Raw genomic sequence first — 112,889 nt, 5'->3', positions numbered from 1 at the left:
ACGGCGTTCGTGGCCAAGTGATCCCGAACGCGCGGGCGGCGAGCGGGACGGTGCCGGGAGCCTGGAGGCGGATGTCGCGGAAGTCGGCGACGACCTCGCCGTCTCGGGTGACGAGCTGCACGGTGCCGGCGTCGTCGGCCAGGCACCGCACGCCCCGGCCCGGGTCGCCGAGCAGCCGGACGCGGCCGAATCCGTCAGGCAGCGAGCCTTCGGGCAAGGTCGCGGCGAGAGTGCCCGCGAGGCCGGACTTCGGTGCGATTGGACGAGTTCGTTCATCCACTTCGGACAGAATGGCCGGTGCGGGTTCGGTGTCGGCCGAGACCCACGCCGTGGCGTGGCGGACCCAGCTCGCTCCGGCCTTCGCCCGCACGACGGCGGCACCGTCGTCCCGGATTTCCGTGCTGAGCACCGTTTCCCCGGTCACCGCGAGCATCCGGTGCACCTCGAGACCGTCGACGCGGACGCTTCCGGTGCCGAACCGCTCCCGGGCGCCGGCCAGGACCAGCTCCAGGAACCCGGCCGCCGGGAAGACCGGGACGTCGTGCGCCCGGTGCTCGTCCAGCTCTTCAGCGACGATCGTCGTCTGCCACAGGTGGCGCCCCTCGTCGGGCACCTCGACGCGGGCGCCGGGCAGCGGATGGCCGGCCGGCCGTGGCCGGAACGTCCGGCGCTCCCAAGGGGGTGGGGGCAGGTCGAGCACCGGCGCCTCCGGGTACCGCCGATCGAGCACCGCCGGGTGCCCGGCGGTGTGCAGTTCGGCCAGGGAACGTGCGAAAGCGTTTTCTTCGCCGTCGCGCCGGCTCAGGGTGGGCAGCGTCCGGACGCTCCCGGCCGTCTGCTCGACGGCGGGCAGCGCGATCGGGTGCGGTGAGACCTCGACGAACCACCGGTGCCCGTCGGCGACGGCGGCGGCGACGGCTTGGGTGAACCGGACCGGACGCCGCAGGTTGGCCATCCAGTAACCGGCGTCGAACGCGGGTGTCGCACGCGGGTCGTCGAGCACGCTCGTGTAGTAGGCCGTCTCGGGTGGTCGTGGCCGCAGGTCGCCGAGCCCGGCCCGGAACCGGTCCAGAATCGTTTCGACGGCGGCGGAGTTCGTGGTTCCGGCCAGCCGGCGAGCCCATCGGCCGAGTCCGTCCACATGGGATACGAGCACGGCGAGGTCCTCGGCGGTGCCGGCGACCGTGCATTGCGCCGGCGACGCGTGCTCGACGACCGTGATGCCCGGAAAGTCCAGCGCGCGCACCTCGGCGGCGGACAGCTCGACGACGGCCATCGTCCCGGCGGGCAGCTGCGAGAGCAGGTTCGCCCGGCTGACGACGATGTCGAGCCCGGCGCCGGCGTCGAGCGCGCCGGCCACGACGGCCGCCGCTATCTCACCGGCCGAATGCCCGAGCACGGCAGCGGGCTCGACGCCGTGCGCTCGCCACCACCCGGCCAGGGCGACCTGCAGGCCGAACACGAGCGGCGGCACCACGGCGGGATCACCGAACGGCCGGCGCAACGCGCCCCGCAGCGAGAAACCGGCTTTGGCCAGGAACAACGGTTCGAGCGCGCCCACCGCGGCCCGGAATTCGGGCTCGGCGCCCAGCATCCGCCGTCCCATGGCGGGCCACTGCGCCCCGGCGCCCGAGAACACGAAGACCGGGCGCGGCGGCACTTGACCGGCCGTGCCCCGCACGACGTCCTTCGTGGTCCCACCGTCGGCGAGGGCGCGCAGGCCCGCCACCAGCGCGGCCCGCGACGACGTGACAACAGCGGCCCGCAGAGGCAGGTGTTCCCGCCGCCGGGCGAGCGCGGCGGCGAGGTCACCCGGGGCGGTGACACGGCCGGGCCCGGCGAGCCAGTCCGCCAGGTCGCCGGCCCGCCGCCGCAGGGCGGATTCCGACCGGGCCGAGACGGTGAAGACCTGCGGCCGGCCGTTCCACCGCGAGCCCGGAGTGGCGGGTTCCAGCGGTTTCGGCCATTCCTCGACGACGACGTGTGCTCCGCTGCCACCGGCCCCGGAAGCCGAAACACCGGCGCGCGCGGTTCCGGCGTATCGGGGCCAGCCGGTGGATTTGTCCACAGGGGACAGCCGAGGCGAGTCGCCGGGCGAGGCCCTCGGGTGGCGGTCACGACCAGGTGCGGGCCCGAGCCGAGCGCGCCCAGCCGCGAGTTCAGCCGTGTTGGCTGGCGGACCCGGCGACGGCACGAACTGATCGTGCCCCGTCGCGGGCTCGTTCCCACTCGGCAACCGGACCCGCGATGGCGGGAGCCGGTCGTGCCACAGGGCCAGCACCACCTTGATCAACCCGACGATCCCCGATGCCGCGCCGAGATCACCGAAGCTGCCCGACATCGAACCGACCAGCATGGGCCGCTGCAGAGAGCGGTTTCGGGCGAGAGCCTGCGCCTCGGCCGAGCCTCCCTGCGTCTCGACATAGTCCACAGTAGACAAGCTCGACCCGGCGACAGCATGAGCGTCGGCCAAGATCTGCTCCTGGGCGGCCCAGCCCGTCGCGCTGCCGCGGATCACGGCCAATACCCGGTCCGCGTCCCTGCGGGCGTCGGTGAGCCGCTTCAGCACCACCACCCCGCACCCCTCGCCGTACACCGTGCCGTCGCGCGGTGGTGGGGACAGCACCTGGACCCCGGCAGCCAGCGTCAGGTCCGCCTCGCCCGCGGCCAACGCTCGAACCGCCTGGTGGACGGCCACCAGCGCCGACGACCCTGCCGTATCCACCACCACGCTGGGCCCGCGCAGGTCGAACCGCTCCGACACCCCGTTCGCGATCATCGACGCCGCGAACAGCGCGTGGTCCGCGGCCGAAGCCCCGACAAACACTCCCGTCCGGCTGCCGCGCAGGGTGCCGGGCGCGATACCGGCGTGCTCCAGTGCCGCCCACGTCGTCTCCAGGAGGAACCGCCGGCGCGGGTCCATCGCCGCTGCCTCGGCCGCGTCGAACCCGAAGAACGCCGCGTCGAACCCGTTGACGTCGGAGAGGAAGTCGCCCGGACGGGGGTCGGGCGGCGGCCCGGTGACGTCGGCGCCGGTCAGCAACGCGTGCCACAGCTGGTCCGCCGACTCGATGCCGCCCGGCAGCCGGCAGCCGACGCCGAGCACGGCCACGGGCTCCGCGGTCCGCGGCCGGGTATCCGGTCCGGCCAGCGCCGTGACCAGCGCGGCGATCGACGGATGCCGTCCGAGCAAGCCGAGATCGGGTTCGCGGCCGAGCCGCTCACCGAGTTCGGCCGCGACGGTCACCGCGTCCCGTGACGACAAGCCCAGCTCGGCCAACGGGACGCGTGCGTCGAGGTGCTCCGGTGCGACACCGGTGAGCCCGGCGATCCGCTCGGTGAGCCACCGGCGCAGCTCACCGGGGCCGGTCATCGCCGGCCGTCCGGGATGAGCCGGACGCCGGGGTACCGGGCGGGTTCTTCGACGATATCGACCACCCCATGCCCACCGGTGTCCCGGAGGGAAAGCGCGGCAGCTTCGCCGAAGACCCGTTCAGAACTCGTGAGCATGGATTCCTCGCGCATTTCTCGCGGCGGGCCGGTGATTCACCGTATTTCCCCCGTTGAATCCCTGTCAACGACCCGGGAATGCGCGGAAATACTTTGTCATTTCGCTCACTGCGGCACGGGCACCACGTGTTGTCACCGTGATAGTCACGCGGCGGACATCCCGGTGACGCGCCACTTCCCGGCCACGCGTTCGGCCGTGACGCTCAACTGGGCGGCACCGGTGCTGTGCTGCCCGTCGCCGCGCGTGCCGGTCTGGTCGAGGAACACGAGCAGCGCCGCGCGGTCGCCGTCCAGCAGCTTCACGCCGGACGCGACGGCGGTCGAGGTGACCACGAGCTTCTGCTCCGCGGCGAGCGTGCGGACCTGGCCGAAGAGCTGGTCGTACTGCGCGAGCCCGGGACCGCTGAGGAGATCCTTCGCCGCCCGTTCGTTCTTGGCCGGGTCGTCGTAGCGGTAGGAGAACAGCGTGCCGAGCGCGGCGCTGACCTGTTTCCCGGCGTCCGCGGTGCCCGCGACGTCGGAAAGCGCGGTGTTGTGCGTGACGACGGCGTTCGTGCTCCGCGCCTCCAGCGTGAACCACACCGCGAGCCCCGCCATCACGACGGCGACCGCGACGGCCACCCACGGCACCCGGCGACGGGGTTCCGCCACCTCCTCCTCCGGGAGCTCCGGCGCCGGCTCGTGGTGACGGCCGGCGACCTTCACCGAACGCTTCTTCGTGGGCACGGTCATGGCGCCTCCCCGGTCGGGACCTGTCCCAAGCCGGTGACCCGCCAGCCGTCGGGGCCGCGGGTCAGGTCGGCCTGGAACCGGTTGCGTTTCGTCACGGCGTCCCCGCCGTCGGGCGCCACCACCAGCTCGACCGACGCGATCAGCTTCGCCGTGCCCGCGCCGGTGTCCACTTCGGTCACCGCCGCGTCGGTCACCTTGCCGGTGGTGACGGTCTTCGCCTGCGCGATCCGGTCGAGGCTGCCCTGGCGATCGGCGGCCAGCTCGTCGTGCAGCGCGCCGCCCGACAGGTCGAGCCAGCGCTGGTACCCCGGCGCCGCCTGCCGGTAGTCCAAAGTGGTCAGTCCGGCGACGGCGGCCCGGCCGGCTCCCAGGGCGTCCTCCCGGACGACCGCGCGCGCGACGCCGTCGTCGTGCGCCGCCTGCCACCAGGTGAACCCCGACCACCCGGCCGCCGCGGTCGCCAAGACCGCGGCCAGCCACACGAAGATCTTCACGGCCGTCCTCCCGGTGCGTTCTGCGAACCCCGCACGTTCGTCGGGTCGCCCTTCGGCAGCGCGCAGCGCGCGGCCGTGTTCAGCGGGCGGGCCGAGGTGTCGAGGCCGTCGTGGTACGGCGTCGTGTACCCGGTGGTGCACGGCGGCGGATCGAAGAAGGTCAGTGACAGCCCGAAGTGCGCGCCGTCCGGCCGGATGACCGCGGTGCCGGCGGCGACCGCCTGCGGCGCGGTGATCAGCAGCTGCCGCAGCCCGCCCCGGCGCGCTTCGAGGACGTCCGCGGTGGTCAGCAGGTTGGCCAGCAGCACCCCCAGCTGCGGCCCGGAATCGCGGATCAGCGCGCCGACCTCGTTCGCCGCCGCGGGCACCGCCGGGATGAGCGTGCGCAGGTCGCCGTCGGACTGTTTCAAGGTCGACGCCAGCAGCTTCGCGTTGGCACCGAAGCTGCGGATCGCGCCGGCCTGCTGCACCTGGGTGTCGAGCACGACGTGCGCGTCGGTGACGAACCGGGTCAGCGGCGCCACGTGCGCGCTCGCCGCCTGCACGAACTCGATGCCGCGGCCGACGAGCTGGTCGAGCGCCGGGCCGGCGTCGGACGTCGCGTCGTACAGCTCGTCGACGACCGTGCGCAGCGCCGGCTGGGGCACGGAGTTGGCGAAGGAGTCCACTGTCGACAAGACGACGTCCACCGGCAGCGGGATCTTCGTGTCGGCCTGCGTGATCACCGAGCCGTCCCGCAGTTTCGGCCCGCCGTCCGTGCGCGGGCGCAGGTCGACGTACTGCTCGCCGACGGCCGAGCGGTCGGCGACGACGGCCTCGGTGTCGGCCGGGACCGGCGCGGTGCCGGAGTCGATCTCGAGGTCGGCTTCCATCCCGGCCGCGGTCAGCCGCAGCTCGCCGACGCGGCCGATCGGCACGCCGCGGTAGGTGACCTCGGCGTTCGTGAAGATGCCGCCGCCGGTCGGGAACTGCGCCTTCACCGTGTAACCGCGGTCGAAGAACACCTTGTCGAGACCCGCGTAGGTGGCGCCGACGTAGGCGACGCCGAGCACGGCGATGACGACGAAGAGCGTCACCTGCACGCGCACGAACCGGGTCAGCATCAGTGGCCCACCTTGAGGAACCCGTTGAGGTAATCGCCGCGGATGGCGTCCAGCGCGGCGTCCGGGAACGGGAAGGTGAAGATCATCTCCATCGCCTTCGGCAGCTTGTCCCCCGAATCGGCCAGTCTCCGCAGCAGCGGTTCGAGGGCCTTGAGGTCCGCGACGAGGTCGTCCTTGCTGCGGTTCACCGTGTCGACGGCGACCGACGTCAGCCCGTCCAGCGCCTTGAGCATCCCGACCAGCGCCTCGCGCTGCTGGTTGAGGACGCCGATGCCGGGCGTCAGGCCGTTGAGCGTCGTGGTGATCTGGTCGGTGTGCGCGTTCAACGTCCGCGCGAGCTTGTTGACGCTCTCGATGGCCCGGGTGATCTCGGTCCGGTGCTCGTCGAGGCCCTTGACGAAGGCGTCCAAACTGGACAGCAGGCTGCGCGCCGCGGTTTCGCGGCCGCCGAGGGCTTCGTTGAGCTGGTGGCTGATGTTCTGGATCTGCGCGACGCCGCCGCCGTTGAGCAGCAACGACAACGCGCCGAAGACCTCCTCGATCTCCGGCGTCAAAGTGGACCGATCGAGCGGGATGGCCGCCCCGTCGAGGAGCCGGCCCGACGGCGTCGCGTCGTCCGGCGGAGCCAGCTCGACGAACTTCTCGCCGAGGATGCTCGCCTGCCGCAGCCGCGCGACGGCGTTGCCCGGCAGGTCGACGTCGCCGTTGAGGAGCAGGTCGACGAACGCGCTGTGCCCGTCGGGCGCCAGCTCGACCTTGACGACCTGCCCGACCGGCACGTCGTTGACCTTGACGCCCGACTGCGGCACCAGGTCGAGGACGTTCGTGAAGCTCGCGGTCACGTGGATCGGGTGGTCGCCGAGCGCGGCGCCGCCGGGCAGCGGGATGTCGTAGACGCTGACCCCGCGCCCGCAGCCGGTGGTGACCAGCGCCAGCGTCACCACCGCGACGACCTTGACCAGGGACTTCATTTCGGCTCCGGGAACTCGAGGAGGTTGCCGCGGCCGTCGATCGTCCCGTTCGCCTGGTCGTAGGCGGCCAGCAGGTTCGTCAGGGCGTTCGGGGCCGCTTGGAGGGCTTCGGCGAGGGAGTCCTTCTGGTTCACCAGCACCTTCGTGACGTCGGCCAGCTTGTCCACGTTCGACCGGACCTTGCCGCGGTTGTCCTTGATGAACCCCTGGACGACGCTCAGTGCCTGGGTCAGCTCGGTCAGCGCGCCGGAGAACTGGTCGCGCTGGTCGGCCAGCACCTCGCTGAGCGACGCGATCTGCGAGATGGCCTGCTTGACCTGCCCGTCGTTGGCGGCGAGCATCGCGGTGAACTTGCTGATGTTGTCGACGGAACCGAACAGGTCGTCCTTGGAGTCGCTCGCCGCGCGGGCGAACTCGCCGAGGTTCTTGATCGCCGTGCCGATGGTCCGGCCGTTGCCGTTCAGGTACTCCGCCGACTTGGTCAGGACCTCGCTGACCGCGCCGTCCTTGTTGGCTCCCTGCGGGCCGAGCGCCGTCATCAGCTGGTTGAGACTGTGGAGCAGGTCGTCGACCTCGACCGGGGTCGCGGTGCGCTCGCGCGGGATCGACGCGCCGTCGGCCAGCTGCGGCCCGCCCCGGTAGACGGGAGTGATCTGCACGTACCGGTCGGCGACCAGGCTCGGCGTGATGACGACGGCCCCGGCTTCGGCCGGCAGCTGGACGTCGGGCTTGAGCGTCATGGTCACCTTGACGTCGGTGCCGTTCGGTTCCACTTTGGACACCGAACCGATCGCGACGCCGAGGACGCGGACGTCCGAGTTCGCGTAGATGCCGACAGCGGCGGCGAAGTACGCGGTCAGCGTGCGCTCGGCGGGCCGGGTCGCGAGTGGCCAGACGGCCGAGACCACGAGCGCGAGCACGACGCCGAGCGTGAGCGCCCGCAGCCGCGTCCGGCGTCGCGCCCGGGCTCCCAGGTCGATGAGCTGGTGCGCCATCAGCGTCCCCCGTTCTTGGGCGGCAGGCAGCTGCCCGGCGTGGTGCCGGTGGGGATGAGCCCGCAGATGTAGGTGTCGATCCACCGGCCGTTGCCGACGGCGTTGCCGAGCAGCCGGTAGAACGGCCCGGCCAGGCGCAGGCTGTCCTCCAGCTTCCCCTGGTTCCGCTGGAGCACGGTGGCGACGCGGTCGAGCTGGTCGAGGGCCGGGCCGAGCGTCTTCTGGTTGTCCGCGACCAGCCCGCGCAGCTGGATCGAGAGGTTCTTGATGCCGCTGAACAGGGACGCGATCGCGTCCTTGCGGGCGTTCAGCTCGGTGAGCAGGGTGTTGCCGTCGCGGATCAGGGCCTGGATCTGATCCGAGCGCTCACCGAGCGTCTTCGACACCTGGTTGGTGTTCTGGAAGAGCTTGACCAGCTCGTCGTCACGGGACGCAAGCGTTTGCGACAAGGCGGCGATCCCGTCGAACGCCGTTCGCACGTCCTGCGGCGCCGACGCGCCGAGCGTGTCCGACAGGACGCGGAACGCCTGCGCGAGCTGGTTCGTGTCGATCGCCCCGACCGTGCTCGCGAGGTCGTTGAACACCTCGGTGACGTCGTAGGGCGAACTGGTCCGCTCGGGCGGGATCGGCTGGTCGGGGTTCAGCTCGCCGTTGCCGACCGGGTCGAGCACGAGGTTCTTCTGGCCCAGCAGCGTCTTGATCTTGATCGCTGCCGTGGTCCGGTTGCCGACCCAGGTGTCCTTGACCCGGAACAGCACCTCGACGTGGTCACCGGCCAGCCGCACGTCGGTGACCTCGCCGACCTTCACCCCGGCGACGCGGACCTCGTCGTTCGGCTTGAGCCCCGCGGCTTCGTGGAACTCCGCCTTGTAGGTGGTGCCGCCGCCGACGAGCGGCAGGTCGTCGGAGAAGAACGTCGCACTGCCGACCAGCGCCATGACCAGCGCGGTCCCCGCGCCGACGGCGATCGGGTTGCGGCTCCGGAACGGCTTGATGCGCGGCGGTTTCATCGGCACCTCGCGGCGGTCACGGGGATGCCCGGCGGTGGTCCGCCCGGCGCGGGCTGGGCGTCGGACTCGACCGCGCAGAGGTAGAAGTTCGCCCACGAGCCGTAGGAGAAGAGCGTGCCGATGCGGTCGAGTTTCTTCGGCAGGTTGTCGATGAACTGCTGGAACACGGGGGTGTTGTCGGCGAGGTTCTTCGACAGGTCGCCGAGCGCGGTGATGCTGTCCTTGAGCGGCTGACGTCCTTGCTGAAGCAGCCCGGCGGTGGCCGTGGTCAGCTCGCCGAGCCCGCCGATCGCCTGCCCGATCGGCTTCGCGTCCGCCGCGAGGCCGGTGACCAGCTGCGCGGTCGTGTCGACGAGCGCGTCGAACTGGTCGCCTTGGGCGTTCACGGTGTCGAGCACCGTGTTGAGGTTGCCGATCACCTGGCCGATCACGGCGTCCTTTCCGGCCAAAGTGGACGTCAGCGACGCCGTGTGCCGCAGCAGGCTTTCGATCGTGCTGCCCTCGCCCTGCAGGACCTGGATGATCTCGAACGACAGCTGGTTGACGTCGCCGGGCGACAGCGCTTGGAAGAGTGGCTTGAATCCGTTGAACAACGCGGTGAGGTCGAGCGCGGGCTTGGTCCGCTCGAGGGGGATCTGCGCGCCTTCGCCGAGGGTCGGCGACGTGTCGGTGGCGCCCGGGTCGACCGAGAGGTACCGCTGACCGACGAGGTTGCGGTAGCGGATGGTGATCGAGGCCGACGCCGTCAGCCGGTGCGTGCGGTCGACCGAGAAGCCGACGTCGGCCAGCCGGTGGTCGACGACGTGCACGTCGTCGACCTGGCCGATCCGGACGCCGGCCATGCGGACCTCGTCGCCGGGGTTGACCGAGGTGGCGTCGGTGAACCGGGCCGTGTAGCCGATGGTGGCGCCGACGCTGGAGTTGGCGATGGTGATCGCGAGGATCCCGGTGGCCACCGCGGTGACCAGGAAGAAGATCAGGCCCTTGATCGCGGGGCCCGCGACGCTCCTCATCGGACGGTCACCTCCGTCCCGCGCAACGCCGGTCCGATCAGGACACTGCTCCAGTCCGGCACGTCCCCCAGTGCAGGCTTGAGGATCTCCGCGACGAGCTGCCGTTCGGCCCGCGAGTTGGCCGGACCGAGGTCGCCGTCTCCTGGGGCCGCCGCGCCGCCGCCGTAGCACTTCGGACCGCCGGTGGCGTCGAACCGCGGGGTGTCGCGGCCGGGCACGTACTTGCCGCGTGGGTCCTGCACGGTGAGCGTCACGTGCAGGCCCGGCTCGTTCGTGCCCTTGCCGAGGGCCTTCTCCATCAGCGGCTTGAGCCGGTTCACCGCGTCGAACAGGCACGGGAACTCGGGCGAGTACTGCGAAAGCAGCTCCAGCGACGGCCGGCTTTCCACCGAGACGCCGATGATGTTGTCCTTGTTCTTCCGCAGGAAGTCGTTCAGGTGCCCGGTCGCACTGGTGACGCTCGTGTAGAGGTTGTCGAGGTCCGCGCGGGTGTCCACAATGGTCTTGGCGGTCGTCGAGAGGTCGGTGAGCGCCTGCAGGATGTCCGGCGCGGCGCCGGTGTAGACGTCGGCCGCGTTCGCGAGCCCGGTGATGTCCGCCTTGAACTGCGGCATCAGTGGGTTCACCTGGGCCAGCAGGTCCTGGAGCTTGACGATGCTGTCGCCGATCGGCTGCCCGCGGTTGTCGAGCGCCTGCGAGATCGCGCCGAGGGAGCTGTTCAGCTTCTGCGGCTGGACGGCGCGCAGCAGCGGCAGCAGGTCGCCGAGGACGCGTTCCAGCTCGATCGCGTTCGACGAGCGGTCCTGGGCGATGACGTACCCCGCGCCGAGTTTCCCTTGTGGACGGTCCGGCAGCACGAGGTTGACGTACCGCTCGCCGAAGACGGTCTTCGGCAGCAGCCGCGCGGAGACGTTCCCGGGCAGCGTCCCGATCTTCGCCGGGTCGAGCGCGAGGACGATCTCGGCGCCGGTGCGCGTGCTGCGCACCGCCCGGACCTCCCCGAACGGCACGCCCTTGACCTTCACCTCGGCGGTCGGCGCGAGCTGGTTGCCGACGCGGTCCGCCCGCAGCGTCACCAGCTCGGAGTCGTCGAAGTCCTTGTCGTAGATGGCGACCGCCAGGTAGCCGAGCAGGACGAGCACCCCGAGGAAAGCGACCCCGGCGAGCTGCGTGCCGAACCGGCTCATCCCGACACCTTCACCGTGGTCGTCGCGCCCCAGATGGCCAGGGACAGGAAGAGGTCGAGCACGCTGATCAGCACGATCGACGTCCGCACCGCGCGGCCCACCGCGACGCCCACGCCGGCCGGTCCGCCGCTGGCCCGGTAGCCGTAGAAGCAGTGGGTCAGGATCACGCCGACGCTGAACACCAGCACCTTGCCGAACGACCAGAGGACGTCACCGGGTGGCAGGAACAGCGTGAAGTAGTGGTCGTAGGTGCCACCCGACTGTCCGAAGAAGACGACCGTCGTGAGCCGCGAGCCGAGGTAGGAGATCAGCAACCCGATGACGTACAGCGGGATGATCGCGATGAACCCGGCGACGATCCGCGTGGTGACCAGGTACGGCATGCTCCGCACGGCCATCACCTCCAGCGCGTCGATCTCCTCGGAGATCCGCATCGCGCCGAGCTGAGCGGTGAACCCACTGCCCACAGTGGACGACAGCGCGAGCCCGGCGACCAGCGGCGCGATCTCGCGCGTGTTGAAGTACGCGGTCAGGAACCCGGTCATCGCGGAGATGTTGATCTGGTTCAGCGCGCTGAAACCCTGCAGCCCCACGGTGACACCGGTGAACACGCACAGCCCGACCATCACCCCGATCGTGCCGCCGATCACCGCGAGCGCGCCGCTGCCGAACGTCACCTCGGCCAGCAGCCGCACCACTTCGCGGGAGTAGCGGGTCACGGCGAGCGGGACGGCGGCGAGCGCGCGGACGTAGAAGAGCAGCTGGTCGCCGAGGTCGAACAGCCGGTCGCCGGGTTTGCCGAGGATGGCCACTCAGGTCCCCTTCGCCGGAACGAGTTGCAGGTACAGGGCGGTGAGCACGGTGTTGACGAAGAACAGCAGCAGGAAGGTGATGACGACGGACTGGTTGACGACGTCACCGACGCCTTTGGGGCCCCCCTTGGGGTTCAGGCCGCGGTAGGACGCGACGACCCCGGCGAGGTAGCCGAAGATCACCGCCTTCACCGAGCTGACGACGAGGTCGGGCAGCTGCGCGAGGGCGTTGAAGCTGGCCAGGTACGCGCCGGGCGTGCCGCCCTGGATGATCACGTTGAAGAAGTAGCCGCCGAGCACGCCGACCACGCTGACCAGGCCGTTGAGCAGCACGGACGCGCAGACGGCGGCCTGCACCCGCGGCACGACCAGGCGCTGGATCGCCGAAACGCCGAGCACCTCCATCGCGTCGATCTCCTCGCGGATGCTGCGCGCGCCGAGGTCGGCGCAGATCGCGCTGCCGCCCGCGCCGGCGATGATCAACGTCGTCACGATCGGGCTCGCCTGCTGCACGACGGCCAGGACGCTCGCGGCGCCGTTGAACTGCTGGGCGCCGATCTGGCTGGTGAGCGAGCCGAGCTGCAGGGAGATCACCGCGCCGAACGGGATGGAGACGAGGATCGCCGGCGCGATGGAAACGCTGGCGATGAACCAGAACTGCTGGACGAACTCGCGCACCTGGTAAGGGCGGCGGAACATCGCGAGGATGATGTCGAGGCCCATCGCGCACATGCGGCCGAACTCGCGCAGGCCGTTCGCGGCTCGCTGCTGCACCTGGATCGTCATGCCTTGCACCCGGTGCTGAAGCAGCGCAACGTGAGGTTCGAGACGAAGGTGTTGCCCGGTCCCGAAACCAGGCCGGTGAGCAACCGGCTCAGGTCCTCGTGCCCGACGCAGCCGGCGAACGCGGGCGTGGTGAAGGTCGAGGTCACCTTCGCCGGCGGGGCCGGCAGCGAGATCGGCACCAGTGCCTTGATGGTCACCGCCGCGGGCTGCGCCGTCCGGCAGTCCGGCCCGACGGCGAGGGCCTTGCCGTCCACTTCGACGTCCGAGAGCTTGATGAACACCTTCGCGGTCACGTCGGTGTCGGCGCAGATGTTCGTCTGCGTGGCCTTGCAGTCCTTGTCCTTGCCCGTGTGCACGGTGGCCGTGCCCGTGGCGTCCCCGTCCGGGATGATCTCGACCCGGCCGGTGGTGGCCATGAACCGGAACGCGACGAAGTAGCCGTTTGTGGCTGGGATGGCCAGTTTTCCGGTGATCGGCACGGTGCTGGTGAGGCCGCCCAGTGCGCCGTCGAACGTGCCCGGTGGGAAAGCGATGTCGGAGCCGAGCTTGGCGACGTGGCTCGTGGTGGGCTGCTGTGCGTCCCCGAGGGTGAACCCGAACGGGATCGACGTGGCCGCTTGGGGCTCGATGGCGTTCTCGCCCGGCGCGGCTTCCGCGGCGCCGAGCGAGAACGCGGTCAGCGCCAGCACGAGCAGGAGCGGCACCGCGCGTGTCAGCACTGACATCCGGAGTTCCTCATGGTTCGTAGTTACTCACGATTCCCTTTGTCACACAAGGAATCCGCTTTTCTTGTCACGCCGCTCAGTGGTGCGCGGCGCGGTTTTCCCGCGCCGCGTCACAACTTCACTTCCTGGTCAGGTTCACTTCCAGCTTGTTGCCGGGGCCGGAGGTGATGCCGGTGATCAGGCCGGTCAGGAAACCGCAGCCGGTGAACTGCGGGATGCCGTACGTCGCGGTCAGCTTGCCGCCCTTGAGCGGGTCGAAGCCGGGCGCCGAGGCGAGCGGCACGTCGGCCGGCTTCACCGTGTGGCAGGAGTTCGACGACAGGATCGGGAAGCCGAACACGCGGACCTTGGTGAGCTGGACGTCGACCTGCGCGTCCGCCTTGACCGCACCGCCGGTGAGCGTGCCGTTGATCGCGCCGACCTGGTCGAGCTTCACGGTCGCGGACGCCGGGATGAAGCCGAGCACGCGGAAGTACACATCGGACTTCGGCAGCGAGAGCTGGGCACCGAACTTGCCGGACGCCGCGTCGAGCTTGGCGTTCAGGCTGCCCGGGCCGAGCGGCAGCGTGGCGTGCAGCTGCTTGAGCGTCGACTTGCCCTTCACCGAGTACTTGACGTCGATGCCGCCCGGCGGCGTCGTCGGCTGGGTCGTCGGCGTGGTGGGCTCGGTGGTCGGAGTCGTGGGCGTCGTCGGCTCGGTTGTCGGGGTCGTCGGCTCCGTGGTGGGGGTCGTCGGCTCCGTCGTCGGGGTGGTCGGCTCCGTGGTCGGAGTCGTCGGCTCCGTGGTCGGAGTCGTCGGCTCCGTCGTCGGAGTCGTCGGTTCCGTGGTCGGGGTCGTCGGCTCCGTCGTCGGAGTCGTGGGCTCGGTGGTGGGAGTCGTCGGTTCCGTGGTGGGCGTCGTCGGCTCGGTCGTCGGCGTGGTGGGCTCGGTGGTCGGAGTCGTCGGCTCCGTCGTCGGAGTCGTGGGCTCCGTGGTGGGCGTCGTGGGCTCGGTCGTCGGGGTCGTCGGCTCCGTGGTCGGAGTCGTGGGCGTCGTCGGCGTGGTCGGCGTGGTCGTGCCGCCCACCGGCTTGATCTCGAACGTGCCCAGCTGCTGGTTCTGCCCCGGGACGGCGACGCAGTCCGAGGTGAACGTCCCGAGGTCGGTCGGCTGGCCGTCCGCCGTGCGCGGGGTCATGGTGGTGCTGAAGTTCCCGACCGTCACCGACGCGGTGCCGGGGCTGGGGAACGTCACGGCCGGCGCCTTGCCGCTGCTCTTGACGTGGAACGCGCCCGACGCCGGCACCGTCGTCGACGCGATGGTCAGCGGCAGGTTCAAGTTCAGCGTCTTGTCCACCGGGTACTTGAGCTGGGCCGCGGCCTTGGCCGAGCCGTCCAGTGAGGTGGCGCCGACCAGCGTCAGGCCCTCGGTCGCGGTCTCCGGCACGGTGACGTCGACGTCGAACGTGATCGGCGTCGACGACGAGCCCGCGACGGCGTCGTCGGGCAGGTTCGTGTCGATCTTGACCGCCAGGACCTGGTCGCCGATCAGCGGGAACGGGCAGTTGTAGTTCAGCGTCAGGCTCACCGGCGCGGCCTGGCTCGGCCCCGCCCCGACCAGCGCGACGGTCGCCGCGACACCCGCTGCCGTCGCGACGGCGAGGCCGTAGGCGGGCTTTCTCGACTTCCACGGAAACTTCACGGCTCGTCACCTCGGGGAATGGGGGAATTTCAGCGAAAAGTACCTCCGCAAAACCGGGCCGACAAGCCGCGCTCGATTCTTTGTCACGCGCGAGGGATCGGCCACTTCGCGAAGGGTCACGCAGGTCAGCGGTTGTCATGCGGGTGATATCCGGCTTCGCGAAAACTGTCACGCGGGCGGCGAATGGCGGCCATCTTCTTGCTCCTCCACGCAGTTTCCCGATACCTTTTTTCCGAGCAGGGAAAGGAGCGGCCATGAACCAGCCGGTCATCGCCGTGACTGACCTCGCGAAGCAGTACGGCGAAGTCACCGCGCTCGCCGGGATCAGCCTCAGCGTCGCCCGCGGCGCGGTGCTGGCGGTCCTCGGCCACAACGGCGCCGGGAAGACGACGCTCATCGACATCCTCAGCACGCGGGTCCGGCCGAGCGCCGGCACCGCCCGCGTCTGCGGCTACGACGTCGTGCAGCGCGGCCGCGCGGTCCGGCGCCGGATCGGGGTGACCGGGCAGTTCACCGCGGTCGACGACGCCCTGACCGGCCGCGGGAACCTGACGCTGATCGCCCGGCTGCTGGGTGCGAAGCCGCGGCAGGCGCAGGCGCGGGCCGCCGAGCTGATCGCGTCGTTCGGCCTGGAGGACGCGGCCGACCGCCCGGCAGGCACCTACTCCGGTGGGATGCGGCGGCGGCTGGACCTCGCCGCGGGCCTCGTCGGCGCGCCGCAGGTGCTGTTCCTCGACGAGCCGACCACCGGGCTCGACCCGGTCAGCCGCTCCGGGCTGTGGTCGGTCGTCGAAGGCCTCGCGGCGCGGGGCACGACCGTCGTGCTGACCACGCAGTACCTCGAGGAGGCCGACCGGCTGGCCGACCACGTCGTCGTCCTCGGCTTCGGCCACATCACCGTGTCGGGGACGCCGTCGCAGCTCAAGGCGCGGCTCGGCAACCGGACGGCGACGCTGGCCTTCGGCACCGAGCTGGCGTTGCGACGCGCGGTGGACGCGCTGGCGCACCTCGGTCTCGCGGCGGCCCGCGCCGGGCTGGTGCTCTCGGTGCCGCTGAGCGGCCCGGGCGACGTCCCGGTGCTGGTGCGCGCGCTCGACGCGGCCGGCGCGCCGCTGCGGGACCTGACGGTGACCGAGCCGACGCTCGACGACGTCTACCTTTCGCTGCACCGCACGGCGGTGGCGTCGTGACGCAGGCCCGGCACCACGCGGCGGTGGCCGCCCTCGCCGACCCCGCGGCGTGGCCGGAATCCGGCTTCTGGACGCAGGTCCACGTGCTGGCGGCCCGGTCGCTGCGGACGGCGTTCGGCGACCGGCGGCTGGTCTTCTTCGGACTGGCGCAGCCGGTGGTGCTGCTTCTGTTGTTCAGCCAGGTGTTCAGCGGCGTCGGGTCGCTGCCCGGGGTCGCGGCGTACCAGGGTTACGTGAACTTCCTGGTGCCGGCGACGCTGGTCACCATCGCGATGACGACGGCGATGAGCTCGGGCGCGGGCCTGCTGGCGGAGATCTACGGCGGTTTCACCGGCCGGCTGCGGTGCCTGCCGATCTCACTGTTCTCGGTGCTGGTGGCCCGGACCCTGGCCGATGCCACCCGGCTGGGTGTCCAGCTGGTGGTGACGGCGCTCGCGAGCGTCGTCTTCCTGGGGTTCCGGCCGGCCGGCGGGGTGCTCGGCCTCGGGCTGGCCCTGCTGCTGACGGTGGTGGTCGGCTGGTGCCTGAGCTGGGTGTTCGTCGCGATCACGACGTGGCTGCGCAAGGCCGAGACGCTCCAGGCGGCGTCGTTCGTGGTGATGTTCCCGCTGATGTTTTCGTCGAGCGCGTACATGCCGCTGGACACGATGCCGGCGTGGGTCCGCGCGGTCTCGGCGGCGAACCCCCTGACGTACGCGATCGACGCGACCCGCGCCCTGGCCCTGGCCCGCCCGATCGGCTGGTCGGTGGTGACGGCGCTGGCCATCGCCGCGGTGGCCGCGATCGCGGGCTCGACCCTGGCCGCCCGCACCTTCCAGAACCGCGCTTGACACACGTGACCAGAACGCCAACTCGCGTGATTGAAGGGTCAACTCGCGTGATTGGAGCGACGACACGGCCCGGCCGCCGACCCGCGCCGTGTCGACTCCCCAATCACGCGTGTCGACCTCTCGATCACGTGCGGGCGAGGGATTCGAGGTGGGTTGCTGCCTCGTCCGCGCCGCCGGCCGCGGCGAACGACTCGCGGACCTTCTGAGCGCCGGGCCGGTACTGGTCCGCCGACTCGATCGCTTTGCGGATGTCCGGGGACTTCGCGCGGTCGAAGCGGAGACGGACCCCCGCCGACGCCGACGTCACCTGCTCGGCCAGCATCATCTGGTCGTCGCGGATCGGGGCGACCACCAGCGGCACCCCGGCCGCCAGTGCCTCGCACACCGTGTTGTGCCCGCCGTGGCAAACCACCACCGACGCGCGCGCGAACACCGCGACCTGCGGAATCCGCCGTTCCAGCCGCACGTTCTCGCTGACCAGCCCACCCGCCGGATCCACCACCAGCCCCTGCACGGAAGGCATGCCCGCCAACGCGTCCACGCTCTCGGCGAGGAACCGTGCGCCCACCGAAACGTTCGACGTCCCCAGCGTCACCACGACCAGCGGACGACCGTCCGAAGAGGACCATTCACCCGAGGCGCCGGGCAGTACAGGACCGACGTAAGCCACCGGAGCCGCCAAGCGGGACGGACCGGCCAGCGCCCGCGTCGTGAACGCCAGCACCAGGTGCGGCGAGAACCGCAGGTCACCGAGCAGCACGCCGTGCCGGGCCCGCAGCCCGGCTTGGAGATCGGAAACCCAGGACGCGATCTTCGGCAACGCGCCCAGCGGGTCGGCCAGCTCGGTGGACGTCGACGCCGAGGTCGCCCACGGCAGCCCGCACCGCGCGGCGACCAGCCCTCCGGCCATCGCCTGCTGGTCCACCACGACCACGTCGGGGTCGAACGACGAGACGGCCGCCTGCACCCCCGGCACCATCGCGTCCGCCAGGGGAACCAGGTAGGACTCCCACAAGTACTTCAACGCGGCGAAGCCCCGCAGCTCGGGCGGCCGCAGGGAAAGCGAAAACGGCGCGGAGTCCCCCGCCGGAAAGACCACTCCGGGGACCAAAGTGGACACTTCCGGCGAAGGACCGCACCAGGCCACGGAATGTCCTCGCGCCACCAACGCCGAAGCCACCCCGCGCAACGGCGCGACGTGCCCGGCCAGCGGCGGCACGACCAGCAGGAACCTCACGCCGCGTGCCGTTCGATCCAGCGCAGCACCAGCTCGCGCACCTCCCGGTGCTGCTCGACCAGCACCGAGTGCCCCTGCCCCTCGAAGACGTGCAGCTCGCCGTGCGGCAGCACCGACGTCAGCGCTTCGAGGTCGTCGGCCTGGTAGCCCTGGCTGCCCAGGATGGACAGCACCGGGCAGCCGATCGCCGCCACCTGCTCCCACGTCAGCAACGGCCCGAGCGGCACCTCTTCGGCCATCTTCGTCGACGTGATCCGCTCGGCCGCCATCCGCGCCAGCCGCCGGTGGTGGGCGCTGAAGTTCGCCTCGATCCAGTCGAAGCTCTCCTCGACCTGCAGGAACTTCACGGTGTACGCGAGGATCTCGCTCATCTTCCCGGCCCACACCTCGGTCGCGGGCTCGGACTCGATGCACACGATGCTCCGGACGCGCGCCGGCTGAGCCACCGCGTAGCTGTAGGCGAGCGTCCCGCCGAAGCTGTTGCCGACCAGGTGCACCGGCCGGTCGACGCCGAGCTGCTTCAGCAGGTCGTCGAGGTCGGCGACGAAGTCGTCCAGGGTGTAGCCCCGTACCGGACGCTCGGTCTTGCCGTGCCCGCGCAGGTCGTAGCTGATGACGTCGATGCCGGCGGCGGCCACCGGCGGCGCCAGCGTGAGGTAGAAGCTCGCCAGGCTGTCGGTGCCCATGCCGTGCAGGAACACGACGGTCTCGGTACCGCCGGCGGGCACGAGCTGCACGTTGGTGCGCAGCCCGTTCACGGTCATCGTCGGCACGTGCGCTCCCCCACGAACCGGGCGATGTCGCCGACGGTCAGCCCGATGACGTCGTCGAGGTCCTGCTCCGCCAGGTACTCGGCGAGGTTGACCTCGGCGCCGAAGTGCTCGGTGAGGATGCTCGCGAAGGTCACCAGGTCGATGCTCTCCAGCTGCAGGTCCTCGTGGAAGGTCGTCTCGGGCGTGATCTCGATGCCGAGCACGTCGCCGACGAGCTCGGTGAGCAGCTCGGCGACGACGTCGAAAGTCGCGGACGCGTGGTCGGTGGTCATGGCGTGCTCCTGAGGTGTGCGATGGCGGTGTCACCGTTCAGCTCGACCGTGACGGCGAGGTCCGGGAGTGCGCGGCCGCGGCCGGACACCCGGCCGTCGTCGTGGACGCGGATCTCCGCCGGGTAGACGGGTTCGGCGAGCCGCGCCCGGACCGCGTCCTTCGCGGCGATGCGCTTCAGCAACCAGCCCCGCTGCGCGCGCGGCGAGACCGAAGCGAACTCGGCGCGTTCCTCGGCGCTGAGGTAGATGCCGGCGTAGATGTCCCGCGCGGCGACCGTCGGCCAGCGGTCGGTGACCGCGGCCGAGCCGTCGTCGCGTCGTTCCGCGAGCTGGTGGCGGTCCGGGAAGGCGTACACGCGGTGGGCCGCGCGGTCGCAGGGGAACCGGACGTCCCGCCAGCCCTCGATGGTCGCCAGCACCCGGCCGTCGCGCACGAGTTCGGCGTCCATCTCGAGCACGTCGGGCCGGGGCAGCCGGACGCGGATCACGCAGGCGACCCGGGTCCCGGGCGCGGGTTCCGGCGCGTGCCAGGTGAGCCGGCCGATCGACCGCGGGAAGGCGAGCAGGCCGTCGGAGCGGGCCGCCATCAGCCAGCAGCCGAGCAGCTGGCCGACGTTGTCGAGCAGCCCGCCGGGTGCTTCCGGGACGACGAGCTCGCCGCGGATGTGCTGCTCGCCGAGGCCGGTCAGCCGGGACAGGCCTCGGTACGCCGGGCCGTGGAACATCTCGCGCTGCGCGTAGATCTCCTCCGCGGTCAGCGGCGGCGGGGTCTCCGGCCCGGGCACCCCGGCCGGGGACGGCGGCGGGGCGAACGAGCCCAGTTCGACGGTCAGCAGCGCGTACGGTCCGATTTCGACGGTCACGCGGTCGCCATCGCGGCTCATCGACAGCGGCACGCGCTGCGCCGGCGACGCGATCAGCCACCGGGAGAACACGGCGTCCCGCACCGCGACCGCCGTCGTGCCCGGCCAAGTGCGCTCGACCGCCCGGCAGGCGAGGTCCACCAGCGTCGTGGCCGGCACCACCGGCCGGAAGTCGGACTCGTCGGGCCAGTCTTCGCGCTGCCGGAAGAACCGGTGGTCCCGCAGGTACGGCATCGCGGTCAGCGAGACGTCCACAGTGGACTCGAACCGCTTGCGCGCGGCCGCCGCCACGACGTCCGCCGCGGTCCGGCGGGTCTCGTCGAGCAACGCGGTGAACTCGGCGACGATCGCGTCCGGCACCCCGGCGGGCACCGCGGGGGCGTCGAGCAACCCGCGAGCCGCGTCTCCCAGCGACAGCAGGGAGTTCCCGGTGGTGAGCCGGATCCGCGGCGGCTCCAGGGCCGCGAAGTCCGGGTTCCCGCCTTCGGTCCATAACGCGGTCGCGACCCGGCGCAGCTGCGCGAGGCCGGAGCGGGTGCCGGACGCGGCCGCGACGACGAGGTGCCGCCGCTCGCCGAGCGTGTCGGTGATGTACGAACCGAGCTGCCCGGCACCGACCTGCACGAACGCGCGGAACCCGGCGTCGTGCAGTGCTTCGGTCAGCTCCCGGAACCGGACCGGGCGGATCAGGTGCACGAGGTAGAGCTCACGGACCGCGTCCGGCTCGGCCGGATAGGGCCGCGCGGTCGTCGCCGACCACACCGGCAGCGCCGGCTCGCGCAGGTCCAGCTCGGCGGCGAGCCGGGCGAACGGCGCGAGGTGCGGCCGCATCAGCGGGGTGTGGAAGCCCGACCGGAACGGCAGCGTCCGCGCCACGATCCCGAGGCCGCGGCACGTCTCGGCGAACTTCGCGACGACGTCGGGCGGGCCGCACACGATCGTCTGCTTCGTCGCGTTTTCGTGGGAGACGACGAGGTCACCGGGGAGCAGCTCGGCGACTCGCGCGGCCGGGCAGCCCAGCACCAGGTAGTCCGCGTCGGGCAGTTCGAACCCCTCGGGCCAGTAGCGGTCGAGAAGGCCCGGCTCCGCCCGGTACATCCCGGCGGCCTGCATCGCGGTCCACTCGCCGACGCTGTGCCCGGCCAGCGCGTCCGGCCGGATCGCCAGCCGCCGCAGGGCCTCGTCGAGCACCAGGCCGGTCGCCGACACGCTCGTCGCGCGGTCGAGCACACTCGCCGTGGACCACTGTGGACGGTCGAGGCCGAAGTGCTTCGCCACGTCCTCGACGCGTGGTTCGGCACCGGCCTCGAGTCCCGGGTGGACGAACGCGATCTTCCCGTTCGGCAGCAACGGGTCGACCGAGCACCAGATGTCGCCGCCACCGTGCCACGACCGGCCTTCGGCCGCCACCTTGGCGATCACCCTCCGGGCCGCGGCCAGCTTGCGCTCGTCCACGCCGGCGATCCCGATCCGGCAGGGGCCGTCACCTTCGCCGGGCCGGTCGAGACGCTCCAGCAGCTCTTCGGGGGTGTTCGCGGCCAGCCGCAGCACGCGTTCGGGCTCGTCGACGCGCACCCGCCGTTTCGGCGCCGGGTCCCCGGCCGCCAGCACGACGTGCGCGTTCACACCGCCGAAGCCGAACGCGTTGACCGCGCCGACGCGGGGCAGCGCGCCCCACGGCTCGGCCTCGGCCAGCACCCGGAACCGGGTCTTGTCCAGCAGCGGGTTCGGGTCGGCGCAGTTCAGCGTCGGCGGCAGCACGCCGTGGTGCAGAGCGAGCGCCACCTTGACCAGCCCGGCGGCCCCGGCCGTCGGCAGGGTGTGCCCGATCATCGACTTCACCGAGCCGATCACCGACCGCGGTCCCGCGACCTGCCCGAAGAAGTCGGCGACGGTGGTCAGCTCGGCGGCGTCCCCGGCGGGCGTGGCCGTGCCGTGGGCCTCCAGCAGGCCGATCTCCGCCGGGTCGAGCCCGTCCCAGGCCCGGCGCAGCGCGAGGGTCTGCCCGGCGACGGACGGGCTGAGCAGGCTCGCGCCCCGGCCGTCGCTCGACGTGCCGCTGCCGCGGATCACGGCGTACACGCGGTCGCCGTCACGCCGCGCGTCGGCCAGCCGCTTGAGCACGACGAGCGCGGTGCCCTCGCCGATGAGCATGCCGTCGGCGTCGCGCGAGAGCGGGCTGATCCGCTGGCTCGGCGACAGCGCGCCGAGCTGGGTGAACAGCGACCAGAGCGTGTCGTCGTGCGTCTGGTGGACGCCCCCGGCCAGCACGACGTCGCAGCGGCGCCGGGTCAGCTCGCCGATCGCCTGGTCGACCGCGACCAGCGAAGACGCGCAGGCGGCGTCCACTGTGTACGCGGGGCCGCCGAGGTCGAGCCGGTGGGCGACGCGGGCGGCGGCGAGGTTCGGCACCAGCCCGGCGGCGGTCTCCGGCCGGAACTCGCCGAGGGGTTCCAGCAGCGCCGTCCGGAGCCGGTCCAGGACGTCCGGCCCGGCCGACGGCATCAGCTCGCCGACCGTGCGGGTGACCTGCCGGACGGTCCGGACGCGCTGGTCGAAGCCCCGCAGCCCGGGCGAGAGGTAGCCGCCGCGGCCGAGCACGACGCCGACGCGCTCGAGGTCGCCGAGCCGGCCGAGGCCACCGGCGTCGCCGACCGCGGCCAGGGCGACGGCCAGCGCCGTCAGCTGGTCCGGCTCGGCGCCTTCGAGCGACATCGGCGGGACGCCGTGGGCGATCGGGTCGAAGTCCAGGGTGTCGGGGGCGAACCCGCCGCGGCGGCCGTGGGTCCGGTCCGGCGCGGTCGCGTCGTGGCCGTGGAACGCCGGGTCGCGGCGGTGCGGCGGGATCTCGGTGACGGCGTCGACGCCCTCGGTGAGGTTCCGCCAGTACTGGTCCACTGTGGACGCACCGGGCAGGAACACGCCCATGCCGACGATCGCGACCGGCTCCTGGCTCACCACAACGACGCCGTGTACAGGACGGCGCGGTCGGTGCCGTAAGCGAGTTCGCGCAGCAGGGCGGCGGTGCCCTCGTCCGCGTCGAGCAGGCTGATGTCCCGGCGTTCGTACTCGCGTGCGAGTTCGGGTGACACCATCCCGCCGTGGTCGTCCGCGGGCGCCCACGGTCCCCAGTGGACGGTCACGGCGCGGCCGGGCCAACCGGCGCCCACCGCCTCCAGCGCGTCGTTCGCCGCGGCGTAGTCGGTCTGGCCGCGGTTGCCGAGCACCGCGGCGATGCTGCCGAAGAAGGTGACGAACCCGGGTTCGACGCCGGTTTCGGCCAGCGCGGCGAGGAGGGAGCGCGCGCCGTCAACCTTGGTCTCGAACACGGTCCGGAAGGAGTGCTCGTCCTTGTCCGCCATGAGCTTGTCGTCGAGCACGCCCGCCGCGAAGACGACACCGTCGACCCGGCCGTCGAGGCTCTTGACGAGGTGGCGGACGGCGTCCGGGTCGCGCACGTCGAGCGACCGGTAGGCCGGGTCACCGCCGGCGGCGCGGATCTCGTCGAGGGTGCGGCCGATTTCACGCTGGGCCAGCACGGTCCGCACGCGGTGTTCGATGTCGGCGACCGAGCCACCGCGCCCGGCCAGCACCGCGCGCATCGCGGCCGGGTCGGCGGGCAGGTCGTCCGGCTCGCCCGGCCACGGCGTCCGCCCGGCGAGCTCGAGCCGGCACCCCGAGGCGGCGAACGCGATCGCCACGCGGGCGGTGATCCCGCGCGCCCCGCCGACCAGCAGGACGACGGAGTCCGGGCCGAGGCCGAGCGCGGACAGCTCACCCCCACCCGGCCCGGCGCCGGAGTAGGCGATCGCCGGGAGGTCCGCGGGCCGGGGTTCGATCGTGAAGCGGCCGGTCTCATCGTGGCCGACCACCGCCGGCCCGTCGCTGAGGGCTTCGTCCACCAGGGTCTTCGCCACGTCCTGCGTCACCTCCACGAGCCGGGTGACGTCGTCGCGTTCCAGCGCGGCCGACCGCACCAGGCCGCGGAGCCCGGGGACGCCGGGTTTCGCGGCGACCAGGACGGTGCCGCTCGTGGCCTTGAGCCGGGTGAACACCCGCAGGACGTCGTCGCCGAGGAGGACGGTGATGTCCGCGTCGCCGGTGACGACCTCCGCCCCGGCCGCGGCGAACGCGGCCCGCACGGCGTCGTCCTCGGCGGCCACGGTCTTCCCGCGCAGCCGCCCGGGATCCGGGTCCAGCGGCACGGGCACCCGGTCGAGCCGGTACCGCGTGGGCGCGGCGGCCGCCGGGGCGGGGTTCAGCCAGCTCTCCAGGTGCGCGGCCAGCGCGTCGGCGGTCCGGTCGCGGCTGAGCTGGTCGGTGCGGTCGTCGGCCGGGAGCCCCAGCCGGGACAGCAGGGTGCCCGCGATCTCGGTGCGCTTGATCGAGTCGATCGACAGGTCGGCTTCGAGGTCGAGGTCGCCGGCGATCATCTCGGCGGGGTAGCCGGTGCGCTCGCTGATCACGCCGAGCACGGTGGTCTTGACGTCCGCCGGGGCTTCGGTCACCGGTTCGGGTTCGGGTTCGGGGATCACGATGGGTGCGGGCGTGGGGGCGGGCGCGCTGCCCAGGTAGCCGAGCATGACCTCCCGCTGGGCGGCGACGAGTTCGCGGGTGGCGCGGAGGAAGTCGACGACCGCCTGGTCGCGGCCGGGCGCGGGCTGGGTCATGGCTGAACTCCGGATTCGTCGGGCCGGGGGCAGGGCGGGAGCCTCGGCGCCGGGCGCGCGGACGGACCGCCCGTCGACGGCCCAGGCGGTCGGGGAGGGTGCGGGACGTCGTCGCCGGTTCAGACGCTCGGTCCGGACGTCGACACCGGCTCGCGCGAGAGTGCGCAGGGCGGTCAGGAAGGCCTTCAGATCGGGCCCGCAGGCGACGACGGTGTGCGGACGGTCGCCGAGGATCTCCCCGACCAGCCGGGTGAGCACCCGCCCCGGCCCGACCTCGACGAACGTCCGCGCCCCGGCGTCGTACATCGCGTCGATCTGGTCGAGGAACCGGACGGGTGCGCCGATCTGGGCAACGAGTTCGCTTCGGACGTCATCTTCGTACGGCTTCGCGGTGCGGTTCGACCACACCGTTCGCCGGGGGGTCCCGACGTCCTCCCGGGCGAGTGCGGCACCGAAGAGATCACCCGCCCCGGCGACCAACGGGCTGTGGAAGGCGCAGGCGACGGGGATCCGCTGGGCGGTGATGCCGGTTTCGCGCAGCCGCCGGACAGCGCGCTCGACGGCGGCCGTGGGTCCCGACAGGACGACCTGCTCGGGCGCGTTGTGGTTGGCGATCACGACGTCCGGGCCGATGAGGGTCGGGGTCAGCAGGTCCTTCGCCGCTTTGACGGCGGCCATCGCGCCGGGCCGGGCGACGTCCGCGATGGCGTTCGCGCGGGCCCGGCTCAGGCGGAGGAGGGTCTCGGTGTCGAAGGCCCCGGCGACCGACAGCGCGACGAGCTCGCCGTAGGAGTGCCCGGCGAGGAAGTCGGGACGCACGCCGACTTGGCCGAGAAGTCTCGCGACGGCGGTTTCGACGAGCCCGAGCGCGGGCTGGGCGACGCGGGTGTCGGTGAGGGCTTGTTCCTGCGCCTCGGCGGTCGCTGAGGCGAAGGATTGGGAGGGAAACGCTTTCGCGGCGACGTCGGGGGCGAGCTTGAGGAGGTCGGCGAGTTCGGGGAAGTGCACGAACAACTCGGCGAGCATGCCGATGCGCTGGCTGCCCTGGCCGGGGAAGAGGAAGGCGACCCCGCCCGGATCGGCCTCGCCCGAGACGGATTGACCCGCAGTACCGGCCGTCAGCGGCTCGCCCGTGCTTTGCCCGATCCCGGCCAGCACCTCCTCCGCCTCCGGTGCCCAATCGCGCGGGCCGTGACGACGGTCCGGGGCCACCGGTCCCGCGCCCAGCACCGCGTGGAAGTTCGTCCCGCCGAAGCCGAACGCGCTCACCCCCGCCAGGCGGGCCGGGTCGGCCCACGGCCGCGCGCTCGTCGTGAACGTGAACGGGCTCGCCGCCGCGTCCCAAGCCTCGTTCGGCTTGCTCAAGTGCACCGTCGGGGGCACCACCTCGTGCCACAGCGCCAGCGCCGCCTTGATCAAGCCGGCCAGGCCCGCCGCGCACTTCGTGTGGCCGATCTGGCTCTTGACCGACCCCAGCACACACGAGCCGGGCGCGGCACCCGCGTCGGCGAAGAAGCCGGTCAACGTCCGCAGCTCCGTCGCGTCGCCGACCACCGTGCCGGTTCCGTGCGCCTCCACCAGACCCACGTCCACCGGGGATACTCCGGCGTCTCGGTAAGCCCTTTCCAGGGCCCGGTGCTGACCCTCCGGACGCGGCGCGGTCAACCCCAGCGCCTTGCCGTCGCTCGCCGCGCCCACGCCCTTGACCACCGCGTAGATCCGGTCGCCGTCGCGTTCGGCGTCGGACAGGCGCTTCAGCACCAGGCACGCGACGCCCTCGCCCAGCGCGATCCCGTCGGCCGCCGCGTCGAACGGGCGGCAGCGGCCCGTCGGGGACAACGCTCCCGCCGAGGTGAACATCAGGTAGTCGTGGATGCCGTTGTGCAGGTCGACCGCGCCGCACAGCACCAGCGAGCTCGTCCCCGCCCGCAGCTCCTTCGCCGCCAGGTCGAGCGCGGCCAGCGACGAGCCGCACGCGGCGTCCACCGTGTAGTTCGCGCCGCCGAGGTCGAGCCGGTTGGCGATCCGGCCGGAGATGACGTTCGCGAGCGTGCCGGGGAACGTGTCCTCCGTCGGCGCGGGCAGCTGGGCGAGCAGCTCGGGCGGCACCTCGTCGAGGTAGCCGTCGAGCAGCGACCGCAGCGCGCCCGCGTTGGCGAGGTCGCCGCCCGCCTCCGCGCCGAACACGACGCTGGTGTGCTCGCGGTCGAACTCGCGCTCGCCGTACCCCGCGTCGGCCAGCGCCCGGCGCGCGGTCTCCAGGGACACCAGTTGCGCGGGATCGATGCTGCCCATCGCGGACGGCGGGATGCCGTAGTCGAGCGGGTCGACTTCCAACGGAGGCAGGAACCCGCCCCACTTCGAAGTGGACTGTCCGAAGTAGACGGCGGGATCCCAGCGTTCCGCCGGGACCTCGGTCACCGCGTCCTCGCCGCGCAGGACGTTCGACCAGAACGCTTCGAGGTCGGGCGCACCCGGGAACGTGCAGGCCATGCCGATGACGGCGATGTCCCCGGTGTCCGAGGTCGACGCGGGTTCCGCCGCCCGCGCAAAGGATTTCCCGGCCGTCACCTCGGCGTGCAGGGCGGCGATCGTCGTCCGGCGGTCGCGCAGCACGGCGACCTCGCCGGCCATGAACATCCCCTCGGCGAGCTGGGTCTCTTCGGCCAGCGGCGAGCCGTCGCGGCGGACGCCCTTGCTCGCGACGCGCAGCCGTCCGGTGTTCAGCTCTTCCAGCCGCTGCCACGCCTCCTGCGCGGGCACGTCGCTCAGCCCGGCCTTGACCTGCTCGAACTCCGCCGTGTACGGGCTCGGCAAGCACCGCGTGCGGTGGCCCGGCGCGGTCTCGAGCGTGACGGTGCGGTCCGCGGCGAGCGCGCGTTCCTGGAACAGGCCGGTGATCGCGCCGTGCGTCACGGCTTCTTCGGTGAAGAGGTACGCGGTGCCCATCAGGACGCCGACGGCGTCGAGCGGCGCCGCCATCGCGGTGACCATCGCGGCCGACCGGGCGTCGTGGATCCCGCCCGCGAACAGCACTTCGACGTCCTCGGCCGCGCCGAGGACGTCGAGTTGTTCCTCCCACAGCGCGAAACTCGGCCGCGGGCCGACGTGCCCACCGCATTCGGCGCCCTCGAAGACGAACCGGCGGACCCCGGCGTCGAGGTACTGCCCGAGCAGGATCGGCGACGGGACGTGCACGAACGTCGCGATCCCCTCGGCCTCCAAAGCCTTGACCTGTCCGGGTTTCCCGCCCGCGATCAGCACGCACCGCGGCCGCGCGGCGCGGATCGCGACGAGCTGCTCGACGCGCAGGGCGTCGGGCACGAAACCGAGGATGCCGGCGCCCCACGGCCGGTCGCCGAGACGCTCGGCGGTGCGCGTGAGCAGCTCGGTGGTGCGCGCGCCGTTCGCCGTGGCCACCGCTACGAACGGGAACCCGCCCGCTTCGGCGACCGCGGCCGCGAACCCCGGCTGGTCGCTGACCCGCGTCATCGGGCCTTGGACCACCGGGAGCGCGCTGCCCAAGGTCCGGCACAGCCGATCCGGCGGCGCGACCGCCGGGACCGAGGCGCCGACGACCCGGCGGACGTCCGCTTCCACTGTGGAATCGAGGAGCACTCCGGCCGCGCCGCCGGCGAGTGCCCCCACCGCCGTCCGCGGGCCGGCCGCGTTGCCCCACACCGGGACGTCGAACGTGCCGAGAAGCTGTTGCAGCAGAACGAAGTCGCTCAGTTCGCCGCCGCGGGCGAGCAGCCCCAGCGCGCCACCGGCGACGGCCTCCCCGGCCGTCGCGAGGTCGGACACCTCGGCGAGCGAGCCGGTCCACGGCGCCGTCGTGCGGACGGCGAAGGCGACGCCCTCGGGAACCGGACCGTCCGTGCGCACCCCGTAGGGCACCCGGACCCGCGCCGCGACGAGCCGGAGATCGGCCGGATCGGCGCCGTCCAGCACCCCGAGACCGCCGCCGCGAGCGACGGCGGCCACCGCGTCGGGGTCGCCGATGCCCAGGCATCGCAGCCGTCGAGCGTGCGACGGCGGGACGAGCTCGGCCATCGGCGGACCTCCTGTGCGGGGTGGGGTGATCTTCACGCAGACCAATCACAGGAATAACGCACCGGACCTGTAAAAAGCAATACTCGTGCTAGGGTGTGAAACTGTGAAGACCGCACGATCACGGCCCTGACCAGCACTTTTGTCATACGCATTCTAAACGGGAAATGCTATTCGCTCACCTGCGTAACAATAGCCCGGAAAATACTGGAGTCCGCGTGGAACTGACCGGACGCGTCGTCGTGCTGACCGGCGCCGCACACGGAATCGGGGCCGCCATGGCGCGGCGCTTCGCCGCCGAGGGCGCGGCCGGGGTGGTCGTGTCCGACGTCGACGCCGCAGGCGCCGGGCGCGTGGCGGACGCAATAGCCGACGCGGGCGGGCGCGCCGTCGCCGTGACCGCAGACGCGAAGTCCAAAAAGGACCTGAAGACGCTGGTCGCGGCGGCCCGCGCCGAGTTCGGCGAGGTGGACCTGTTCTGCGCCAACGCGGGCGCGGCGTTCGGCACCGGCGTCCACGCCGCGGACGAGCAGTGGACGAGGTCGTGGGAGATCAACGTCATGCAGCACGTCCACGCCGCGCAGGTCGTGCTGCCCGCGATGCTCGCGCGCGGCGAGGGCTACCTGCTGATCACGGCGTCGGGTGCCGGGCTGCTCGGCACCCCCGGCGACGCGCCGTACTCGGTCACCAAGCACGCGGCCGTCGGCCTCGCCGAATGGCTGGCGATCACCTACCGGCCGCGCGGCGTGCGGGTCAGCGCGCTGTGCCCGCTCGGCGTCCGGACGGCGCTGCTCGAACCCGGCATCGCCGCCGGCCACCCGGCCGCGCTGGCGATCGCCGCGGCCGCACCACTGCTCGAACCCGAGGACGTCGCCGACGCGGTCGTGCGCGGCCTCGGCACGGAGGAGTTCCTGATCCTGCCGCACGCCTGCGTGCGGGAGTCGTTCGTGCGCAAGGCGGGCGCGGTCGACGCGTGGATCGACGAGATGGCTGTCCAGGGAGGCTGAACGTGGAGTACCGCAGGCTCGGCGCGAGCGGGCTGGCCGTGAGCGAGATCGCCTACGGCAACTGGCAGACGCACGACGCACCCGGCTGCGTCGCCGCGGCGCTGGACGCCGGCGTCACGACGTTCCACACCGCGGCGGCGTGGGACGGTGGCGCGGCGGAGGCGTCCTTCGGCTCGGCGTTCTCCGGTGTCCGGCGCGACGAGATCGTGTTGTGCACCGGCGTGTTCTGGCCGGAGGGCCCGGGGCCGAACGACGCCGGGCTGAGCCGCAAGCACGTGATCGCGTCGCTGGAAGGCTCGCTGCGGCGGTTGCGCACCGACCACGTCGACGTCCACCAGCTGCTGCGCTTCGACTACCGGACGCCGGTCGCCGAGACGTTCCTCGCGCTCTCGGATCTGGTGCGGCAGGGGAAGATCCGGTACGTCGGCACGTCGGAGTGGACGGCCGAGCAGCTGCTGCAAGCGCACGAGGCGGCGGTGCGGTACGACGTGCCGTTCATCGCGAATCAGCCGCACTATTCGATGCTGTGGCGCGTGCCCGAGGCCCAGGTGATGCCGGTGGGCGAGCGGATCGGCGTCGGGCAGTTCGCGTCGATGCCGCTGGCGCAGGGCGTGCTGACCGGCAAGTACCGCGACGGGCACATCCCGGCGGGCTCGCGCGCGACCGGGCCGGCGCACGCGCGGCCGCTGCTGATGCCGGAGCTGCTGGAGCGGGTGGAGCTGCTGCGCGGCGTCGCGGACGACGCGGGCCTGACGATGGCGCAGCTCGCGCTGGCGTGGACGTTGCAGCACGAGACCGTCGCGTCGACGGTGGTGGGGGCGAGCACACCGGAGCAGGTCACGGAGAACGCGAAGGCCGCCGGCGTCCGGCTGGACCTCGACGTGCTGACCCGGGTCGACCAGCTGCTCGGCAGCTTCGTGCAGACCGATCCGCGGCTGGTGTGGTCCCCGCCGGCCTACTCAGCGTCGTCAGCCTGAGCCGAGGCAGACGAAGGGCCGTCGGAACGGGTCGACGGCGATCGCGTCGGCCAGGGCCAGCGCGGGACTGTCCCGGACGGCCAGGGCGCGGTAGTAGTCGTCCATCGCGGCCGCCGAGGCCAGGTCACCGACGCGCGACAGCGGCGCGATCACCGTGCGGGAGCCGCTGGCGAGCAGGGCGCTGGCGAAGCCGAGGGCTTCGTCGCCCGGCCGGATCCGGTTGAGCGCGAGTTCGCAGGCGGCGAAGACGACTTGCCGCGGCGGTTGCCGCAGCCCGGCCATCTCGTGCCCGAAGAGGGCGCCGTCGGCGAGCTCGAGGCGGGAGAACAGCGCGTTCTCCGGCTCGTGCGCGCCGTGCGCGGCGAAGTGGGCGAGCTTGGCGCCGTCCATCGCGCGCAGCACCGACTTCACGGTGGCCTTGGCGCCGGTCATGGTCGTCGCGGTGCGGTAGTGCGTGGTCAGCTTCTCCAGCTCACCACGCGCACCGGCGAGGCCCGGCCCGCGGACGAGCACGATCTTGCGGGCCCGCGGCGACTTCGTCAGCTCGGCGGCGAGCCACGCCCCCGCCGACGGCGCGACGACGGTGGGCCGCCCCCGCAGCCCGGGCAGGACGCCCCACGGAACGGCGTAGAGCGGCCCGGTGGGGACGATGACCAGCTCGCGATCGCCGAAGACCTCGGCCAGCGGCTGGATGAGCTGGGCGTCGAGCTTGTCGGCCTGCTTGCGCGCCGACGCCATGACGACCTCGGCCAGCCGTTCGGGCAGGTTGTCGGGCGCGAGGGCGTCGAGGTCGACGTTGAGCACGCGCCCGGACTCGGCGGCGGCACCGGCGGACCCGAGCCGCACGAGCCGGCACTCACCCCCGGCGACGACGACGGCGACGAGCTCGTCCCCGGACGCGGCGAAGCTGACCAGCGCCCGTTCCCCGAGCTGCGCGACGACCTCGTTCAGCCCGGCCACCGGCCGCGGCCGCCCCCAGCCCCCGGTGTGCCAGCCGAGCCGCTGAGCCTCGCGGAGACGCTCGTTGTACTTGGCCCGCAGCCCGGCGATGGGGTGGCCGTCGTGCTGGGCCTCTTGGATGGCCTGGCCCAGACCCCGCACCTCGGCGACGCGCGCGGCGAGCTCGGGATCGGTCCCGGCGGAGAGCGGCTCGTACCGGTAGGTCTGCGCGCGGGTCCGTTCGAGCCAGACGAACAGGCGCCGGGCATCGCTGCGTTCGAGCACGAGCTTCACGGCGAGGTCGGCGAGCTCCTGGCCGTGGAGCGCGGTCCCCGACACGAGGTCCAGCCCACCCATGCGATCGCGGACGGCGTCGAGTTCGGTGAGCCCCGACCGGATCTCGGTGAGCGCCTTGGCCCGGCTCCCCTGGGCGACGGCGAGTTCGGCCCGGCAGAGGCGGCGCAGCATCCGGTAGTCGATGGGGGTGAGCTGCCCGGGGCGAGGGACCTTCTGGAGCGTTTCGACGGCGCGTTTGAGGTTGCCGCGCCGGATGTCCAGGCGGACGGCCAGCATCCGCGCCGTGGCGGCCTGCTCGGCGAGCATCGGCGAGGGCATCTTCGCCGCGATGCGGATGGCCCTGGTGGGCAACGCGGCCGGCACCTCGGCCGAATGCAGAGCCGCCCGCACATCGGCGTGCAGCCCGATGATCACGGCGTTGGCGACGCAGGTCTGACACCCGGCCCGGCGCATGCCCCGCCGGGCGGCCGCGGCCATCTCGCGGGCGAGGTCCAGCTCGTCGTTCTTCAGGGCGGCCGATGCGCGGTAGAGCTCGACCCGGGCCTGTTCGCGAGCGACGCTGGGCTGAGCGCTCATTTCCAGCAGAAGGTCGTCGAGATGCCTGCCGGCCTCGTCCGCCAGTCCCGCCGCCAGCAGGGCTTGCGCCTGCTCGATGCGCAGCAGCGCCGGCAACTCCATGTCCAGGGCCCGGTAGGTCCGCTCGGTCTCCTCGTAGAAGCGCAGGGCCTCGGGAACGTCCCCGGTCCGCAGGGCCAGCGTGCCCAGGTTGCGTCGCACGTCGGCCACCATCGCCCGCAGCTCGTACTTCTCGGCGAGCTCCAGTGATCGGGTCAGGTCGGCGCGGGCCTGCTGGACGTTGCCCAGCCTCGTGTGCGCCCATCCGCGCGAAGACAAACTCCGGACGAGCGAATCCATGCGCGACTCCGGATCGGCGGCGTGCGCCATCCGGTATTCCTTGTCCGCGATCGAGGCGTCGAAGTAGCCGAGGCTCTCCTCGTTGCGGCCGACAGCCATCAGCTTGGCCGCGTAGTTGTAGTTCAGCGCCCCGCTCAGCTCCGCGCGGAGCACGGGATCGTCGACCGTCTTGACCAGCAGTCGCACGTCGTCCAGACCCGCCAGTCCGGCCGCCAGGTCCCCGCTGATCTCCGACGACATGGCGACCAAGGTGCTCGACAGGCGGATCCGTGTCACCAGCCAGTCCGTACGGATGCCTTCGGGCACCGGGTGGATCGAGTCCAGCAGCCCCATCCCGCGCCGCAGCAGCCGGACTCCCTCGTGGTACCGCGCCAAACACGAAGCATCAGTTGCGGCTCGCTGGAGCTTGCGGACCTCATCGACGACTTCCGACGGGTCCAGGTTCGTCACAGGCACTCCACCATGACAGCACAGGCTGTAGCAGAAGACGCCCGCCTACCCTGTGAAGATCGGCAGGCGGGCGATTACAACTTGGTCAAGCTCAGCGTGCGACCTCGAAGCAAGGTGCGCCGCAGTTCGGCGTCACGATGGTGCCGTCCTTCGGCTTCTCCGGCACGTGATCGATGTGCACCCAGCCGAACTCGTCGGGCTCGGGGTGCGGGACCACCGGGCCGGCCTTTTCGACCGGCTCCGGGGTTTCTTCGGGCTTGGTGTCCGTGGGCGTCGACATGGTCGATCTCCTCTCCCCTGGGGATCTGCATGGGGCCGCTCGCCGTGACGGTGAGTCCCCCTCGCGGGGCCCTCTCCCCGCGAACGGACCAATAGTTACACAACGGAGCAGTGATCGGGAGAGTTTTCGCTACGGAAAGTCAGACCAACTTGCGTGATCAGGCGAAACGTCCCGACAGGAACGTCCTAACGAGTGAACTCTGTAACGACGTCCATTGCGGACGTGCATCCCGCCGGGTGGCCGAGCGCGGGCCGGGGCCGTCCGGGGTGAGGTGTTGCGCCGGGTGCGGATGGCAATCATCGCCTCACTCGGCGATGCCTGCTGCCTGGTTCGCCCGGAGGTGCGGCCTCGGGCGGTCAGGGCATCGACGGCCGACCACACGCCGACATCCGGCCGACGGCTCGCCGGCCTGCTCGCTCCGCGCCCGATCGGCACCGCCTCGAGCCTGAGTGCCGCTTCCAGCGCGCCCCTGCTTGGCCCGGCTCTTCCGCGTCGCCCACTTTCGGCGCGTCCCTCCAGCATGGCCGGGTGCGACGTAAAACCTGGCCACGTCTGCGATGCCGAGCGTGCGCTCTCGCGCGGCAACGCTCACCGGCACCTCGCGCCCGGGGGATTCTCGCGGGTGTGAGCCGTTTTGAGCGTGCGCTCTCCGCTCTCCTGACCGATCGGCCAGGAGAGTCCTTTGTGGACCGCTACCTCGTCATGCCCGCTTTTCGGTCACCGCCTTGTGGATCGCGCTTACCAGCCTCGCGTTCTCCGGGGCCGCTCCGCCGGGGAATGCGAACCGGCGGCGGTTGTAGCCGTAGGCCAGGCCGCTGCGGGGGTCTGCGAACGCCTGGGAACCCGCCGCGCCGCTGTGGCCGAATGCTCCCTGTCCGAGGACGGGGTAGTCGTCCGAGACGATCGCGAAGCCCAGACCGAACGCGTTGTGGTTGCGGGTCGACAGGTCGTCACCCCGTGAATGGACCTGGGCGAACTCTGCCGCCGTCTCCGGGCGCAGGAGCGGCTCGGGGCCGCTGATCGCCGCCGCGTACATGCCGGCCAGGCCTCGGGCCGATGCCACGCCGCCCACCGAGGCCGGGCTCAGGCGGCGGACCACCTCGAGGTTCGGGAGGTCCCAGAGCTCCGGCGCCTTCGGGTGGTTGCGGTTGAACGCGATCCCCGTGATGCTGTCCGGCCCCGTCGCGTTCGCCTCCAGCTGGGCCAGTTGCTCCGGTGTCGGCAGCATCGGCTGCGTCGTCAGGAACCGGGGCTCCAGCTCCTCCGGCAACCCGAGGTAGAAGTCCAGGCCGAACGGCCGCCGGACGCGCTCCTCGTAGTGCTCCTGGATGCTGCGGCCGGTGACGCGCCGGACGACCTCGCCGGTCAGGGCGCCGATCACCAGCGCGTGGTAGCCGAACGCCGTGCCGGGGCGCCAGTACGGCCGCTGCGGGGCGAGCCGCTCGGCGATCACGCGGTCGTCGGCGATCTCCTCGGCCGTGAACCCGGCGTCCGCGCCCACGACACCGGCGCGGTGCGCGAGCAGCTCCCGGAGGGTGATCGCCTCCTTGCCCGCCGCGCCGAACTCCGGCCAGTAGTGGCTCACCCGCTGGTCGAGGTCGAGCACGCCGTCCTGGACGAGCAGCGCCACCACCAGGTGCGCCGCCCCCTTGGTCGAGGAGAACACGCCGGTCAGCGAGTCGGCGGTGATCTCGGGGCCGGTCCACAGGTCGACGACGCGCTCGCCGTCGACGTGCGCCACGAGCTGGGCGGCGTAGTCGCCGCCTTCGGCGGTCGCGACGGCGGCGAACTCCTCGCGGACGGACTCGAACCCGTCGGCGACGGTCCCCTGGATGTGCTCTGACGACATGGCGGCTCCCTCAGTGATCCTTCGCCTGTGCCTGGAATCAACCCACGCGGCGACGGGGTATTCCGCGTAACACCGGGGCGCCCCGGCGGGATGTTCCCGGTGTGGGGGCACCGGAATTCGAAGCCGAAACGACCGATACCGCGCGACCCGGCCGTGGCCTGGCGATCGCGTCGCTGGCGATCGGCGCCTCCGGGTTCACGCTCGCCGTGGCCACCTGGGCGGCCTGGCTGATCGTGCGGCCGCCGGTCGTGACCGCGTGGGTGTACTCGTGGGTCGCGCAGGCGTTCGTGCTGGTCCTCGGCGCACTGTGGTTCGCGTTGCTGCCGATCAGCGTGCTGGCCCTGGTCTTCGGCGTCCACGCCGGTGCGCGCACCCGGCCAGGGCCGGGCCGGATCGGCGCCACGCTCGCCGTCATCACCGCGCTGCTCGCGTTGTCAGGGGCCGCGGTGTTCGCCACGACGTCGTGGCACCAGGTCGGCCCGCCCGTCGCCTACTTTGACACCCGGACCGGCCCGGCCCGGTAGAAGGCCCGCGCCGGCGGGTACCACCGGGTCATGAAGCTGACCTCCACCGTGCTCGGCGCGCCGGAACCGCGTGCGCTCGCCGAGTTCTACTCGAAGCTGCTCGGCTGGCCGATCAAGACCGACGAGCCGGAGTGGGTGACGCTGCGCCCGGACGACGGCAGCGCCGGGCTGTCGTTCCAGCTCGAGACCGAGCACCTCCCGCCGGTGTGGCCGCCCGCCGGCGGTGCCCAGCAGATGCAGCTGCACCTCGACATCGAGGTCGACGACCTCGACGCGGCGACGGCGGCCGCGACCGCCGCGGGTGCCACGGTCTCGGACTTCCAGCCCCAGGAGGACGTCCGCGTCTGCTTCGATCCGGCCGGGCATCCGTTCTGCCTCTGGACGCGTGAATGAGGTGACGCCCCGCGTTCGCCCGGTCACAGGATCCGCTATGTTCGCCTGAGGTCCTGTTTCCGGCGAACGGAGTTGAGTCCTGTGGGGGTGCACCGGATCTGGCACCACGGACTGGTCCCCACCGAGGGGAAACGCCCCCTGGACGCCTTGCGCAGCAGGCTGATCACCCGCCAGCGGCAGCACGACGACTACACGGTCGCCGATCTCGGCTCCTCCGACGACGGCGGTTCGCGCCGGTGCGACCTGAAGTTCGGGTGGACGGGCGGCGAAGGCCGCTACTCCGTTCAGGTATTGCTTTCGCTGTGCTACCACGCCGGCGAAGACCGCGTGGCGTGGTTGCTGGCCGCCGCGTGCACGCGGCCGTGGCGCAGCTGCCACGAAGCGCCGGCGCACCGGATCGGGCTGGAGGAGCTCGGCGCGAGCGGGAGTGACGAGATTCCGATCGAAGCGCCGGTTCTCGCGATGCGCGGCTGGTCTCGCAAGGAGTGCGACCGCGTCGCGGAGCTGCTGGGCGAGGCGCTGGTGGCGGACTGGCGGACGTCGGCGGTGCTGGTGCTCACCGAACCGCCGACCGTGCCGGTGGACGGCTGGCCCGGGCTGGTCAACGTCTTCGACGTCGACGACCGCTTCCGCCGCACCCTCAACCAGCACGTGCCGCTCGGCTACGAGGTGCCGCTGGGCGCGCGGCTGTACGCGCCGCTGTGCGACCAGCTCCCGGACTTCGTCGAGACCGCCAGCCCGGTCTCCGGCGAGGCGCTCCAGGGCGCGATCACGCGGCTGCTCCAGACGCGCGGCCGGACACCGCTGCCGGCGGAGTGGGCGGAGGTGCCGAGCGTGAAAGCGTGGTACGCCGCGGATCCGTTCGACGCGCCGGAGCGGGAGCCGGACGCCGAGCTGACGGAGAAGCTGGACCGCGCGGAGCGCGAGCTGGCGGAGGCGCGGGGCGTGATCACGATCCTGCGCAAGAAGTCGAAGGCCGACGCCGAGGACCGGGATCGGCACGCCGGCGAGGCCAAGGTGCTTCGCCGCCGGCTCGAAGACCTGTCCGCGATCGACGTCGCGTGCCTGCGGACGCAGCTCGCGCAGCTGCAGGGGGAAGTGGACGACTACGCGCGCGCGTTCGAGGAGACGGAGACCGAACGCGACGAGCTCAGACGCGTGAACGGGCTGCTGGCGGGCACGCTCGCCCGATACCACGGCGCCGACGACGAGGTCGCCGCCGCCGAGCGTCCGCCCGAAGAGTTCCCGAGCTTCGCCGACCTGATCGGCGCCGCCACGGCGACGCTCAAGCACCTCGCGATCACGGCCGACCCGGCTCCCGCCGCGATCCTCGACCACCACCCGAAAGCCGGTGCCTGGCGGCGCAAGGCGTGGGACGCGCTCCGCACCCTCGACGCGTATGCGTGCGCGCGGACCACGTTGCTCGACGCGGGCCAGGACCCCGGGCCCGAGCTGTCGGACGTGCTCGCGTTCGCCCGCACCGGCCAGCCAGGCTCGCTGATCAGCGCCAACATCATCGCCCTGGCCGAATCGGAAACGGTGACCACGAACGAACGGCTCCGGCAGGCGCGGACGTTCCGCGTCGACCCGCGGACGAACCCCGCCGGCCGCGACTACTTCGGCGCCCACATCGCCTTGGAGCGCTTCAAGTCGCCGGCGCCGAGGCTGCACTTCCTCGACGACACCGACCGCACCGGCACGGTGTACGTCGGCTACCTCGGCGCCCACCTGCCGACGTCGAAGACCAACTGAGCGAGAATCGCGCGCATGACGGAGATCGCGCGGAAGCACCTGGCCTACTGCTGGATCGCCCGCGGCGACCGGGTGCTGTTCCTCCGGCGCGGGCCCGGCGTCTTCCTCGCGGGACGGTGGGAACCGCCCGGCGGGACGGTCGAGCCGGGCGAGGCCTTCGAAGCCGCCGCGGCCCGTGAAGTGGCGGAGGAGACGGGGTTGCGGGTGCGGGTCACCGGTGAGCTCGCCCGCGATTCCTGGCCGGACGTCGGCGGGCGCGCGCTGGAGATCCACGCTTTCGTTTACACGGTGGAAGAGGACGGCTCCGGAGCTGTCGTGCTCAACCCGGAAGAGCACGACGACTTCGCTTGGCTCGCACCGCGAGACGCCCGGCGCCTCGAGATGGCGGAGCATTTTCGCCGGCTGCTGTGAACGCCGCGGGTGCGGCGCCGGTCTTCGGTGGCCGGACGGGGGAAGAGTGGTCATGCCACCGACGTTACCGAACACGCGTGCGAAAGATCATCGCTGAATCGGGTGAACCGAAACCTCGGCGGCGACGCGGGGTTTCTGTTGCGGCACAAGGGAAACGCGCGTAGGCAGCCCCCGATTTCCACACTACCCGAAGGCACCGACAAAAATGGTCCAGGGGACCCCCGGATTCCACATTACCGGGCAGCACCGACAAAACCGGGGCTAGCGGGGGATCACATACCGCAGCAGCACGCTTTTCCCGTCGGTCAGCACCGAAGCCAGCTCCAGCGAAGCCGGGTCGATCACCCCGCCCACCGCCGCGCGGCTCGACGCTCCGGCCACCAGGAACGGCGCCACCGTCAAGCGGAACTCGTCGACCACGCCCGCTTCGATCAACGACCCGAACAACCGCGGCCCGCCCTCGCAGTCGATGCGGCCCAGGCCCTCGGCCACCAGCGTCGAGACCACCTCGGACGCCGGCACCTCCGTCGCACCCACGACGAACACCCTGGCGCCGTTCGCCGCCCATTCGTCACGCAGCGACGACGGGGCCGCCGCGGACGTGAACACCAGCGTCGGGACCGCCGCCTTCGTGATCACCGGGGCGTCCGGGGGCAGGGACCGCCCGGTCGTCACCACCGCGACCGGGGCGATCGGAGCCAGCCCGAACCGCCGGCGGCGGTCGGCGGAACGCTCGTCGGGGCGCATGCCCTCGAACCCCTCCGCCATCGCCGTCCCCGCGCCCACCAGGACCACGTCCGCCAGGTCGTTGCCCAGCCGGTAGACGATGCGGTCGGCCGGGGTCGACAGGCTCGCCGAGCGGCCCTCGACCGTGATCGCGCCGTCCGTGCTGGACACGAAGTTGACCGCCACCCACCGGGGGTCGGCCGGGTACCGGTAGAGCTGCTCCAGATCGTGGTCGTCGAGGCCGCGCTCGACCGGCCAGATCTGCCGGATCACTCCCATCGGACCGCCTTCGCCGGCTGTCGCGTGCCCGCGATGCTCGCTGCCGGCGCCAGGGCGCCCGGGGTCCCGTCGCCCGCCACGACGAAATCGGGGCACTTCGAGCGGGCCCACGCGACCAAGGGTTCGACGCCGGTTCCGGCGAAACCCACGAGATCGGCGCTCTCGTCGACGGCGTGAAGGACCGATTCCCACGCCGCGTGGGGCCCCGGGAGCACTGGGACCGCGACCGGCACCAGCGCGCGGTCAGCGCTCGACCGGCGGCCCCGGAACACGAGGTCGGGGGTCTTCATCGCACTCTCCCTGCTGGGCATCCGGGCGTCCCGATCATAAGCGAGACCAGCAGGTGAGCGAGGCGGCTCAGGCGTCACCGGTTCGGACCGGACAGCCGCACTTCTTCGCCGGCAGGTGGCGGGGCCTCGTCGCCGGGCCACCCGACCGTGGCGGAACTCCTCAGGAGGCGATGGCCTCGTTGATCGCCAGCAGCTCCTGAGCGGTGCGCGTGGCGGTGAACTCGATGACTTCGTAGCGGGCGAGGCGGCGGACGACGAACGGATCGCTGGCGAGCACCGCGTCGAGCTTGCCGCGCAGCACCGACCGCGTGAGGATCACCTGGTCGGCCGCGCCGTTCCCCTTTCCGGAAACGAGGAATACTCCCTTCGTGAATTGGTTGCGCACCCAGTCCGAATGGTCCGGAAGCGCGTAGTCGACTTCTGTTTCGGGTGCCGTGTAGGTCAGCAGGGCGATGTACATGATTCGATGGTAGAACTCTTCCGGCCGCACCGCATCCGCCTGCCGAGTGTCGGCGGACACGTGTTTTCCTTATATTCCGGTCAAGAACAACGCAATTCCTTTACCAACACTTTTCGGCATTTCTCCACGATTGCCGTACGCCCGTCGTCGTACGCCGCGGTGCCGCCACCGGGCCGACGCGCCGATCCCCTCCCGGGCGCCACACTCGACGCCATGAACGCACTGACCCGGATCCGGCACGACGCCAGGCGAGTCGAAAAGGTCGCCTACGCCGTCGGCGCGGCACTGTTCCTGAGCGGCGTCGTGCACGCGGTCGTGCTCCTCGCCACCGGCGGCTCGTGGCTGGGACCGCTGTCGATGCGCAAGGCCGTCACGTTCGGGCTGTCGTTCGGGCTGACGCTCGCGTCGGTCGCCTGGGCGACGTCGTTCCTCACGGTCCGGCCCCGGCTGCGCACCGCCCTGCTCGGCGCGTTCACGGCCGCGAGCGTCGCCGAGGTCGTGCTGGTCAGCATGCAGGCCTGGCGCGGGGTGCCGTCGCACTTCGACTTCGAAACGCCGTTCGACAGCGCCGTGTCGATGACGCTCGCCGCGGGTGGCGGGGTGATCGTCCTGACGATCATCGGCTTCACGGCCGCGGCGCTGGTCGAGCCCGGCCCGGAGGCGGCGAGCATGCGCCTGGCCGTCCGGGCGGGCCTGGTCGTGCTCCTGGTCGCGCTGGCCACCGGCGCGGTGATGATCGGGCGCGGCGTCGTCGCGGCGCGTGGCGGCGACCCGCAAGGCGCGTACACCACCGCGGGCTCGCTCAAGCCGCTGCACGCGGTCGCGATGCACGCGATCCTCGTGCTCCCCGCGCTGGCCTGGGTCCTGCGGTTCACCCGCTGGCCGGAAGCGCACCGGCTGCGTGTCGTGCTCGCGGCGGTCGTGGCCGACGCCCTGCTCACCGCCGTGATCGGCGCCGAGTCGTTCACCGGCATCGACCCGCTGGCCGCGCCGCTGCCGCTCCTCGGCCTCTCCGTGCTGGCCGGCGCCGCGCTGGCCGGCCTCGGGATCTACGCGGTGACCGGTGTTGAACCGTCCGTCCGATTCACCCGTGTCCCCATCGGGAAGGCAAGGGGCCGGTAAAGCGGCGGACGGAGACCACGCGTGCGGCACGGCATGACCACCAGAGGCCTTTTCCAGCAGAGTGCGGCGCACAGCCCGTCGTTCTTCTCCGTGGCGCGCGCGATGGGCCAGCACGCGGACGACCTCGCGGACTTCTGCATCCCCTGCAACCCGTACTTCCCCACCGACGAGATGTTCGGCGAGCTGGAGCGCAACCTCCGCACGATCCTCAAGTTCTACCCGAGCGACGCGGGCGCGATCACCGCGCAGCTGGCGAGCGTGCTGCGGCTCAACCCGTCGACGATCTCGCTGGCCAACGGCTCGACCGAGCTGATCACCTGGATCGACCGGCTGCTCGTCGACGCCAGCATCGCCGTGCCGATCCCGACGTTCGGCCGCTGGACCGACCAGCCGTTGGAGACCGGCAAGCGCGTCGACATGTTCCTGCTCAAGGAGTCCGACAACTTCGAGCTGCGCGTGGACGAGTACGTCGCGTTCATCAAGCGCCGCGGCTCCCGGGTCGCGGTGCTGTGCAACCCGAACAACCCCGACGGCGGGTACCTGTCGCGCCGCGAGGTGATCCGGTTCATGGACGCCCTCGAGGACCTCGACCTCGTGGTGATCGACGAGTCGTTCATCGACTTCGTCGAGGCCGAGATGAACCCGTCGGTGGCCGCCGAAGCCGTCGTGCGGCCCAACGTCATCGTGCTGAAGAGCCTCGGCAAGAACTTCGGGCTGCACGGGATCCGGTTCGGCTACCAGGTGTCGAACCCGGCCCTGACGCGCAAGCTGTCGGGCGCGCTGCCGAAGTGGAACCTGAACTCGCTGGCCGAGACCGTCATCTTCATGCTCGCCGAGCACCGCGCGGAGTACGAGGAGAGCCTCAAGAAGCTCGCTCTCGACCGGTTCATGATGAACTCGCAGCTGAACCAGTTCCCGGAGCTGACGGTGTTCCCCTCGCAGGCGAACTTCCTGCTCGTCAAGCTGCCCGGGTCGGTCGACGGCGCCGAACTCTGCGACTACCTGCTCGCCGAGCACCACCTGCTGGTGCGCCAGTGCGGCAACAAGATCGGCATGACCAGCCAGTTCATGCGCTTCGGGGTGCGGCCGGACACCGAGGTCGAGCGGCTGGTCGAGGGTCTGCGCGGGGTCGAGCGGCTGGGTGGCGGTGGCCGCCACACGCCGACGATCGAGCTCGTCGCGCACTCCCGCGAGCCGGAACGGTCGATCAGCTGAGCACCTGGGCCATGGCCGGCTCCACGGCGAACGACCGGCCGTTCGCCCGCCTGGACCGCTCGGGCCGCACCCGGCGCCTGCGCCGGCTCGCCGAAGCCGCCCTGACCGGCTACGACGTGCCGGTGGCCCGGCTGACGCCGCTGGGCCGCGGGCTCAACACGATGTTCCGCGTCGACGGCGCGGACGGCCACCGGTACGTGCTGCGGGTGCAGCGGGCGGACGGCCCGGGCACCGCGCAGGTGCGGTCCGAAATGGCGTGGCTCGCCGCGCTGGGCCGCGAGACCGACCTCGTCGTCCCGCGGCCGGTGCCGACGCGGGCGCGGGGCCTGGTCACCGTGGTCGCCGACCCGGCGGTGCCGGAGCCGCGCACCTGCGTGCTCTGCCACTGGGTCGACGGCCGGTTCGTCGACGAACGGCTCAGCGCGCCGCAGCTCTACGCGGTGGGCGAGTTCACCGCGCGGCTGCACCTGCACGGCGCACGGATGAACGGTCTCGACCGCGGCCGCGTCGACGACCTGACCGAGTTCGGCCGCTCGCAGGTCGACGGCCTCTCCGACGCCGTGCTCGACCGGGCGGTCGCGCTGGCCGGTGGCGACGAACGGGTCCGCGCCGCCGCCCGGCGGGTGCGCGCGGTCCGCGCCGAGCTGGGGTGTGGCGCCGACGTCTTCGGCCTCGTCCACGGCGACCTGCGCCAGGAGAACTACCTGTTCCACCGCGGCCGCGTCCGGGCGATCGACTTCGACGACTGCGGGTACGGGCACTACGCGTACGACCTCGCCGTGGCGCTCGACGAGCTCAAGCACCTCCCGCAGCGGGACGAGCTGCGGGAGTCGCTCCTGGACGGCTACCGGTCGGTGCGCCCGGACGCGGCGACCACCGACCCCGCGGTGCTGAGCGCTTTCGCCGGGCTACGCCGGGTGCAACTGCGGCTGAGAACCTGACGTTATACCGCGGCGCTACAATTGCTACATGGCCGGACGATCGAGCAGCACCACCAGCACCCGCGATCGCCTGCTGCTGGCCGCCGGGCAGCTCCTGCACGAAGCCCAAGGCGGGCCCGTGTCGACGCGGGCGATCTGCGAACGCGCCGGCGTCCAGGCCCCCACGCTGTACCACCACTTCGGCAGCAAGCAGGGCCTGCTCGACGCCGTCGTCAACTACGGCTTCACGCAGTACGTGCAGGCTCCCGCGCCCGGCGGCGACCCGGTGGACCGGATCCGCGCGGGCTGGGACCGGCACGTCGGGTACGGCCTGGAGAACCCGCAGTTCTACGTGCTGCTCTACGGCCAGATCGAGCCGGGCGTGCCGTGCAACCTCACCTCCAGCGCCGAGGCGATGCTGCTGGAGCTGTTCACGCCGCTGGCGCGCGACGGCCGGCTGCGCGTCGAGGCCGCGGAGGCCGCGCGGCAGTTCGCGGCGGCGAACAGCGGGGTCACGCTCAGCCTGATCGCGCAGCCGGAGGAGAGCCGTGACCTGGCGATGTCCACGCAGGTCAGGGAGGCCGTCCTGGCCGGGCTGCTCGCCGAGCGGCCGGCCGAAGGCTCGACCGTCGGCGCGCTCGCGGTCGCTTTGTCGACCGCACTCGCGGACGACGTCGACCAGCTGACCACGACCGAGCGGCAGCTGCTGCGGGAGTGGTTGCACCGCCTCTCGAACTGACGACGCTATATTTGCTACATTAATCACTATGGCAAATGTAGCGAACCTCGGTACCTTCGGCGTGTTCCTGTCCCCGCACCGCGACGACGCGACCCGCAAGCTGCACGCCGTCGCGGCGGACAAGCTCGGCTACGGCACGGCCTGGCTCGGCACCGGCCGGGCCTCCATCAGCGACCTCGCGTTCGTCGAGGACATCCTGGCCTCGACCGAGCGGATCACCGTGGCGACGGCGATCGTGAACGTCTGGGCCGACGAGCCGGAGGCGCTCGCCGAGTCCTACCACCGGCTCGCGGGCCGGTACGGAAAGCGCTTGCTGCTCGGGATCGGCGTCGGCCACCCCGAGTCGGTCACCGGCTACCACAGCCCGTACGACACGCTCGTCGGCTTCCTCGACCGGCTCGACGCGGCCGGCGTGCCCGAAGAGGCCCGGGTGCTCGCCGCGCTCGGCGACCGGGTGCTGAAGCTGGCCCGGGACCGCACCGCGGGCGCGCACCCGTACCTCGTCCCGGTCGCGCACACGCGGCACGCCCGGTCGGTCCTGGGCGCGGGCAAGATCCTGGCCCCGGAGCAGAAGGTCGTCGTCGGCAGCCCCGAGGAGGCTCGCGAAATCGGCCGCGCCTTCATCCGCGAGCCCTACCTCGGGCTGCGCAACTACGTGAACAACCTGCTGCGCCACGGGTACACCGAGGCCGATGTCGCCGGGGGCGGCAGCGACCGGCTGATCGACGACCTCGCGCTGCACGGCACGCCGGAAGAGATCGCGAAGGGGCTACGGTCCCATGTGGACGCGGGCGCCGACCACGTGGCCGTCCAGGTCATCGGCCGGTCGGCCGAGATCGAGGCCGAGAACCACCGGCAGCTGGCCGAGGTCCTGCTCTGATCAGCCGGGTGCGGGCAGGAGGGCGTTGAGCGCGGTGACGATCGTGCGTTCCTCGTAGGCGAAATGATCGTCCAAAGCGGACGCCAGCCGGTCGAACTCCGTGCGCAGCCGGGCCGGATCGGTTTCCTCGTCGACGAGCCGCTGGATCTCCTCCTGCAACCGCGCGACGACGACGTGCTCCTCGCCCAGCTCGTCCAGCGTGGGCGCGAGCGCCGGGAACCGCGTGGCCAGCATGGGGAAGATCGCGGCGCCCTCCCCCGAGTGGTGCCGGGTGAGGGCGGCGCAGAAGCCGGAGCACCGGGTGCTCAGGCGATGCGGCTCGCCGTCGCGCAGCTTCCGCAGCTCGGCGCGCAGCCAGTCGTGCACCTCGACGAGCCAGTCGCCCATGCGGCGCACGGCATCGAGCCGGTGCAGCTCGACGACCGGCAGCACGCGGGTCGTCCTCGCCTGGTACTCCGCGAACCCCGGTTCGCGCGCGACGACCTCGGCGAACAACGCGTCGCGGTCCGGCGGGAGCGCGGCCATCGCGTCGAACGTCTCGGTGCCGGTTTCCACGGTGACCAGCGGGTTGTGGCGGATGTTGTGGTACCAGGCGGGGTGCCTCGGCGAGCCCATCGCCGAGGCGACGACGACCAGGCGGCCGTCGATGTCCAAGTCCCCCAGGGGAATGCGGTGCTTCCGGCCGGTGCGGGCACCGGTCGTGGTGAGCTGGATCAAGCTGCTCCTTTGGCGACGAAGTGATCGCCGGAGGCCGTGAAGCGACACGGAACGGGCGCGCGGAGGGCACACTTCTGCCTGGGACGGCAGAACGTGTCGATTCAAGGGGGCTGAGTAGCCACTACCTCCGTGCGTAGGCCCATCCGGGGCGCGCTTTCACGCTACCACGTGATCAGCGTGCTTCGGCAGCCTTTCGCGCTTCCTCGGCGGCATTGTCGGCCTGCTCGTAGGTTTCCTTCGCCTTCTCGAACTCCGCCGTCGCGCGCTCGGCGCGTTCCTCCGCCTCCTCGAGACGCGTGCGGAGGTCTTCGACGCGGGCCGTGGCCTGCTCGGCCGCGCGTTCGGTGCGGACGAGGTCGCGCTCGGCCACGGCGCGCTCCTTGGCCAGCTCGGCGGCCTCCTTGCGCAGGCGCTCGCGCTCGGCCCGGGCCTGCCGGCGTTCCTCTTCCTCGCGCCGGTGATCCCTTTTGGGCTTGGCCGGTTCGGCCTTTTCCACCAGCTTCGCCGGGCGCTTGCCCGCGGACGGCGGAGCGGCGTTCGCGGCGAGGGTGAACCACTGGTCGGTGTCCTGGTGCGCCACGGACGTCAAGCGCCCGGCCACGGCCAGCTCCGCGGTGCCCGGATCGGCCGCGACGGCTTCCAGCGTCGCCTCGACCTCGCGGGAGACGGTGTCGCTCATCGACGGCAGCCCGTGCACGATCCGCCGGACCAGCTCGCCGCGGCGCCGGGTCAGGGCGCGCAGGTCGTCCCCGGCCAGGCGGGTGTGGGCGTCGCGCAGCTCGTCGCCGAGTTCGGCCAGTTCGCGCAGCTCGGCATCGTCTTCCCGGGCCAGCCGGTTGACGATCGCGGCGGCCGTGGTCGGCTTCCGCAGCTCGCGGATCTTCGCCGCGAGCTCGGCGTTCCCCTCGGCTTTCGCGGCCTTCGCCGCCGCGTTGCGCGCGCTGACGAACTCCGCGAGGTCACCCCCGTAGAGCTCGCCGGCCACCGTGTCGAAGTCCATCGTGTCCCAGCGAACCACATCGGACTGGTGCGAGCACCTGCGAAGAGTCATCATCGGGGGCATGTTCTTCGATCTGGGTGTCCGGGACTTCCTCGACCGCGCGGAAACGGTGTACCCGGACCGCGTCGCGGTGGTCGACGAGCCGGACCAGCCCGCGCCGAGCTGGGGTTCGCTCACCTACCGCGAGGTGGCGCGGCGGGCCCGCGCGCAGGCCGCCAACCTCGACGCGCTCGGCGTGCCGGTCGGCGGGCGCGTCGCGATGGTGTCGCACAACGCCGCGCGGCTGCTCGTGTCGTTCTTCGGGGTGTCCGCCTGGGGCCGGGTGCTGGTGCCGGTGAACTTCCGGCTGGCCCCGGCCGAGGTCAAGTACATCGTGGAGCACTCCGGGGCCGAGGTGCTGATCGTCGACCCCGAGCTCGAGCACCTGCTGGACACGGTGACGGCGAAGCACGTCTTCGTCCTGGGCCGCGACGACGACGCGATCTGGGGCGGCGACGGGACACCGGCGCCGTGGGCCGGCAACGAGTCCGCGACGGCGACCATCAACTACACCTCGGGCACGACCGCGCGGCCGAAGGGCGTGCAGCTCACCCAGCGCAACCTCTGGCTGAACGCGGCGGTGTTCGGCCTGCACACGACGTTGAGCGACGACGACGTCCTGCTGCACACGCTGCCGATGTTCCACTGCAACGGCTGGGGCATGCCGTACGCGGTGACCGGGCTGGGCGGGCGGCACATCGTGCTGCGGAAGGTCGACGGCACCGAGATCCTGCGGCGCATCGAGGAACACGGCGTGACCATCCTGTGCGCGGCGCCGGCGGTGGTCACGGCGGCGCTGGACGGCGCGGCGACGTGGGAGGGCGAGATCCCGGGCCGCGACCGCGTCCGGATCGTCGTGGCCGGCGCACCGCCGCCGACGCGCACGATCGAGCGGGTGCGGGCGGAGCTGGGCTGGGAGTTCATCCAGATCTACGGGCTCACCGAGACGGCGCCGCTGCTGACGGTCAACCGGATGCGCAGCGAGTGGGTGGACCTGGACCCGCACGAGCAGGCGCGCCTGCTGGGCCGCGCGGGGACGCCGGCGCTGGGCGTCCGGATCGCCGTCGACACGGACGGCGAGGTGCTCGCGCAGTCGAACCACAACCTGGACGGGTACTGGGAGAACCCGGCCGAGACCGCCCGGGTCCAGGAGGGGAACTGGTTCCACACGGGGGACGGCGGGACGTTCGAAGACGGGTACCTGACGATCGCGGACCGCAAGAAGGACGTGATCATCTCCGGCGGCGAGAACGTGTCGTCGATCGAGGTGGAGGACGCGCTGATCTCGCACCCGGCGGTCCGCGAGGCAGCGGTGATCGGCATCCCGGACGAGAAGTGGGGCGAGCTGGTGACGGCTCTGGTGGTCACTTCTTCGGACGTGACTTCGGAAGAGCTGATCAAGCACTGCCGGGAGTATTTGGCGGGGTACAAGTGCCCGAAGCGGGTGGAGTTCCTGGACGAGCTTCCCCGGACGGCGACCGGGAAGATCCAGAAGTTCAAGCTGCGGGAGCCGTTTTGGCAGGACCGGAACCGTCAGGTCAACTGAGGTTCTTCTTCGACGCGGGCTCCGGGGCCGTGCTCTGGGGTGACGTGGGGCCGGTGGACCCGCCGATGAGCCGTGCGTTGCGTGCTTCGCTGGACAGCTTGATCGAGCAGTACGACGAGTCGATGAACTGGGACTACCCGCCGGACCCGGGGCCGTGGCGGGAGGCTCGGTGCGTGCGGTTCAACGCCGACGTCCGGGCGGCGTTGGCGCGGTTGCGGGCCGAGCTGGGACGGGAGATCGAGGACGGGTTCACCGAGCTCCACGAGGATCCGGACTTGGACCGGTACCTCGCCGACCCGAAGGGCTTCAAGCGTTAGCGGACCAGGCGGAAGAACGTCCGCACCTCGTCCGCGAAAAGCTCAGGCTGCTCGTAAGCCGCGAAGTGGCCGCCCCGCGGCAGCTCGTTCCAATGCCGGATGTCCGTGTACCGCTTCTCCGCCCACCGGCGTGACGGCCGGGGCATCTCCGCCGGGAAGATCGAACAGCCCGTCGGCACGTCCACCGTGTCGTCCGTCGACTCCGAGAACCACCGCTGGACCTTCCGGATGCTCTCCCAGTACAACCGCGCCGACGACGTCGCCGTGCCGGTCAGCCAATACAGCGTCACGTCGTCGAGGAGCTCGTCGCGGGTGAACGGGAAGCCGTCGGACCACGCGTGGAACTTCTCCACCAGCCAGCCGCACAGGCCCGCCGGGGAGTCCAGCAAGCCGTACCCCACCGTCTGCGGGCGGGTCGACTGCAGCACCGAGTAGCCGTCCTCCCACCGCGAAGCGTGGTCCAACGCCGAAAGCGCGGCCCGCTCGGCGGGAGTCAGGTCGTCGAACGTCGCCGGGTCGGGGGCCGCGATCGGCGGGTTCAGGTGGATGCCCGCCAGATGGGCCGCGTCCCGCTGGGCCAGCGATGTCGTGATCGACGTCCCCCAGTCGCCGCCCTGGGCGCCGTAGCGGGAGTAGCCGAGGCCGGCCATCAGCGCGGCCCACGCCGCCGCGATGCGCTCGATCCCCCAGCCCGGCGACGTCGGCTTGTCGCTGAAGCCGTAGCCCGGCAGCGACGGGATCACCAGGTGGAACTCGCGGGACAGCGGCTCGATCACCTTCAGGAACTCGACGAACGAGCCGGGCCAGCCGTGCGTCAGGATCAGCGGGAGTGCGGCGGGATCCGGCGAACGCACGTGCAGGTAGTGGATCCCCAGACCGTCGATTTCCGTGCGGTACTGCGGAAAACGGTTCACCCGCGCCTCCAGGGACCGCCAGTCGTAGCCGGAAGCCCAGTAGTCGCACAGAGAACGCAGATATCCCAGCGGCGTGCCCTGGCTCCAGTCGTCCGGCCCGGCCTCGGGCCAGCGCGTCGCCCGCAGTCGCGCCCCCAGGTCGTCGAGCGCCTCCTGGGGGACGTCGATCCGGAACGGCGTGCTCACGCCGGGACGTAGGTCAGCTGGACGACGCCGTTGCCGAACGTGGACGACTTCTTCAACACCAGCGGAAACGTCGGCCCTTCGGCGGGGAACAGCCGTTTCCCCCGGCCCACGACGATCGGGTACAGCAGCAGGTTCAGCTCGTCGACCAGGCCCTCCGACAGCAGCCAGCGCACCGCCGTCGTGCTGCCGCTGGTCATGATGTCGCCACCGGGCGAAACCTTCAGCGCCCGGACGGCCGCGCCCGGGTCGCCGCTCAGCAGCGTCGAGTTGTTCCAGCTCACATCGGACAACGTGGACGAGAGCACGTACTTGCGTACGTTGTTCATGAACTCGGCACCCTCGTCGTCCTCGACGGTCCGGCCGGGCCACGCCTCGGCGAACCCTTCGTAGGTGACGCGCCCGAGCAGCATCGCGTCGGCCGCCGCCATCCCGCCGCCGACGGCCTGGCCGATTTCGTCGTTCCAGTACCGGAGAGACCACTTGTCGGGCGCCTCGACCACGCCGTCGAGCGAGATGAACAGGTTCGAAACGATCTTGCGCACCGGGCCCCCTTTCGGTTGAGGGGTACCACTATGACCGAAAACCCGGGGAAACGCTAAGACCGTCCACTCGCGACGGTCTCGCGGACGCGCGCGCTGTCGGCTTCCGCGCGGGCTCGTTCCTCCTCGGTCGCCGGCTCCAGGCGGGCCGGGACGTCCTTGTGGTGCGGGGTGCCCGCGATCGGGTCGCGGTCCAGCGCGTCGGTCAGCAAGTTGATCCGCGGGCCGCTGACCACGCGGTTGCCGTGCGCGTCCGGGTGGGCCATGCCGTAGCCGTGCGGCAGGGAAAGCTGCCCCGGGCGCAGCGCCGGGTCGGCCTCGGCGCGGACGACCACCCGGCCCGCCGGCGTCACCACCGCCACCCAGTCCCCCGCCGAAGCGCCGGCCGCGGCCAGCTCTTCGGGACGCGCGCGCAGCGCACCGTCGGGATCCGTGCGGCGCCAGCGCGGGTCGCGCAGGATCTGGTTCGCGTTGTGCGCCCGGCGCTGGCCGTTGATCAGGGAGAACGGGAACGCCGGATCCGGACGTTCGGCCGCCGGGTCCAAAGAGCCGAGCCAGTCCAGCAGCTCCGGTACCGCCAACCGGACCCGCGAGCGGCGCATCAGGCTCCACACCTCGTCCTGCTCGTGGGTCGAAAACGGCGTCGGACCGGCCAGCACGCGGGCGAACAACTCCTCACCGAGCGAGAGACCCGTGGCGGAACTGCCCAAAGCGCGTTGCACCGGCACGGTCATCGTCTTCGCCGCCCGGTGACACCCGGCCCACAGCGGCGCGATCGACGCCGCGCCGCCGGGCAGCGACGCGCCCAGCGTCCGGTACAGCAGCACCGGCAGGATCGCGGACCGCTCCGGCATCGCCTGCACCAGCGCCCCGATCCCCGCCTGCAGCTCCGCACGCGGCCCGGCGGCCAGCGACGCGAGGACGTCGGACGGCGGCAGCACGCCCAGCGCGTCGAACAGCCGCGTGTAGATCTCGGCTTCGACGAGCGTGCCCGGCAGCGGGTCCAGCAACGGCGGCCGCAGCTGGAAGTAGTTCGTCGGCCATTCGAAGGTGAAGAGCGTGAACTCCCACTTCTCGTGCTGGGACGCCGCGGGCAGCACGTACTCCGCCAGCGCGGCCGTCTCGGTGTAGGCGACGTCGACGACCACGGACAGCTCGGCCTCCCGCACCGCCCGTTCGACCTCCCGCGTACCCGCGTAGGTGTTGGCCGGGTTGGACGACTCGACCCACAGCGCGCGGACGCGGTTCGGGTGGTCGGTGAGGATCTCCTCGGCCAGGGTGTTCGCCGGCAGCAGGCCGCCGATGTACTCGAACCCCGTCACCTCGGACCGGCGGCCGCTCGAAGATCCCCACAGCGGCAGCAGCCACGAGTGCAGGTTGTTCGTGCCACGACGGCCGAAGTGCCCGGTGACCAGGTACACGAGCTTCTCGAGGTAGCTGTTGAGCGTCGAGTGCCTGCCCTGCTGGATGCCCAGCTCGACCCGCACGGTCATCGCCGACGCCGCCAGGATCAGGTCGACCGCCTTCTCGACGTCCACACGGGACACTTCGGCGTGCGCGATCCACTCGTCCACCGGGATCTTCCCCAGTACCGCCGCGACCTCGGCGAAGCCTTCGGTGCGCGTGGCGAGGAACTCCTCGTCCGCGCCGCCGCGTTCCAGCACCAGCGCCAGGATCGCGCCCAGCAGGTAGGCGTCGGTACCCGGGCGCAGCGGCAGGTGCAGGTCGGCGATCTCCGCCGTCTCGGTGCGCCGCGGGTCGATCACGATCATCTTGCGCGCGGGGTCGTTCTTGATCGTGTTGAGGGCGTGCCGCGCGTTGCTGAACCCGTGCGCCTGCCAGGGGTTGCAGCCGAGCACGACCAGCAGGTCGCAGTGCTCGACGTCCTCGGCGGTGTGCACGAGCGGCGAGCCGAACAGCTGCCCGTTGACCCAGAAGTCGCCGGTCTTCTCCTGCGACAGCGCGTTGAAGTGGCGCGTCGAGTTCATCCACTTCAGCAGCGACGCGCCGTACGCGCCGCCGGAGTGGTTGCCCTGGCCACCGCCGCCGACGTAGGCGAACGAGCCCGGCCGGCCGGCCGCGGTGTCGGCGTCCCGGATCGCGTGCAGCTTCGCGGCGATCTCGGTGAGCGCGGTCTCCCAGTCGATGGGCTCGTGGGTGCCGTCGGGACGCCGGCGCAGCGGGGTCGTCAGCCGGTCGTCGTGGTCGCCGTACCAGGTCAGGCGCTGCGCCTTCTGGCACAGGTACCCGGCCGAGCGGGGGTGCGCCTTGTCGCCGCGGACGCGGGTGATCTTGCGCCCGTCGAGCTGCACTTCCAGCCCGCAGTTGAGGTAGCAGAGGCTGCACGCGGTGCGGTGCCACTCGCCGGTCATATCAGCTCCAGTGCGCGGCCGAGCGTCGTGAGACGCGCGTCGAGGGTTTCGCCGGCCGGGTAGAGCCGGACGGTGTCGATGCCGGTGTCGCGCCAGACGCCCAGCCGGGCGCGGACCATTTCTTCGGTGCCGATCAGCGTCGTGCCGAGCACCATCTCGTCGGTGACGAGGGCGGTCGCGCCGTCGCGGTCACCGGCCTGCCAGCGCTCGCGGACCTCGGCGGCGACGTCCGCCCAGCCCTGCCGGCTGTAGGCGTCGTTGTAGAAGTTCGTGGTGGCCGAGCCCATGCCGCCGAGGCTGAAGGCCAGCTCCTTCTTGCGGCTGCCGACCATCACGCGCAGCTCGTCCTCGTTGTCCGCGAAGGCGACTTCGGCGCCTTGGCAGACGTCGATGTCCGCGCGCGTGCGGCCCGACTTCGCGAGCCCGGCGTCGAGAGGGCCGAAGTAGGCGTCGGCTCCTTCGGGGACGAAGCTGGTGCCGAGCCAGCCGTCCGCGACCTCGCCGGTCAGCTCGAGGAGTTTCGGCGACAGCGTCGCGAGGTAGATCGGGATGTCCGGGTTCGGGGCGGTGGACAGTCGCATCGGCCGGGCTTCACCGGGCAGCGGCACGTCGAACGCCTTGCCGGAGAACGAAATCTTCTCCCCCGCGAAAGCCTGGCGGATGATTTCGACGGTCTCGCGCATCCGCGTCAACGGCTTCGCGAACGGGACGCCGTGGAGCCCTTCGATCACCTGTGGCCCGGACGGGCCCAGCCCCAGGGCGAACCGGCCGCCGGAGAGGTCGGCCAGCGTCAGCGCGGCCTGCGCGATCGCGACCGGCGTGCGCGTGCCGAGCTGGATGATGCCCGAGCCGAGCCGGATGCGGTCGGTGCGGGCGGCGAGGTAGCCGAGCGCGGACGGCGCGTCCGAGCCCCAGGCTTCGGCGACCCAGCAGACGTCGAGGCCGAGTTTTTCCGCCTCCAGCACGAAGTCCAGCGTCGTGCGCGTGTCCCGGGAGAACTCGACCGTCGTCGCGGTCTTCATCGGCTTTCGATCCGGTCCTTGATCGCGGCGAGGTTGCCGGTCATCGCGGCTTCGAACTCCCGCAGCCGCACGAAGACGATCTTCTGCTCCTTCTCGGGCATGCGGTCGATGGCGAACGACAGCCCGGACCGGCCCGGCCCCATCTGCATCCACTGCGAAAGCCGCGTGCCGCCGTTGTCCGGTTCGAGGGTGAACCGCCAGACCGCGCTCGGCTCGGCCGGGTCCGCGACGGCCCACGCGAAGACGCGCGGCTCTTCGCACTCGACGACGTACGACGTCGTCTCCCACTCGCCGAACGCGTCGTGCTTGCTGCGGCCGATGAACGTGCGACCGGCCTCGCACCATTCGACGGACTGCAGTTCGGGGCTCAGCGAAGGCATCAGCTCGATGTCGGAGACGACCGGCCAGACGTCCTCCGGCGCGGCGTCGATCCAGGTCGAGACCTCGGCCGTCGGCTTGTCCGCATACCGTGCGCCTGTCCACTCCATCGTGGTCGCCACTCCTCTCGGTGAGCCTCTGACCACGATAGTTGCGTAGATAGACCTATCCTGTCAACGTCACTCCTGCCGGGCGAACCGCGCTTCGACGTCCGGGCGCTGCGCCAGGCGCGGCGGGAAGCCCGGGCCGCGGCGCATCCGGGTGTCGTCCGGCGTCATCGGCTCGCGGCACTCCGCGCAGACGATTTCGGCGTGCGTGTCGTGCCCGCAGGCGGCGTGGTGCACGGTGATCGGCGGGCCGGCCTCGCTCGAAAGCCACTTGTCGCCCCAGCGCGTCATCGCGAGCAGCACGGGGTAGAAGTCGCGGCCCTTCTCGGTGAGGACGTAGTCGTAGCGCACCGGCTCGGTCTGGTAGGCGACCTTCTCGAGCAGGCCTTCGTCGACCAGCCGCTTGAGCCGGTCGGCGAGGGTGTTGCGCGCGATGCCGAGCGCCTGCTGGAACTCGTCGAAGCGGCGGACGCCGTAGAAGGCGTCGCGCAGCACCAGCGGGGTCCACCAGTCGCCGAGCAGGTCCATGGTGCGCGCGATCGAGCACGGCCACTGCGCGAACGAGGTCCGTTTCATGCCGCCGAGGATACGCCGTCCTTCAGAAGGACTCAGCAGGTCAGCCGCATGACGACCCGCCGGGCGGTCGGACGGCTCACCTCGGTGAAGCCCGCGTCGGCGAAGATCCCGGCCGTACCGACGAACAGTTCGGCGGGCCAGGCGACCTTCTGCCCGGGAGCGACCAGCATCGGATAACCCTCGACCGCGCGAGCCCCGCGCCCGCGCGCGAAGCCCGGGACCGCCTGCGCCAGCGCGGCGCTCACCCCGCGGCGCCGGAAGCCCTTGCGGGTGACGAAGCAGGTCACCGCCCAGACGCTGTCGTCGGCCGGGTCCTGGTCGCGCCCGGCCCAGACGACGCGACTGCCGAGCAGGTGCGGGTAGGCGGTGCGCGGTTCGACCGCGCACCACCCGGCGGGCTCGCCGTCGAGGAAGGCGACGAGCCCGGTCACGTGCTCCGCGGTCTGGGCACGGAACCGCTCGGCGCGCCCCTGAGCGGTCCCCGACTTCCACTGCGCGGGCGTCTCCTTGAAGTACTGGCACCGGCAGCGGGCCGGGTCGCCGCGGTCGCCGAAGATCGCCTGCAGGTCCGCCCAGGACGCCTGGTCGACGGGTACGACGGTCAGCATCCCCCGAAGCTAGACCAGGTGGCCGGTGGTGACGTCGACGTGGTCCGGCACTTCGTCGTGCTCGTCGCCGACCGAGAGCGTCCCCGCCGGCTCCACCAGGAGCACGCTCGCGCCCGCCTTCGACGACGGCTTGTGGAACGTCCCCTTCGGCACCACGAACACCTGGCCGCGCGCCAGCGTCACCACGCGCTCGTCCGGGTCGCGCACGCCGATCTCGATCTCGCCGTCGAGGACCAGGAAGAACTCGTCGGTGTCCTCGTGGACGTGCCAGACGTGCTCGCCGTCGAAGCGCGCGAGGCGGATGTCGTAGTCGTTCACGCGGGTGACGATCCGCGGGCTCCAGGCGGCGTCGAAGCTCGCCAGGACTTCGTTCAGGTCGATCGGGTTCATGGTCACCATGGTCGACCTGGCGTTTCCGCCGCGCGAGTGCTAGGAATCGCACATGCCGCAAGAATTCTCGCACCGGGTCGTCGCGATCGTGACCGAGGAGTCCAACCCGTTCGAGATGGGCGTCGCCACCGAGCTGTTCGGGCTGCGGCGGCCCGAGCTGGACCGGCCCTGGTACGACTTCACGCTCTGCTCCGCGACCCCGGACGTGCGGATGAACCTCGGCATGTTCACGCTCACCGGCGTCGCCGGGATCGAGGCCGCCGACACGGCGGACACGCTGATCGCGCCGGCCCGGCCGGACACCGGCGTGCCGACGGACCCGGCGGTCATCGCGGCGATCCGCCGGGCCGCCGACCGGGGCGCCCGGCTGGTCAGCTTCTGCACGGGCGCGTTCGCGCTCGCCGAAGCCGGCGTGCTCGACGGCAGGCGCGCGACGACCCACTGGCAGTGGGCCACCGAGTTCGCCGCCCGGTTCCCGAAGGTGCGCTGGGAGCCGGACGTGCTGTTCGTCGACGACGGCGACGTCCTCACGGCGGCCGGCAGCGCGGCGTCCCTCGACCTCGGCCTCCACCTGATCCAGCGCGACCACGGCGCCGAAGTCGTCAACGCGGTCAGCCGCCGGCTGGTCTTCACCGGCCACCGCGACGGCGGCCAGCAGCAGTTCATCGCGCGGCCGGTGCCGTCGGTGCCGGACACCTCGCTGGCCCCGGTGCTGGCGTGGGCGCTCGGCCGCCTGGACCGGCCGTTGACGGTGAACGATCTCGCGACCCGTGCGGCGACCAGCCCGGCGACGCTGCACCGGAAGTTCCGCGCGGAGCTCGGCACGACCCCGCTGGCGTGGCTGACGACCGAGCGCGTGACACTGGCCTGCCGCCTGATCGAACGCGGCGAGCTGCGCCTGGACCGGGTGGCGTCGGCGAGCGGCTTCGGCACGGCGGCGAACCTGCGCCTGCAGCTGAGGCGGCACACGGGGTTGAGCCCGAGCGCGTACCGCCGCCGCTTCGGCCCGGCCGCCTAGCCGAGCGCGCTCAGGGCCGCCGCCAGCGCCTCCTGCTGCACCCGCGCCGGGTAGCCCGCCGGATCGGCCGCGGCCAGCACGTTCAGGCCTTCGACCAGCGCCACCAGGCTCTTCGTCGTCAGCTCGAGCCGCTCGTCCGTCCACTCCGGACGGTAGGCCGCGATCAGCCGGCGGATCCGCGTCAGGAACGAGTGGTTCGCCGCGCGGTGACGTTCGGCCAGGTCTTCGTCGGCCAGGGCCGCCGCGAGGAAGCCGACCCAGACGCGGGACTCGTCGTGCTGGCCGTGCGGCAGGTCGACCGCCTGGCCGAGCACCGCTTCCAGCGCTCCGAACGCGTCGGTGCTCGCGGCTTCGGCGCCGTCCGCGCGGACGGCGGTGCGCTCGTAGAGCAGGTCACGCGCGTGCAGCAGCAAGGCTTTCTTCGTCGGGAACGTGTGCAGCACCAGGCCGGTCGTGCAGCCGGCGCGCTCGGCGACCGCGCGCAGCGTCAGCCCCGGCAGGCCGTCATCGGCGAGCACCTGCCACACCGCGTTCGACAGCAGCTCCCGCTGCGCCCCCACGTCACGCTGTCTCGGCACGAAAGCCTCCTTCACACCGAAGCGTAACAGCTGCTACGGTAACGCTTGTTACGGAAAGGAGCACCGTGCCGACCACCATTGCCATCGCGGCCGTGACCTGGGACGATCCCGACGCCGTCCGGCTGCGCGCGGCCCAGCGCACCGAACTCGACGCGCGCTACGGCACCGACGACCACGAGCCCGGCGCCACGCCGACCGCCGAGTCCGTCGCGGTGTTCCTCGTCGCCCGGGACACCGAGGGCACCGCCGTCGGCTGCGGCGGACTCCGGCTCCTCGAGCCGGGCTCGGGCGAGGTCAAGCGCATGTACGTCGACCCGGCGGCCCGCGGAACCGGCGTCGCGACCGCCCTGCTGCGCGCACTCGAAGACCACGCACGCGACCTCGGCATTCCCCGGCTGCTGCTGGAGACCGGCACCGGGCAGCCCGACGCCATGCGCTTCTACCGGCGCGAGGGCTACGAACCCATCGAGGCGTACGGACCGTACGCCGGCGAGCCGCTGTCGCGCTGCTTCGCCCGCGACCTGTGATCGGATTTCCGATGGCCGCCCCAGCTCGAGCTATTGGTGGCCGGGGGCGCACCGGGCCTACCGTCGAAGGCACGGCGATCTGGGGTTCTTTTCGCCGTTCCCCTTCAGCAGACGGAGTTACCCTTGCGCATCAAGCAGATCGGCGCCGTGCTGGCCACGGCCGCCGCGTTCGCCCTGCCGGCCACGCCCGCGCTCGCGGCGTCGAGGATCGTTCCCCTCGACCTCGCCGCCGGGCAGCAGCCGGAGAACATCGCCCTGGAGCCCGACGGCTCCGCGGACCTGACCTTCGCCTACACCGGCGAAATCGGCCGGGTCACGCCCGGCGGACGCATCAGCGTCCTCGCCCGCATCCCGGTGCCGGATGACGGCGACGTCCCCGTCGTCCACAAGAAACTGTTCCTCGGCGGCATCGTCCGGGCGCCCGGCGGCGACCTGTACGTCGCGGTCTCGACCGGCACCGCGGCGACCGGCCTCTACCGGGTCCGTCCCGGCTCCGCGCCGGTCCAGGTCGCCGCGTTGCCGCCGGCCGGGTTCCAGAACGGCGTCGCGCGCGACCCGGCCACCGGCGACCTCTTCGTCGCCGACTCGTTCGGCTCCACGGTCTGGCGGGTGTCTCGCGGACGCGTCACCGCCTTCGCCACCGGCGAACCGCTCGCGCCGGTGAGCGGCTTCGGCGCCAACGGGATCAAGGTCCACGACGGCGCGGTCTGGGTGTCCAACCTGGACCGCGGCACGCTGGTCCGGTTCCCGCTCACCGGCGGGCCGGGGAAGGTCGTCGCGACGGGTCTCGGGCCGGTCGACGACTTCGCCTTCCACGGCGGCACCGTCATCGCCGCGATCAACCAGGAGAACCGGGTGGTCACGGTCGGCCGCGACGGGGTGAAGACGATTCTGTCCACTTCGGACGGACTGGCCAACCCGACCGCGGTCGCCGTCCGTGGCGACACGGTGTACGTCACGGACGGCGCCTACTTCGGTGGGGCGCCGAACCTCCTTCAGGCGACGCTCGCGGCGAACACGTGCACCGCCGGGTTCGACGGCAGCGTCACCGCCACGACCTCCTTGCCCACGGCCAGCGGGACGGAGTTCGCGAACACCCGGTACGGCGTCGTCGGATAGGCCGGGCCGGTCCGGGTGTTCTTGCCCAGGACGGTCGCGACAGTCGTCGCGCCGTACTGGGCGGGGTCGGCGCAGCACCAGTTCGGCAGGCCGAGGTCGGCCTGCCCGGTGCTGCCGTCGGCGTACCGGACGACGACGGTGCCCTGGGCCGTCCCGGTGCCGGTGCCGGCCAGCACGAGCTTCGAGCCGGTACCGCGCACGGCGATGGTCTGCCCGGCCGCGACGACGTTGTCCGGCTGGCCGCTCCCGGCGTCCGGCCAGGTCAGCCGGGCCCCGCTCGCCGTGAACGCCGCTCCGGGCGTCAAGCCCGCTTCGGCGAGTCCTTCGGCGCGGAAGCTGCTGCCGCCACCGTCGAGGTCCCCGGCTCCGACGTGGGCCGCGTCGGTGACGCCGACGTTCCCGTACGCCGCGGCCAAGGAGGCGTACGGGACGGTGACGGTCGAGGAGTCGACGGCCTGGTGCGCACCGAGCCGCGCGAGGTAAGTCGCGGTGGCGGTGACCTGGTAGTCCGCGGGCTTCAGTCCGGCGTCCGGGGTCAACGTCACCGGGACTTCGACGGTCTGGCCGGGCCACACGAGCTTCGGCGCGGCCGGGACGTCGGCGTGGAACCCTTCCGCCTGAACCGCGAGCGTCACGTCCCGGACCGGCAGCGGCGTGCCGTTGGTGAAGCTCGCCGTCGCGGCGGTGGCCTGGCCGGGAGCCGCCAGCGATGGCGCGGTCAGCGTCACCGCGCCCCGGTCGTCCGCCGGGAAGATGCCACCGACCGCGCTCGCGCCGTACAGCCGGACGTCCTGCCGGGCGCCCGCGCCGACCGGCCCGGTCTTGACGCGCACCACGCCGTGCGCGGCCGGGTCGTACCACCAGCCCGACTGCGCCCGGTCCAGCTCCGTCTTGCTGCCGTATTGGCGCAGCACACCCGTGCCCGCCTGGACGGCGGCCGGCTTCGCTCCCGTGTGGACGGACAGCTGGTAGTTCCGCGCGGCCGGCTTCCCGGGGTAGGTGCCCGTGCTCGCGCCGATCCCGACGGTCACCGTACCCGGCCCGGACGCCGGCGCGTCGACCGTGAACGTCTGCTTCGCCTGCTCACCGCGCTGGTAGCCGCGGGTGACGCCGTCGTCCTCGGTGAGCGTGAAGCTGCCGTGGCCCTGGGGGTAGACGTCGAGGTCCAGCCGGGATTTGTCCCGCGTCTGCCACGACGTCGTGCCTTCGGCCCACATCGGCACGACGGCCCCGGCGCGGACGAACAGCGGCAGCGTGTCGAGCGGTGCGTCGTAACCGTCCACAGTGGCCGGTCCGGTGTAGGTCTTGCCGCTCCAGTAGTCCACCCAGGTGCCCTGGGGCAGGTAAATGCCGTTGCGGACGGCCGACTTCTCGTAGACCGGCGCGACCAGGAAGTCGGTGCCGGACAGGAACTCGTACTTCGCCTTGTCCGTCCAGACGTTCGGGTCGTCGGGGTACTCGAGAGCGAGCGGGCGCACCTGGCCGACGCCGGTCTGGTGCGCCTGCGCCGAGTAGCTGTAGGTGTAGGGCAGCAGTCGCTCCTTGAGCAGCAGGTACTTGCGGTTGATCGAGGTGTACGGCTCACCCTGGCGCCACGGCTGCTTGTCCGCGGACGCCCAGCCGTCCATGGTCATCGCGGCCGGCAGGAACGTCTTCCACTGCAGGTCGCGGACGTAGGTCTGCGGGCTGCCGCCGAAGATGCCGTCGATGTCACCGGTGTTGTAGGCGATCCCGGACGTCGTCGCGCCCGCGTATGTCGGGATCTGCCACTTGATGTAGTCGTAGGAGCCGGACTGGTCGCCGCTCCACAGCACGCCGCAGCGCTGCGCGCCGGCCCAGCTCACCGGCTGCCAGACGAACCCGCGCGCGTCGCTGTTGTCCTCGATGCCCCGGTGGGCGGTGTCGCAGGCGTCGAGCGCGAACTGGTAACCCGGGCCGACCCAGGCGACGTCCAGCTTGCGCACCCGCACACCGGCCTTGACCTCGTCGGACTGGTTGGGGACGCCGTCCTCGGTCCAGAGGCCGAGCTGCATGGTGTTCTTTCGCAGCCCTTCGCCGGTCTGCTGCAGGTTTTCGTAGCCGCAGCCGTAGCCGTCGTTGACGAGCATCCAGCCGTTCGGCATGCCGTTCTCGGTGTAGCCGTCGGCGACCTTCACCGCGTCGAGCGTGTGCCGCTCACCGCGATTTGCATTGTGCAAATAGCAATCCGAATCTCCCGTTTCCAGGCCGTAGATCGGCGGCAGGAACGGCTTCCCGACGAGGTCGGTGTAACCGCCGATGACGTCCTTGAGGGTGTCGCCGACGACGTAGGTCGCGTCGAAGCGGCGTTCGTCGTGGGTCGTCTTCACCGGGGCCGTGAAGGAGTAGCTGCCCGGCGCGAAGGTGTTGCGCAAGACCCCGTAACCCGAGGTGGAGGCGTAGAACGGCTGGGAGTTGGGCGCACCGCCGTCGTTCCAGTTGTCGTCGGCGAAGATCCGGATCGTCCGGTCCCGGTGGCTGAACCGCCCGTTCTGCTCGCCGCCCCCGACGAACTGCTCCGTCGCGGTCCTGACCAGGCTCTGCGTGGTCGTGGTGCCGGTCCAGGACAGCGGGGCGGACTCGGCCCAGAGCTGCTTGTGGTCGGCGGCGTCGTGGAGCGCGAACTTCAGCGGGTGCTTGTACGCCCGCAGGGTCGCCTTCGGCGTCGAAATGGCCCAGTAAGCGCCCTTGTCGACGCGCTTCGGCGTCGCCGGTGCAGTGGTCTTCGGCAGGACGATCTTGTCGCCGGCCGGGTCGGTGAAGGTCCCGTCGGGGGCGAGCCAGACCCGGACGGCGCCTTCGGCCGGGAAGCTCACGCGCACGGCGGCGGCACCGGACTTCAGCGTCACCACCGGGCCGTCGGCCGAGATCCCGGTCAGGTCCCCGAGCTGCCCGGCGGGCGCCGCGGCCGGCTCGGCGTACGCCGCGGTGGGCGCCAGTCCGAGGGCGGCCGCGGCGACCAAACAGCCGAATGACTGCGCAACTCTGCTCATTAGTTACACCTTTCGCGCATCAATACGCATTACGGGCTCTGTATAGCGCAGGTTTCGCGCAGTGTCACCCGCCGAACCGGTCCAGGAGCCCGACTCACGACTTCCGTCGGGTCTCACGCTGCGCACCCGACCGGTCACCCGGCGAGCGTCCACAGTGCACACTCCGGGCGCCGAGGGCGTGCCCCGGATTTCGCCGGTGACGCTCCTGCCTCTTTCGGTGAATGGTCGAATGCGCGGCCTTGATCGGCACGTGCATCCGCACGCGAGCTGTGCACGATCGACACCGCACCGGGGAAATGGTTGCTGTGCGCCAAATCCGTCGGTATGTTTGCGCCGTCCCCGGAGAACCGCATCGGTCGCGGGGGTTCGCGCTGCTCGGTCACGGTGGGGAGGCCTGCACCGGGATAGCGCTTTCCGGCGGTAGGGGTCACCGCCGGGGAGCAGGAGGGAAGCGGTGCCTTGGCGTACTCGGGGACGGTCATGGACGACCGCGTGACCGAGCCGTACCTGGTCGGGCTGGAAGCCATCGCGGGTGAGCTGCTGCGCGGCAAGTGGTGCGTCTACCTGCACGAATGGCTCGGCGACGAGCACGATCTCGCCACCTGGCGCGAGGAGGTGGCGACGCACGCGGCGGAGTCCGGCGTCGAAGTGTGCTTCGTGGAGATCCCGCGCAAAGACATGACGCTCGTGGCCAACGTGCACGCGCTGCCGAGCTTCGAGCAGGTCACGCAGTCCGTGGCGGCGCTGGAACACCACCGGCACGCGGTCGCGGGCCGGCGGTGGCGCGGCCGCCGGTCAGCGCGGTGACCGGGACATGGGGGCGGCCGGGCTGAGCCCCGCCCGGGGGCCGATCAGACCGTCGCCGCGCGCTGCTGGGCCGCCAGGAAGTGCGCCGTCTCCGCCGTCGTCTCGTACAACGCCCGGTAGTGCCGGTAGAACTCCTCGTACCGCGCCCGGTTCCCCGCGTCCGGCGTCACCGTCGCGGCGATCGGGTTCCCGCGCGAGGCGTCCATCCCCACCGCCTCGGCCGCGAGCAGCGCATCCCCGAGGCACGCGCCGATCGTCTCCGCCGGGATCTGCTGCGGCAGCCCGGTCACGTCCGAGACGATGCGCGTCCACAACCCGCCCTTCGTCCCGCCGCCGACCGCGACCAGCCGCCCGGCCGCACCACCCGCGGCCGCCATCGCCTCGAGGTTGTGCCGCACGCCGTAGGCGATCCCCTCCAGCACCGCGCGGTAGAGCTCGGCCCGGCCGTGTGACGTCGTCAGTCCGGCGAGCACACCCCGCGCGTCCGGGTCGAACAGCGGCGTCCGCTCCCCCGCGAAGTACGGCAACGCCAGCAGCCCGCGGCTCCCGGCCGGCACCGAAGCCGCCTCGTCCACCAGGTCCGCGAACGACGCCCCGACGAGTTTTCGCAGCCAGCCGGTCACCGCACCGGACGTCGCCATGCCCGCCGCCAGCGTGAAGCTGCCCGGGACGACCCCGCGCGTGCCCCACAGGCCGGGATGCGGGCGCGGTTCGGTCAGCACCTGGACGAGGAACATCGTCGTCCCGTACATCACCATGACGTCACCGGGCTCGCGAACGCCGACACTCGTCGCCTCGGCCCAGGCGTCGACCGTCCCCGCCGTCACCGGCAGCCCCACGGGCAGCCCCGTCAGCGCGGACGCCGCCGCGGTGACCTCGCCCGCGACTTCCGTCGGCCACAGCAGTTCCGGCAGCGGCAGCCCCGGCGCGACGCGCTCGGCCCAGTCGTCGGCCCAGCCGCCGGCCACGAGGTCGTACATCGGCGTGCACTGGCTCGCCGAGTGGTGGTCGAGGACGTACCGGCCGGTCAGCCGGTGCACCAGGAAAGAGCTCGCCATCAGCAGCTTCTCGGTGCGTGCGAAGACATCCGGCTCGTGCCGCGCGAGCCACCGCACCTTCGGCCCGACCGCTTGGCTGGTCAGCGGCGATCCCCCGCGGGCCAGGATCTCGTCCGCGCCGAGCTCTTCGTTCAGTGCGGCGATCTCCGCGCTCGCACGGGTGTCGACGCCGTAGAGGATCGCCGGCCGCAACGGCGTGCCGCCGGCATCGGCCGGGAGGAGGCACGGCCCGATCCCGCTGACCCCGAGCCCGGCGAGCGGCCGTCCTTCGGCGGCGCGCAGCAGATCGGCGACGATGCCGGTGAAGTCCGCCCACCAGACCGTTTCGGCGTCGTGCTCGAACCAGCCCGGACGCGGTGTCGAGACGGTGTGTTCGCGGACCGACCGGGCGAGCACCGCGCCACCGGGGTCGACCAGCACGCCCTTCGAGCCTGCCGTGCCGATGTCCACGCCGAGCAGCAGTCCCGTCATCCGCCCCTCCACGGAGAAACCGCGGGAAATCGATTTCCACCACGCTATGGTGTGCCGGAAGCACTGTCAACGAACCAGGCTGGACGAGGACGCCGGTGGCGACGATCAACGACGTGGCGGCGCTGGCCGGCGTCTCGACCGCGACCGTGTCGAGAGCGCTCAACGGAAAGTCCACTGTGGACCCGGTGCTCGCCCAGCGTGGCCAGGGCCGTGGAAGAGCCGGGCGCCGCGAGCCGGAAATACCCGGCGGAACTGGTGCACCGGTGCGAATTCCGCCAAGCCGGCGGTCATCGCCCAGCCGGCCCACGCGATGGGCCGGCTGGCCGCGCGCCTGCTGCTCGACCGCATCGCCGACGGCGGTTCCCGCGCGACGACCGTGGCGGCGCAGCTGATCGTCCGCGGCAGCTCCACTCGCTGATCTACCATGGCGACATGCTCGACGCTGTCATCGAAGGCCTGCTCGGCTTGCTCGATGGCGCGATCTCCGACCGGAGAACGCGCAGGAGAGCCGAGAAACGCCGAGCCGGGTTCGCCGACGGCGCGGACGTCAAGATGCGCTGCTCGCTGCGCCGGCCCGCCGACTCCGGTACGTGGACGCACGGCACCCTGCGGCCGGCCGCGGACGGCGTCGTCTGGCGGGCCCGCCTGAACCGCGACGAGCCGATCGCCCTTTCCCCGCGTACCGTTTCGTGGGCCGGTTCGCGGCCCGCGGGCCGAGAGGACCGATTGGCCATCCCCACCGCGATGGAGGTGGTCACGCTCGACGACGGCGGCAGCCGCCTCGAGCTAGCCGTCTTGACCAGTGATCTGACCGCGCTCCGGGAAATTCTCGGCACCCGCCGGAAGTAACCCGACCGGGAAACGACTTCCGCGCAGCCCAGCGACTCCGCGGTTGACTTCGACCTTGCTTCAGCTTTTACCGTCGGAGCCATGACCGCTCCTCCCATCCCCCGCACCGTCTGGATCGCCTCCGGCGTCATGGCCCTCGGCGGCTTCCTCGGCAACATGGACGGTTCGATCGTCGCGGTCGGACTGGAGTCGATGAGACTGCGGCTCGGGGTCAGCCTCATCGAAATCCAATGGGTGGCGACCGCGTTCCTGCTCGGCCTCTCGGCGGCACTCCCGCTGACGCCGTGGCTGGTGAAGAAGCTCGGCGCCGGAAGGCTGTGGCTGTGGGCACTGGCGGCGTTCCTCCTCACGTCGGTGGCCTGCGCCCTGGCGCCGGACGCGATCACGCTCATCGCGTTCCGCACGGTGCAGGGCATGGCCACCGGCGTCATGGTCACCGCCGGGCAGACCGTGATCGGGCTCGCCGTCGGACCGGAACGGCTCGGCCGCACCATGGGCACGCTGGGCCTGGTCGTCGGGCTGGCGCCGGTCGTCGGGCCGAGCGTCGGCGGGTTCCTGCTCGCGCACTTCTCGTGGCCGGTGCTGTTCTGGCTCAACCTGCCGATCGGCCTGGTCGCGTTCGGCCTGGCGCTGCGGTACGTGCCGCGCGGCGAACGCGGGCAGCCACCCAAGCTCGACTGGCCCGGGCTGACCTTGATCTCGCTCGGCCTGCCGCTGCTGGTCTACACGCTCACCGAACTCGACGCCGTGTTCGCGGCCGTCGGCGTCCTCGCGCTCGCGGTGTTCGTCCGGCGCTCGCTGCGCGTCCCGCATCCGGTGCTGGACCTGCGGCTGGCCGCGCGGCCCGTCATGGGTTCGGCGCTGGCGTCGGTCCTGCTGGCCGGCGCCGGGATGTTCGGCGCGGTCCTGCTGCTACCTCTGTGGTTCCAGGTCCGGCTCGGCGCCGGACCGGCCGAGGCCGGCGTCCTCCTCGCGCCGATGGGCCTGGCCACCACGGTGTTCGTGCTCGTGGCCGGGCGGCTGACGGACCGCTACGGCGGCGGCACCGTCTCGCTCACCGGGTCACTGGTGGTGCTGGCGAGCACCGTCCCGCTGCCGTGGCTCGGCCCGGACACGCCGACGTGGCTGGTCCAGGCGTTGCTCGTGGTCCGCGGTGCGGGGCTGGGACTGTCGATCATGCCCGCGTCGACGGCGGCCTACGCCTCGGTCCGCGCGGCCGAACTGGGCCACGCGACGGCGTTGGTCAACATCGTGATGCGCGTGGGTGGCGCGGCCGGCGGCGCGGCGTGCGTGATCGTGCTGTCCCGCGGCCTCACCGCCGGCCCGGCGACCGGGTTCGGCTGGGCGTTCGGGGTGCTGGGGGTCGTCTGCGCGCTCGGCGTGGTGGCCACCGCCCGGCTCCGGCGCGCCGAGCGTTCGTCCACAGTGGACGTCACGAGGTGATCCACCAGGGAACCTGGCGCGAACCCCGGAATGGTGATTTCCTGGAGTCGGTCAACCACTGTCGGTAAGGGGAGAGGCTGACGATGTCGGGGGTATCGAAGCGGCTGGTGACGGCCGCGGCGGCGGTCCTGGGGAGCCTGGTGACGGCGGCGCCGGCATCGGCCGCGCCGTCGATCGACTGGACGCCGTGCGCGGACGCGCCCGGGGTGGAGTGCGGCGCGGTGACCGTGCCGATCGACTGGGCGCACCCGGACCGGGGCACGGCGAGCATCTCCCTCGCCCGGCGCAAAGCGACGGATCCGCGGGCGCGCATCGGGTCGGTCCTGATGGACCCGGGCGGTCCCGGCGGGGCGGGCGCCGGCGAGGTCAAGGGCGGCTGGTCGTTGTCGCCGGAGATCACCCAGCGCTTCGACACCGTGGGCTTCGACCCGCGCGGCATCGGCGGCAGCACGCAGATCAAGTGCGGGCTCGACGAGGTCATCGCCGACCACCCGGAGGTCCCGCACAACCAGGCCGAGTTCGACCAGCTCGCGGCGTACAACCGGAAGCTCGGCGAAAGCTGTAACCGGCTTTCCGGGCCGCTGGGGCAATTCGCCGACACCGAGAGCGTCGCGCGGGACATGGACGCCATCCGCGCCGCGCTCGGCGAGAAGAAGCTGACGTACTACGGGGTTTCCTACGGCACGCTGATGGGCCAGCAGTACGCCGAGCTGTTCCCGGACAAGGTCCGCGCGCTCGTGCTCGACAGCAACATGGACCACTCGCAGTTCACGGCGTCCGGGTTCCTCGACAGCGAAACGCGGTCGCTGCAAGCGGAGTTCGGCGAGTTCGTGAAGTGGTGCGGCCGGACGCCGAGCTGCGCACTGCACGGCCGGGACGTCTCGAAGCTGACGCGCGACCTGCAGGACAAGGCCGCGCGCGGGGAGCTGAAGGACCCGCGAAGCGAGGAGGTCATCACCCCGCTTTCGCTGTCGTCGATCATCCAGGGCTCCTTCTACGGCCCGAGCTGGGATCGGCTGGCCACGGTCCTCAAGTCCTTCGCGGACGGAACGCCGCCGGCCGCGTCGGTGCGGCTGAAGGACGACATCCCGGTCAACACCGTGTTCCAGAGCGTGTTCTGCGACGACTGGCGCCTGCCGGTGCACAGCTACGCGGAACTCGAGGCCTACCGGCGGACGGCCGCGGCCTTCGCGCCGGACGTCAAGGTCAACTCCCTGGGCTGGCAGGCGGTCACGGCGTGCATCGGCTGGCCGAACCGGACCAGCAACCCGCAGCACCCGCTGCAGGTGCACGGCGCGCCGCCGCTGCTGATGCTGAGCAGCGAGTACGACCCGGCGACGCCGTACGCGTGGTCGCAGGCCGCGGCCCGGCAGAGCGGCAGCACGCTGCTCACCTACGACGGCTGGGGCCACGGCGCGTACGGCAAGAACAGCCCGTGCGTGATCAAGGCGACCGACGACTACCTGATCACCGGCAAGCTGCCGGCCCGCGGCACCCATTGCGCCGCGGTCGAGCCGGGATCGGCCGGAGCCCGGATCGCGGGGCCTAAACCGCCGTCGGCGAGCGGCTTCTGACGCTTCTGCCGCTTCCGTCGCGGGGCCGGGACGAGGCACAATCGTTCCGGCCACGCGACGTCGCGGGGAAGGAGCCGAGGATGCTTCGTCGAATCTTTGTCATGGTCGCGGCGGTCGTCGCGGCGAGTGCACTCCTCACGGCACCGGCGGACGCGTCCTCCCGCCACGGCGGGTACCTCGCGCTCGGCGATTCCGTCGCGTTCGGTTACCGGCCCGACGCGGGCGCGGCCTACCTGAACGCGGCCAACTTCAGCGGTTACGCGGAGAAATACGCGTCGCTGCGTGGGCTCCGGCTCGCGAACGCGTCCTGCCCCGGCGAGACGACGGGAAGCCTGCTGGCCGTCACCGCGCCGAGCAACGGCTGCGAGAACGGCTACCGGCTGGCGTTCCCGCTGCACGTCGCGTACGCGGGAAGCCAGATCGACTACGCGGTGCAGTACCTGCGGACCCACCGGGACACCCGGCTCGTGACGCTGACGATCGGCGCGAACGACCTGTTCCTGTGCCGGGACACGACACCGGACCACTGCACGGGTGCCTCGTTCACGGCCGCGTTGAACCAGGTGAGCCGCAATCTCGCGGCGATCCTCTCGGCGGTGCGCGCCCACTACCGCGGCGACCTGGTGCTGGTGTCGTACTACTCGCTCGACTACCGCGACCCGGCACAGGTCGCGCAGGTCAAGGCGATCGACGCGGCGTTGACGCAGGTGACCCGCCGCTACCACGGCAGGATCGCGGACGGCTTCACGGCGTTCTTCCTGGCGTCCCTGCGCGCGGGCGGCGACCCGTGCGCGGCGGGACTGCTGATCAAGCTGCCGACCGGCGGCTGCGACGTCCACCCGAGCGCGGCCGGTCACCGCGCGCTGACGGCGGCGTTGGCGTTCGCGCGCTGAGATGCTCCTATGGATCGTCAAGCTAGGAGGGCGTGTCGGACTTCACGAGCGACGTAGCGTTTGAGGCAGCGGATGATTTCGGGTTTGGTCAGTCCTTCCGTGGTGCGTCGTTCGACGTAGTCGCGGGTGACCGGGTCGTAACGCAATCGGCAGAGGACGATGCGGTAAAGAGCTGCGTTCGCCTGCCGGTCGCCGCCGCGGTTGAGTCGGTGGCGACCGGTGGTCTTGCCGCTGTTGGCGGGAAGCGGTGCCACCCCGCAGAGGTTGGCGAAGGCGGGATCGCTGTGGAGCCGGTCGGGGTTGTCGCCTGCGGTCACCAGCAACGCGCCGGCGGTGTCGGTTCCGACGCCGAACAGTTCGAGAAGTCCTGGACAGGCCCGCGGCACGAGCTGCCGGAGCAGGTCGTCCAGGACGGCGATGTCGTGGTCGACGTCCTGGTGGCGTCGGGCAAGGATTTTCACGGCGTGTTTCGTGGCCGCGGTCGGATCGAGGGCGGGGCCGGGGCGCAGCGCGGCGGCGGTGGTGACCAGGTCACGGGTGGAGAGCCGACGCAGGTTCTCGCGTAACGGCTCGGGGGCGCTGATCACCAGGGCGTGCAGTTGGTTGGCGACCTGGATCCGGATCCGTACTGCTCCTCGTCGCGCGACCCGGAGCGCGCGGATGGACTCGACGTCGCCGTCTCGGTTCTTCGGGACTCCGGTCGCGGTGCCGGCCAGCACGGCGCGTGCTGCTGCTTCGGCATCGACCGGGTCGGACTTGCCGCGGGCTCGCCGGCTCCGCCGGTCCGGGCGGTCGACCTCGATCACCCGGTGCCCGGCCTGCCGGGCTGCGCGGGCCAGCCCGGCGCCGTAGCAGCCGGTGCCTTCGATGCCGAAGGCGTGGACATGGCCCAGTGCGCGGCTCCAGCGCAGCAGTGATCGATACCCGGGCGGATCGGCGGGGAAGGACTGCTGCGCGAGCACCCGCCCGACCTGGTCGAGGGCCACCGCAACATGGGTCTCGAGGTGGGTGTCGACGCCGACCGTGACGTGAGCGCCGGGATTTGTCATCGTGGACATGCCATCTCCCTCATCCGGTGGTGGCACGGCACCCACCAGCGGGCGGACAAGACAGTGACGGGGCCTCTGGCCAGGCTCCTATGAGGTCACGCCGCTCACGCAGGTGACGTGCACGACGGGGTCACCCGCGCCGAGCGACAGATCTCAGCAAGGACACCGAAGGTCGGTCAGCCGAAGGGTCAACTCGGACGGGCGACCCCGTCACCCCCATTGTCACTGTCAGACGGCCTGAACCTCGACGCCGGCGGCTTCGAAGGCCCGCACGGCCTCGGGGTCGGCGTCGGTGTCCGTGACCAGGGCGTGCACCTGCGTCGTCTCACAGATCCGGGCGAAGGCGCGCCGGCCGAGCTTCGACCCGTCGGCGACGGCGACCACCCGCTCGGCGCGTTCGACCATCAGCCGGTTGATGCTGGCCTCGCCCTCGTGGTGGGCGAAGGCACCGGCGTCGACGTCGAAGGCGTCGACGCCGAGGAACAGCAGGTCGATGGTGAGCTCGCTGAGCACCCGCGTGGCGAGCGGCCCGCTCAGTTCGAACGACTGCGGCCGCGCGACACCGCCGGTGACGACGATCTTGACGTTCGGCCGCACGGCCAGCTCGTGCGCGATGTTGAGGGCGTTGGTGACGACGGTGATGCCCGGAGCGTCCCCGCGTCCGCCCAGGTCGGAGCGCATGGCCAGCGCCCGGGCGACGCCCGCGGTGGTGGTCCCGCCATTGAGGCCGACCACCATCCCCTTGGCGGCGAAAGCAGCGGCGGCGGCACTGATCCGCTGCTTCTCGGGCACGTGCCGCGCGGTCTTGTAGCGCAGGGGAAGGTCATAGGCGAGATCATTGGCGACGGCGCCCCCGCGGGTCCGCGTGAGCAGCTGCTGTTCGGCGAGGTGGTCGAGATCCCGCCGGATGGTGGCGGCGGAGACATCCAGCTCCACGGCGACGTCCTCGACGTCGATCTTTTCCCGCTGTCCCAGCATGTCCAGCAGGGTGCTCAACCGTTCGTGCCGGACCATCGGCGGTACTCCCTAGCCTTGACTCTCCGACAGCCTATCGCGCATGGGGTTGCGCTGTTGGGTGCCGTTTCGAGCATTATGGTGCATCGAGGGGTGCCCACTGCAGGCGGCACGCCGGTGGGGGTCGCGGGCTTCGGTTCACCGACGCGGCTTGGTTGCTTGCGACCGCTTCCACCTGATCGAGTGATGAACAGGTGTGCGACCGGCGGTAATCTTGGTTTGTGGACAGCGAAGCGGTGTGGCGTGCGGATGCGGTGGCTTTGGCCGACCGCATCTCCGCTCTGCTCACTGTTGTGCGGTCTGCGGAGGCGGAGATCGGTTCGCTGCTGGCGGAGATCGAGTCGCGCGGGGTTGTGGAGCTGTTCGGATATCGTTCTGTGGCGCGGCTTTTCGAGCATCTGGCCGATGTTCCCAAGGCCGCGGCCGAGGCTGTGGTGAAGCGTGCCCGGGCTCTCACCTCCGGTCGCACTCTCGACGGCGTTCCCGCTGTCGCTCCTGGCACCGGGGTTGCTGCTTTGGCTGGCCGGTTGAGCACTCCGATGATCGACACGATCGTCGGCGTGATGACGCAAGTCCCGCCCGAGCACCGCGCCGATGCTGAGCAGCATTTGTTGTCTTTCGCCTCCGATGCTGGCCATAAGCAGGTCGCGGCGTTGGGTGCACGGATCCTGGCCCATCTCGACCCCGACGGTGCCGAACCTGACACGACCGAACCGGCCATCCCTCGCCGCGAACTCTCGTTGCGGCGCAAAAGAACCGGGACCTGGGAGCTTCAGGGCCGGTTTGACGACGAGACCGGCACCCGGGCCAGCGCCCTGCTGGATTCTCTCGCGCAACGCCGTGGCAATGAGGAAGGCGCGGACTTGCGTTCGCCGCAGGAACGTTACGGCGACGCGTTCTCCGACGCGATCGACTTGGCGTTGAGCTGTCCGGAGCTGCCGATGCAGGCCGGGGAGCGAGCACACGTGATGGTCACGGTGTCGTTGGAGGACTTGAAGTCCAGCCTCGGCCAAGCCGCCCTCGGCGACGGAACCCGACCCCAGGCGCGCACCGGCCGCGCCACCCTTGGCGACCTCGGCACGATCTCCGCGGCCGAGGCCCGGATCCACGCCTGCGACTGCATGCTCATCCCCGCAGTACTGGGCGCGAAGAGCGAACCCCTCGACCTCGGCCGCCAACGCCGCCTGGTCCCACCCGGAATCCGCCGCGCGCTCTACCTGCGCGACCGCGGCTGCGCCTTCCCCGGCTGCCACCGCCCACCCCGGCACTGCCAAGGCCACCACATCCGCCACTGGGCCGACGGCGGCCCCACCGAGCTGGGCAACCTGGTCCTGATGTGCGCCCACCACCACCGACTCCTGCACCGCTCCGGCTGGCAGGTCCGCATCGCCGCCGACGGGTTGCCCGAGTTCCTGCCACCGGTGTTCCTGGACAAACGCCGAAAACCCAGGCGCAACAACCTTCATCAACCGTTGCCGTTCGCAGCCTGAACACGACAGGGGAAAGGCCCGCAGCCACCGGCTGCGGGCCTACACCCACGCCCAAGACCCGCAGAACAAGCAAATCGCCATTCGCACACCACAACGCAACGCCCACCACCACGGCACACCGGACCCGGGTCACCCGATGCTCCGCGTCGGAAAGCACCCGCTCTAGCCGTGCACCGATCTCGTAGGTTCGCGCACCCACCTACTCGGCCCTGGTCCACCGCCCCTGGCGCCCGCCGACCCGGCCCGCGCGACCAACAACCGCGCCGGGCCTGCCGCAGCCTCACCCCCACCGCCGAACCAGCGGCCCCGGCCACCATCAAGGCAACCGCACCCCCGTCGCCGCATCGAACAAATGGACCGACTCCCTCCTCGGCTCCACCTTGATCGCCTGCCCCCTCCGCCACGGCGCCATCCCCGGCGTCCGCACCGTCAGCACCTCCGACGAAGACTCCGCCCGGCAATACAAATACTGATCACTCCCCAGCTCCTCCACCACCTCGACCACGGCATCGACCCCAGACCCGATCGCCCACCCCTCCGGACGAACCCCGACCACCACTCCCGGCCCCGTCAACGCCGAACGCTGAGCAGGCGTCAGCGGCACCGACCACGGCCCCTCCACCGTCGTCGTCAGCAGGTTCATCGCCGGCGATCCGATGAAGCCCGCCACGAACACGTTCGCCGGGCGCGCGAACAGGCCGATCGGGGTGTCGCACTGCTGCAACACTCCGTCGCGCAGTACTGCCACCCGGTCGCCCATCGTCATCGCCTCGACCTGGTCGTGCGTCACGTACAACGTCGTCACGCCCAGGCGTCTTTGCAGCGAAGCGATCTGCGTGCGCGTCTGCACCCGCAGCTGTGCGTCTAAATTGGACAGTGGCTCGTCCATCAGGAACACACTCGGCTCACGCACGATCGCCCGGCCCATCGCCACCCGCTGGCGCTGGCCACCGGAAAGCCGCGCCGGCTTGCGGTCCAGGTACTCCGACAAGTCCAGCAACGCCGCCGCCTCGGCGACCCGGCGACGACGCTCCGGCACCGGCATGCGGGCCAGCTTCAAGTGGAAGCCGATGTTCTCCCCGACCGTCATGTGCGGGTACAGCGCGTAGTTCTGGAACACCATCGCGATGTCCCGGTCCTTCGGCGGCAACGCCGTCACGTCGCGCTCGCCGATGTGGATCGAACCGTCGTCGACTCCCTCCAGGCCCGCCAGCATCCGGAGCGTGGTCGACTTCCCGCAGCCGGACGGGCCGACCAGCACCAGGAACTCGCCGTCCGAAACCATGAGGTCGAGGCCGTCGACCGCCGGGCGGTCCACTCCCGCGTAAAACCTCGTCGTGTCCTCGAAAGTCACCGTGGCCATCGCGTCCTACTTTCCGGCGCCGAGCGTCAGGCCGGAAATGATCCGGCGGGCGAGCACGAGGTAGAGCACCAGCATCGGGAGCACGACGATCGCCACGCCGGCGATCAGCCCGCCGTACTCTGACTGGTAGCTCGCCGCTCCGTAGAACGTGAACAGCGCGCGGGACAGCGTGAAGTGCGCCTGGTCCTTGAGGAACACGATCGCCAGCAGCGTCTCGTTCCACAGCCCGATCGCGTTCAGCGTCAACGCTGTGATCAGGCCGCCGCGGGCCAGCGGGAGCATCACCGAGAAGAACGTCCGCATCGGCGACGCGCCGTCGAGCGCGGCCGCTTCCTCCAGCTCGTCCGGCAGCGAACGGAAGAACCCCGTCAACAGGAACACCGTGAACGGGATCGACAAAGCGACGTACAGCACGAACAGCCCGTACTCGTTGTCCAGGTGGATCCGGCTCAGCACCACGAACAGCGGGATGATGACCGTCTGGAACGGCACCCCCATGCCGATCGCGACCGCGTTCGTCATCGGCCCGGACCCGCGCACGCCGAGCCTGGTCAGGGCGTACGCGCACGGCGCCGACACCGCCACCGTCGCCACGGTCGCCAGCCCGACCAGCACCACGGTCGTCAGGACCGCGTCGCCGAAGCCCGCGTTGTTCCACGCGTAGACGAAGTTGCGGAACGGCTTGCCGAGGTGGAACCACTGGTACGGCAGCGCGAACGGCTTGGTGAAGATCTCCACCGGCGTCTTGAACGCCGCCGTGAGCAGCCAGTACAGCACCAGCACGTTGCCGGCGGTGAACACCCAGACGATCGCCGACCCCACCAGCCGCAGCGGGCTGAACCGGCGCGAACCGGGCGCCGGACGCGGCTTGCGCGGCACCTTCCGGACCCTGGCCTCAGAACTGGAGAGCGTCACGGCGCATCACCCGCCTCAGCAGCACGACCAGCACCGACACCAGCGCGATCATCGCCACCGCGCAGGCGCACGCGGCCCCGAAGTCCGGCGTGCCGTTCGAACCGAAGGTCCGGTCGAACACGTAGACCCCGAGCGTCCACGCCTCGTTCGGCGGGGCGTACGTGCCCGGCCCGGCCAGCACGAACACCAGCTCGAAGATCTTCAGCGCGTTGATCGTCCACAGGACACCGGCGACGCCGACGACGTCCCACGTCATCGGCAGCGTGATGTTCCGGAACTTCTGCCACGGGGACGCGCCGCCCAGCTCGGCGTCCTCGTAGAGGTACGGCGGGATCCGGTCGACCGCGGCCATCAGGATCGTGATGTAGAACCCCGAGCTGGCCCAGATCAGCGACGCCGTCACGACCCCGGTCACGTTGGCCGGGGCCAGGAACTTCGCCGCGTCCGCGCCGGCGTGCTCCAGCACGAAGTTCGCGAGGCCCTGCTTCCCGGGCTGGTACTTGAACACGAACCCGAGGAACATCCCCAGCGCCACCGGCGCGACGATGTTGGGGAAGAACAGGATCGCCCGGACGACCTTGCCGCCGCGCATGTCGCGCAGCACCATGGTGAACAGGAACGCGAGCGCGAACGTGCCGATGCCGCCGAGGAAGACGTACACCAGCGTGTTGCCGAACGCGTACCGGAACGAGTCGCTCGCCCACATCCGCGTGTAGTTGGTGACGCCGTTGGGCCGCGGCGTGTCGCCCGCGCCGGCCCAGCTGGTGAAGCTCAGCACCACAGTCGCGAGCGTCGGCAGCACCAGGAAAGCCAGGTACAGCACCAAAGCGGGGGCCGCGAACGGCCAGAACAGCCGTTTCTTGCGGCGCAGGTGCGCGCCACCGGCGTCGCGTGTCTCCGTGACCCGCGACGCCGGCGCAGTCGTGAGGGTCGCCATCAGCCCTGGTTCTTCCAGAAATCGGCGCCCTTCGCGGCCAGCTGGTCCACGAACTGCCGCGGGCTGATCGACCCCTTCAGCAGCGCGGTGTCGGCCGGGTCGAAGACGTCGGTCTGCCACTTGCCGCCCGCGATGCCGTCGATCCCGTCGTACTGCAGGACGTGCTCCTTCTTCGGGTCGTCCATCGCGGCCTTGACCTGCTGGAGGTCGTCCGGCACGGCGAGGTCGGCGCGCGGCACCAGGTTGTCGGCCACCGCCGGGATGCCGGAAAGGATGTCCTTGTTCAGGAAGTACGCGATGAACGCCTTCGCCGCCTCGGCGTGCCGGGCCTTCTTGGTCACCGCGAAGCCGATCGACATCTGCTCGACCGTGTCGTGCGTCGCGCCGGCCGGCATCGGGAACTGGAACGAGCCGTACTTGATCTTCGTCCCGGTGCCCTGCTTGTCCAGGTACTCGCGCGTCTCGCTCGGCGCCCAGGTGCCGACGTAGAGGTAGCGCGAGTCGCCGTCGGCCCAGCGCTGCTGGACCTGCGGGAACTTCGCCGCGTCCCAGCCGTCGATGAAGTACTTCGGCAGCTTCGCGGTTTCGTCGGCGGCCTTGAGGAATCCGGGGTCGGACTTCCACAGCTGCCCGGTCTTGTCGGACGCGGCCTTGTTCAGCCCGCCCGCGCCGACGTACCGCTCGGCGAGCTGGGTGAAGAAGTACATGTTGTAGAACGGGATGTCGCCGTCCTGGCTGATCGCGGCCTTGCCGTCGGCCTTCGCCTTGTCGAACAGCGCGACGAGGTCGTCCATCGTCCGGGGCTGCCGGACCGCACCCGAGGTGTCCTTGTTGAACCACCAGGCACTCGACTGCACGGTGTAGGGGACCATGAAGTTGTGGCCCTCGCGGTCCTTGTTCTGCGGGAAGTCGTACGAGCTGGGCGAAAGCACGTCCTTCACCGTCTTGTCGCCCTCGCCGACCTTCATCGCGAAGACGTCGTCGACGCTCTGCGTGCCGCCCGGGGTCATGATGGCCGCGCCGACCTTGCTGACGTCCTGGTCGAACAGATCCGGCACGGCGTCGGTGTTCAGCGCCGGCACCAGGTTCTGCGTGTAGGCCTTGCGCCCCAGCCACTGGACGTCCACCTTGACGCCGGTCTTCTCCTGGAAGCACTTGAACGCCTTCTGGAGGACCTTGCCCTGCGGCTCGTCGGCGGTCCACATGGCCCAGTAGGTGAACTCCTTGTCCGTGGCCGGTTTGACGGCGGCCTCCGGGCACGGCGCGCCGAGGTACTGGTCGACCCCGGGCAGCGCGTTCTCCCCGGTTCCACCGCTCGTGTCCGCGCCCCCACCGCAGCCCGCCAGGAGGAGTGAGGCCCCCACCGCACACGCCATGACTTTGCTTCGTCGCATCCGCCACCACCTGGTCGAGATCGAATATCGCGCAAGTTCTGCGCATTAGTGCGCAGTTTTATGGGCTTTCAAGCATCTGTCAACACAAGTAGTTGCAACAACCGCCGCACTTCGGTCGTCACGGCGTCCCGCCCGGCCCCCAGGTACTTCCGCGGGTCGACGTGCTCCGGGTGGGCGCGCCAGTCACCCGCGGCGGCCGCGGTGAACACTTTGTTCAGCTGGGTCGCGATGTTGACCTTCGTCATCCCCGCCCGCACGGCTTCGGCGAGCCCCTCGTCGGGCACCCCGGACGAGCCGTGCAGCACCAGCGGTACCGGAACCTGCTCGCGCAGCCGCGCGATCAGGTCGAAGTCCAAAGTGGCGTCCCGGGTCAGCATCGCGTGCGAACTGCCGACGGCCACCGCGAGCGCGTCGATACCGGTGGCCGCGGCGAACTCCGCGGCCTCGCCGGGATCGGTGCGGGCCCCCGGCGCGTGCACGCCGTCCTTCCCGCCGATCTCGCCGAGCTCGGCCTCCACCCAGACGCCGTGGTCGTGGCAGAACGCCGCGACCTCGCGGGTCTCGCGCACGTTGTCCGCGTAGTCCAGTCCGGACGCGTCGAACATGACCGAGCCGAACCCGAGCGCGACGGCTTCGCGCACCAGCTCACGGGACTCGGCGTGGTCGAGGTGCACGGCGACGCGGGCTTCGGCCGCGCGGGCCGCGGCCAGCGCGGCGCCGCCGATCGGTGCCAGCGCGCCGTGGTAGCGCACGGCGTTCTGGCTGAGCTGCACGATCACCGGCGCGCCGGCCAGGGCCGCACCCTCGACGATCGCCGTGATGTGTTCCAGCTGGATCGCGTTGAAGGCACCGCAGCCCCGCCGGGCCGACACGGCCTCCGCGACGATCTCCCCGGTGGTGACCAGCGGCATCAGGACTCCCCTTCCGGCCGGACGCGCACCGCGGCCAGCTCCCGGTGGTAGTGCGCGAGGTCGACGTCGCCGGCGAGCGGCCCGAGCACGGCCGCGCCGGACAGCGCGACGGCCCGGCGCAGGATCTCCGGCCACGGCTCGCGGCGGCAGAGCCCGAGCGCGAGCGCCGCCACCACGGCGTCGCCCGCGCCGGTGCTGTTGCCGGTGAGCACTTTCGACGGCGTCGCGTGCCAGGTGCCCGCGGCCGTGACCGCGAGCAGGCCGTCGGCGCCGAGCGACACGACGACCGCGCCGGCTCCGGCCTTCCGCAGCTCGGCGGCCGCGGCGATGGGGTCGTCAAGTCCGGTGACCTCGCGAAGTTCTTCGAGGTTGGGCTTGACGACGGCCGGCCGCCCGGCCAGCCCGGGCAGCAGCGCGGCGCCGGAAGTGTCCAAAACGGACGTCCGGCCGGCGAGCAGGCGCGCGTAACCGTCCGGTGGCGCGCCCGGCGGCAGGCTGCCCGAGCAGACCAGCACCTCGGGTTCGCGGCGCCGGACCCGCTCGGCCAGCAACGCCCATTCGGCCGCGCTCAGCTCGGGTCCCGGCTCGTTGAGGAGGGTGACCGAACCGTCCACCGCGGACAGCACGGTGGTGGTCCGGCGCGTCTCGCCGTCGATCGGCACCAGGTCGGCGGGCAGCCCGGCCGCGCCGAGGTCGGCCGCGAACTCGGCCCCGGTGGCACCGCCCGCCGTGACGACGGCGCGGACGTCGGCGCCGAGCGCGTGCAGCACGCGGGCGACGTTCACGCCCTTGCCGCCCGCCCGGCGCCGGACGTCGCGCGCCCGGTGCACGGCGTCCGGCACCAGGCTGTCCACGGTGTAGGTGACGTCGAGCGCGGCGTTCGGCGTCACGGTGACGATCATGCGAGGACGACGGATCGCGTGAGACCGCGCGGGTGGTCCGGGTCCAGGCCCTTGCGCCGCGCGATCGCCCCGGCCACGAGCTGGGCGCGGACCAGGTCGGCGAGCGGGTCGAGGCCGCTTTCGACGAAGGTGCCGCCCGCGCGGCGGACGTCGTCGGCGAGACCGTCCGGCGCGCGGCCGAACATCCAGGTCACGCGGCCCGGCTCGCTGATGCTGATCGGGCCGTGGCGGTAGTCCCACGCCGGGTGGGACTCCGTCCACAGCAGGCACGCCTCGCGGAACTTGAGCGCGGCTTCGTTCGCGATCCCGACCGACCAGCCGGTGCCGAGGAAGCTGAACTGCCCGGCGCCGGTGAGCTCGCGAGGCAACGGCTCGGCCAGCACCCGCTCGGCCTGCGCGATGACGTCGGTCAGGTCCTCGCCGAGGTGCGCGCGCAGCATCGCGAGGGCGGTGGTGGCGAACCGGGTCTGCACGACCGAGCGTTCGTCCACCGCGGACAGGTCGACGACGGCGTCGGCGGCACCGGCGATCGCGGCCGGCACGCCGGTGATCGCCGTGATCTTCGTCCGGCCGCGCAGCCGCGCGAGCAGGGTGTGCACCTCGGTGGTGGTGCCCGAGCGGCTCAGGGCGAGCACGTGGTCGTAGGCGCGACCGGCCGGGAACTCGGACGCGGCGAAGGCGTCGGTCTCGCCGAGCCCGGCGGTTTCGCGCAGCACGGCGTAGGCCTGGCCGACGAACCACGAGGTGCCGCAGCCGACGATCGCCACCCGGGACCCCGGCGCGGGCAGCCGCCCGGTGTTCGCGACGGCGAACGCGCCGGCCTCACGCCAGCAGCCGGGCTGGCTGGCGACCTCCGCCGCCATGAAGGTCCCGCTCATGAGCTCCCCATCCGTGCCGGTTGTGCGCAACAGCTGTCACGGTAGGTGCAGTTTTGTGCATCGTCAATCGTCGTATCGAGCATATCTTTGCATCAACTACGCGCGAGCGTGCAGCCGCGAACAGGGCGTGCCGGCCGTCGGCGGGCACGAAAAAGGCCACCCTCGACGAGGGTGGCCTGCGAGAAAGCGGGTCGGCGTGACCCGATCAGGGCGGCGAAGCCCGCTCGAAGCGGCGGGGACTACCGCGGCTTGCGCCGCCAGAGGCCGGTGACCACGGCCAGCGCGCGGGACCGCGGCGTCCGGGCGACGACCGGCTCGGGACCGACCCGCCGGCGCATCCGGTAGGCGAGCTCGAGCACCTCCAGGTCCTCGGGCCGGCGTCTGCCGTGGACGTCCGGCCGGAGCATCAGCTCGCCCACCGTGACGGGCTTGCCACTGGCACGGTGCGCCGTGCGCGCCATCGGGAACCTCCGCTGAATTGGGTCTGCCGGACCTGATGGCTGGTGATTCTATGAATCTGATTCGGGTTCGTCACCTTACTGGCCAGTTGTGTCCGGTATGGTCATCGAACCGGTCAGCCGGCGCGTTAGCCTCGGCGCATGATCACACTCGGGGGCCTCGCCGCGGAAGACCGTCCGGCCTGGGAAAACCTGTTCGCCGGCTACAACACGTTCTACGGCAGGACACTCGCGCCCGAGCTGATGGACCGCGCGTGGCGCGAGTTCGCCAGTGGCGAGCGGATGCACGCACTCGGCGCGCGGCTCGACGACGAGCTCGTCGGCATCGTGCACTTCTTCACGCACGTCAGCACGACCTCCGCCGACGTCTGCTACCTGCAGGACCTGTTCACCGACACCAAGGCCCGCGGGCGCGGCGTCGGCCGGGCGCTGATCGAAGCCGTCGCCGAGTGGGCGCGCGAGCGGGGGTGCGTCCGCGTCTACTGGCACACGCAGACGTCGAACACCACCGCCCGGCGTCTCTACGACCAGGTCGCGCTCGACAAGGGCTTCATGCAGTACCAGATCCCGCTCGACGCCTGACGTCACCGGCGGTGGCGGCCACCGCCGCCGCAGTCGTGGTGGCGCTGCTGCTGGTGGTGACCCCATGACCAGGCCGGAACGTCCGGGATCGTGTGCCACACCGGGGCCGCGTGCTTCGGCAGCTGCTTCGGCTTGGCTTTCTCGACGACCTTGACCGCTTTCGCGAGTTTTCCGCGATGGGCGGCCGCCGTTCCGGAATTCGACTCCTGCACCACGGCAACCGGCACGATTCCGCCTGTTTCAACCACGGGCGCCACGAATTCCGGAGCGGGCTTCGCGGGCGGCACCACGACTTCCCCGGGGAGCGGCACCAGCGGGACGGCCACGGGTTCGAGGCCGGCCGGACCCGTGCTCCGCTGCGCCGGCATCGACACCGCCGCGGCGACTCCACCGGTCAGCGCGAGCGCACCGGCGACGACGGAGAACACCCGCAGCCGGGCGAGCGAACGCCGGGCCCGCGGTTTCTCGTGGTGGTGCGCGGGCGCGTGAGGACGAGCGTCCACCGCGGACCGGACCAGCAGCTCGGCCACGGTGACCGCCTCACTGCGCGGAGCCCTGCGTGCCATCCACACCCTCCACCTGGGCCGACCGGGCGCGGGCACTGCGTCCGGTCGGCCGATCATAGGAATGGTCCGCGTTCCTGTAAAGGCTTGTTCACCCAGCGTTTTCAGCCGAGCCGACCGCCCCCGTCCACGTGCAGCACGGTGCCCGTGATGAACGGATTCGCCAGCACCTGCAGGGTCGCGGCCGCGAGGTCGGCGGTACGGCCGATCCGGCGCGCCGGAGTCGTTTCCGCGGTCCGGCGGAAGAAGTCGTCCTTCCCGGCACCGAGGCGGTCCCACGCGCCGGAGTCGACGATGCCCGGCGAGATCGCGGTGACGCGGATCGGCGCGAGGTCGACCGCGAGCGCCTGCGCGAGGAACGCGACCGCGCCGTTCGTCGTGGCCATGACCGTGCGCCCGGGAGACGGCCGCCACGCCGCCACCCCGGAGAACAACGCGATGGCGCCGCCGTCGCGGAACCGCGGGGCGAGGTGCTTGACCAGCATCAGCGGCCCGATCACCTTGGCGTCGAACGCCCGGGTGACCGCGTCCCGCTCGAGTTCCGCGACCGGCCCGTTCGCCGGCGCCCCGGCGAGCGTGACCAGGTAGTCGAGTTCACCGGTTCCGTCCGCAAGCGCTTTCAGCGACGATTCGTCCCCGAGGTCCGCGAATGCGGTGCGAATACCGGGAACGTCGATCCGCGCCGGATTCCGCCCGGCCGCGATGACCTCGGCGCCGGCCGCGTGCGCGTCCGCCGCGATCCGGCGCGCGATCCCCGATCCTCCGCCCACGACGACCAGCCGCTTTCCTTCGAACGACATTTCCGTGCTCCTTTCGTCTCGCACACCGGAGTCAGCGCGGAACACGGCCGGAACCATCCCTTCGCGATCCGAATGTTTTCGATGGCTGCGATAGAATCAGCGAATGCCTACGCTGCGCGCGCTCGAGTGCCTGGTCGCGGTGCTGGACGCCGGGTCGATCACCGAAGCGGCCGCCCGGCTGCACCTCTCGCAGCCCGCGCTGTCGCACCAGATCGGCGCGCTCGAACGGGAACTGGGCACGCCGGTGCTCGAACGGCTCCCGCGCGGGGTGCGGCCGACCGCCACCGGGCGGGCGGTCCTGGCCGACGCGCGGGCCGCGCTGGCCGCCGCCGAACGCGTGACCCGGATCGGCCGCGCGGTGGCCGGCGGTGGCGAGGGCACGCTGCGGATCGCGTGCGCGGAGACGATGACCGCCGGGCTGCTCGCGCCCGTGCTGCGGCACTGGCACCGGCACCGCCCGGGCGTGCTGATCACGCTGACCGAGACGACGAGCGCGGACGCGCTGGTGGCGGCCCTGGACGCGGGCGAAGCGGACGTAGCGGTCGGGCCGCGGCCGAGCCGTTGGACCGGGCCGGCCGAACTGGTGGGGCGCGAAGAGATCGTCGTCGCGCTGGCCGCCGACCACCCGCTCGCCACCCGGCCGGCGGTACCGATGGCCGACCTGGCCGAGCTGCCGGTGGTGCACTACCACCCGGACAACGGCCTCGGAGCGTGGCTCGACGAGCAAGCCGCACAGCGCGCGACGGTGCTCGGCGCGGTGATGCGGACGAAACAGGCGGCGACGGCGGCGCAGCTCGCGGCGGCCGGCCTGGGCGTGGCGCTGGTCCCGACGACGGCGCTGACCCGTACGTTCGCCGGGGCGCTGCGGCGGCTGAAGCCCGCTCTGCACCGCGACGTCGTCACGTTCACCTCGACGCCGTCGGATTCGCTCGTCCGGCGGTTTTCTTCGGACGTGACGCACCGCGGGATCGCCGTACCCGGTGTCCTGCTGGACAAACTCTCAGCGCCATTCGGGGCTTAGCCCCGGCCGGGGGCTCCGCCCCCCGGACCCCGTAAACCCTCCTCAGGACCCCGTTAAGTCCACGTGAATGTGACAGATTCCCTACGAAGGTTTTGTGCCATCAGGACGAACTTCTCTTCGGAGCCCCGATTTCGCTGTGCCATTCGCCAAAGTTCGCTTCCATCGGATAGCTTGCTCCTACCGGTCAGTACCGGTGGGTGGGGCCGATCGGTGAGGCGATCAGCGAAGATCGAGGGAAGCGGGGACGCACCATGCCGAAGCACCGGCCACGTCGCAAGGCCACGCGCGGGGTCCGCCGCACCGCGGCCGCGCTCGCCGGCGGCGCGCTCGTCGTGCTGCCCACGCTGACCACCGGCCTGCCCGCGCCGGTCGTCATCGCCGGTGCCGGCGAGGCGCTGCCCGACCAGGCCGCCCCGCTGCAGCCCCCGAACATCGTCATGCCGCCCATCGCCGTCGACGGCAGCCTCCCGCAGCCGCCGCTGCCCACGCCGCTCGTCGTGCCCGGCGGGCACGCCGGCTCGGCGGGCATCTCCGGGCCGCTCGGCATCCCGGGAAGCATGCTGAAGGCGTACAAGAACGCCGCCGAGATCCTGGCCAAGGAGCAGCCGAACTGCCACCTCGACTGGGCGCTGATCGCGAGCATCGGCCGGATCGAGTCGAACCACGCGCGCGGCGGGTACGTCAACGCCAACGGTGACACTCTCGAGCCCATCCTCGGCCCGGTGCTCAACGGCGCGGGCGCGTTCGCCGCGATCCCCGACACCGACGGCGGCAAGTACGACGGCGACGCCGTCTGGGACCGCGCGGTCGGCCCGACGCAGTTCATCCCGGCCACGTGGAAGGGCTACGCCTCCGACGGCAACGGCGACGGCGTCTCGAACCCGAACAACATCTACGACGAAGCCCTGGCCACCGGGCGCTACCTGTGCTCCGGCGGCCTCGACCTCTCGACCGACGCGGGTCAGCGCATCGCGGTCCGCCGCTACAACAACTCGCAGTCCTATGTGGACACCGTGATGGCGTGGGCCTCGGCCTACCGCGGCGGCGTCGCCCAGCTGCCCGACAGCCAGGTGCCGATCGGCGCGCCCGACGCCCCGGACGCCGCCGCGGCGGGCGGCCCGGTCGGCGCGCCCGCCCCGCCCGCACCGCCGGTGGCCGCCCAGCCGCCGGGCTCCCTGCCGGGCACGTCGACGCCGCCGACCAGCACGTCGCCGTCGTCGTCCACGCCGGCCACGACGCCGGGCACCCCCAGCACGGACCCGGCGACCACCCCGCCGCCGTCGTCGTCCACCACGCCGCCGCCCGAGACCACGAGCACGACCCCGCCGCCGGTCACGACGTCGACGACCGCGGCCGACTCGGCGAGCACGCCCACCGAAACCACCACGACCAGCCCGACGGGATGAGCCCCGTGGAGCCGTTCCTGGTGCACATCCGCTGCGACACCGACGGCTACACCCATGCCGTCACCGAGGAAGAGTTCGCCGAGGGCCGCCACGACGGGCGGTTCCGCGCGGTGTGCGGCCACGTGGTGCTGGCGGCGCCGATGATCGAGGCACCCGGCCGGTTCGACCCCGTGTGCCGCGACGTTCTGCGCGGAAACGGCGCACCGGAGCCTTCGGTGCCCCGGCAGGAACGCCGCCGGTCGAGGTGGCGCACCCGCCGCTAGCCGACCAGGGCCTGGATGCCGTCGAGCATGCGGTTCAGGCCGAACTCGTAGGCCGTGTCGCCCTGGGCCTTCGCGCTCTGGTCGAAGCCGCCGCCCAGCCAGATGCGGTTCATCGCCGGGTGCGCGTCGACCACGAAGTAGTTCTCCCAGAACGACGACCGCTGGTGCCACCAGGCCTCGGTCGACTGGCCGGTGCTGCGCTCGAGGCGGGTGTTCTCCGCGCCGAGGGCCGCGTTCGCGTCGACGTACGTGCCGATCCCGTTGGCAGCCGCCACGGCCTCGCGCGGCGGCAGGCCCAGCTCGTCCATGATGGACAGCAGGTACTCCTGGCCGGCCAGCTGACCGGGCCCGAGCGGCGGCCGGACCCGCGAAACCTCGCACAGCCACGGGTGGGTGCGGTACGCCTCGCGCGTCCGCTCGGCGTAGAGCGCCACCTGCTCGCGCCAGTCCGCCGGGCGCGGCTCGCCCGGACCGGGCAGCCGCCGCTCGACGAGCACGTCGTCGACCATCAGGTCGACCAGCTCGGCCTTGCCGGGCACGTACGTGTAGAGCGTCATCGTGCCGGCGCCGAGCTCCTTGGCGACGCGGTGCATCGACGCGGCGGTCAGCCCGTCGGCGTCCGCGACCGCGATCGCGGCGGCGACGATCCGCTCGATCGTCAGCGTCGGGCGACGGCCCCGGGTCGGCTCGGCGGCACCGCCGCGAGCGCGCCAGAGCAACGCCAGCGTCCGGTCGACTTCGTCGGCGCCAGTGCGTTCGGCGGTCATGCGCTCCCCTCGCTCCCCCGCCGGAGATCTTACCCGGGCCGGCCGTCCGACCTGGCATTCTGGAGGCATGACCGGACGCAAACCGCCCAAGGTCTCCTTCCGCTGGTGGGTCGACCGGCAGATCGGCGAAGCCCGCGAGCGCGGCGAGTTCGACGACCTGCCCGGCGCCGGCAAGCCGCTGCCGAAGCCCACCGGCAACGACGCCGCGACCGACTGGGTGCTGCGCGAGATCCGCAAGGGCGGCCACGACACGAAGGCGTTGCTGCCGCCGGCGCTCGCCCTCAAGCGCGAAGTGCAGGACCTGCCGGAACGGCTCGCCGCCGAGCGGGCCGAACGGCAGGTGCGGGAGGTCGTCGAGGACCTCAACGAGCGGATCCGCCAGGCCTACCTCAACCACCACACCGGCCCGCCGCTCACGGTGGCGCTGGTGGACGTCGAAGAAGCCATCGAGAACTGGCGACGCTCACGAGCCGCGTCGTAGCAGTGCCCGTTCGGCCGCGGTCCACGCCGTCGTGGTGAGCAGGTAGATCCCGGCGGCCTGCGGGATGACCAGCGTCGCGAGCACCGTGCCGTAGGGCAGGAAGCGCAGGAGCCTGCCGCCCGGGACGTCCGCCTCGGCGCCGCGGCTCTGCAGGCGGACCGAGAAGCACGCGACGACCGCCAGCCCGGCCGCGATCACGAACACCAGCGGGCTGCCGGCCAGGCCGTGCGCGCCCAGCGGCGTCCCGAACAGCGTCGCGCCGAGCAGCGAGTTGGGTTCGCCGCCGACCGTGGGTGTCGTGAAGAGCCGGTACATGACCATGAAGAACGGCAGCTGCAGCAGCATCGGCAGGCAGCCGGCGAACAGCGAGGCCCCGGACTCCCGCTGCAGCTTCGTCATCTCCGCGGCCAGCCACTCGCGGTCCTGGCCGTGCTTGGCCCGCAGGGCCCGGACTTCCGGCATCAGTGCGGCCCGGGCGCGCTCGCCGCGGACCGCCGACCGGGCGAGCGGGTGCAGCAGCAGCCGCACGGCGAGAGTGAACAGGACGATGGCCAGCGCCGGGGACAGCGGGCCGGTGAACGCGTGGATCAGGTGGTACGCGCCTTCGACGGGCACGTCGAGAAAGCCGAACATGGGCAGCACTCCGCATGAGTGGAAGGGATGGGGGTACGCGGAATGGCTGCGTTGAAGTGGTTCCTACGCAGCCGTGCTGCGGGAACCGGGTGCTCGTGGCCTGCTGCTGCCGGGTCGGCCGGGGTCGCGCAGGCGGATCGACTCGGCGCGCCGGGCCCGGCGGCGCAGTGCGGCGACGCGGCTGCGCACCGGCACCGACCACAGGGCGACCTCGCGGCCGTGCGTGCTGCCGACCAGCAGCACGATCAAGAGGCTCGCGGCGGCGAGGGAGGCGAAGGCGACCAGCGCCGTCGGGCTGCTCACGACGGGGAACGCCAGCTCCAGCAACGTGTTCACGGCGGCCGTCCCCCTTCCTCCGCTCCCCAGGGTAGCGAAAACGCTAACAGCCCGACGGGCTGTAATCTGGTTCGATGAGAGGGCAACTCGTCGTCGTGCCGATCCTGGCCATGCTCCTGCTGTTCGGCGTGCCGTGGTGGACGCTCGTTCTCGCGCCGGAGTGGGGCACGGCGGGCACGATCGCCGGCACCGCGGTGCTCGCGCTGGGCCTGGTCACGATGCCGGTCGCCATGTTCCGCGGCCACTCCAAGCGCCAAAGCGACGCCTCCGCGCGCCTGGGCGACTCGCTGCTGGCCGTGATCTGGGTGCTGTTCAGCTGGTGCATCCTCAGCCTCGTGCTGCGGGTGGCACTGCTCGGCGTCGACGACCCGCTGCGGTCGCGGATCGTCGCGGGCGCGACCGTGCTGGTGGCGGCCACACTGCTCGTGCACGGCAACCGCGTCGCCATGCGGGTGCCGCCGGTGAAGGCGACCGACGTCGTCATCCCGCGGCTCGGCCCGGGCCTCGACGGCCTGCGCGTCGCCGTGCTGACCGACACCCACTTCGGGCCGATCGACCGGACCAGGTGGTCGGAGAAGGTCGTCGCGGCGGTCAACGCCCTCGACGCGGACGTCGTCTGCCACGCCGGCGACCTCGCCGACGGCGCGGTGGCGAAGCGCCGCAAGCAGGTCGACCCGCTCGGCGGCGTCCAGGCCGCGCTCGGCCGGTTCTACATCACCGGCAACCACGAGTACTTCGGCGAGGCCCAGGCGTGGCTCGACCACATGGAAGGGCTGGGCTGGGACACGCTGCACAACCGCTCGACGCTCCTGGAGCGCGGCGGCGACCGCATCCTGTTCGCCGGCATCGACGACCCGACGGGCGCGTCGTCCGGCCTGCCCGGCCACGGCCCCGACCTGGCCCTCGCGCTGGACGGCCGCCCCGCCGACGTGCCGGTGGTGCTGCTGGCGCACCAGCCGAAGCAGGTGCGCCAGGCCCGTGAGGCCGACGTCGACCTGCAGATCTCCGGGCACACGCACGGCGGCCAGATCTGGCCGTTCCACCTGCTGGTGCGGCTCGACCAGCCGACGCTGTCGGGCCTGACCCGGCACGGCCCGACCCAGCTGTACAACAGCCGGGGCACCGGCTTCTGGGGACCGCCGTTCCGCGTCTTCGCGCCCAGCGAGATCACGCTCCTCACCTTGCGCTCCGCCTGACCCGCGGCGCCCCAAGGCAATCCTGAGGCACGCGATGGTCTCCGACAACTTTTTTTGTCTTGACAGTTTCGATCGTCGGATGCCACTCTGGTCCGCATGACCACCACCGCGATCCGCCGCCCCCGATCCCTCGCCCCTTCGACCACCCGCGGCCTGCTGACCTGCGGGATCCTCGCCGGGCCCGTCTTCGTCCTCACCGGCGTCGTCCAAGGCCTGACCCGCGCCGGCTTCGACTTCACGCGGCACCCCGCGAGCGTCCTGTCGAACGGCTCGCTCGGCTTCGTCCAGATCACGAACTTCCTGGTCACCGGCCTGCTGACGATCGCGGCGGCGGCCGGGATCCGGCGCGTCCTGCCCGGCCGGTGGGGGCCGAGACTCCTCACCGTCTACGGCGTCGGCCTGCTCTGCGCGGGCGTCTTCCGCGCCGACCCGCAGGACGGCTTCCCGGCCGGGACCCCCGCCGGCCCGCCGGCGTCGATCAGCTGGCACGGCACGCTGCACTTCGTCGCCGGTGGCGTCGGCTTCGCCGCCCTGGTCGCGGCCTGCTTCGCGATCGGGTCGCACCTCACGCCCGCGCGGACGTGGTACTCGCGTATCAGCGGGTCGCTGTTCCTCGCGGGCTTCGCGGGCGTAGCGTCCGGATCGACGAGCCCGGTCGTGACCCTCGGCTTCTGGGCGGCCGTGGTGATCGCCTTCGCCTGGCTCGCCGCCACGTCCGTCCACCTGCTGTCGCGAGGAGAGTCCCGATGAGCACGACGGTTTCCGCCGACGGCACGAAGATCGCCTACACCCGCGCCGGGTCCGGCCCCGCGCTCGTCCTCGTCGACGGCGCGATGTGCTACCGCGGCTCGTCCCCGAACGACGCGCTCGCGAAGGAGCTGGCCGCGCGCTTCACCGTGTACACCTACGACCGCCGTGGCCGGGGCGAGAGCACCGACACCGGGCCGTACGCGGTCGAGCGCGAGGTCGAGGACCTCGCCGCGCTCGTCAAGGAAGCGGGCGGCGAGGCGTTCCTGTTCGGCATCTCGTCGGGCGCCGCGCTGGCGCTCGAAGCGGCGCGCAGCCTCCCGGTGACGAAGCTGGCGCTGTACGAGCCCCCGTTCGTCGTCGACGACACCCGCCGGCCCGTCCCGGCCGACTACCCGGCGCGGCTCGACGCGGTGCTGGCCGCGGGAAAACGCGGCCAGGCGGTGAAGATGTTCATGACCGAAGGCGTCGGCCTGAGCGGCGCGGTGGTGGCGGCGATGCGGATCATGCCGTTCTGGGCCAAGCTCAAGCGCGTGGCCCCCACGCTCCCGTACGACACGGCTTTGGTGGTCGAGCACCAGTCGGGGGAACCCCTGCCGGCCGCGTGGCCCGAGGTGAAGGTCCCGACGCTGGTGGCCGACGGCGGCAAGAGCCCGGCCTGGATGCGCAACGGCGTGTCGTCGCTGGCGAAGGTGCTGCCCTCGGCGGAGTACAAGACGCTGCCGGGCCAGACGCACATCGTGAAGGCCGCGGCACTGGCCCCGGTCCTGGCGGACTTCTACCTGAGCTGATGCGCATCCGGATCCTCGACGCCGACATCACCACCCTCGAGGTCGACGTCGTCGTCAACGCGGCCAACTCCTCGCTGCTCGGCGGCGGCGGGGTCGACGGGGCCATCCACCGCAAGGGTGGCCCCGAGATCCTCGCCGCGTGCCGGAAGCTGCGGGCCGGGCACTACGGGAAGGGCCTCCAGACCGGGCAGGCCGTCGCCACCACCGCCGGGAACCTGCCCGCGAACTGGGTCGTGCACACCGTCGGCCCGGTTTGGTCCGCGACCGAAGACCGCTCCGCGCTCCTCGCCGACTGCCACCGGAACTCCCTGGCCGTCGCCCGGGAGCTGGCCGCGAAGACCGTCGCCTTCCCGGCCATCTCCACCGGGATCTACCGGTGGCCGCTCGCATCGGCCGCCGCGATCGCCGTGGCCGCCGTGCGGGAGACCGGCGGGGTCGAGGAAGTGATCTTCGCACTGCGGGGGCAAGCCGCGATGGACGCGTTTCACAACTCCCTTGCCTGAACGATCACCGACCGGGCAGGGTGCAGACGTGCCCACCCGCGCCCTGGTCTTCGACTTCGACGGCACCCTCGCCGACACCGAGTCCGCCGTCCTGCAGTCGTGGCGGGAGCTGTTCCGGGAGCACGGGGTCGAGCTGCCGATGGCGGCCTGGTACGCCGTCATCGGCACGCAGCACACCACGCCCGCGATGTTCGCTCTACTCGCCGAGCACGTCCCCGGCATCGACCCCGAGGCGCTGCGCCCCAAGAGCAAAGCCCGCGTCTTCCAGCTGCTCGAGAAGCTCGGCCCGCGTGACGGCGTCCGAAGCTACCTGGAGACGGCGAAAGACCACGGCCTCAAGCTGGCCGTCGCCTCCAGCTCGTCCGGGGCCTGGGTGAACCCGCACCTCGAACGGCTCGGCATCAACGGCTACTTCGACGCCGTCCTCACCGGGGACCTCCACAAGGCCAAGCCCGACCCGGACCTCTACCTCGCCGCGCTCGACGCCCTCGGAGCCGAAGCGGCGGACACGATCGCCTTCGAGGACACGCCCCACGGCGTCACCGCCGCCAAGGCCGCCGGGCTGACCTGCGTCGCCGTGCCGAACGCCATCACCGAGAGTCTCGACTTCGGCCAGGCCGACGTCGTGCTGCCGTCGTTCACCGCCAAGCCGCTCGAGGCCCTACTGACCCGCTAGCTCGAGCAGCCGGTCCAGAAACGGCAGCTGACCCTTCACCAGTTTCTCGCGCGCGACGTCGAGCGAGAACCACTCGACCCGGTCGATCTCCGGAAACTCCTGCTGCTTGCCCGAGCGCGGCGGCCACTCCATGGAGAACGTCCCCGGCACCACCGAAGCCGGGTCGAGGTCGGCCTCGACCGCCCACGCCGTGACGGTCTTGCCCGACTGCTTCACCTCGCCCAGCGGGACGTACTCACCGGACGGCGCGGGCAGGCCCAGCTCCTCCTCGAACTCGCGCCGGGCCGCGTGCTCCGGCTCCTCGTCCGGGTCCAGCTCACCCTTCGGCAGCGACCAGGCCGCCGCGTCCTTCTTCGCCCAGAACGGCCCGCCCATGTGCCCGAGCAGCACTTCGACGTCGTCGCCCCGCCCGCGGTGGAGCAGGAGCCCGGCACTGCGTTTGCCCGCCATCGGTTCAGTCTGCCGAAAACCCGTTCAAGATTTTTCCGCAGGGTTGTCGAACCGGGGAGAACCCACTCGACGCGTAGGCAGAAGGCAAGGAAGAACCCAGGGAAGGAACCCGAAATGACCACCACGATCGCCCGCGAGACCCAGACCACCGCCACCAAGACCGCCCCGGCCAAGGGCATCGTCGTCGGCGCGAGCCGGATCGTGATCTCGTTCCTGTTCGGCTTCCACGGCTTGCAGGGATTCGGCTTCTTCGGTGGCGTCGACGGCCAGGGCGGCGGCGTCCCGTTCGGCTCGTTCCCCGGCTGGTGGGGCAGCGTCTTCGAACTCGTGGGCGCCTCGCTGCTGCTCGTCGGGCTCGCCAGCAGGCCGGCCGCGATCCTGCTCTCCGGCGTGATGGCCTTCGCCTACTTCACCGTGCACGCGCCGATGGGCCTGCTGCCGCTGCAGAACATGGGCGAGCCCGCCGCGGTCTACTCGTGGATCTTCCTGCTGTTCGCCGCGATCGGCCCGGGCCGCTTCGCCGTCGACACGCTGATCAAGCGGCGACGCGGCTGACGGGAGACGCGCGGTCCTGTGAACCTCATTCAGCCGTCGGCCGGCGCAAAGGTCACTGCTTGCAGGCGCGTTGCGATCCGTAGCGCCGGCCTGACCAGAATGAGGTTCAGTCAGTAGCCGCCCTGGGCGGCTGCCAGGTCGGACCGCGCCATCACGTGTTCCATCAGGCTGGTCAGCACCTGCTTCGTCGACTCCCGCTCGCGGGCGTCGCACAGCAGCAGCGGGACGTCCATGCCGACGTCGAGCGCCTGCCGGACCTCCTCGGTGCCGTAGCGGTACGCGCCGTCGAAGCAGTTCACGCCGACGACGAACGGCAGGTTGCGCCGCTCGAAGAAGTCGACAGCCGCGAAGCAGCTGTCCAGCCGGCGGGTGTCGGCCAGCACGACGGCGCCGAGCGCGCCCTCCGCCAGCTCGTCCCACATGAACCAGAACCGGTCCTGCCCCGGCGTGCCGAACAGGTACAGGATCAGGTCCGGGTTGATCGTGATGCGGCCGAAGTCGAGCGCGACCGTCGTGGTGGTCTTCTGCTCGACCCCCGAGAGGTCGTCGACGCCCTCGGACGCGGTCGTGATGACCTCTTCGGTCCGCAGCGGCGGCACTTCGCTCACCGAGCCGACCATCGTGGTCTTGCCGACCCCGAACCCGCCGGCGATGAGTACCTTGACCGCGGTCGCGGTCAGGTTCCGCCGGGGGTCAGAGTTTCCGGATGCCATCAAGGACCGCCTGCAATACGTGTCGGTTGGGGGATTCCTGAGCCGGTGCCGCGGTACGGAACAGCACCAGGTTCTGCTCGATGAGGTCGCTGAGCATCACCTTGACCACGGGCAGCGGCAGGTCGACGCGCGCGGCGACCTCCGCCACCGAGACCGGCCGCTGGCACAGGGCGATGATCCGCGCGTACTCCGGTTCGAGCATGCCCGCCTCGTGCGCGGTGCGCAGGGCGACCACGAGCGTGATGAGGTCGAGCCCGAGCGTGTCGGACCGGGTGCGGCCACCCGTGACCGCGTAGGACCGGACCAGGGGGCCGGCCTCGTCGTCGAACCAGGCTTCGTGCCGTCCGCTCATGGCGACGTGGGCAGGACGCCGGCACCGGTCCGCGGGGCCGAGGTGAGCACCTGGCCGACGCGCTTCACCATCAGGTTCATCTCGTACGCGACCAGCCCCATGTCCGCGTCTTCGCGAGCCAGCAGGGCGAGGCAAGCGCCTCGGCCGGCCGCCGTCACGAACAGGAACGCGTGGTCCATCTCGACCATCGTCTGACGGACGTTGCCGCCGCCGAAGTGCCGTCCGGTCCCGCGCGCCAGGCTCTGGAACGCCGCGGCGACCGCCGAGAGGTGTTCGGCGTCCTCTTCGGAGAGGTTGCCCGACCTCCCGATGAGCAGGCCGTCCGAGGACAGGACCACGGCGCGGTCCGCCCCGGCGACCCGCTTGACGAGGTCGTCCAGCAGCCAGTCGAGCTCACTGACGCCTGAGTTGGCCATTACTCGCGCTCTCCGTACCTGTCGTCGTTCTCGGCTGGTTCTTCGTCACGGCCGCGGCGGGTGCCCTGCTGGAAGGCGGACAGCCGGCTGCGGGCGGCCTCCGGCGAATCCAGCCGGACCTCCTCCCGCTCCTGCGCGGCGGGCTTGTCTTCCCGCAACTGCGGAACGAGGCTCTGCTGACGTCGCCGCTGGGGCAGCGGCGGGCGGCCCGGGGCCTCCGGGCGACGCGGCTGCTCCGGTCGGCCTTGGGGCATCGCGGGCCGCGGCTCCGACGGCGGCCACACGGGCGGCTGCGCGGCCGGGCGGGCCGGACGCGACGTCCGCACCGGCGGCGCGGGCGGGCGCACCGCGGCGACCGCCGGCTGCGCCTGCGTCGGCTGGCTGACCGGCTCGGAGACGGCCCCGACGGGGACCGGCGTCGGCGCGGACGGCGGCTGCGCGGGGGACGGCGACGTCACCGGCATCGGCGGGGCGGCCGGGGCCGGGTCGGGCTGCGACACCGGCATCGGCGGCTCGGTCCGGTGGCGGGCCGGGCGGCGGACCGGCCGCCGCAGCGGCGCGACCTCGTCGTTCACCGGCTCCGGCTCGACCGGGTTCGGCACGAGCTCCGGCTTCGGCGGGGTGATCGGCTGCTCCGGCTCGGACTCCGCCAAGGGGGCCAACAGGTCGGTGCGCACCAGCACGATGGCGCGGGTGCCGCCGTAGGCCGACTCCCGCAGGTGCACCTGGATGCCGTGGCGGGCGGCCAGCCGCGCGACCACGAACAGGCCCAGACGGGGCTCGTCGGACAGCGCCATGATCCCGAAGTCCGGCGGGCTCGCCAGCATCGTGTTGATCTCGTCGGTCTGGTCCGGCTCGAGCCCGAGGCCCTGGTCCTCGACCTCGATCACGACGCCCTTGCCGACCACGTTGCCGCGCACCTCGACCCGCGACTGCGGCGGCGAGAACGACGTCGCGTTGTCGATCAGCTCGGCGAGCAGGTGCACGAGGTCGCCGACGACCGGGCCGCGGATGGCGATCTGCGGCAGCGCGGCCGTCTTGACCCGGGCGAAGTCCTCGGTCTCGGCGGACGCGCCGCGGACCAGCTCGGCCAGCCCGACCGGGTTGCGCCACTGCCGGCCCGGCTGCCCGCCACCGAGGATGATCAGGTTCTCGGCGTTGCGGCGGGCGCGCGTGGAGAGGTGGTCGAGCTGGAACAGGGTGTCCAGCTGTTCCGGGTCCTCCTGCTTGCGCTCGGCCTGGTCGAGCACCTTGAGCTGGCGGTGCACGATGACCTGGCTGCGGTGGGCGATGTTGAGGAACACCGCCTTGGTGCCCTCCTTGATCTTCGCCTCGTCGATGGCGGCCGCGATGGCGGTCTGCTGCGCCTTGTTGAACGCGTCGGCGACCTGACCGATCTCGTCGGTGCCGTGGTCGAGGAAGTGCCCGCCCTCTTCGAGGTCGACGGGCTCGCCCGCCTGGACCCGGGCGACCAGCTCGGGCAGCCGCACCTCGGCCGCGTCGAGGGTGTCCTCGCGCAGCCGGTGCAGGCGGCCGATGAGCCGGTTCGACAGCCGGACGGCGACGAACACCACGAAGACCGCGAACAGGACCGCGATCACACCGGCGATCAGCGACTCGGTGAACGTCGAGTCGGCGTCGTTGATCGCGGCCTGGCTGGCGTTGGAGCTCTGCAGCACGAAGATGCCGGACAGGGCGTCGCCGACCAGCCGGGCGCTGGTGCGCCACTGGTCCTGCGCCACCGGCAGCTTCGACAGGTCACCGCGCAGGAACGCGGTTTCGACCTGGTTCACCGTCTGCCACGGCTGGCTGGCCAGCAGCTGGTCGTACTTCGCCTTGACGTCGGGGATCATCTTCGGCGCCGACGCGTCCAGCTGCGCGTGGTAGGCACCGACCTGCTCGACGTAGTTGCGGAAGTCGTCGCTGCTCAGTCCGCCCGCCGCGAGCCCGGCGGCGGCGAGTGCGTCACTGCGCTGCATCGACTCGGCCGCGGTGAACATCGGGATGGCGGTCAGCCGGTCGAACGCGTTCTGCGCGCCACGGGCGTTCTGCGCGAGCCCGGCCAGCCCGTCGGTGAACTGGTCGATGATCTTGTTGTAGAAGGTGTAGGCCTGGCCGATCTGGATCTGGCCGCTGTCGACCGCCTGCCGGGTCTGCGGGAGCTGCTGGAAGAGCCCGAAGAACGTGGCGATGTTCTTCTGCACGCTCGGCGGGGTGTCGTCGTAGCCCGCGAAGTTGTCCTTCAGGTACTCGATCGTCTTCGCGGCGTTCTGGTCCGTCTTCGGGCGGACGGCCGCGAGCACGGCGCGCTGGTTGCCCTGGCCCGCGAGGAGGCTCAGGGTCGCCTGGCGCTCTTGCTGCAGCGCGCCGAAGAACGGGATCGACGGGGCTTCCGAGCCCCGGATCCGGTTGACGTAGTCACGGCCCGTGACGGCGTCGTAGATGAGGTAACCGGCGAGGGCCACACCCACGAGGAGCAAGGCCACACTGGGGATGAGCGCGATCGTGAGCACGCGCTTCCGAATCGAGGATCCCCGGTTGCGTCGAAGAGAAATCTGCTTCACCTGGGTCCGTATTCCTTCCGGCAGTACATGGTTTCGGGTCGCCCGAGGCGGTCAACACCCGGATTCCGACCAGCCGGATCAACATCACCGTGGTCTGCTTCGCCCGCGACGACGGTATGCAGCCCTTCAGGGCACGTCAAGTCCGTGGCGAGAACGTGATCTTGAAACGGTGACCCGTCCACACTTGCCGCCTGCGCTTGGAAAGTCCACCACCGAAAGTCGTGACGTTCGTCCCAGCACTGTTTCCGTTCCACCCCTTGGGTGCAGGCTCTTCGGTGGTGCGATCGACCCAAGCGCCGCGGCGGGGTCCGCTACGTACGTGAGCGCCGGATGGTTCGGTGAGAAAGGTCACGAGCCGGCGACGGCAGGCGGCAGCGCGCGCTTCGTCCGGGGTTTGCGGCTTCCCCAAAGCGGAATTGCACGGCATTCGCCGTCATCGCCACGGATTCCCCGGACGGCGAGCCGGAATTCCCCCCATTCCGCATGCGCGCTGGTTCGACCACTCCGCGTGGCACCTCGCGGAGGCCTGGAACCGGTTCCGCGGCGTCAGCCCCGGAACTCGGCGGCGAGGGTGTTCCAGAACTGCAGTTCGTAGCTCTGGAAGAGCCGGGCGTAGAGGTGGGCTTCGCGCTCGTCGAGCCGGCGCGCGTCGAGACCGGCCTGGATCGCGGCGAGCGCTTGTTCTTCAATTTCCGGAACGTCCGCGGCGAAGAAGTCGAAGAAGGCGCATTCGTCGTCGGTGAAGCCGTAGTGCCGGCGCATGCCGGCGGCGACGTCCGCGCAGTACCGGCCGAAGGCGGCGAAGTTCGCGTAGATCCCGGCCGCCGTCGCCGACGATTCGCCGTTCAGCGCGAGCCACGCGACGTAAGCGGGGTAGGCCTGGCAGCCCGCGCGCGGCCGCTCCTTGCCGTGGTCCGGACCAGTGGCCTCGAGCAACGCGTCGAGCATCCCGTTCGCCTGCTGCTCCCCCGGCGCGAGGCCGCCGAAGAAGGTGCGCGCGTTCGGTTCGTCGGCGCGGGCGGCGAGCGCGTGGAAGCTCCGCCAATCGGAAAGCGTGATCCGCTTCTCCTCCGCGGCGAGCGCGGCGAACACCGCGCGCGGTGCGCGGCCCGACGTGATCAACGGGACCAGCTCGTTGTCGTCGTCGCGCGGTGCGAGCTCCCGCTGGATCTCGTCGAGCAGTTTCCGGGCCGATCGCGTCATCGTTTCCCCCTCGAAGTCCTCACCCCATTGAAGCGCGGTTCGCGCACCGGCGCCCGTGTGCACTGTGGACGGTCGTGGGGAGCTGACCGCGAGAGGCCGTGTGAAGGGGGCGTTTGACGTGGCCGCGATTCTCTATCCACCCGGCGCGGGAGCCAATACAGTGTGGCTTTCCGCCGCTTTCGAGGAGGCCAGCGTTGACCACCCCGTCCGTCGCCGAGCAGACCGAGGGCCTGACGATCCCGCGGCTGCTGCACCGCAACGCGGTCGACTACCCGGACCTGCCGGCGATCACCTCGCTCGACCTCGAAGGAAAGCCGACGCTCAGCTGGCTGGAGTTCCGCACCGCGATCGCCGAGGTGTCCCGCGGCCTCGCCGGGCTCGGGCTCGCCGCGGGCGACCGCATGCTGATCATGGCGCCCGGCTGCCCGGACCACATCATCGCCGACCTCGCCGCGACGCACCTGTCCGCGATCCCCTGCACCGCCTACGCCACGCTCAGCCCGGACCAGATCCGGTTCGTCGCGCGGCACAGCGCGGCGCCGGTCGTCGTGCTCGGCGGCGAGTCCGAACTGACGCGCTGGCAGCCGGTGCTCGAGGACCTCCCGGCGCTGCGCCACATCGTCGTCATGGACGCCGCGGCCATCCCGGACGGCGACGACCGGTTCCTCTCCTTCGCTTCCTTGCGGGAGCAGGGCCGGGAAGCGCTTGCCGCCGACCCGGACGTCTTCGAGCGGTCCTGGCAGGAGATCAAGCCGGACGACCCGCTGTCCATGATCTACACCTCCGGCACCACCGGCGACCCCAAGGGCGTCGTCCTGTCGCACCGCAACGCGATCCACCAGGCGTACGCGGTGACGGAGCTGCACCACCCGCCGATGCACGCGACGAACATCGCGTACCTGCCGCTCGCGCACATCGCCGAGCGCGAGCTGTCGATCTACCTGCCCATCGTGTGGGCCGGCCACGTGCACACGCTCGCCGACCCGTCCGGCGTCGTCGGCGCGCTCGGCCAGGTGCACCCGGAGAGCTTCTTCGGCGTCCCGCGCGTGTGGGAGAAGATGGTCGCCGGGCTGAAGAACATGCTCGGCGGCGTGCCGGAGGACCGGCGGACCGCGTTGCTGCAGGCGAACGAGCTGCTGCAGCAGGGCTACAAGCTGCGCAGCGCCGGACAGCCGGTGCCGGCGGAGCTCGCCGAGAAGATCAAGCAGACCGACGAAGCCGCGCTCGCTCCGATCCGCGCGCTGCTGGGCCTGGACAAGGTGCTGGTCGCCTCCAGCGGTGCGGCCGCCCTGCCGGTGGAGATCATCTACTTCCTGGCCGGCCTCGGCCTCGAGATCTGCGAGGTCTGGGGCCTGTCGGAGACGACCGGCGCGGCGACGTCGAACTCCGGCTCGGACTTCCGGGCCGGGACGGTCGGCAAGCCGCTCGACGGCGTCGAGGTGAAGCTCGCCGAAGACGGCGAGCTGCTGGTGCGCGGCCCGATCGTCTTCCTCGGCTACCTGCAGGAGGACGGGACGATCAAGGACGCCACCGACGCCGACGGCTGGTACGCCACCGGCGACATCGGCACGATCGACGAAGACGGCTTCGTGACGATCACCGACCGCAAGAAGGAACTGATCATCACCTCGAGCGGCAAGAACATCGCGCCGACCCGCGTCGAGGGCCTGCTCAAGGAGCACCCGCTGATCGGCCAGGCGGTCGCGATCGGCGACGACCGGCCGTACGTGACGGCGCTGATCGTGCTCGACGACGAGATCGCGCCCGGCTGGGCCGCGGCGAACGGCGTCGAGGCGTCGCCGGACGAGCTGGCTTCGCACCCGGCGGTGCGGGCCGAGCTGGAACGCGCGGTCGAGTCGGCCAACAGCAGGCTGGCCCGGATCGAGCAGATCAAGCGCTACCACGTGCTCCCGAAGGCCTGGACACCCGAGTCCGGCGAGCTCACGCCGACGCTCAAGCTCAAGCGCCGGGTCATCAACGACCGCTACTCGACCGACATCGAGGCCCTCTACGCGGCCGTCCGCGACCCGGAGCCCGCCGCCGGGTCCTGATCGCGACCGCGGCTTTCACGTGAAGGCTCCACCCCCAGGTGGCAGCTTTCCCGTGAAAGCCGCGCCTCAGGCCGTGCGGGGCGAGGTCGAGTCCGTCCACTTGCGCAGCCGCGGCGGGACGCGCTTCTCCAGGCCGTAGTTCTCCAGGTGGGCCGAAAAGACCTCGTCGAACGCCTTCTGCACGGTCTCGGTGTCCCACACCGGGCGTTCGAGGATCGGCTGCTTGAGGAACGGCTGGCCCATGACGTGCAGCTGCGGGCCGTTGCACCGGATCATCTGGCCGGTGATGCCGTGCGAGCCTTCGCCGAGCAGGAACAGCACGACCGGCGCGATCCGCGACGGCGTGCGGTCCGGCGGGCAGGCGCGCAGCGAGCGTTCGGACTTCCACACCATGCGCGTGTGCGCGAGCGGGCAGACGGCGTTGACGCGGATGCCGGCCTCCTCGAGGTCGAGCGCCCACGAGTAGGTCAGCGACGCGACCGCGCCCTTGCTCGCCGCGTAGACGCCGAGCTTGCGCTGCCCGAGCGACGCGCCCGAAGAGATGTTGACGATCGAGCCGCCGGTGCCGGCGCCGACCATCGCCTTGATCGCGGCCAGGCCCGTGTTCACCACGCCCATGACGTTGACCTGGACGAGCTCGGCCGCCTGCTCGGCGTCGTCCTCCCAGGGGAGCGCCTCGTAGTTCAGGCCGGCGTTGTTGACCAGCCCGTCGATCCCGCCGAACTCCTTGACGCACAGGTCGACGATCTCCTGGGCCTCGCCGGCCTCGGCCACGCTGTGCCCGCTGGCGACGGCGCGGCCGCCGTGCGCGCGGATGTTCTCCGCCGTGCGCTCGGCCAGGTCGACGTCGATGTCGTTGACGACCACCGCCCCGCCCGCGCGCGCGACGTGCACGGCGAACGCCTCGCCCAGGCCCCGGCCGGCACCGGTCACCACGACCGCCTTGCCCTGCATCAACCCGTCCATCGTCATCTCCCCGCTCTGCGCGCGCCGACGGCGGCGCGGTCCGCCCACCCCGGCCGGCTCTGCGTCCAGTCTTGGCCCATTCGGTCCAGTGGGGCAGCGTCGCGACGACGAGCGGCCGCCGCCCTGCGCCGAGCGAATCCGGTTCGATCAGTCCGGAGGTACCCGCGAGCCGGTCACTGCCCATCGCGGCCCCTCACCGTGCGGGTAACCCGATCGGCTCCGAAGCGGACGGTGACGCGCGTTCCGGGGACACCGGCGCGTAACCGGCGGCATACTGTCAGTGCTTCCGGGCGGTCAGCCGTGACTCCCCCGGACGGGGTCGTCACTGGCGAGGCACAATGCGGGCGATCCATATTCACTCGATCGGGGGACGGTGGTTACGAGGTGACGACACGCGCGACACCCCGGTTCCGGGCCGTACTGGCCAACCGGGAGTTCCGCGCGCTGTGGTTCGCCGAAACGCAGTCGATGCTCGGCGACCAGCTGACCATCGTCGCGCTGGCCATCCTGATCTTCGACCGGACCGGGTCGCCGCTGCTCTCGGCCGTCGTCTACTCGCTGACGTTCCTGCCCGCGCTCGCCGGCGGGCTCGGGTTGTCGCAGCTCGCGGACCGGTTCCCGCGGCGCGCGGTGCTGGTGACGGGCTCGCTCGCGCAGGCCGTGCTGATCGGGCTGATGGCCGTGCCCGGGATGCCGATGGGCTGGCTGTTCGTCCTCTTCGTCTTCGCCCGGCTGGCGAACGCGCCGGGCAACGCGGCGCAGAACGCGCTCGGCCGGGAGATCTTCGCCGACGACGACGTCTACCTGCAGAGCCAGGACCTGCGCGGGATCACGAACAACACGGCGATGCTGGCCGGCCTCGCCGCCGGCGGCCTGCTGGTGACCGGCATCGGCACGTCGTGGGCACTGGCGATCGACGCGGCGACGTTCCTGGTCGCCGCCGTCGCCGTGCGGCTGGCGGTACTGCGGCGAGCGGCCGCGGGGGACGGGGGCGCCCCGTGGTTCGGCGCCATCCGGCAGGTTTTCGGCGACGAACGGCTCCGCGTGCTGCTCTACCTGTCGTGGCTCGTCGGCCTCGCGGTGATCCCCGAGGGCCTCGCCGCGCCGCTCGCCGCACAGCTCGGCGCGGGTGACCAGGCGGTGGGCTGGCTGCTGGCGGCCGATCCACTGGGCTTCGTCGTCGGGACGTTCCTGCTGTCGCGGTTCGTCTCGACGGAGCGCCGGCGCCGGCTGCTGGGGGTGCTGGCCGCGCTGCCGCTGGCCGCGCTGGCGGCGTTCGCGCTGCAGCCGAACCTGGCGTTCGCGCTGATCCTGCTCGCGCTGGCCGGCGCGACGGGCGCGTATGTCATCACGGTTTCGGCCACGTTCATCACGTGGGTGCCCAACGACATCCGGGGCAGTGCCGGCGGGCTCTACCGGACCGGGCTGCGCGTGGCCCAGGGCGTGGGCGTCGGCATCGGCGGGCTGGTGGCCCAATGGGTCGGTTCGGCGAACACGACGATCGCGCTCGCGGGGGCGGTGGGGCTGCTGCTGGCCGTTCCGGTCGCGTTGTCCTGGCGCCGGGCCGGCGGAGCGGAGCCGGGGCCACGGGCGTCATGAGCGGGGAACGGGATCTCCCGGCCGGGACGGATCAGAAGTCACGGTTGGCCATCGGGTGCCACCTCTCTGTGCAACCAAGATCATGAATGGCATTCACGAGCGTCTCGGGCGACAATTCGCGGGTGGTTCAGAAGTCGCGGTTGCGCATGGGGGCCACCTCCGTGCGGGGAGAGTCTCGCAGAACCTTTTGCACCGCGTTCCCGGCAGTTCCTCCGGGTCCTCGGCAGGTCTGTTGCTGTGGGATGGTACCCGGCCGTGGAATGCGTGAACACTCTGCCAGGTACCGATGAGATTACTCAAGGCGGCGACTAGGCTGGAAAGGAGGTGACCAATTGCATCCAGGACCGGACGGCGACCCCGGCCAGCCGACGCGGCCGCCCGGCCCCGCCGAGGCCGGCGGCCCGGACGCGGCGGACCAGCGCGTGACCACGGACGAGTCGGCGACCACGACCGGTGGTCCGCTCGCGACCGCCCGGAGCGGCCACGCGTACCTGCCGCGCAACTGGGCGCTGTGGCGTCGCCGGCCGGTGCAGGTCGCGTTCATGCTCGGGGCCGAAGCCGTCGCCGTCGCGATTCTCGCGACCGCTTTCGCGCGCTCGCCGATTCCGTCCGGAAACGACTGGATCAATTTCGCCATTCTGGCGGCGGGTGCCACCGTGCACATTCAGCTGACCCAGCGCCAGGAAGAGCGCCGGCGCGACCGGACGAAAACGGTCCTGATCGACCTGACCGCCGTCTGGACGTTTTCCGCGGCGATGATCCTGCCGATTCCGCTCGTTTTGTTCGTGATCGCGGTGGTCCGGGCGCAGCACTGGTTCATCGCGCGCCGGCCGGCCAACAACTTCGTTTTCTCGTCGATCACGCACGGCCTCGCGGGCACGCTCGCGCACGTCACGTACACCTCGCTCGGGCCCCACCTGCTCGGGCCGCCGGACTGGAGCGGCTTCCTCCGCGAGTTCGGCACGATCGTGCTCACCGGGGCCATCTACGAGGCCATCCAGATCGCGTACGTGGGCGGGGTCCTGCTGCTCGGATCCCCCGCCGGGCGCACGGTTCGTAACGTGCTCGGCAGCCCCGCCGACAACACGCTCGAAGCGATCACCATCGGCCTGGGCGCGGTGACCGCGATCCTGCTCGCCGCGGTGCCGCCGATGGTGGCGGTGATGGCCGTGGTCACCGTGGTCTTCAATCGCCTCGCGGAACTCGATCAGCTCCAGAACGACGTCCGGACGGACCCGAAAACCGGGATTCTCAACATGCGCGGCTGGTCGGAGTCGGCCGAGCGAGCACTGGAACGGACCGCACGATCGGGTGATCAACTGGCGCTGCTGATGGTCGATCTCGACCACTTCAAGTGGATTAACGACACCTATGGACATCCGGCGGGTGACGACGTGCTCCGCACGGTTGCGCAAACCCTCGACGAAGTGACGCGTCCGAGCGACTTGGTCGGCCGTTTCGGGGGTGAGGAATTCCTCATTCTGCTCCCGGACATCGACGAAGAGTCGACGTGGGACGCGGCCGAGCGCGTACGCGTGGCGATCGCCAAGCTGCACATAGTGACAACGGACAAGCGCGGCGACCCGGCCACGATCGCCGACCGGACCACGTCGATCGGAGTGGCCCGCCACCCCCGCCACGGCGACACGTTGGAGCGCTTGCTGCAGTCCGCGGACGCGGCGGTGTACCTGGCGAAGGAGAACGGGCGGGACCAGGTGTGCTTCGCCCCGGATACCCCGGGAGGGGGACTCCCGGTCACGCCCCCAGCCGAACCGTGAGCGCGAGCTTCACCAGCACCTCGGCGGACGTCCCGGCGGCGGCCGGGTCGAGCCGCAGGCGCTCACCGCGGTAGCCGGCCGACTCCAGTCGCAGCACGCGGGCGCCCGGTGCCGGGCGGGGGTGGCACCAGTGCCGGACGATCCCGGTGCCGTCCGGGTCCTTGGCCAGGACGAGGTATTCGTGGCCGAGATCGTCACTGACCCGGCCGAGACCGTTCCACCACAGCGCGCGCAGGACGAGGCTCGCACCTTCGCGGACCAGTTCAGCGGGTGGATCGGCCCGGACGTCGACCCGGAACCCCCGCTCGCCGACCCGCACCGAACGGACTTCGAGGAAGCCACTGGACGGGCCGGCCTCGCAGCGGCCCTCCGACGGGCGACTCGTCCCGCACCCGGCCGCCGGTGGATGGCCTGCCTCGCGATCCGCCCGCACACCCCCCGCCCCACAGCCGGCGGCGCCGCCCCGCGCCGAGCCGCTCGCCCCACCGGCAGCTCCGTCCCGAGCCTCGCTACCCGCTCCACAGCCAGCCGCACTGTTCCCGGTCAAGCCGCCCGCCTCGCCGGAAACGCCTTCCCGCGCCTCACTACCCGCCCCAGAACCGGCGGCGCCGTCCCGCGCCGAGTCAGTCGCCGCGCAACCGGCAGGACCACCTCCCACCGAACCACCCGCACCACAGCCAGCAGCACCGCTACCCGCCCCAGAACCAGCGGCACCATCCCGCGCCGAACCACCCGCCCCACAACCAGCAGCACCATCCCGCGCCGAACCACCCGCCCCACAACCAGCGGCACCATCCCGCGCCGAACCACCCGCCCCACAACCAGCAGCACCATCCCGCGCCGAACCACCCGCCACGCAACCGACAGCACCGCCCCGCGCCAAGCCCGGCTCACAACCGCAGGCGACCTGCCACACCGGAACCTCCCGGCCCCCGTCCTCCGGTCGCGGCAGCAACGCGGCCACCACCAGCTCCGCCGCCCGCCGTCCATCCGCTCCGTCCGGGGCCGGCGCGACCCCGCGCAGCTCGTCCGCGAGCAGCCGGGCACCCACGGCCTCCGCCCAGCCCGAAGCCGCCGCGCGCAGGCCCGGCTCCGCCTTCAGCCGGTCGAGCAACCCGCCACGACGCCGACCGCTGAACCGAGCCGCCCGGACCAGCCGGGCCGCCTCCGGAGACGGTGGGCCGAACAACCCCGTCATCGCGCGGTCGAGCGCCCGCAGCTGCGATCCCAGCACCACTCGCACCACCGCGGACGGACACCGGACAGCCAGCTCCGCAACCGAGCACTCCCGCAACGCGGAAGCGAGCACCCGCAGCTCGGCGGGGACCGGGCGCAACGCGGCTCCGGGCGCCAGCCGGCGCAACGCGCACACCGTGTTCTCCACCGGCACCGAACGTCCGTCGGGATCGGTCGCGCCCACCGCAACGCCTCCTGGTCCCCCGGACGCAGTCTGCGCCGCGCCCGCCCGTCGCGGAACGTAAGAACGGGCAGCCCTCCGCGCCACCCGATCGGGCAGGACCCGGCTCGGGGGTTAGCCCCGTGTCGTCGCCGGGACGGGGCTGGCACCCTTGAACCCATGCCAGCCCCGACCGAGCCGTCTCGTGTCCGCCGACCCTGGTCGACGTCCGGCTGGCTGCTGCTGGTCCTCCTGGTCGTCTTCGCCTTCGGCCTGATCGCCTCGCGCCCGCCGGCCCCGCCGGACCAGGGCCCGCCGACCGGGGACGTGCTCGCCGCGCAGAACGCCATCGAGGCGCTCGTCCACCCGGGCCCGCACCCCGACGCGCTCGCGCGGCTGCCGAAGGACTTCACCGCGCTCAGCGGCGTCACCCCCGGTGCGATGACGGCCCGCGACGGCACCGTCCGCGCCGTCCACGTCGACGGCGGCTGCTCGACGCCCTGGGGCGACGACAACACGAAGTGGGACTACGCCGTGCCGTGCAAGGCGCACGACCTCGGCTACGACCTCCTGCGCTACGCCGACCGCAAGGGCCACCCGCTCGGCCCCGAGGTCCGTGAAGCCCTCGACAACCAGCTGTCGCACGACATGCACCACGCCTGCGACCTCAACCCGATGAACTCCGCGGGGACCTGCCGGGTCGTCGCGTCCTTCTACTCGGCCGGCCTGGTCGTCAACTCGTGGCACCAGCGCTGGGGCCCGCCGGTCGGCGACCCGATCGGCCCGATGGTCGCCGGCGTGCTCGTGATCGCCTGCCTGCTGGTCTTCCGGCTGCGCGGCTGGCTGCGGGCCCGCCGCGAGCCGCGGCTGCCGGTGCCCGCCGCCACCCCCGCCGAAGTCACCCGGTGGGCGTTGCTCGGCGCGGGCGGGGTCGTCCTCCTGCTCCTCGGCGAGTCGGTGACGGCACTCGCGCACTGGGCCGGCGCGTCGGAGACGTCGCTCTGGCCGCTGACCTGGCTCGCCCAGCTCGCCCCGCTGATCTTCTTCGCCGGCGGCCACGCCAACGCGGCCGGCTGGCGCACCGAACAAGAGCACGGCGGGGGCTACCGCCACTTCCTCGCCGAGCGCGCCAGCCCGCTGCTGCGCCCGGCGCTGATCTTCGCCGTCGTCGCCCTCCTGACGCCACTCGCGCTCGAGCTCCTCGGCATCCCGGCGGGGACGACCGCGACGGTCATGCGGATCGCGCTGCACCCGCTGTGGCTGCTCGGGGTCTACCTGCTGACGATCGTCTGCGCGCCCCCGCTGCTGGCCCTGCACCGCCGCGCCCCGGTGAGCGCGGCGGCCGGGCTGCTCGCGCTGGTCGTCGCCGGCGAACTGGCCGCCGAGGCGACCGCTTCGCCTCTGCCTCGCTTCGCGGCGACGTTCGCTCTCGCGCTCCTGGCTCAGCAACTCGCCTTCGCGCACGCGGACGGCGTACGCCCGTCACGACGGCTGCTCGCCGCGGCCGCCGCGACCGGTGTCGCGGGCCTCGTCGTGGTGAGCGTCCTGCGGGACGGGCCGCCTGTCCTGCTCGGCAGCCCGGGCGCCCCGGCGGCGTTCTCGGCGCCGCCGTGGGGCGTGCTGCTGCTCGGCCTGGTCCAGCTCGGCGTGCTCGGGCTCCTGGCCGGCCCGCTCGGCAGGCTCGGCGACCGGCCGCGCGTCGCCGCCGCGTCCCGGTTCGTCGTGCGCGCGCCGATGAGCCTCTACCTGGCGTTCCTCGCCGGGATGCTGCTGCTCGTGTCGATCGTGTACCTGCCCGGCCGGATCGCCGACGGGCTGACCTGGCTGGTCCGGCCGCGCACGCTGGTCGCGGTCGGGCTGCTCGCGGTGCCCGCGACCCTGGTCTTCTGGTGGTTCGAGCGGCACAGCCACCACGGACGGCGGCCCCGCGCGGCCGAGCTCCCCGGCCGCCGGACCGTCGTGCTGACCAGGGCCGCGGCCGGGTTCGGCATCGGCTACGCGACGCTCGGGGTGTTCGGCTTCGCGCTCACCCGCTTCGGCGGGGTGGCCGCCGACGCCGACCTGCTGGGCCTGCGGCTCGACCCGATCCAGAGCCTGGTGCACCTGCTGCTCGGGGTGTTCCTGCTGCACACGATCCGGCTCGGGGCGGGCGCGGCGACCGGCACCTGGCTCACCACGGCACTCGCCTGCGCGCCCTCGCTCCTGTTCGCCGACGGCGGCGGCACGTCCGAGCTCCTCGGCGTCACGCTGCACGCGGCGACGGCCGGGTTCGCCCTGCTCGCGACGGCGGGCACTCTGCTGCCGGCCCGCAGACCGGCGAACGCGACGTCCTGACCAGGCGAAACCAGCTGGCGTGCGGGAAACTGGGTGGTGCATGCCACATTCACAGGGGGATGTGTAACGCTACGGCAACCAGGTGAAGGCACCATGCGTCCATCCTCTGGCAGTACCGATCGAAGCAGTGAGGAGTCGCCCGCGTGGATCACCCGCCTCGGAACGGGCAAGGCGACCGCCGCCCCGCCCGGCCCCGGCAGGAAGAGCCAGGCCGGCGCACCGCACCGCCGCGCCGCCCGGCGCCCCGCCGCGAGCCGGTGGACGCGCGCCGCACGGCTCCGCCGCCTCGCCGTCCCCAGCCGCGGCCGGCCCCGCGGGCCCGCCGCAACTCCTTCCGCGGCGCGAAGATCGCGCTGGCCGTCGTGTCACTGCTGGTCATGGGCCTGACGGGGTACGCGTGGGCCGCCATGCAGGGCCTGGTCAACGGGCTGAACTACGCGAACGTGATCAGCGACGGCGGCGGGGGCGACAAGCCCGCCGACGGCGCCCGCGACATCCTGCTAGTCGGCCTCGACAGCCGCACCGACGCCCAGGGCAACCCGCTCTCGCGCGAGGTGCTCGACGAGCTGCGCGCGGGTGACTCCGACGGCGAGCTCAACACCGACTCGCTGATTTTCGTGCACATCCCGAACGACGGCAGCAAGGCCGTCGCGATGTCGCTGCCGCGCGACTCCTACGTCGACATCCCCGGCTACGGCAAGCACAAGATCAACTCCGCCTACGCCAGGGCGATGCTGCAGGCCCGCAAGGACCTGCAGAAGCAGGGCGTCACCGACCCGAAGGAGCTCGACGTCAAGGCCAACCAGGCCGGGGCGAAGGAGCTCATCGAGACCATCGAGAAGCTCACCGGGTCGACCATCGACAACTACGCCGCGGTCAACCTGCTCGGCTTCAGCGACATCACGAAGGCCATCGGCGGCGTCGACGTCTGCCTCAACAACAACGTCAAGGACCAGTACTCCGGCGCGAACTTCACCAAGGGCCAGCACACGATCTCCGGCGTCGAGGCGCTCGAGTTCGTCCGCCAGCGCCACGGGCTGCCCAACGGCGACCTCGACCGGGTCGTCCGCCAGCAGGTGTTCATGGCCGGCATGGCCCGCAAAGTGCTCTCGGCGGGCACGCTGACCAACCCGGGCAAGCTGTCCGACCTGATCGACGCCATCAAGAAGTCGGTCGTGCTCAACCAGAACTGGGACATCTTCGGGTTCGCCCAGCAGATGAAGGGCTTGACCGGCGGCCAGCTCGAGTTCCGCACCATCCCGGTGAAGAACGTCGAGTACAAGACCCCCGAAGACGGCACGGCCATCCAGGTCGACCCGGCCGAGGTGAAGCAGTTCGTCCAGAGCCTCGCCGGGCCGCAGCCGGGCCAGACGGCGCCGCCGGCGAACCAGGCCGACCCCGCGAACAAGGCGACCACGGTCGACGTCCGCAACGCCTCCGGCAAGACCGGCCTGGCCGCGAGCGTCGCCAAGACCCTCGACGCCAAGGGCTTCACCTCCGGCGACACGGCGAACGCGACCGCGCGCAAGACCACGGTCATCTGGGTCCCCAAGGGTGGCAAGGACAAGGGCCAGGCCGTCGCGGACGCGCTCGGCGGCTCGCCGACGATCCAGGAGGACAAGAGCGTCTCGGCCGGCCACGTGATGGTGTTCCTGGGCTCGGACTACCAGGGCACGGCCTCCGACGCGAGCGCCGGTTCCGGCGCCGCCGCGGGCTCGTCGTCCCAGGCCCCGGCCCCGCCGCCGGTCGCCGACGAGGACAAGCCGATCACCGCCGAAGGCGTCCCCTGCGTCAACTGAGGGCGGCCCGGTCCGACTGTCCATCAGGGACACTGCGATCGGTTTAGTGTTCTGCAGACTGCAATTTGCAGGCATGGCCACCTGCCGTTAACCCGTTCGGCCTAACTCGCGCAATCGGTATCAAAGACATGCCCGGAATCGCGTAAGGGCCGGGGGCCTGCGCACTTACATACATGTGAGGGTGCACCTGCACGGGAATCTTGTCACCACCGTGCGAGTGCCGCGGGAGAGCACGGCAGGGGACATTGATGTGCTGATCGACGCTGAGGACTATCAGCGGATTCTCGGAGACGAGCTCCGCAAGCTCAGGCGCAGCCGAGGGTGGACGCGCAAGGAGCTGAACCAGCACCTGCAGAGCGAGATTTCGCTGCAGACGCTGGCCACCTACGAACTGGGCACCAGACAGTGCTCGGTGGTGCGCCTGGTCGAGCTGTGCGTCGCGATGGACGAGCTGCCCCAGGACCTGCTGGCCAAGGTGCACCGCCGGGTGTTCGTCGACGAGCCCGGCCGGGTCCGCGTCGACCTGCGCAAGGTCGTCGCCGACGCGTCGGACGAGCTGTTGCCGTTGCGCCGCTGGGCCGAGGACCGCCTGCGCCAGTCCGGCGAGCACGGGGGCGCCGAGGTCGCGCTCGACCTGCCGGCGCTGGAGCGCATGGCCGAGCTGTGCGGGCTGCCGACCGTGGACCTGATCGGCCGCCTCCGCCGCTACGTCTCCCGCTGATCCGCGGCGGTCCCCACCGGCCTCCTCCGCCGGTGGGGACCGCCCGGTCAGCCGACGAGGAAGTCCTCGCGCCGCACCTTGCGCGTGTCCAGCCAGTACCGCCAGGTGAAGCCCGGCCAGATCGTCCGGTTGACGCCCTTCGCGTCCAGGTACCAGCTCTTGCAGCCGCCGCGCGTCCAAATACCCTTCGCCAGCTTGCGCTGGATCGAGATGTTGAACCGTTCCTGCACCTCGGGCTTCGGCTCGATCGCCTTGCCGCGGGCCAGCCGCAGCGCTTCGGCGACGTAGGAGATCTGGGCCTCGATCATGAACACGACGGAGTTGTGCCCGAGGCCGGTGTTCGGGCCGAGCAGGAAGAACAGGTTCGGGAAGCCGGCGACGGTGATCCCGAGGTGCGTCCGCATCCCCTCGGTCGCCCACTCCTTGCCCAGGTTGCGCCCGTCGCGCCCGACGATCTCCAGGTCGTCGAAGGCGTCGGTGACGTGGAAGCCGGTGCCGTAGACGATGACGTCGGCCTCGTGCTCGACGCCCGCCGCGTCGACGACGCTGTGCTCGCGGACCTCCTTCACGCCGTCGGTGACGACGTCGACGTTGTCCCGGGCCAGCGCCGGGTAGTAGTCGTTGGAGATGAGCACGCGCTTGCAGCCCATGGTGTAGTCCGGGGTGACCTTGCGCCGCAGCGCCGGGTCGGTGATCGCGCGGTCGATGTTGCGCTTGGCCAGGCGCTGCCCGAGCTTCATCACCCACGACTGGCCGTTGAAGCCGATGGCGCGCGCTTCGAGCATCCAATAGAGCAGGTTCCGGTAGGCGCGCTGGGCCGGCGGGAACGCCTTGAACAGGGCGCGCGTGCGCCCGGACATCTCGTGGTCGGCCTTCGGCATGATCCACGGCGGGGTGCGCTGGAACAGCGTCAGCTCCCCCACCTCGGGCGCGATCTTCGGCACGAACTGCACCGCGCTGGCGCCGGTGCCGACGACGGCGACCTTCTTGCCCTTCAGGTCGACGTCGTGGCGCCACCGCGCGGAGTGGAACGCCGGGCCCGCGAAGTTCTCGATCCCGGGCAGCTCCGGGATCTGCGGCAGGTGCAGCGCCCCGACCCCCGCGACCAGCGCACCCGCCACGAACTCGTCGCCGCCCCTCGTGGCGACGTGCCAGCGGTTCTCGTCGGCGTCCCAGCGGGCGCCGGTCATCTCCTGGCCGAAGCGGACGAAGCGGCGCAGGTCGTGCTTGTCGGCCACCTCGCGCATGTACCGCCAGATCTCCGGCTGCGGCGAGTACGCCCGCGACCAGCCCGGGTTCTGCTCGAAGGAGAACGAGTACATGTGCGACGGGATGTCGCAGGCACACCCGGGGTAGCTGTTGTCCCGCCAGGTGCCGCCGACGTCGTGCGCCTTTTCGAGGATGACGAAGTCGTCGCGCCCCTCCTTGCGCAGCTGGATCGCCATGCCGAGACCGGAGAACCCGGTCCCGACGATCACGACCCCGGTCTCCGTGCGGTTGCCCATCGCGCCTCCCGGTTACTGTTACTCGTCGTCCAGCTTACTCAGAGTAGGTTACTACCGGTAGAGTGTCGCCCGTGACCACCGCGAAGCGCAAGCGCATGCCCCGGGCCGAGCGGATGCGGCAGATGGTCGAGGTCGCCGAGCAGGTGTTTTCGGCGCGCGGCTACGCGGCGGCGTCCATGGACGAGATCGCCGAACTGGTGGGCGTCTCCAAGCCGATGCTCTACGAGTACTTCAACTCGAAGGAAGGCCTGCTGCTCGCCTGCATCCGCGAGTCCCGCTCGATCCTGCGCGAAGTCACCGAACAGGCGACGGTCGGCGCGGCGACCGCCGAAGACGCCCTGCGCCGCGGCCTGCTGGCCTTCTTCGTCTTCATCCGGGAACGGCGCGAGGCGTGGTCGCTGCTGCGGCACGAGATGGCCCTGATCGGCACACCGGCCGCCGACGAGGTCGAGGAGACCCGCCGCCAGCAGACCGACCTCATCGCCGCCCTGATGAGCGGCTACTTCGACAGCGGCGACGACCTCCGAGCCGAAGCGGCCGCGGAATTCGTGGTCGGAGCGTGCGAACGGCTCGCGATCTGGTGCGAACGACACGATGAGGTGAGCCCCCAGATGGCCACCGAATACGCCATGGACGTGCTGTGGAGCGGCCTCCAGCGCCGTGCACGGTAACCTGCGCGTGCATTAGGCCATTCGGTCGTTACTCAGCGCTGTCGTGTCGTGTGACACAGAGTTGCTCTACGGTACTCAAGACACGGTAGAAAGTGTGCTGGACCTTCACGACCGAGAGGGGGCGCGGACAAAGTGATCCAGAACCAGCGTCATGGAATCGCTACGACCGCGTCACGGTTGTGTAAGGCATCGAGAGGGGCGTGAGGCAGATGGTGGAAGCGATCACGGCGACGTACGTCCAAGAGGACGCCGACTGGGCGATCACGGTCAGCGGCCGCGGCAAGGAGCTGACCGCCCGCGCACCCGGCATCATCGCCGCGCGCGACCGGGCCGACCAGCTCGTCGAGGAACT

The 112,889-nt window shown here is 71.5% G+C and carries 103 protein-coding genes and 2 pseudogenes (2 of these 105 running past the window's edge); 44 read left to right on the top strand and 61 right to left on the bottom strand.

Annotated elements, in window-relative coordinates:
* The 13 genes from AA23TX_RS05185 to AA23TX_RS05125 all read right to left on the bottom strand — a co-directional run.
* Positions 1–3,373: the 5' portion of a type I polyketide synthase gene (locus tag AA23TX_RS05185; protein WP_155541438.1), read on the bottom strand. 1,901 nt of this gene lie to the left of the window's left edge; 3,373 of the gene's 5,274 nt are visible here — the first part of the coding sequence; it begins with the start codon at positions 3,371–3,373; its stop codon lies off the left edge, out of view.
* A gap of 281 nt (positions 3,374–3,654) precedes the next feature.
* On the bottom strand, positions 3,655–4,242 hold the full coding sequence (locus tag AA23TX_RS05180; protein WP_155541437.1) for a hypothetical protein: 588 nt from the start codon (positions 4,240–4,242) through the stop codon (positions 3,655–3,657).
* Entirely contained in the window at positions 4,239–4,736 is a 498-nt protein-coding gene (locus AA23TX_RS05175) for an Rv1363c family protein (protein WP_155541436.1), read from the bottom strand. Before AA23TX_RS05175 ends, AA23TX_RS05180 begins: the two co-directional genes overlap by 4 nt.
* A complete protein-coding gene (locus AA23TX_RS05170) occupies positions 4,733–5,839 on the bottom strand; it encodes an MlaD family protein (protein WP_155541435.1) in 1,107 nt (368 codons plus the stop codon). Before AA23TX_RS05170 ends, AA23TX_RS05175 begins: the two co-directional genes overlap by 4 nt.
* Positions 5,839–6,810 (bottom strand): MCE family protein, encoded by a 972-nt coding sequence (locus AA23TX_RS05165; RefSeq protein WP_155541434.1) that lies wholly within the window; start codon positions 6,808–6,810, stop codon positions 5,839–5,841. Before AA23TX_RS05165 ends, AA23TX_RS05170 begins: the two co-directional genes overlap by 1 nt.
* Entirely contained in the window at positions 6,807–7,805 is a 999-nt protein-coding gene (locus tag AA23TX_RS05160; RefSeq protein ID WP_155541433.1) for an MCE family protein, read from the bottom strand. Before AA23TX_RS05160 ends, AA23TX_RS05165 begins: the two co-directional genes overlap by 4 nt.
* Positions 7,805–8,815, bottom strand: coding sequence for an MCE family protein (locus AA23TX_RS05155; RefSeq protein WP_196425184.1), 1,011 nt, complete (start codon positions 8,813–8,815; stop codon positions 7,805–7,807). The genes AA23TX_RS05160 and AA23TX_RS05155 overlap by 1 nt, the downstream gene beginning before the upstream one ends.
* Positions 8,812–9,828, bottom strand: coding sequence for an MCE family protein (locus AA23TX_RS05150; RefSeq protein ID WP_155541432.1), 1,017 nt, complete (start codon positions 9,826–9,828; stop codon positions 8,812–8,814). Before AA23TX_RS05150 ends, AA23TX_RS05155 begins: the two co-directional genes overlap by 4 nt.
* The gene (locus tag AA23TX_RS05145) at positions 9,825–11,015 is read right to left on the bottom strand and encodes an MCE family protein (RefSeq protein WP_155541431.1); all 1,191 of its coding nucleotides are present in this window, start codon (positions 11,013–11,015) and stop codon (positions 9,825–9,827) included. Before AA23TX_RS05145 ends, AA23TX_RS05150 begins: the two co-directional genes overlap by 4 nt.
* Positions 11,012–11,827 carry an MlaE family ABC transporter permease gene (locus tag AA23TX_RS05140; protein ID WP_155541430.1) on the bottom strand — a complete coding sequence of 272 codons (816 nt, stop codon included), beginning with the start codon at positions 11,825–11,827 and terminating at the stop codon, positions 11,012–11,014. Before AA23TX_RS05140 ends, AA23TX_RS05145 begins: the two co-directional genes overlap by 4 nt.
* Entirely contained in the window at positions 11,828–12,613 is a 786-nt protein-coding gene (locus AA23TX_RS05135) for an MlaE family ABC transporter permease (protein WP_155541429.1), read from the bottom strand.
* Positions 12,610–13,338 (bottom strand): hypothetical protein, encoded by a 729-nt coding sequence (locus AA23TX_RS05130; protein ID WP_155541428.1) that lies wholly within the window; start codon positions 13,336–13,338, stop codon positions 12,610–12,612. The genes AA23TX_RS05135 and AA23TX_RS05130 overlap by 4 nt, the downstream gene beginning before the upstream one ends.
* A 118-nt stretch (positions 13,339–13,456) precedes the next feature.
* On the bottom strand, positions 13,457–15,019 hold the full coding sequence (locus AA23TX_RS05125; protein WP_155541427.1) for a DUF6801 domain-containing protein: 1,563 nt from the start codon (positions 15,017–15,019) through the stop codon (positions 13,457–13,459).
* A 254-nt stretch (positions 15,020–15,273) separates the two neighbouring features.
* On the opposite strand from AA23TX_RS05125, the gene AA23TX_RS05120 reads away from it, so the two are divergent.
* Complete coding sequence (locus tag AA23TX_RS05120) at positions 15,274–16,209, top strand: ATP-binding cassette domain-containing protein (RefSeq protein ID WP_155541426.1); 936 nt, start codon at positions 15,274–15,276, stop codon at positions 16,207–16,209.
* Positions 16,206–17,039, top strand: a complete 834-nt coding sequence (locus tag AA23TX_RS05115) for an ABC transporter permease (protein ID WP_155541425.1) — start codon at positions 16,206–16,208, stop codon at positions 17,037–17,039. Before AA23TX_RS05120 ends, AA23TX_RS05115 begins: the two co-directional genes overlap by 4 nt.
* A gap of 124 nt (positions 17,040–17,163) precedes the next feature.
* Here the strand turns inward: AA23TX_RS05115 and AA23TX_RS49525 are convergent, their stop codons facing one another.
* From AA23TX_RS49525 to AA23TX_RS05090, 5 genes are read right to left on the bottom strand one after another with little or no spacing between them, the layout of a single operon-like run.
* Positions 17,164–18,276 carry a glycosyltransferase gene (locus tag AA23TX_RS49525; RefSeq protein ID WP_196425183.1) on the bottom strand — a complete coding sequence of 371 codons (1,113 nt, stop codon included), beginning with the start codon at positions 18,274–18,276 and terminating at the stop codon, positions 17,164–17,166.
* Complete coding sequence (locus AA23TX_RS05105) at positions 18,273–19,049, bottom strand: alpha/beta fold hydrolase (RefSeq protein WP_155541424.1); 777 nt, start codon at positions 19,047–19,049, stop codon at positions 18,273–18,275. The genes AA23TX_RS49525 and AA23TX_RS05105 overlap by 4 nt, the downstream gene beginning before the upstream one ends.
* The gene (locus AA23TX_RS05100) at positions 19,037–19,321 is read right to left on the bottom strand and encodes an acyl carrier protein (protein ID WP_155541423.1); all 285 of its coding nucleotides are present in this window, start codon (positions 19,319–19,321) and stop codon (positions 19,037–19,039) included. The genes AA23TX_RS05105 and AA23TX_RS05100 overlap by 13 nt, the downstream gene beginning before the upstream one ends.
* Complete coding sequence (locus AA23TX_RS05095) at positions 19,318–23,145, bottom strand: beta-ketoacyl synthase N-terminal-like domain-containing protein (RefSeq protein WP_155541422.1); 3,828 nt, start codon at positions 23,143–23,145, stop codon at positions 19,318–19,320. The genes AA23TX_RS05100 and AA23TX_RS05095 overlap by 4 nt, the downstream gene beginning before the upstream one ends.
* Positions 23,139–28,907: a type I polyketide synthase gene (locus tag AA23TX_RS05090; RefSeq protein WP_155541421.1), complete on the bottom strand. Its 5,769-nt coding sequence runs from the start codon at positions 28,905–28,907 to the stop codon at positions 23,139–23,141. Before AA23TX_RS05090 ends, AA23TX_RS05095 begins: the two co-directional genes overlap by 7 nt.
* Before the next feature lie 215 nt (positions 28,908–29,122).
* On the opposite strand from AA23TX_RS05090, the gene AA23TX_RS05085 reads away from it, so the two are divergent.
* Positions 29,123–29,911 (top strand): SDR family oxidoreductase, encoded by a 789-nt coding sequence (locus tag AA23TX_RS05085; RefSeq protein ID WP_155541420.1) that lies wholly within the window; start codon positions 29,123–29,125, stop codon positions 29,909–29,911.
* A 2-nt stretch (positions 29,912–29,913) separates the two neighbouring features.
* A complete protein-coding gene (locus tag AA23TX_RS05080) occupies positions 29,914–30,888 on the top strand; it encodes an aldo/keto reductase (RefSeq protein ID WP_155541419.1) in 975 nt (324 codons plus the stop codon).
* On the opposite strand, the gene AA23TX_RS05075 is transcribed toward AA23TX_RS05080, so the two are convergent.
* The 3 genes from AA23TX_RS05075 to AA23TX_RS05065 form a co-directional block, all read right to left on the bottom strand.
* Positions 30,880–33,489, bottom strand: a complete 2,610-nt coding sequence (locus tag AA23TX_RS05075) for a CHAT domain-containing protein (protein WP_155541418.1) — start codon at positions 33,487–33,489, stop codon at positions 30,880–30,882. The two genes, AA23TX_RS05080 and AA23TX_RS05075, sit on opposite strands and share 9 nt — an antisense overlap.
* A 91-nt stretch (positions 33,490–33,580) precedes the next feature.
* Positions 33,581–33,769, bottom strand: a complete 189-nt coding sequence (locus tag AA23TX_RS05070) for a hypothetical protein (protein ID WP_155541417.1) — start codon at positions 33,767–33,769, stop codon at positions 33,581–33,583.
* Between the two features lie 700 nt (positions 33,770–34,469).
* Complete coding sequence (locus tag AA23TX_RS05065) at positions 34,470–35,618, bottom strand: serine hydrolase domain-containing protein (protein ID WP_155541416.1); 1,149 nt, start codon at positions 35,616–35,618, stop codon at positions 34,470–34,472.
* A gap of 101 nt (positions 35,619–35,719) precedes the next feature.
* Between AA23TX_RS05065 and AA23TX_RS05060 the strand changes: the two genes are divergently transcribed.
* From AA23TX_RS05060 to AA23TX_RS05045, 4 genes are all read left to right on the top strand, one after another.
* Positions 35,720–36,142 (top strand): hypothetical protein, encoded by a 423-nt coding sequence (locus AA23TX_RS05060; RefSeq protein WP_155541415.1) that lies wholly within the window; start codon positions 35,720–35,722, stop codon positions 36,140–36,142.
* A 30-nt stretch (positions 36,143–36,172) separates the two neighbouring features.
* Positions 36,173–36,535 carry a VOC family protein gene (locus AA23TX_RS05055; protein WP_155541414.1) on the top strand — a complete coding sequence of 121 codons (363 nt, stop codon included), beginning with the start codon at positions 36,173–36,175 and terminating at the stop codon, positions 36,533–36,535.
* Positions 36,536–36,616: 81 nt separating this feature from the next.
* Complete coding sequence (locus AA23TX_RS05050) at positions 36,617–38,287, top strand: hypothetical protein (protein WP_155541413.1); 1,671 nt, start codon at positions 36,617–36,619, stop codon at positions 38,285–38,287.
* A gap of 15 nt (positions 38,288–38,302) precedes the next feature.
* Entirely contained in the window at positions 38,303–38,698 is a 396-nt protein-coding gene (locus AA23TX_RS05045) for an NUDIX domain-containing protein (RefSeq protein WP_155541412.1), read from the top strand.
* A gap of 261 nt (positions 38,699–38,959) precedes the next feature.
* Here AA23TX_RS05045 and AA23TX_RS05040 read toward each other — a convergent pair whose 3' ends face one another.
* The 3 genes from AA23TX_RS05040 to AA23TX_RS05030 all read right to left on the bottom strand — a co-directional run bounded on the left by AA23TX_RS05040 (position 38,960) and on the right by AA23TX_RS05030 (position 40,453).
* Entirely contained in the window at positions 38,960–39,697 is a 738-nt protein-coding gene (locus AA23TX_RS05040; protein WP_155544258.1) for a dihydrofolate reductase family protein, read from the bottom strand.
* Positions 39,694–39,993 (bottom strand): hypothetical protein, encoded by a 300-nt coding sequence (locus AA23TX_RS05035; protein WP_155541411.1) that lies wholly within the window; start codon positions 39,991–39,993, stop codon positions 39,694–39,696. The genes AA23TX_RS05040 and AA23TX_RS05035 overlap by 4 nt, the downstream gene beginning before the upstream one ends.
* A gap of 160 nt (positions 39,994–40,153) precedes the next feature.
* Positions 40,154–40,453 carry a YciI family protein gene (locus AA23TX_RS05030; RefSeq protein ID WP_155544257.1) on the bottom strand — a complete coding sequence of 100 codons (300 nt, stop codon included), beginning with the start codon at positions 40,451–40,453 and terminating at the stop codon, positions 40,154–40,156.
* A 213-nt stretch (positions 40,454–40,666) separates the two neighbouring features.
* Between AA23TX_RS05030 and AA23TX_RS05025 the strand changes: the two genes are divergently transcribed.
* From AA23TX_RS05025 to AA23TX_RS05005, 5 genes are read left to right on the top strand one after another with little or no spacing between them, the layout of a single operon-like run.
* Entirely contained in the window at positions 40,667–41,575 is a 909-nt protein-coding gene (locus AA23TX_RS05025; protein WP_155541410.1) for a hypothetical protein, read from the top strand.
* Between the two features lie 33 nt (positions 41,576–41,608).
* A complete protein-coding gene (locus AA23TX_RS05020) occupies positions 41,609–42,790 on the top strand; it encodes a pyridoxal phosphate-dependent aminotransferase (protein ID WP_230862345.1) in 1,182 nt (393 codons plus the stop codon).
* 11 nt (positions 42,791–42,801) lie between these two features.
* Entirely contained in the window at positions 42,802–43,731 is a 930-nt protein-coding gene (locus AA23TX_RS05015; RefSeq protein WP_155541408.1) for a phosphotransferase enzyme family protein, read from the top strand.
* Positions 43,732–43,759: 28 nt separating this feature from the next.
* Entirely contained in the window at positions 43,760–44,449 is a 690-nt protein-coding gene (locus tag AA23TX_RS05010; protein WP_155541407.1) for a TetR/AcrR family transcriptional regulator, read from the top strand.
* Between the two features lie 28 nt (positions 44,450–44,477).
* Positions 44,478–45,329, top strand: a complete 852-nt coding sequence (locus AA23TX_RS05005) for a TIGR03620 family F420-dependent LLM class oxidoreductase (RefSeq protein ID WP_230862344.1) — start codon at positions 44,478–44,480, stop codon at positions 45,327–45,329.
* Here the strand turns inward: AA23TX_RS05005 and AA23TX_RS05000 are convergent, their stop codons facing one another.
* Positions 45,330–46,046 carry a nitroreductase/quinone reductase family protein gene (locus tag AA23TX_RS05000; RefSeq protein WP_155541406.1) on the bottom strand — a complete coding sequence of 239 codons (717 nt, stop codon included), beginning with the start codon at positions 46,044–46,046 and terminating at the stop codon, positions 45,330–45,332. It abuts the gene before it with no gap.
* Between the two features lie 172 nt (positions 46,047–46,218).
* Positions 46,219–47,046, bottom strand: a complete 828-nt coding sequence (locus tag AA23TX_RS04995; RefSeq protein WP_196425182.1) for a hypothetical protein — start codon at positions 47,044–47,046, stop codon at positions 46,219–46,221.
* Positions 47,047–47,107: 61 nt separating this feature from the next.
* On the opposite strand from AA23TX_RS04995, the gene AA23TX_RS04990 reads away from it, so the two are divergent.
* Complete coding sequence (locus AA23TX_RS04990) at positions 47,108–48,631, top strand: AMP-binding protein (RefSeq protein WP_155541405.1); 1,524 nt, start codon at positions 47,108–47,110, stop codon at positions 48,629–48,631.
* Positions 48,517–48,948: an immunity protein CdiI family protein gene (locus AA23TX_RS51275; protein ID WP_500676491.1), complete on the top strand. Its 432-nt coding sequence runs from the start codon at positions 48,517–48,519 to the stop codon at positions 48,946–48,948. Before AA23TX_RS04990 ends, AA23TX_RS51275 begins: the two co-directional genes overlap by 115 nt.
* On the opposite strand, the gene AA23TX_RS04980 is transcribed toward AA23TX_RS51275, so the two are convergent.
* The 8 genes from AA23TX_RS04980 to AA23TX_RS04945 form a co-directional block, all read right to left on the bottom strand.
* The gene (locus AA23TX_RS04980; protein WP_155541403.1) at positions 48,945–50,048 is read right to left on the bottom strand and encodes an epoxide hydrolase family protein; all 1,104 of its coding nucleotides are present in this window, start codon (positions 50,046–50,048) and stop codon (positions 48,945–48,947) included. The two genes, AA23TX_RS51275 and AA23TX_RS04980, sit on opposite strands and share 4 nt — an antisense overlap.
* A complete protein-coding gene (locus AA23TX_RS04975; RefSeq protein WP_155541402.1) occupies positions 50,045–50,590 on the bottom strand; it encodes a dihydrofolate reductase family protein in 546 nt (181 codons plus the stop codon). Before AA23TX_RS04975 ends, AA23TX_RS04980 begins: the two co-directional genes overlap by 4 nt.
* Positions 50,591–50,643: 53 nt before the next feature.
* Positions 50,644–52,959, bottom strand: coding sequence for a molybdopterin-dependent oxidoreductase (locus AA23TX_RS04970; protein ID WP_155541401.1), 2,316 nt, complete (start codon positions 52,957–52,959; stop codon positions 50,644–50,646).
* Positions 52,956–53,981, bottom strand: a complete 1,026-nt coding sequence (locus tag AA23TX_RS04965) for an LLM class flavin-dependent oxidoreductase (protein ID WP_155541400.1) — start codon at positions 53,979–53,981, stop codon at positions 52,956–52,958. Before AA23TX_RS04965 ends, AA23TX_RS04970 begins: the two co-directional genes overlap by 4 nt.
* Positions 53,978–54,469, bottom strand: coding sequence for an SRPBCC family protein (locus AA23TX_RS04960; protein WP_155541399.1), 492 nt, complete (start codon positions 54,467–54,469; stop codon positions 53,978–53,980). The genes AA23TX_RS04965 and AA23TX_RS04960 overlap by 4 nt, the downstream gene beginning before the upstream one ends.
* Before the next feature lie 69 nt (positions 54,470–54,538).
* The gene (locus tag AA23TX_RS04955; RefSeq protein WP_155541398.1) at positions 54,539–55,042 is read right to left on the bottom strand and encodes a winged helix-turn-helix transcriptional regulator; all 504 of its coding nucleotides are present in this window, start codon (positions 55,040–55,042) and stop codon (positions 54,539–54,541) included.
* 32 nt (positions 55,043–55,074) lie between these two features.
* Positions 55,075–55,650 (bottom strand): GNAT family N-acetyltransferase, encoded by a 576-nt coding sequence (locus AA23TX_RS04950; RefSeq protein WP_155541397.1) that lies wholly within the window; start codon positions 55,648–55,650, stop codon positions 55,075–55,077.
* 9 nt (positions 55,651–55,659) lie between these two features.
* On the bottom strand, positions 55,660–56,049 hold the full coding sequence (locus AA23TX_RS04945; protein ID WP_155541396.1) for a cupin domain-containing protein: 390 nt from the start codon (positions 56,047–56,049) through the stop codon (positions 55,660–55,662).
* A gap of 43 nt (positions 56,050–56,092) precedes the next feature.
* On the opposite strand from AA23TX_RS04945, the gene AA23TX_RS04940 reads away from it, so the two are divergent.
* Positions 56,093–57,058 carry a GlxA family transcriptional regulator gene (locus tag AA23TX_RS04940; protein WP_155541395.1) on the top strand — a complete coding sequence of 322 codons (966 nt, stop codon included), beginning with the start codon at positions 56,093–56,095 and terminating at the stop codon, positions 57,056–57,058.
* Here AA23TX_RS04940 and AA23TX_RS04935 read toward each other — a convergent pair.
* Positions 57,055–57,636: a TetR/AcrR family transcriptional regulator gene (locus tag AA23TX_RS04935; protein WP_155541394.1), complete on the bottom strand. Its 582-nt coding sequence runs from the start codon at positions 57,634–57,636 to the stop codon at positions 57,055–57,057. The two genes, AA23TX_RS04940 and AA23TX_RS04935, sit on opposite strands and share 4 nt — an antisense overlap.
* 65 nt (positions 57,637–57,701) lie before the next feature.
* Between AA23TX_RS04935 and AA23TX_RS04930 the strand changes: the two genes are divergently transcribed.
* Together AA23TX_RS04930 and AA23TX_RS50915 are read left to right on the top strand one after the other, a co-directional pair.
* Positions 57,702–58,163: a GNAT family N-acetyltransferase gene (locus AA23TX_RS04930; protein WP_155541393.1), complete on the top strand. Its 462-nt coding sequence runs from the start codon at positions 57,702–57,704 to the stop codon at positions 58,161–58,163.
* Between the two features lie 123 nt (positions 58,164–58,286).
* A complete protein-coding gene (locus tag AA23TX_RS50915; protein ID WP_338422487.1) occupies positions 58,287–59,282 on the top strand; it encodes an NHL repeat-containing protein in 996 nt (331 codons plus the stop codon).
* 491 nt (positions 59,283–59,773) lie between these two features.
* On the opposite strand, the pseudogene AA23TX_RS04920 reads toward AA23TX_RS50915, so the two are convergent.
* Positions 59,774–62,293, bottom strand: a pseudogene (locus AA23TX_RS04920) (glycoside hydrolase family 31 family protein); the annotation flags it as partial.
* Positions 62,294–62,773: 480 nt separating this feature from the next.
* Here AA23TX_RS04920 and AA23TX_RS04915 point away from each other — a divergent pair.
* On the top strand, positions 62,774–63,100 hold the full coding sequence (locus AA23TX_RS04915) for a hypothetical protein (RefSeq protein WP_196425181.1): 327 nt from the start codon (positions 62,774–62,776) through the stop codon (positions 63,098–63,100).
* Between the two features lie 44 nt (positions 63,101–63,144).
* Here the strand turns inward: AA23TX_RS04915 and AA23TX_RS04910 are convergent, their stop codons facing one another.
* Positions 63,145–64,629, bottom strand: coding sequence for an FGGY-family carbohydrate kinase (locus tag AA23TX_RS04910; RefSeq protein WP_155541390.1), 1,485 nt, complete (start codon positions 64,627–64,629; stop codon positions 63,145–63,147).
* Between the two features lie 95 nt (positions 64,630–64,724).
* Between AA23TX_RS04910 and AA23TX_RS04905 the strand changes: the two are divergent.
* From AA23TX_RS04905 to AA23TX_RS04880, 5 genes and pseudogenes are all read left to right on the top strand, one after another.
* Positions 64,725–64,835, top strand: a pseudogene (locus tag AA23TX_RS04905) (LacI family DNA-binding transcriptional regulator); the annotation flags it as partial.
* A gap of 226 nt (positions 64,836–65,061) precedes the next feature.
* On the top strand, positions 65,062–65,478 hold the full coding sequence (locus AA23TX_RS04895; protein WP_155541389.1) for a DUF2550 family protein: 417 nt from the start codon (positions 65,062–65,064) through the stop codon (positions 65,476–65,478).
* 81 nt (positions 65,479–65,559) lie between these two features.
* A complete protein-coding gene (locus AA23TX_RS04890) occupies positions 65,560–66,921 on the top strand; it encodes an MDR family MFS transporter (RefSeq protein WP_155541388.1) in 1,362 nt (453 codons plus the stop codon).
* Between the two features lie 83 nt (positions 66,922–67,004).
* Positions 67,005–68,495: an alpha/beta hydrolase gene (locus tag AA23TX_RS04885; RefSeq protein WP_155541387.1), complete on the top strand. Its 1,491-nt coding sequence runs from the start codon at positions 67,005–67,007 to the stop codon at positions 68,493–68,495.
* 80 nt (positions 68,496–68,575) lie between these two features.
* Positions 68,576–69,388: an SGNH/GDSL hydrolase family protein gene (locus AA23TX_RS04880; protein WP_155541386.1), complete on the top strand. Its 813-nt coding sequence runs from the start codon at positions 68,576–68,578 to the stop codon at positions 69,386–69,388.
* 17 nt (positions 69,389–69,405) lie between these two features.
* On the opposite strand, the gene AA23TX_RS04875 is transcribed toward AA23TX_RS04880, so the two are convergent.
* Positions 69,406–70,446: an IS110 family RNA-guided transposase gene (locus tag AA23TX_RS04875; protein WP_155544254.1), complete on the bottom strand. Its 1,041-nt coding sequence runs from the start codon at positions 70,444–70,446 to the stop codon at positions 69,406–69,408.
* Between the two features lie 219 nt (positions 70,447–70,665).
* The gene (locus AA23TX_RS04870; protein ID WP_155541385.1) at positions 70,666–71,451 is read right to left on the bottom strand and encodes a DeoR/GlpR family DNA-binding transcription regulator; all 786 of its coding nucleotides are present in this window, start codon (positions 71,449–71,451) and stop codon (positions 70,666–70,668) included.
* 221 nt (positions 71,452–71,672) lie between these two features.
* On the opposite strand from AA23TX_RS04870, the gene AA23TX_RS04865 reads away from it, so the two are divergent.
* Entirely contained in the window at positions 71,673–72,941 is a 1,269-nt protein-coding gene (locus tag AA23TX_RS04865; protein ID WP_155541384.1) for an HNH endonuclease signature motif containing protein, read from the top strand.
* Positions 72,942–73,257: 316 nt separating this feature from the next.
* Here the strand turns inward: AA23TX_RS04865 and AA23TX_RS04860 are convergent, their stop codons facing one another.
* The 8 genes from AA23TX_RS04860 to AA23TX_RS04825 all read right to left on the bottom strand — a co-directional run bounded on the left by AA23TX_RS04860 (position 73,258) and on the right by AA23TX_RS04825 (position 80,702).
* Complete coding sequence (locus AA23TX_RS04860; protein WP_155541383.1) at positions 73,258–74,304, bottom strand: ABC transporter ATP-binding protein; 1,047 nt, start codon at positions 74,302–74,304, stop codon at positions 73,258–73,260.
* A gap of 6 nt (positions 74,305–74,310) precedes the next feature.
* Positions 74,311–75,183, bottom strand: coding sequence for a carbohydrate ABC transporter permease (locus AA23TX_RS04855; RefSeq protein ID WP_230862343.1), 873 nt, complete (start codon positions 75,181–75,183; stop codon positions 74,311–74,313).
* Positions 75,184–75,199: 16 nt separating this feature from the next.
* The gene (locus AA23TX_RS04850) at positions 75,200–76,156 is read right to left on the bottom strand and encodes a carbohydrate ABC transporter permease (protein WP_155541381.1); all 957 of its coding nucleotides are present in this window, start codon (positions 76,154–76,156) and stop codon (positions 75,200–75,202) included.
* Positions 76,156–77,532, bottom strand: coding sequence for an ABC transporter substrate-binding protein (locus AA23TX_RS04845; RefSeq protein WP_155544253.1), 1,377 nt, complete (start codon positions 77,530–77,532; stop codon positions 76,156–76,158). The genes AA23TX_RS04850 and AA23TX_RS04845 overlap by 1 nt, the downstream gene beginning before the upstream one ends.
* Before the next feature lie 86 nt (positions 77,533–77,618).
* Positions 77,619–78,461: a class II fructose-bisphosphate aldolase gene (locus AA23TX_RS04840; RefSeq protein WP_155541380.1), complete on the bottom strand. Its 843-nt coding sequence runs from the start codon at positions 78,459–78,461 to the stop codon at positions 77,619–77,621.
* The gene (locus AA23TX_RS04835) at positions 78,461–79,363 is read right to left on the bottom strand and encodes a 1-phosphofructokinase family hexose kinase (RefSeq protein WP_155541379.1); all 903 of its coding nucleotides are present in this window, start codon (positions 79,361–79,363) and stop codon (positions 78,461–78,463) included. Before AA23TX_RS04835 ends, AA23TX_RS04840 begins: the two co-directional genes overlap by 1 nt.
* Complete coding sequence (locus AA23TX_RS04830; protein WP_155541378.1) at positions 79,360–80,241, bottom strand: SIS domain-containing protein; 882 nt, start codon at positions 80,239–80,241, stop codon at positions 79,360–79,362. Before AA23TX_RS04830 ends, AA23TX_RS04835 begins: the two co-directional genes overlap by 4 nt.
* Positions 80,242–80,480: 239 nt before the next feature.
* Complete coding sequence (locus tag AA23TX_RS04825; RefSeq protein ID WP_155541377.1) at positions 80,481–80,702, bottom strand: hypothetical protein; 222 nt, start codon at positions 80,700–80,702, stop codon at positions 80,481–80,483.
* Between the two features lie 138 nt (positions 80,703–80,840).
* Here AA23TX_RS04825 and AA23TX_RS04820 point away from each other — a divergent pair, with 138 nt between their 5' ends.
* Positions 80,841–81,281, top strand: a complete 441-nt coding sequence (locus AA23TX_RS04820; RefSeq protein ID WP_155541376.1) for a GNAT family N-acetyltransferase — start codon at positions 80,841–80,843, stop codon at positions 81,279–81,281.
* A 2-nt stretch (positions 81,282–81,283) separates the two neighbouring features.
* Here AA23TX_RS04820 and AA23TX_RS04815 read toward each other — a convergent pair whose 3' ends face one another.
* Together AA23TX_RS04815 and AA23TX_RS04810 are read right to left on the bottom strand one after the other, a co-directional pair.
* Positions 81,284–81,847, bottom strand: coding sequence for a hypothetical protein (locus tag AA23TX_RS04815; RefSeq protein WP_155541375.1), 564 nt, complete (start codon positions 81,845–81,847; stop codon positions 81,284–81,286).
* Between the two features lie 101 nt (positions 81,848–81,948).
* Positions 81,949–82,644 (bottom strand): SDR family oxidoreductase, encoded by a 696-nt coding sequence (locus AA23TX_RS04810; protein ID WP_155541374.1) that lies wholly within the window; start codon positions 82,642–82,644, stop codon positions 81,949–81,951.
* A gap of 103 nt (positions 82,645–82,747) precedes the next feature.
* Between AA23TX_RS04810 and AA23TX_RS04805 the strand changes: the two genes are divergently transcribed.
* The 3 genes from AA23TX_RS04805 (at position 82,748) to AA23TX_RS04795 (ending at position 85,334) form a co-directional block, all read left to right on the top strand.
* Positions 82,748–83,665: a LysR family transcriptional regulator gene (locus AA23TX_RS04805; RefSeq protein ID WP_155541373.1), complete on the top strand. Its 918-nt coding sequence runs from the start codon at positions 82,748–82,750 to the stop codon at positions 83,663–83,665.
* Between the two features lie 251 nt (positions 83,666–83,916).
* Positions 83,917–85,071 carry a lytic transglycosylase domain-containing protein gene (locus AA23TX_RS04800; protein ID WP_155541372.1) on the top strand — a complete coding sequence of 385 codons (1,155 nt, stop codon included), beginning with the start codon at positions 83,917–83,919 and terminating at the stop codon, positions 85,069–85,071.
* Complete coding sequence (locus tag AA23TX_RS04795; protein WP_230862341.1) at positions 85,068–85,334, top strand: hypothetical protein; 267 nt, start codon at positions 85,068–85,070, stop codon at positions 85,332–85,334. The genes AA23TX_RS04800 and AA23TX_RS04795 overlap by 4 nt, the downstream gene beginning before the upstream one ends.
* On the opposite strand, the gene AA23TX_RS04790 is transcribed toward AA23TX_RS04795, so the two are convergent.
* Entirely contained in the window at positions 85,331–86,101 is a 771-nt protein-coding gene (locus AA23TX_RS04790; protein WP_155541371.1) for a TetR/AcrR family transcriptional regulator, read from the bottom strand. The two genes, AA23TX_RS04795 and AA23TX_RS04790, sit on opposite strands and share 4 nt — an antisense overlap.
* A 67-nt stretch (positions 86,102–86,168) precedes the next feature.
* Here AA23TX_RS04790 and AA23TX_RS04785 point away from each other — a divergent pair, with 67 nt between their 5' ends.
* The gene (locus AA23TX_RS04785; RefSeq protein ID WP_155541370.1) at positions 86,169–86,582 is read left to right on the top strand and encodes a DnaJ family domain-containing protein; all 414 of its coding nucleotides are present in this window, start codon (positions 86,169–86,171) and stop codon (positions 86,580–86,582) included.
* On the opposite strand, the gene AA23TX_RS04780 is transcribed toward AA23TX_RS04785, so the two are convergent.
* Together AA23TX_RS04780 and AA23TX_RS04775 are read right to left on the bottom strand one after the other, a co-directional pair.
* Complete coding sequence (locus AA23TX_RS04780) at positions 86,565–87,215, bottom strand: YidC/Oxa1 family membrane protein insertase (RefSeq protein WP_155541369.1); 651 nt, start codon at positions 87,213–87,215, stop codon at positions 86,565–86,567. The genes AA23TX_RS04785 and AA23TX_RS04780 overlap by 18 nt on opposite strands.
* Before the next feature lie 63 nt (positions 87,216–87,278).
* Positions 87,279–87,551, bottom strand: a complete 273-nt coding sequence (locus AA23TX_RS04775) for a hypothetical protein (RefSeq protein WP_155541368.1) — start codon at positions 87,549–87,551, stop codon at positions 87,279–87,281.
* Between the two features lie 74 nt (positions 87,552–87,625).
* Between AA23TX_RS04775 and AA23TX_RS04770 the strand changes: the two genes are divergently transcribed.
* The 5 genes from AA23TX_RS04770 (at position 87,626) to AA23TX_RS04750 (ending at position 91,464) form a co-directional block, all read left to right on the top strand.
* Positions 87,626–88,747, top strand: coding sequence for a metallophosphoesterase (locus tag AA23TX_RS04770; protein ID WP_230862340.1), 1,122 nt, complete (start codon positions 87,626–87,628; stop codon positions 88,745–88,747).
* A gap of 96 nt (positions 88,748–88,843) precedes the next feature.
* A complete protein-coding gene (locus tag AA23TX_RS04765) occupies positions 88,844–89,497 on the top strand; it encodes a DUF998 domain-containing protein (protein WP_155541367.1) in 654 nt (217 codons plus the stop codon).
* Positions 89,494–90,285, top strand: coding sequence for an alpha/beta fold hydrolase (locus tag AA23TX_RS04760; RefSeq protein WP_155541366.1), 792 nt, complete (start codon positions 89,494–89,496; stop codon positions 90,283–90,285). The genes AA23TX_RS04765 and AA23TX_RS04760 overlap by 4 nt, the downstream gene beginning before the upstream one ends.
* Complete coding sequence (locus AA23TX_RS04755) at positions 90,285–90,788, top strand: O-acetyl-ADP-ribose deacetylase (protein ID WP_155541365.1); 504 nt, start codon at positions 90,285–90,287, stop codon at positions 90,786–90,788. Before AA23TX_RS04760 ends, AA23TX_RS04755 begins: the two co-directional genes overlap by 1 nt.
* A gap of 28 nt (positions 90,789–90,816) precedes the next feature.
* Positions 90,817–91,464, top strand: coding sequence for an HAD family hydrolase (locus tag AA23TX_RS04750; protein ID WP_155541364.1), 648 nt, complete (start codon positions 90,817–90,819; stop codon positions 91,462–91,464).
* Here the strand turns inward: AA23TX_RS04750 and AA23TX_RS04745 are convergent.
* Complete coding sequence (locus tag AA23TX_RS04745) at positions 91,450–91,914, bottom strand: NUDIX hydrolase (RefSeq protein WP_155541363.1); 465 nt, start codon at positions 91,912–91,914, stop codon at positions 91,450–91,452. The two genes, AA23TX_RS04750 and AA23TX_RS04745, sit on opposite strands and share 15 nt — an antisense overlap.
* 114 nt (positions 91,915–92,028) lie before the next feature.
* Between AA23TX_RS04745 and AA23TX_RS04740 the strand changes: the two genes are divergently transcribed.
* A complete protein-coding gene (locus AA23TX_RS04740) occupies positions 92,029–92,469 on the top strand; it encodes a DoxX family protein (RefSeq protein WP_155541362.1) in 441 nt (146 codons plus the stop codon).
* 110 nt (positions 92,470–92,579) lie between these two features.
* Here AA23TX_RS04740 and AA23TX_RS04735 read toward each other — a convergent pair whose 3' ends face one another.
* From AA23TX_RS04735 to AA23TX_RS04715, 5 genes are all read right to left on the bottom strand, one after another.
* Positions 92,580–93,182 carry a GTP-binding protein gene (locus AA23TX_RS04735; protein ID WP_004561734.1) on the bottom strand — a complete coding sequence of 201 codons (603 nt, stop codon included), beginning with the start codon at positions 93,180–93,182 and terminating at the stop codon, positions 92,580–92,582.
* Positions 93,163–93,534 carry a DUF742 domain-containing protein gene (locus tag AA23TX_RS04730; protein ID WP_155541361.1) on the bottom strand — a complete coding sequence of 124 codons (372 nt, stop codon included), beginning with the start codon at positions 93,532–93,534 and terminating at the stop codon, positions 93,163–93,165. The genes AA23TX_RS04735 and AA23TX_RS04730 overlap by 20 nt, the downstream gene beginning before the upstream one ends.
* Positions 93,531–93,950 carry a roadblock/LC7 domain-containing protein gene (locus tag AA23TX_RS04725; protein WP_155541360.1) on the bottom strand — a complete coding sequence of 140 codons (420 nt, stop codon included), beginning with the start codon at positions 93,948–93,950 and terminating at the stop codon, positions 93,531–93,533. Before AA23TX_RS04725 ends, AA23TX_RS04730 begins: the two co-directional genes overlap by 4 nt.
* A complete protein-coding gene (locus AA23TX_RS04720) occupies positions 93,950–96,463 on the bottom strand; it encodes a sensor histidine kinase (RefSeq protein ID WP_155541359.1) in 2,514 nt (837 codons plus the stop codon). Before AA23TX_RS04720 ends, AA23TX_RS04725 begins: the two co-directional genes overlap by 1 nt.
* A gap of 597 nt (positions 96,464–97,060) precedes the next feature.
* Positions 97,061–97,717 (bottom strand): transcriptional regulator, encoded by a 657-nt coding sequence (locus AA23TX_RS04715; protein WP_155541358.1) that lies wholly within the window; start codon positions 97,715–97,717, stop codon positions 97,061–97,063.
* Positions 97,718–97,911: 194 nt separating this feature from the next.
* Here AA23TX_RS04715 and AA23TX_RS04710 point away from each other — a divergent pair, with 194 nt between their 5' ends.
* On the top strand, positions 97,912–99,768 hold the full coding sequence (locus AA23TX_RS04710; RefSeq protein ID WP_155541357.1) for an AMP-dependent synthetase/ligase: 1,857 nt from the start codon (positions 97,912–97,914) through the stop codon (positions 99,766–99,768).
* Positions 99,769–99,834: 66 nt separating this feature from the next.
* Here the strand turns inward: AA23TX_RS04710 and AA23TX_RS04705 are convergent, their stop codons facing one another.
* Positions 99,835–100,734: an SDR family NAD(P)-dependent oxidoreductase gene (locus tag AA23TX_RS04705; RefSeq protein ID WP_155541356.1), complete on the bottom strand. Its 900-nt coding sequence runs from the start codon at positions 100,732–100,734 to the stop codon at positions 99,835–99,837.
* A 384-nt stretch (positions 100,735–101,118) separates the two neighbouring features.
* Here AA23TX_RS04705 and AA23TX_RS04700 point away from each other — a divergent pair, with 384 nt between their 5' ends.
* Both AA23TX_RS04700 and AA23TX_RS04695 read left to right on the top strand, forming a co-directional pair.
* Entirely contained in the window at positions 101,119–102,333 is a 1,215-nt protein-coding gene (locus tag AA23TX_RS04700) for an MFS transporter (protein ID WP_196425180.1), read from the top strand.
* A 332-nt stretch (positions 102,334–102,665) separates the two neighbouring features.
* Positions 102,666–104,111 (top strand): sensor domain-containing diguanylate cyclase, encoded by a 1,446-nt coding sequence (locus tag AA23TX_RS04695; RefSeq protein ID WP_439328744.1) that lies wholly within the window; start codon positions 102,666–102,668, stop codon positions 104,109–104,111.
* Here the strand turns inward: AA23TX_RS04695 and AA23TX_RS04690 are convergent.
* The gene (locus tag AA23TX_RS04690; protein ID WP_155541355.1) at positions 104,089–104,430 is read right to left on the bottom strand and encodes a hypothetical protein; all 342 of its coding nucleotides are present in this window, start codon (positions 104,428–104,430) and stop codon (positions 104,089–104,091) included. The genes AA23TX_RS04695 and AA23TX_RS04690 overlap by 23 nt on opposite strands.
* Before the next feature lie 1,257 nt (positions 104,431–105,687).
* On the opposite strand from AA23TX_RS04690, the gene AA23TX_RS04685 reads away from it, so the two are divergent.
* From AA23TX_RS04685 to AA23TX_RS04675, 3 genes are all read left to right on the top strand, one after another.
* A complete protein-coding gene (locus AA23TX_RS04685) occupies positions 105,688–107,841 on the top strand; it encodes a phospholipase A2 (RefSeq protein ID WP_155541354.1) in 2,154 nt (717 codons plus the stop codon).
* A 143-nt stretch (positions 107,842–107,984) separates the two neighbouring features.
* The gene (locus AA23TX_RS04680) at positions 107,985–109,640 is read left to right on the top strand and encodes an LCP family protein (protein WP_155541353.1); all 1,656 of its coding nucleotides are present in this window, start codon (positions 107,985–107,987) and stop codon (positions 109,638–109,640) included.
* A 250-nt stretch (positions 109,641–109,890) separates the two neighbouring features.
* Positions 109,891–110,361, top strand: coding sequence for a helix-turn-helix domain-containing protein (locus tag AA23TX_RS04675; RefSeq protein WP_155541352.1), 471 nt, complete (start codon positions 109,891–109,893; stop codon positions 110,359–110,361).
* Positions 110,362–110,408: 47 nt separating this feature from the next.
* On the opposite strand, the gene AA23TX_RS04670 is transcribed toward AA23TX_RS04675, so the two are convergent.
* Positions 110,409–111,866 carry a flavin-containing monooxygenase gene (locus AA23TX_RS04670; RefSeq protein WP_155541351.1) on the bottom strand — a complete coding sequence of 486 codons (1,458 nt, stop codon included), beginning with the start codon at positions 111,864–111,866 and terminating at the stop codon, positions 110,409–110,411.
* Between the two features lie 113 nt (positions 111,867–111,979).
* Between AA23TX_RS04670 and AA23TX_RS04665 the strand changes: the two genes are divergently transcribed.
* Both AA23TX_RS04665 and AA23TX_RS04660 read left to right on the top strand, forming a co-directional pair.
* Positions 111,980–112,537: a TetR/AcrR family transcriptional regulator gene (locus AA23TX_RS04665; protein ID WP_196425410.1), complete on the top strand. Its 558-nt coding sequence runs from the start codon at positions 111,980–111,982 to the stop codon at positions 112,535–112,537.
* 209 nt (positions 112,538–112,746) lie between these two features.
* A protein-coding gene (locus AA23TX_RS04660; RefSeq protein WP_196425409.1) for a hypothetical protein crosses the window boundary here: on the top strand, positions 112,747–112,889 show its 5' portion. Its footprint extends 292 nt past the window's final position; the window shows 143 of its 435 coding nt (coding positions 1–143); it begins with the start codon at positions 112,747–112,749; the stop codon falls past the right edge of the window.

It is taken from the genome of Amycolatopsis camponoti (genome assembly GCF_902497555.1).
GTDB lineage: Bacteria > Actinomycetota > Actinomycetes > Mycobacteriales > Pseudonocardiaceae > Amycolatopsis > Amycolatopsis camponoti.
This window is presented reverse-complemented; position numbering and strand designations above follow the sequence as displayed.

Excerpts from the sequence above, each read along its gene's own strand:
- AA23TX_RS05180 (WP_155541437.1), bottom strand. The coding sequence starts at position 4,242 with ATGACCGTGCCCACGAAGAAGCGTTCGGTGAAGGTCGCCGGCCGTCAC.
- AA23TX_RS05170 (WP_155541435.1), bottom strand. The coding sequence starts at position 5,839 with ATGCTGACCCGGTTCGTGCGCGTGCAGGTGACGCTCTTCGTCGTCATC.
- AA23TX_RS05165 (WP_155541434.1), bottom strand. The coding sequence starts at position 6,810 with ATGAAGTCCCTGGTCAAGGTCGTCGCGGTGGTGACGCTGGCGCTGGTC.
- AA23TX_RS05160 (WP_155541433.1), bottom strand. The coding sequence starts at position 7,805 with ATGGCGCACCAGCTCATCGACCTGGGAGCCCGGGCGCGACGCCGGACG.
- AA23TX_RS05155 (WP_196425184.1), bottom strand. The coding sequence starts at position 8,815 with ATGAAACCGCCGCGCATCAAGCCGTTCCGGAGCCGCAACCCGATCGCC.
- AA23TX_RS05150 (WP_155541432.1), bottom strand. The coding sequence starts at position 9,828 with ATGAGGAGCGTCGCGGGCCCCGCGATCAAGGGCCTGATCTTCTTCCTG.
- AA23TX_RS05145 (WP_155541431.1), bottom strand. The coding sequence starts at position 11,015 with ATGAGCCGGTTCGGCACGCAGCTCGCCGGGGTCGCTTTCCTCGGGGTG.
- AA23TX_RS05135 (WP_155541429.1), bottom strand. The coding sequence starts at position 12,613 with ATGACGATCCAGGTGCAGCAGCGAGCCGCGAACGGCCTGCGCGAGTTC.
- AA23TX_RS05130 (WP_155541428.1), bottom strand. The coding sequence starts at position 13,338 with ATGTCAGTGCTGACACGCGCGGTGCCGCTCCTGCTCGTGCTGGCGCTG.
- AA23TX_RS05120 (WP_155541426.1), top strand. The coding sequence starts at position 15,274 with ATGAACCAGCCGGTCATCGCCGTGACTGACCTCGCGAAGCAGTACGGC.
- AA23TX_RS05100 (WP_155541423.1), bottom strand. The coding sequence starts at position 19,321 with ATGACCACCGACCACGCGTCCGCGACTTTCGACGTCGTCGCCGAGCTG.
- AA23TX_RS05090 (WP_155541421.1), bottom strand. The coding sequence starts at position 28,907 with ATGGCCGAGCTCGTCCCGCCGTCGCACGCTCGACGGCTGCGATGCCTG.
- AA23TX_RS05070 (WP_155541417.1), bottom strand. The coding sequence starts at position 33,769 with ATGTCGACGCCCACGGACACCAAGCCCGAAGAAACCCCGGAGCCGGTC.
- AA23TX_RS05065 (WP_155541416.1), bottom strand. The coding sequence starts at position 35,618 with ATGTCGTCAGAGCACATCCAGGGGACCGTCGCCGACGGGTTCGAGTCC.
- AA23TX_RS05055 (WP_155541414.1), top strand. The coding sequence starts at position 36,173 with ATGAAGCTGACCTCCACCGTGCTCGGCGCGCCGGAACCGCGTGCGCTC.
- AA23TX_RS05045 (WP_155541412.1), top strand. The coding sequence starts at position 38,303 with ATGACGGAGATCGCGCGGAAGCACCTGGCCTACTGCTGGATCGCCCGC.
- AA23TX_RS05035 (WP_155541411.1), bottom strand. The coding sequence starts at position 39,993 with ATGAAGACCCCCGACCTCGTGTTCCGGGGCCGCCGGTCGAGCGCTGAC.
- AA23TX_RS05030 (WP_155544257.1), bottom strand. The coding sequence starts at position 40,453 with ATGTACATCGCCCTGCTGACCTACACGGCACCCGAAACAGAAGTCGAC.
- AA23TX_RS05025 (WP_155541410.1), top strand. The coding sequence starts at position 40,667 with ATGAACGCACTGACCCGGATCCGGCACGACGCCAGGCGAGTCGAAAAG.
- AA23TX_RS05020 (WP_230862345.1), top strand. The coding sequence starts at position 41,609 with ATGACCACCAGAGGCCTTTTCCAGCAGAGTGCGGCGCACAGCCCGTCG.
- AA23TX_RS05015 (WP_155541408.1), top strand. The coding sequence starts at position 42,802 with ATGGCCGGCTCCACGGCGAACGACCGGCCGTTCGCCCGCCTGGACCGC.
- AA23TX_RS05010 (WP_155541407.1), top strand. The coding sequence starts at position 43,760 with ATGGCCGGACGATCGAGCAGCACCACCAGCACCCGCGATCGCCTGCTG.
- AA23TX_RS05005 (WP_230862344.1), top strand. The coding sequence starts at position 44,478 with ATGGCAAATGTAGCGAACCTCGGTACCTTCGGCGTGTTCCTGTCCCCG.
- AA23TX_RS04995 (WP_196425182.1), bottom strand. The coding sequence starts at position 47,046 with ATGGACTTCGACACGGTGGCCGGCGAGCTCTACGGGGGTGACCTCGCG.
- AA23TX_RS04990 (WP_155541405.1), top strand. The coding sequence starts at position 47,108 with ATGTTCTTCGATCTGGGTGTCCGGGACTTCCTCGACCGCGCGGAAACG.
- AA23TX_RS04970 (WP_155541401.1), bottom strand. The coding sequence starts at position 52,959 with ATGACCGGCGAGTGGCACCGCACCGCGTGCAGCCTCTGCTACCTCAAC.
- AA23TX_RS04965 (WP_155541400.1), bottom strand. The coding sequence starts at position 53,981 with ATGAAGACCGCGACGACGGTCGAGTTCTCCCGGGACACGCGCACGACG.
- AA23TX_RS04960 (WP_155541399.1), bottom strand. The coding sequence starts at position 54,469 with ATGGAGTGGACAGGCGCACGGTATGCGGACAAGCCGACGGCCGAGGTC.
- AA23TX_RS04955 (WP_155541398.1), bottom strand. The coding sequence starts at position 55,042 with ATGAAACGGACCTCGTTCGCGCAGTGGCCGTGCTCGATCGCGCGCACC.
- AA23TX_RS04950 (WP_155541397.1), bottom strand. The coding sequence starts at position 55,650 with ATGCTGACCGTCGTACCCGTCGACCAGGCGTCCTGGGCGGACCTGCAG.
- AA23TX_RS04945 (WP_155541396.1), bottom strand. The coding sequence starts at position 56,049 with ATGGTGACCATGAACCCGATCGACCTGAACGAAGTCCTGGCGAGCTTC.
- AA23TX_RS04940 (WP_155541395.1), top strand. The coding sequence starts at position 56,093 with ATGCCGCAAGAATTCTCGCACCGGGTCGTCGCGATCGTGACCGAGGAG.
- AA23TX_RS04915 (WP_196425181.1), top strand. The coding sequence starts at position 62,774 with ATGGACGACCGCGTGACCGAGCCGTACCTGGTCGGGCTGGAAGCCATC.
- AA23TX_RS04910 (WP_155541390.1), bottom strand. The coding sequence starts at position 64,629 with ATGACGGGACTGCTGCTCGGCGTGGACATCGGCACGGCAGGCTCGAAG.
- AA23TX_RS04895 (WP_155541389.1), top strand. The coding sequence starts at position 65,062 with ATGCTCGACGCTGTCATCGAAGGCCTGCTCGGCTTGCTCGATGGCGCG.
- AA23TX_RS04890 (WP_155541388.1), top strand. The coding sequence starts at position 65,560 with ATGACCGCTCCTCCCATCCCCCGCACCGTCTGGATCGCCTCCGGCGTC.
- AA23TX_RS04885 (WP_155541387.1), top strand. The coding sequence starts at position 67,005 with ATGTCGGGGGTATCGAAGCGGCTGGTGACGGCCGCGGCGGCGGTCCTG.
- AA23TX_RS04880 (WP_155541386.1), top strand. The coding sequence starts at position 68,576 with ATGCTTCGTCGAATCTTTGTCATGGTCGCGGCGGTCGTCGCGGCGAGT.
- AA23TX_RS04875 (WP_155544254.1), bottom strand. The coding sequence starts at position 70,446 with ATGTCCACGATGACAAATCCCGGCGCTCACGTCACGGTCGGCGTCGAC.
- AA23TX_RS04870 (WP_155541385.1), bottom strand. The coding sequence starts at position 71,451 with ATGGTCCGGCACGAACGGTTGAGCACCCTGCTGGACATGCTGGGACAG.
- AA23TX_RS04860 (WP_155541383.1), bottom strand. The coding sequence starts at position 74,304 with ATGGCCACGGTGACTTTCGAGGACACGACGAGGTTTTACGCGGGAGTG.
- AA23TX_RS04850 (WP_155541381.1), bottom strand. The coding sequence starts at position 76,156 with ATGGCGACCCTCACGACTGCGCCGGCGTCGCGGGTCACGGAGACACGC.
- AA23TX_RS04845 (WP_155544253.1), bottom strand. The coding sequence starts at position 77,532 with ATGGCGTGTGCGGTGGGGGCCTCACTCCTCCTGGCGGGCTGCGGTGGG.
- AA23TX_RS04840 (WP_155541380.1), bottom strand. The coding sequence starts at position 78,461 with ATGCCGCTGGTCACCACCGGGGAGATCGTCGCGGAGGCCGTGTCGGCC.
- AA23TX_RS04835 (WP_155541379.1), bottom strand. The coding sequence starts at position 79,363 with ATGATCGTCACCGTGACGCCGAACGCCGCGCTCGACGTCACCTACACC.
- AA23TX_RS04830 (WP_155541378.1), bottom strand. The coding sequence starts at position 80,241 with ATGAGCGGGACCTTCATGGCGGCGGAGGTCGCCAGCCAGCCCGGCTGC.
- AA23TX_RS04825 (WP_155541377.1), bottom strand. The coding sequence starts at position 80,702 with ATGGCGCGCACGGCGCACCGTGCCAGTGGCAAGCCCGTCACGGTGGGC.
- AA23TX_RS04820 (WP_155541376.1), top strand. The coding sequence starts at position 80,841 with ATGATCACACTCGGGGGCCTCGCCGCGGAAGACCGTCCGGCCTGGGAA.
- AA23TX_RS04815 (WP_155541375.1), bottom strand. The coding sequence starts at position 81,847 with ATGGCACGCAGGGCTCCGCGCAGTGAGGCGGTCACCGTGGCCGAGCTG.
- AA23TX_RS04810 (WP_155541374.1), bottom strand. The coding sequence starts at position 82,644 with ATGTCGTTCGAAGGAAAGCGGCTGGTCGTCGTGGGCGGAGGATCGGGG.
- AA23TX_RS04805 (WP_155541373.1), top strand. The coding sequence starts at position 82,748 with ATGCCTACGCTGCGCGCGCTCGAGTGCCTGGTCGCGGTGCTGGACGCC.
- AA23TX_RS04800 (WP_155541372.1), top strand. The coding sequence starts at position 83,917 with ATGCCGAAGCACCGGCCACGTCGCAAGGCCACGCGCGGGGTCCGCCGC.
- AA23TX_RS04795 (WP_230862341.1), top strand. The coding sequence starts at position 85,068 with ATGAGCCCCGTGGAGCCGTTCCTGGTGCACATCCGCTGCGACACCGAC.
- AA23TX_RS04790 (WP_155541371.1), bottom strand. The coding sequence starts at position 86,101 with ATGACCGCCGAACGCACTGGCGCCGACGAAGTCGACCGGACGCTGGCG.
- AA23TX_RS04785 (WP_155541370.1), top strand. The coding sequence starts at position 86,169 with ATGACCGGACGCAAACCGCCCAAGGTCTCCTTCCGCTGGTGGGTCGAC.
- AA23TX_RS04780 (WP_155541369.1), bottom strand. The coding sequence starts at position 87,215 with ATGTTCGGCTTTCTCGACGTGCCCGTCGAAGGCGCGTACCACCTGATC.
- AA23TX_RS04770 (WP_230862340.1), top strand. The coding sequence starts at position 87,626 with ATGAGAGGGCAACTCGTCGTCGTGCCGATCCTGGCCATGCTCCTGCTG.
- AA23TX_RS04765 (WP_155541367.1), top strand. The coding sequence starts at position 88,844 with ATGACCACCACCGCGATCCGCCGCCCCCGATCCCTCGCCCCTTCGACC.
- AA23TX_RS04760 (WP_155541366.1), top strand. The coding sequence starts at position 89,494 with ATGAGCACGACGGTTTCCGCCGACGGCACGAAGATCGCCTACACCCGC.
- AA23TX_RS04755 (WP_155541365.1), top strand. The coding sequence starts at position 90,285 with ATGCGCATCCGGATCCTCGACGCCGACATCACCACCCTCGAGGTCGAC.
- AA23TX_RS04745 (WP_155541363.1), bottom strand. The coding sequence starts at position 91,914 with ATGGCGGGCAAACGCAGTGCCGGGCTCCTGCTCCACCGCGGGCGGGGC.
- AA23TX_RS04740 (WP_155541362.1), top strand. The coding sequence starts at position 92,029 with ATGACCACCACGATCGCCCGCGAGACCCAGACCACCGCCACCAAGACC.
- AA23TX_RS04735 (WP_004561734.1), bottom strand. The coding sequence starts at position 93,182 with ATGGCATCCGGAAACTCTGACCCCCGGCGGAACCTGACCGCGACCGCG.
- AA23TX_RS04730 (WP_155541361.1), bottom strand. The coding sequence starts at position 93,534 with ATGAGCGGACGGCACGAAGCCTGGTTCGACGACGAGGCCGGCCCCCTG.
- AA23TX_RS04725 (WP_155541360.1), bottom strand. The coding sequence starts at position 93,950 with ATGGCCAACTCAGGCGTCAGTGAGCTCGACTGGCTGCTGGACGACCTC.
- AA23TX_RS04715 (WP_155541358.1), bottom strand. The coding sequence starts at position 97,717 with ATGACGCGATCGGCCCGGAAACTGCTCGACGAGATCCAGCGGGAGCTC.
- AA23TX_RS04705 (WP_155541356.1), bottom strand. The coding sequence starts at position 100,734 with ATGGACGGGTTGATGCAGGGCAAGGCGGTCGTGGTGACCGGTGCCGGC.
- AA23TX_RS04685 (WP_155541354.1), top strand. The coding sequence starts at position 105,688 with ATGCCAGCCCCGACCGAGCCGTCTCGTGTCCGCCGACCCTGGTCGACG.
- AA23TX_RS04670 (WP_155541351.1), bottom strand. The coding sequence starts at position 111,866 with ATGGGCAACCGCACGGAGACCGGGGTCGTGATCGTCGGGACCGGGTTC.
- AA23TX_RS04665 (WP_196425410.1), top strand. The coding sequence starts at position 111,980 with ATGCGGCAGATGGTCGAGGTCGCCGAGCAGGTGTTTTCGGCGCGCGGC.